Here is a 114401-nt window from a genome sequence, read left to right on the forward strand (position 1 = left end):
CCGTGTGCCGGATGAGCCTGAGCTGCACAGGGCCGGGGCCGCCGTAGCGGATGGCGTTGGTGACCAGCTCGCTGACGATCAGCTCCATCGTCGTACTCAGCGCCTCAAGGCCCCACCGCTTCAACTGCCCGACGGCCAGCGCGCGGGCCTCGGTGACTACGGCGGGATCGTTGGCCAGCTCCCAGGAGACGACATGCTCGGGGCCGAGCGAGCGGGTACGGGCCAGCAGCAGCGCGACATCGTCCTGGCACGGGGCTTTGGCCGCCAAGGTGCCTATGACCTGCGAGCACAGCTCGTCCAGCGGGAGCGCGCCGTCGCCGACCGCGCGGCCGAGCTGGGCCATCCCCGAGTCGATGTCGGAGGTGCGGGTCTCGATGAGGCCGTCCGTGTACAGGGCGATCACGCTGCCCTCCGGCAGCACCATCTCGGCGGACTCGAATTCCAGCAGCCCCAGACCGATCGGCGCGCCGGCCGGGATCTCGGGGAAGGAGACACCGCCGTCCGGGGTGACGATCGCGGGCGGCGGGTGCCCGGCGCGCGCCATGACGCACTGCCGGCTGATCGGGTCGTAGACGACGTACACGCAGGTGGCGCTGATGCCGGGCGCCGCCGTGGTGTCGGGGTCGCCGTCGCCGTCGGACAGGTGCACGACGAGTTCGTCCAGCCGGGCCAGCAGTTCGGCGGGCGGCAGGTCCATGTCGGCGAGGGTGTGCACGGCCGTACGGAGCTGGCCCATCATCGCCGCCGCGTTGATGCCGTGCCCGACGACGTCCCCGATGACCAGCGCGATCCGCGCGCCGGAGAGCGGGATCACGTCGAACCAGTCGCCGCCGACGCCGTCGTGCAGATCGGCCGGCAGATAGCGGGTCGCCACCTCGACCGCCCTGCCGCCCGACAGGTTGCGGGGCAGCAGATGGCGCTGGAGGGTGAGCGCGGCCGTGCGCTCGCGTGTGTAGCGGCGGGCGTTGTCCAGGCTGAGCGAGGCGCGTACGACCAGTTCCTCGGCGAGCAGCAGATCGTCCCGGGTGAACGGCGCCAGGGTGTCCGTACGGAGGAAGACGGCGACGCCCAGCACCGTGCCGCGTGCCTTGAGCCCGATGAGCATCAGGGAGTGGATGCCCGCCCTGGCGGTGGCCCTGGCCCGCGCCGGATCGGCCTCGAACCACGTCCCCGACGTGTCCAGCACCGGCTCGAAGTGCGACTCCCCGCTGGACAGGACCTGGGTGAAGGGCGACGACGGCGGGACGTAGATGGGCTCACCGCGCGCCCATACGGACTCGGGCGCGCCCTCGTGGATGGAGGCCAGTCCCGCGCGGCGGAAGACCGTACCGCCGTCCGGGGTACCCGGCCTGCCCTGCGGCTCCTCGCCGAGCTGGACGGATTCGGCGAGATCGACGGTGGCGAAGTCGGCGAGGAGCGGCACGGCCACGTCGGCCAGCTCCTGCGCGGTGTTCATGACGTCCAGCGTCGTGCCGATCCGGGTACCGGCCTCGCTGAGGATCGCCAGCCGCCGGCGCGCCCAGCTATGGCTGATGTCCATGGCCAGCGAGCACACGCCGAGCGGCCGTCCGTCGACGCCGTCGAGCCGGAAGTACGAGGAGGAGAAGACCCGCTCCTCGGGTCCGGAAGCAGCCGTACGGCGGCGGTCCTCGTCCGTGCCGATCCAGCGGAACTCGTGGTCGATCACCGGGACGCCGTCGTCGAGGACCTGGCGCATCGCCGCCTCGACGGACGCCGTGTCGAAACCGGGCAGCGATTCGGTGAGCCTGCGCCCCAGCGCCTGGTGGGCGAGCGCGCCGCTGTCGCGCTCCGCCGTGTCGTTCAGCCACATGCAGCGCAGGTCACGGTCCCAGATGGCGAGCTGGACGGGCGCGTGGTTGAGCAGCGTCGTCAGTACGGACTCGTCCAGCGCGGGGACGGTCCGCGCCTGCGGCAGGGGCGCCGCCGACACGAACCAGTCCGTACGGCCGCCGGGACCCGCCAGCGGCAGCGCCCGCAGGCTCACCGGGAGCGGATGCCCGTCGCTGTGCCGCAGCTCCACGACCCCGGACCAGGGCTCGCGGGCGGTGACGGCGGGCGGGAGGAGCGCGTCCGGCGGGGCGGTCGGCAGCAGCAGCGCAGCCGGTCGGGACACCACAGCATGGGCCTGATGACCGAGCAGCGCCTCCGCCGCCTCCGTCCAGCCGATCACGACTCCGTCCCCGCTGATCACGGCGACGGCGGCCTGGGCCGCACCGGAGACCGCCCCATCAGAACCGGCCATGGTCCACATGTCCCATCTATTGCGGAATGCCGATACATATGATGGTTTCACACTCGGTGAACGAGCGGACTCCGGCGCTGCCCTCAGCGGGTGATGCGGGTGACTTCGGTGGTGCGGGTGGTGCGGGTGGTGCGGGTGATGCGGGTGGGGACGCGGGTGAAGCCCGCCGTCAGACGCGGGCCGGTTCCGCGTCGCCGCCCGGTGACGCGGGTGCCGCCGGGGTGCCGGGGGTGGCCGGAGCGTCCGGGGCGTCCGGGGCGGCGGCCGGGGTGAGGCCGTCGGCGACGGAATCGGTCTCCGTCTCGACGTTCAGCTCCGTCAGCATCGTCCTCGTGAAGCCGAAGTAGTACGTGGCGACGAAGCCCACGAGATAGCCGACGAGCAGCCCGCCCGCGTACACCACGATCATCTGGCCCATGCCCTGGTTGCCGTCGAGCAGCGGGAACAGCGCCCAGCCGGACGGGCCGATCGCGGTGGAGCCCACCGCGTCACCGAGCTGGTTGAAGAGCCCGACGAAACCGCCGCCGAACGCGCCGCCGACGCAGGCCGTGATGAACGGCCGGCCCAGCGGGAGCGAGACACCGTAGATCAGCGGCTCGCCGACGCCCAGGAAACCGGCGGGGAGGGCCGACTTGATGGTCCGGCGGATCGAGCCGTTGCGGGGGAGCCGGAAGTAGACCGCAGCCGCGGCGCCGACCTGGCCCGCACCGGCCATCGCGAGGATCGGCAGCAGCACGGTGTAGCCCTGCTGCTCGATCAGGGTGGTGTGGATGGGGATCAGCGCCTGGTGCAGCCCCAGCATCACCAGCGGCAGGAACAGCCCGCCGAGGACGAACCCGGCGCCGGCGCCGCCGTTGGACAGCAGCCAGTTCGCGAAGTCGCCGATCGCTGTCGAGACCTCACCGGCCAGATACATCAGACCGAAGATGGTGACGAGCCCGGAGACCAGCACGGTGAGGGTGGGCGTCACCAGGACGTCCAGCGCCTCCGGCACCCACTTGCGGCACCACTTCTCCACGTACACGGCGAGGACGGCCGCGCCGAGCGCGCCCAGTACACCGCCCTGGCCCGGGGCCAGCTTCTGGCCGAACGCGTCGATGTTGGCGACACCGGGGAAGACGATGATCGCGGCCACCGCGCCGCCGAGGATCGGGGTGCCGCCGAACTCCTTCGCCGTGTTGTAGCCGACGAAGACGGCGATCAGCGACATGAATCCTGACGTGACGGCGGCGAGCGCCGGGACGATGGCGGGCAGCCAGTGCAGGTTGGTCAGCAGGCCGTTGAGCCCGGCGATGATGCCGCAGCCGATGAGCGCGGGGATCAGCGGCACGAAGATGTTGGCGATCCGGCGCAGGAAGAGCTTGAACGGGGTGGCGTTCTTGGCCTTGCGCTCCGCGCGCATCGCCGCGCCCTGCGCCGCCAGCTCGTCGGCGGTCGCCGCCGAGGTGTCGGAGGCCGGAGTACCGGGGGTCGAAGCTGCGCCGGCCGTGGGAGCCGCGCCGGTCGCGGGGGCGGATCCGGCGGCGGGGGCCGTCCGGCGCTCCTCCTCGACCAGGGCCTCGAACTCGGGGGTGACCCGGGCGACGGTCCCGGGGCCGAGGACGATCTGGTACGTCTCGTCCTCGACCACCCCCAGGACGGCCGGGAGGGCTTTCAGCGCCTCGTGCTGGACGAGGGACCTGTCACGCAGACCCAGCCGGAGCCGGGTCATGCAGTGGGCCACCGATGTGATGTTTCCCGCGCCGCCGACGAGCGGCAGGATCGCGGCGGCTGTCGCGCGGTTCTTGTCTGTTGCCATGGTGCGTGGTGCCTTGCTGTGCGAGGAGTGGGACGTGGGTCAACCGGAGGTGGTGCTGGCGGCCCGCAGCGCGACGCGCAGATGGCCATGGGAATCGGAGAGCAGTGCGGCGGCGGTGGAACCTTCGACCCCGCCGAGGATCACGAGGATCGCGTTCTTCACCTCGCCGTCGGTGGCCGCGAGAGCGGCCTCGATCTCGGCGTCGGACGCGCCGGTGGCGAGCGAGACGATGCGCCGTGAGCGGGCGCGCAGCTTCTCGTTCGAGGCCCGGACGTCGACCATCAGGTTTCCGTAGGTCTTGCCGAGCCGGATCATGGTGATCGTCGAGATCATGTTGAGGACGAGCTTCTGTGCCGTACCGGCCTTGAGGCGGGTCGAGCCGGTGAGCAGCTCGGGCCCCACGACCACCTCGATGCCGTGGTCGGCGGCGGCTGCCAGGGCGCTGTCCGCGTTGCAGGACAGACCGACGGTCAGCGCGCCCAGCCTGCGGGCGTGTTCGACGGCTCCGACGGCGTACGGGGTGCGGCCGGAGGCCGAGATGCCGACGACGGTGTCGTCCGGCGTCAGCCCCAGGGCGTCCAGGTCGGCCGCTGCCAGCTCCTTCGAGTCCTCGGCGCCCTCGACCGAGGTGACCATGGCGCCGGGGCCGCCCGCGATCAGCCCCACGACCTCGCCCGGGTCGGTGTTGAAGGTGGGCGGGCATTCGCTCGCGTCCAGCACACCGAGCCGGCCGGCCGTCCCGGCGCCCGCGTAGATCAGCCGGCCGCCGCGCGCCGCGCGCTCGGCGGTCGCGTCGATCGCGGCGGCGATCGAGGGCAGTTGCGCGGCGACGGCCGCGGGCACTGTGCCGTCCTCGCCGTTCATGATCCGGCTGATCTCCAGGGTGGAGAGCTGGTCGATCTCGGCCAGTTCGGGGCGGAACGCCTCGGTCGTGAGGGTGTCGAGCTGCGCGCGGAGGTCGCCGTACGGGGACGTCGAGGCGTCGGCGGGCGTGGAGGTCATGAAGAAGCGGCTCTTTCTTCTGGTGAGGTGTTCGTTTTCCTGGCGCGGCGGCGGGAGGTCCGGCCGGGGCCTGGCGCGCCCGGCCGGATCCTGCGGCTCAGCGCGGGCTGCGGGAGTGGCGGGGGCTGTGCCGGTGCGCGAGCGCCTCGTACGAGGCGGACAGGGCGGGCGCCGCCGTCTCGTACGTACGCTGCGCGACACCTATGAACAGGCAGTCGACCACGAGGAGCTGGCTCGTACGGCTGGACATGGCGGCCGGGCGCAGCTCGCTCTCGCGTGCGGTGGAGGTGGTCAGGACATGGTCGGCGTACTGCGTGACGGGGCCGTCGGGCCTGCCCGTGATCGCGACGGTCGTCGCGCCGCGGTCGAAGGCGACCCGGAGGGGCTCTATGACGTCGCCGGTGGAGCCGGAGTGGGTGATCGCGATGGCGACGTCGCCCGCGCGCAACTGCACGGCGTTGGTGACGGCGAGGTGCGGGTCGGTGTGCGCGTGGGCGATCAGGCCGATGCGCAGCATCTTCTGCGCGAGGTCCATGCCGACGAGCGAGGAGGCGCCGACACCGTAGATGTCGATCCTGCGCGCCGCGGCGGCGGCCGTCACGACGGCGCCGAGCTGCACCGTGTCGAGCGAGGCGGCGGTGTCGGCGAGGGTCTGCTGCTCGTCGTAGGCGAGTTTGGCGACGACATCGGCGATGGGGTCGTCGACCGCTATGTCGGCCGTCACCGCGGGGGCGCGGCCGGACTCCTGCTGGGCCGCGAGACCGGCGAGGGCGAGGCGCAGGTCGCGGTAGCCGGGGTAGCCGAGGAGGCGGGAGGTGCGCACCACGGTCGCTTCGCTCGTGCCGGTGAGCTCGGCGAGACCGGTGACCGTGAGAGCGGCGCAGCCCGCCGGGTCACCGGCCACGGCTTCGGCGACCAACTGCATGGAGCGGGTCATGGACGGCGCGAGGGTCCGCACCTTGGCCGCGAGAGCCGCAGGTGCGGGCGGGGCGTCACCGCTGAAAATTTCCTTCACGTCTGAGGTCACCTCTGAAAGGTATTTTCAGACTTCCGTGCGAGTCAACCCCCTTTTCGTCCTCATTCGTCGTATGGCGTCTCTTCGCCAGGGCGGTGGCGGGCGGAGGGACAATGGGTAGATGGACGACGTGAATCCCTTGGAGCAAGCACTGCACGTGGCACGGGCGCTGGTCCTGGCCGACCTCGCCGCGCGCGATGTGGCGAGGGCCGACGTCGTCTCGCTCGTCGAGGAGTCGGTCTCGCACCGCCGCTGGTGGGTCGAGCAGTGGCCGGACGGCGTGGAGTATGTGGCGGGGCTGGTCGCGCAGGACGTCCAGGACGCGCTGCTGGAGCGGTACGGCCGCTGGCCGATATGCCCGGTCTGCGCCGAGGCCGAGCCGCACGCGCTGGATGTGGAGCCGGAGTTGGGCCCCGATCCGCACTGGGTGTGCGGGAAGGCCGGCGTGGTGATAGCCCCGGTCGGCGCGCTGGACACGACCTCGTGACGGTGTACATCGACCCGCCGACCTGGCCGGGGCACGGACGTATGTGGTCGCATCTTGTGAGCGACGTCTCGTTCGACGAGCTGCATCGGTTCGCCGCGTCGATCGGCTGTCCGCCGCGCGCTTTCGAGCGGGACCACTACGACGTCCCGTCGCACCGCTACGAGGACGCGGTGACGGCCGGCGCCGTGCGGATCGGCTCGAAGGAGCTGGTCCGCCGCATCACCGAGGCGGGACTGCGGCGGCCGAAGGGCCGCCCGGCGTCCCGGCCGTCCGAGCCTGCGTGATCCCGCCCGAGCTGGCCACCAGCCGGCCGCCGCCGCCACCGCCCCTGCGGTGGTAGCGCAGCGCCAGCATGACCAGCCCGATGCCGACGACGGCCATCGCCGCGCCCGCCCAAGCCGTCGAGGCGAAGCCGAAGTCCGCGTCGATCACGACCCCGCCGAGCCACGGGCCCAGCGTGTTGCCCGCGTTGAAGGCGGCGGTGGCCGTGGCGGCGGCCAGGGTGGGAGCGGCGGCGGCGATGTTGAACATCCGGGCGTTGAGCGCGGGAGCGGTGTAGAAGGCCGAGAGGCCGAGGAGGAACGTCAGCGGGACGACGATCGCGGCGTGCGAGGCGGTGAGTGCCAGCGCGGCCAGCAGGACCGTCGTCGCGGTGATCCCGCTGATCATGACGCCGAACAGATGCGCGTCCGCGTACCGGCCGCCGATCATCGTGCCGATGAGCGCGCCGAGTCCGAACAGCGCGAGGACGAACGGCACCCAGCCGTCGCCGATGCCGGCCACATCGGTCAGCAGCGGGGCCATGTAGGAGAACGCGCAGAACACGGCGCCGCCCGCGAGCGCGGTGACCGCGACCGCCAGCCAGACCTGGCGGTCGCGGTAGATCGTCAACTCCCGCTTGAGCTGCGGCTTCTCGGCGGGGAGCGGGATACGGGGGATCAGTGTGACCACCCCGACGAGGGCGACGGCCGAAGCGCCGCCGACCGACCAGAACGCCGAGCGCCAGCCGAAGTGCTCACCGAGGAAGGCGCCTGCGGGGACACCGAGCACATTGGCGATGGAGAGCCCGCCGATCATCACGGCCATGGCGCGGGCGCGGGCGTTCGACGGGACCATGGCGATGGCGACGCTCGCGCCGACGGCCCAGAAACCCGCGCAGGCGAAGGCGCTGACGACACGGGAAGCGAAGAGGACCTCGTAGGTCGGGGCGAGCGCGCCCGCGACCTGGCCGAGGCCGAAGACCGAGATCAGGGCGATGAGTGTGGCGCGGCGCGGCAGCCGCAGGGTGACGACGGCGAGCAGCGGGGCGCCGATCACCATGCCGATGGCGAAGGCGGAGATCAGCAGCCCCGCCGTGGGTATGGACACGTCCATGTCGTCGGCGAGCGGCGGCAGAAGGCCGGAGAGCATGAACTCGCTCGTGCCGAGGGCGAAGACCGAGAGTCCCAATATGTAGACGGCCAGCGGCATACGGGAGCGACGGTCGGCAGAGTCAGGCATGACAGGCCCCAACGCCGAAGTCGGCCGTTGCATTCCCCGTCACCGGCTGTGATCGTCGTCGCGCTTGTCGTCGTCCGGGGCACTCAGGGCGCGCAGTTCTGCGGTGAGATTGGCGCGGGCCGCCGCCTCCCAGCGCTGTTCGCCGTGCGGGGTGCGGAACAGCCGCGGCAGGGCCAGCAGTTGCTCCAGCACCGCTGATCGCCCCGCGCGGAACGCGTCGTCGGGGACGAAGCCGTACTCCTCGCGCACGGCGTCCGCGTAGCCGCGGTACGCGTCGGGGGCCGCGGCCAGGATCGCGAGATCGGCGTCGCACAGGACGGCGCCGTCGCGGTCGTCGGGAGCCGCGTCGTGCGTGGTGGTGAGCAGCACGAGCCGGGCCACCTCGTCCGTCTGCCGCCGACTCAACCCGGCCTCGGCGAGGGCGCGTTCGGCGAGGCGGGCCGAGCGCTCCTCGTTCTCTGAGCGGTCGGGCCGGTAGACGGCGTCGTGGAACCACGCGGCGATCCGGACCAGGTCGGGGTCATCGGCGTACGGGGCGAGGGTGTCGATGTGGTCCAGGACGGCGCGCAGATGGGCGGTGGTGTGGTAGCGCCGCTGCGGCTCGGCCCAGCGGCCGAGCAGGTCGTCGGCGTAGACGTACGGATCCGGCGGCCCTTCGGGGCCGGGATCTGCGGTGTCGGGGCCGGTGGGCGGCTCGCGCAGGGCGAGCAGCGCGGCGGCGAAGCGGCTCCGCAGATCACCTGCGGCTACGGGGGCGGACATGGGTACGACAATACGGCCGGGGCTGTGGACAACGCGCGACGTGCCAGGTGGCCACGCGGCTAACTTGGCGACATGACACGGAACGGGACAGCGGTCTACGAGCTGACGGGGACCCGCGCGGCGGCGTTCTCCAGGGCCTTGAAGCGGCGCAGCCGCAGGGAGTTGCCGACGACGAAGACGGAGGAGAAGGCCATGGCGGCGCCGGCGATCATCGGGTTGAGCATGCCGGCCGCCGCGAGGGGGATAGCGGCGACGTTGTAGCCGAAGGCCCAGACGAGATTGCCCTTGATGGTGGTGAGCGTGCGCCGGGCGAGCCGGATGGCGTCGGCTGCGGTGCGCAGATCCCCACTGACCAGGGTGAGATCGCCGGCCTCGATGGCGGCGTCGGTCCCGGTGCCCATGGCGAGCCCGAGGTCGGCCTGGGCGAGGGCGGCTGCGTCGTTCACGCCGTCACCGACCATGGCGACGGAGTGCCCCTCGTCCTGGAGGCGCTTGACGACGTCGAGCTTGTCCTCGGGGAGGACGTCGGAGATGACCTCGGTCACCCCGATCTCGGCGGCGACGGCCTCGGCCACGGCCTTGTTGTCACCGGTGAGCAGGATCGGGTTCAGTCCCAGGGCGCGGAGCCTGCGGACCGCCTCGGGGCTGGACTCCTTGACCGCGTCGGCGACTTCGACGACGGCGCGCGCCCGGCCGTCCCAGGCGACGGCGACGACCGTGCGGCCCGCCGCTTCGGCGGTGAGCCTGGCCGTCTCCAACTCCTCGGGGAGCCGGATGCCCTCGCCGGCGAGGAAGCTCGTACGGCCGACGAGCACGGCGCGGCCCTCCACCGCGCCGCGCACACCGAGGCCGGGGACGTTCGCGAAGTCCTCGGGGGCGGGAAGGGCGTCGAAGCGGGCGGTGGCGGCCTCGGCCACGGCGCGGGCGACGGGGTGCTCCGATGCCCGCTCCAGCGCACCGGCCGTGCGGAGGGCGTCCTGCTCGTCGACCCCGTCGGCGGTGTGGACGCGCTGGAGGGTCATCCGGCCGGTGGTGACGGTGCCGGTCTTGTCGAGGACGACGGTGTCGACCCGGCGGGTGGACTCCAGCACTTCGGGGCCCTTGATCAGGATGCCGAGCTGGGCACCGCGTCCGGTGCCGACCATGAGGGCGGTGGGAGTGGCAAGACCGAGAGCACAGGGGCAGGCGATGATCAGAACGGCGACAGCGGCGGTGAAGGCGGCGGCCATGCCCTCACCGATGGCGAGCCAGAAAGCCAGGGTGGCGAGGGAGAGCACGATGACCACGGGCACGAAGACGGCCGAGATCCGGTCCGCGAGACGCTGCACGGCGGCCTTGCCGTTCTGGGCGTCCTCGACCACCCGCGCCATCCTGGCGAGCTGGGTGTCGGAGCCGACCCGGGTCGCTTCCACGACGAGCCGGCCGCCGACGTTGAGGGTCGCGCCGGTCACCGCGTCACCGGCGGCGACCTCGACCGGTACGGACTCGCCGGTGAGCATGGAGGCGTCCACGGCCGACGAGCCTTCGACGACGGTCCCGTCGGTGGCGATCTTCTCGCCGGGGCGGACCAGGAACCGGTCCCCGACCCGCAACCGGTCCGTGGGCACGGTCACTTCCCGGCCGTCGCGCAGCAGGGTGACCTCCTTGGCGCCGAGCTCCAGCAGCGTACGCAGGGCGGCGCCTGCCGTCCGCTTCGAGCGGGCCTCGAAGTAGCGCCCGGCCAGGATGAAGGCGGTGACGCCCGCGGCGGCCTCGAAGTAGATGTTGCTCGCGCCGTCGGAGCGGGCGATGGTCAGCTCGAAGGGGTGCCGCATGCCCGGCATACCGGCGTCCCCGAAGAACAGCGCCCACAGCGACCAGAGGAAGGCGGCGGAGGTACCGACGGAGATCAGCGTGTCCATCGTCGCCGCGCCGTGCCGCAGGTTGGTCCAGGCGGCGCGGTGGAAGGGCCAGGCGGCGTACGTCACGACGGGGGCGGCGAGCGTCAGCGACAGCCACTGCCAGTTGTCGAACTGGAGCGCGGGGATCATCGCCATCGCGATGACCGGCACGGCGAGGACGACGGAGGTGATCAGCCGCTGCCGCAGCGTCCGCAGGGCGCCGTCCTCGGTGCTCGCCGGTTCCTCGCCGGCCTGCGCGTCCCCGGCGGGGCGGACCGGCGCCGGTTCCTCGGCGGTGTAGCCGGTGGCCTCGACGGTGGCGATCAGATCCTGGACGGAGAGATCGGCACCCCGGTAGCTGACCTTGGCCTTCTCCGTGGCGTAATTGACGGTGGCCTCGACACCGTCCATCCGGTTCAGCTTCTTCTCGACACGGGCCGCACAGGAGGCGCAGGTCATGCCGCCGATAACGAGTTCGATCTCCGCCGTGGCCGCCGTGTCGGCGGTGCCGGTGGTCCGGGTGAGGCTCATGGTGTACCGCTCCTCGTGGTCGACCAGTTCCTCCATAGTACCCCCTAGGGGTATGGAAGGGTGGGTCCCGTGATGCGGGAGAGCAGTACCGCCGTTTAGGCTGGGACATTGGACTAGACCTATAGCCGGCGCTTTGTCCGGACACGAGCCGAATGGGATCCCATGAGCAAGCGTGCAGTCCTGGAGGTGATCGCGCTCGACGCCGACGACGCGACCGCCGCCCGGAACGGGGGTGCGGACCGCCTGGAGCTCGTCACCGACATGGCGGCCGACGGACTGACCCCCACCCGCGAGACCTTCGCCGAGATCCGCGCCGCGGTCGACATCCCGCTGCGCGTGATGCTCAGACTGGCCGACGGCTTCGCCGCCGGCGGCCCCCACCAGGTCGACGAACTGGTCAGGACCGCCCGCGCGATGCGGGCCGAGGGCGCGGAGGAGTTCGTCTTCGGCTTCCTCGACCCCGACGGCACACCCGACCTGGTGACCGTGGAGCGCCTGGTCGCCGAGTTGGACGGCTGCCACTGGACGTTCCACCGGGCGATCGACCGCGCCGTGGACCGCGACACCCTCCGCAAGGAACTCGCCGACATGCCCGGCCTCGACACCTACCTCACGGCGGGCTCCCCGGCCGGCGTCGACGACGGCATGCCGACCCTGCTGGCCGAGGCCGAAGCGGCGAACCGCGCCGAAGCGGGCTACGGCCACCACATCCTGGTGGGCGGCGGGCTGCGCCTCGGCCATCTGCCGCAGCTCCTGGGGGTCGGCATCGACGGCTTCCACATCGGCAGCGCGGCCAGGCCCGACGGATGGGACGCCCCGGTGTCGGCGGCGGCGGTACGCGAATGGCGCGAAGCGCTCGACACACCCGGCCGCCAGGACGGTTGACCGCTTGACCGGTTCAGGGGCTCACGGGTTCACGGGCTCAGGGGCCCACCGGTTCAGGGGTTCGCAGGCTCACGGGTTCACCGCCACGGCCTTGAAGAAGGTGTAGTGGAAGGTGCCGCCCTCCTCGGCCGTGCGGCGCAGGTCCGCGATCCCCCGGTCGAAGTCGGCCGCCGTGCTCAGCCCCGCCCCCACCGCCTCGCCCCTGACGGACTCGACCATCGCGACGAACGTGTTGCGGGTGAACCCGTCCACCAGCGCGGGCCGGGTCCGGTCGGCGTAGACCGTACGGGGGCGCACGGCGACGTCGGCGTACCCCGCCGCCGTGAGCAGCGGCTCCAGCTCGCGGCCGATCAGCGCGTTCCCGCCGGCCTCGGCCTGCAACCGGACCTGATGGCCGACCGCCGCGCGCGCGTACGGGCTGTCCGGGTGGAAGAACGCCGACCCGTGATCGCCCTCGATCACCGTCAGCGTGCCGCCCGGCCGCAGCACCCGGCGCAGCGCGGCCAGCGCCCGCCCGGGGTCGGGCAGATGCTCCAGGACGAAGCAGACGAAGACATGGTCGAACTCCGCGTCAGCGAAGGGCAGATCCAGCAGGTCGGCGTGCAGCCACTCCACGACGGCGTCGTGCGGGTGGTCGGCCAGCCGGTCGCGCGCCCGCGCCAGCGAAGCCGCCGACCGGTCGACGGCGACGATCCGGGCGCCCGGACTGCTCCCCGCCAGATGCGCCGTCTGCGCCCCGGTCCCGCAGCCCGCCTCCAGGACCGTGCTGCCCGCCGGGTATGCCGTACCGGCATGCAGCAACTCCGCCAGGGTGTCGGCCTGGTCGGCCAGCCGCCTGGCCTCCCGCCGCGAATATCCGTGCACGTACGCCGTGTTCACTTCGGTATCCATGCCGTCCACCCTGGCGGCACAATGGTTCGGTGCACAGATCCAATGAGGGCCCGTCGCACAGGTCCACAACAGGTGGCTCCGAAGCGGCCGGCTCCGACTTCCTCCAACTCGACGTCGCCGACGCGCCGCCGGGCGGTCTGTCCGACTGGCTGACCGGGCAACTGCGCCGCGCGATAGCGGACGGCCGGCTGCCGACGGGCAGCACGCTGCCGCCCACCCGGCTGCTCGCCGCCGACCTGCGGGTCTCCCGTGGTGTGGTGACCGAGGCGTACCAGCGGCTCATCGAGGACGGCCACGCGGAGGGGCGCGGCAGGGCCGGTACGACCGTGCTCGCGGCGCCCGTGATCCCGCAGGCCCCGGCGCCGGTCACCCCCACCCCGGCGGCGCCCGCCGCGCCCGTGCCGGACAAGGCCCTGTTCGCAGCCGCGCCCGGCACGGGCGTCTTCGACGCGCTGCGCGCCGCGCCCGCCCGTATCGACCTGTCGCCGGGACTGCCCGACCTGGCCGCGTTCCCCCGTACCGGCTGGCTGCGCGCCGAACGGTCCGTACTCGCCGGACTCGCGGCCGCCGACCTCGGCTACGGCGACCCCCGGGGCGCTCCGGCGCTGCGTACGGCCGTCGCCAACTGGCTGGGCCGCAACCGGGGGATCAGGGCCGACCCCGCCGACATACTCGTCGTGTCGGGCACCTCGCAGGCGCTCGGCCTGCTCGCCCAGGTGCTCAGGGACGACGGCATCAGCACGATGGCCGTGGAGGACCCCTGCTCGCTCGGCGTCCGCCAGCACCTGAACAACTGGCGGCTGACCACCCCGCCGGTGCCGGTCGACGCCGACGGCATTCGCGTGGCCGACCTGCGCGCCACCGGAGCGCCCGCCGTCATGCTCACCCCGGCCCACCAGTTCCCCACCGGGGTCGTCCTGGCCGGTGGCCGCCGCCGCGAGCTGATGCGCTGGGCCGAAGAGGGCGGCCTGATCGTCGAGGACGACTACGACGCCGAACACCGCTACGACCGCCCGCCGGTGCCCGCGCTGCGCTCGATGCTCGCCGAGCGCGTCTGCTACGTCGGCAGCGTCTCCAAACTCCTCGCCCCCGCCCTGCGCACCGGCTGGATCATCGCGCCCCCGCGCTACCGCGACGCGCTCGTGGCCGCCAAGCGACTGGCCGACCTGGGCAATGCCGTCCTGCCCCAGCTCGTGCTGGCCGAGCTGATGGAGTCGGGCGCGCTGGAGCGCCACCTGCGCCTGCTGCGCGGCCGTCACCGCCGTCGCCGTGACGACATGACGGCGGCGATCGGCGCGTATCTCCCGCAGGCGACGGTGCACGGCGCTGCGGCGGGTCTGCACCTGATGATCACGTTCCCGAACGGGGCCGAGGGACCCACCGACACCGCCCTCGCCGCAGCGGCGCTCGCGCGCGGTGTCAAGGTCCATCCGCTCTCCTGGCACACGCAGCGCGCCACCCGGAAGGGGCTGGTCCTGGGCTACGCGGCGAGCACCCGCTCGGACATCGTGGAAGGCGTGGCGACCCTCGCGGCAGCCGTCAGGGACCTGTGACCCCGGCCCCGGCTCCGATCCCGCCCCCCGCCGTCGCCCCGGCCCCGCCCCCGGCCGTCGCCCCGATCCCGCCCTCGGCCGTCGCCAGCGCCTCCGGCAGCGGCTCCCCGTGCAGCACGATCAGCCCCGACACCGCGCGGGTCAGCGCCACATACAGCCGCCGCAGCCCCGTACGCTCGTCCGGCTCGCCCGCGACCACGGCCGCCGGCTCGTCCAGGACGACGTAGTCGTACTCAAGTCCCTTGGCGAGTGAGGCCGGTACGAGCGTCAGCCGCGACTCGGCCGTCGTCTCCTCGCCCGGCGACAGGTACGGCATCCCGGCGGCCGTCAGCGCCTTCGCCAGCGCCGGGATGCGCGCGTCGGCCGCGATCAGCCCCGTCGACCCCTCGTGCGCCAGCGATTCCACGCAGGCGCCCACCACCGCCTCGTCCCGGCCCTCGGCCGCCGTACGCACCGACAGCGAGCCCGGCGACTCACGCACCGACTCCACCTCGGCGAGCCCCGGTGAGATCACCGGCAGCAGCCGCGACGCGTACGCGATCACCTCGCGCGGCACACGGAAGCCGGCCGTCAGCTCCTCCACCACCGCCTCCGCCTTGCCCAGATGCTTCAGCGCCTCCGCCCAACTGCCCGTCGCCCACGGCGTGGTGCCCTGCGCCAGATCCCCCAGCACCGTCGCCGAACCGGTCGAGCAGCGCCGGCCCACCGCGCGGTACTGCATCGGGGACAGGTCCTGCGCCTCGTCCAGGACGACATGCCCCAGCGAGTGCGTCCGGGCCACGAGGTCGGTCACCTCGTCGATCAGCACGGCGTCGGCGGCCGACCACTTCACCGACTTCAGGCCGCGCGCCGGCTTCTCCCACAGGATCGTCCGCTGCTCCTCCGCCGTCAGCAGCCCCTCCGCGTGCTCGGCCAGGAACTCCGCGTCGGACAGCAGCCGCAGCACCAGCTTCGCCGGATCGACCAGCGGCCAGACCGCCTTCACCACGGCCTTCACGGCGGGGTTGCGGGCGACGGCGTCCTGCACCCGGTCGTCGGGCGCCTCGCCCGACTGCTCCATCCGGACCAGCACGGCATGCGCGATGCGCTGCGGCAGCGCGTCGCGCGCGGCTCCGTAGCGGATGTCGCGGTCCAGCAACTCCCGGACCAGCTCCTCGATCTCGTACGCAGGCACCCGCCAGCGCCGCGAACCGCGCACCACCATCAGCGGCTCGGCCGGCATCGACACATGCGAGCGCACCGCGCGCCGCAGCACCTCCGCCAGCCGCGCGTCCCCCTTGACGACGGCGGCGGGCGCCGCGTCCGTACCCCGTACCTGCACGGCCGAACCGACCAGCTCGTCGACCGTCGCCTGCTTCACCTCCAGCTCGCCCAGGGCGGGCAGCACCTGCTCGATGTAGTGCAGGAAGGACGCGTTGGGACCGATGACGAGCGTGCCGGTACGGGCCAGCCGTTCGCGGTGCGCGTAGAGCAGATACGCCACCCGGTGCAGCCCCACGGCGGTCTTTCCCGTGCCGGGCCCGCCCTGCACGCAGACGCTGCCGCTGAGCCCGGAGCGGACGATCTCGTCCTGCTCCGGCTGGATCGTCGCCACGATGTCCCGCATGGGGCCGACGCGCGGCCGTTCGATCTCGGCCTGTAGCAGCTTGCTCGACGTGGCGGCTTCGGTCGGGTCGGACAGATGCTCGTCCTCGTACGCGGTCAGTTCGCCCGACGTGTAGCCGAAGCGGCGGCGCAGCCCCACGTCCAGCGGGTCCTTCTTCGACGCGCGGTAGAACGGCTGCGAGACGGGCGCGCGCCAGTCGACGACCATCGGATCGCCGCCCGTGTCGTGCACATGGCGTCTGCCGATGTAGAAGCGCTCGCCCTCGGCGCCTTCGGCCTGCTCGGCGCCGACCGCGTGCAGATAGTCGAGCCGGCCGAAGAAGAGCGGGGTGTGGGACAGATCGGCGAGGGCCTTGATGCGCTCCTCGATCTGCGCTTCCAGCACGGCCGCGTTGACCCAGTTCGCCGTCACGTCGCGGATGTCGAGGGACTTCACGTCCTCGCGCATGGCCCGCAGCGCGGCGCGCGAGGCATGCAGATGGGCACGTTCCCGTTCGAGCGGACCGGATCCGGATGCGGGGTCGGGTGTTGATTCAGGGGCGTGCGCGGGCACGGTGCATCCTCCGGGGAGTGGTTCACGTCAAGGGCGGCCGTCCGGTTTCCGTCCGGACAGCGGCACTCCGCAGAGGGAGGCGGGGAAGGGGGAGATTCTAGTCAGCGGCTGACGTACGGCGCGAATGCTTTTCCGGCGGCGAATCCCGCGAGGACTACGCGGTCGCCTCCATCCCGTAGGGGATGCCGTACGACTCAGGACATAGGCGGCCGACCGTACGGTTCACTCTGCGGAGCGATGCCAGGGACGGGGCCCGCGACCATGCTGGACACATGACCACCACGACCTTCACCCCCGCCCACGGCGCGGCCGAAGCCGCAGCCCACCACTCCACTCCCCGGCTCGGCGGCGCGCTGCGCGCGGTCAAGTCGTTCGTCAGCGCCGCGATCGGCGTGGCCGTGCTCGGCGAGTTCGCCGAGGAAGCCGGCGTCAAGCGCCGTTGACGTGACAGGGCCCGCCGCCGGGATCAGTTGCCGGCCAGCAGCTCGTCCGCGTCGATGATGCGGTACGCGTACCCCTGCTCGGCCAGGAAGCGCTGCCGGTGCGCGGCGAAGTCCTGGTCGATCGTGTCCCGCGCGACGACGGAGTAGAACCGGGCCTCGTGCCCGTCCGCCTTCGGACGCAGCACCCGGCCGAGCCGCTGCGCCTCCTCCTGGCGCGAGCCGAACGTCCCCGACACCTGGATCGCGACCGTGGCCTCCGGCAGGTCGATCGAGAAGTTCGCGACCTTCGACACGACCAGCACCGAGATCTCGCCCTGCCGGAACGACTCGAAGAGCTTCTCGCGCTGCGCGTTGCTCGTCTCGCCCTTGATGACCGGCGCGTCCAGATGCTCACCCAGCTCGTCGAGCTGGTCGATGTACTGCCCGATGACCAGCGTCTGCTCGCCCTTGTGCTTGCGCACCAGCGCCTCGGTCACCTTCCGCTTCGTCGCAGTCGTCGCGCAGAAGCGGTACTTCTCCTCGGCCTCGGCCGTCGCGTAGGCGAGCCGTTCGCTGTCGGTCAGATTGACGCGTACCTCGACGCAGTCGGCGGGCGCGATGTAGCCCTGCGCCTCGATCTCCTTCCACGGCGCGTCGAAGCGCTTCGGGCCGATCAGCGAGAACACGTCCGACTCGCGGCCGTCCTCCCGTACCAGCGTGGCCGTGAGCCCCAGCCGCCTGCGCGCCTGGAGGTCGGCGGTGAACTTGAACACGGGCGCGGGCAGCAGATGCACCTCGTCGTAGAGGATCAGCCCCCAGTCGCGCGAGTCGAACAGCTCCAGATGCGGATAGACGCCCTTACGGCGCGTCGTCAGCACCTGGTATGTGGCGATCGTGACCGGGCGGATCTCCTTGCGCGTACCGCTGTACTCGCCGATCTCCTCCTCGGTCAGGGAGGTGCGCTTGACCAGTTCGTGCTTCCACTGCCTGGCCGAGACGGTGTTGGTCACCAGGATCAGCGTCGTCGCCTTGGCCTGCGCCATCGCACCGGCGCCGACCAGGGTCTTGCCCGCGCCGCAGGGCAGCACGACCACTCCGGAGCCGCCGTGCCAGAAGTTCTCGACGGCCTGCTTCTGGTACGGGCGCAGCGCCCACCCGTCCTCGTGCAGCTCGATCGCGTGCGCCTCGCCGTCGACGTAACCCGCCAGGTCCTCGGCCGGCCAGCCGAGCTTCAGCAGCGTCTGCTTGATCTGGCCGCGCTCGGAGGGGTGGACGGCGACGCTGTCCGGGTCGATCCGCGCGCCGACCAGCGGCGCGACCTTCTTGGAGCGGAGGATCTCCTCCAGCACCGGGCGGTCGGTCGAGGTCAGCACCAGACCGTGCGAGGGGTGCTTGGAGAGCGTGAGCCGCCCGTAGCGCGCCATCGTCTCGGCGACGTCCACGAGCAGGGCATGCGGAACGGGATAGCGGGAGAACTCCACCAGCGCGTCGACCACCTGCTCGGCGTCATGCCCGGCCGCACGCGCGTTCCACAGCCCGAGCGGGGTCAGCCGGTAGGTGTGGATGTGCTCGGGGGCCCGCTCCAGCTCGGCGAACGGAGCGATGGCGCGGCGGCAGGCGTCAGCCTGTTCGTGGTCGACCTCAAGCAGCAGTGTCTTGTCGCTCTGGACGATGAGAGGTCCATTCACAGCGGCGCCCTTTCCGTATGCCAAACGTCCAGTGTCGCGCATCGGGAACCGATACGGGGCGGTGCGCTCCCAACCGCTTATCCGGGCGCTGCGCGGGCAGCAGGGTGTCATGACCGCTGAAACGGAACGGGCCACGTCCGGAGTCGCCGCCCCGGCCAGAAATCCATGGCGCCGAACCGCCTTAAGAGTGCTGATACTTGTGGTGGCGTTCATCGCACTGGTCGCCTTCTCCGTCGTCCTGGCGGAGCTGACGCTGACCCCCTCGCCCGCCTCCGCGAAGATCGCCGGGTCGAACCTGCATCCGGGCCGCTCGCTGCGGCAGTACATGGAGGACTACACGTTCCTGGCCGCCTGCAAGCAGGTCGGCGGCAACATCGTCATGGGGGCGCCCTTCGGACTGATCCTGCCGGTGCTCGTGCCGCGCAGGCTGCGGATGATCAGGGTCGTGCTGCTGACGGCCGTGGTCATGGTCCTGGTGGAGCTGGCGCAGGGTTCGATCGTCGAGGGCCGCGCCTTCGACGTGGACGACGTGATCATGAACACGAGCGGTGCGCTGATCGCGTATCTGCTGCTGGGCCGGCGTATCGGGCGCAAGTACCACTCGCTGGGTGTGGCGCCGGTGGCGAAGGATGCGGAGAAGCGGTCGGGGAAGCGGCTGGGGCGGTCGGACCGTTCGGAGCGGTCGGACCGGTCGGAGCCGAAGACGACGGTGGACACGAAGACGGAGCGCAGGCCGGCTTCCCGGCTCAGGCCGAAGTCGAAGCCGACGACGAAGCCGGGCGTGAAGCCGGGCACGAAGACGCTCACGAAGACGCTCACGAAGGCGAGTTCGAGTTCGCGGACGAAGCCGGACCCGAAGGCCACGAAGCCGAAGACCGCCGAGGTCGAGGCTCCCTCGTGGAGCGAACGGATCAACCGGTTGGCGCGATCCCGGCGTTGACCTGGGCGAACGCCCGTTGTCAGTGGTCGCTGTACGAATTGGAACATGAGCGAAGCCCCGCTGCTGTCCGGGAAGGACAGCAGCGGGGCTTCGCTCATGTTCCGTTGGGAGTGCCCTGACTTTCGACGTCCGCCGGGCTCGTCCGGTCAGGCCGGGTCGTCGGCCAACTCGGCGACTCCTGTGATGCGGTGCAGGGGGAAGGTCCGCACCACGTCCGCCGTGTGGTCGTACGCGGTGACGAAACCGCCCTCGACCCGTACGGGTGCGATGACGCGCTGGGTGGCCGCGCCGTCCACGTTGACGTAGCCGATCCAGATGGTCGCGCCCGTCATCGCGGCCGCCTGGACGGTCGCCAGGGTCTCGGCCGCGTTCGTGCGGGGCAGGTCGCCGGTGGCCACCGGTTCCGAGCCCGGCTTGCGGACGGCCGTCGCCGCCATGTCGCCGGCTCTGATCGCCTTGACCGCCGCACCCAGCAGGGCGGGTTCGGGGGCGCGGGGGCCGTCGGGGACCGGGGCGGGGGCGGTGCGGGGCGGGGTGCGGTGGGCGAAGGCCCGGGTGATCAGTACGTCGCCTTCGGCGGACTCGGCGGCGGGCGCGAGCCCCATCGACCTGAGCCCTTCGAGCAGCGTCGTCGGGTCGGCCTGCGCTGCCAGGACCGTCGGGGCGATGCGCCGCAGCCGCAGTCCCTGCGACCGCTTGTCGGCGAGGATCTCGCCGAGCAGCGCGTCGTCGTCGCAGCGTACGTACGCGGAAGCGGCGCCGACCCGCAGGTGTCCGTGCCTGCGGGCCACATCGTCGATGAGATAGGAGAGCGGCTGCGGTACGGGCGTACGGCTGTGCGTCCTGAGGAATTCGTGCAGGTCGGAGGCGGTCTGTCCGGCGTCGAGCGCGCGCCGTACCGATCCGGGCGTGAACCGGTAGACGGTCGCGCCGCCCTTCGACTCGATCTCGGCGGCGACGGAGAGGAGTTCGGCGAGGGGCCGCAGCAGCGGCCCGGGGGCGACGGCGGTGAGGTCGGCCTGGAGGAGGACGTGATCGAGGGGTTCGGGAAGGAGGGGAGCGAGCGCGTGGGCGGCGCGCTGGGCGGCGGCGGCGAGTTCGGCGTCGGTGAGGGCGGGGGCGCCGGGGTCGGCGGCCGATTCGGACGCGGTGGCGGAGCCGGCGCCGGGAGGTGTCAGCAGCGCGCGGCCCTGTGACGACAGGGCTCCGCGCCCGGTGACGCCCAGCAGCTCGGCGTCGCCGAGGGTCCAGGCGGCCAGCCTGGACCGCAGGTCCTCCGGCCGGCCCGCGGCGGGGGCGGTGCGCAGCGGGCGCTCCCAGCGCAGCCGCTCCAGCAGCGACTCGGGGTCGGCGGCCGAACCCTCGGGCAGGGTGGCGAGCAGGTGCAGCACCCGCTGCCGCACCTCGGGCGCCGGACCGCGGTCGAGGTCCGGGCCGAGCGCGGCGAGGGTGCGGCCCTTGGTGTCCTGGGTGCCGACGAGGCCGGACGTGCGGGTCGCCGTCAGCCAGGCGGTGACGAGACGCGCCCACTTCTCGGGGTCGGGCAGCTCCTGCCAGTCGTCGTACGCGGGGGTCGGCGCGTACCGCTCGTCGGACTCGCCGTCCGCCGCCAGCAGCCCGGCGGCGAAGGCCAGTTCGACCCAGAAGGCGGCCAGGGTCTCGGTGACGCCGAGGGCTGTCGCCGTGCGCTTGAGGTCGCGTACGGACAGGCCGCCGGCCCGCAGGACGTTCGGGCCGCCCTCGTTCCAGTCCTTCGCCAGCTCCTCGATGGTGCCGAGTGCGGTGAACGCCTGGGCGGCCGCCGCGCTGTCCACAACCTGTGGACGGTATTCGGCGCGCGCGGCGACGGCGGGTGCGGCCGGCTCGACCACGCGGTGCGCACGGCCCGCGCGCAGATGCAGCGCGACCTCGCGCGGCAGCACCACGGTGCGGGTCGAAGCGGGCAGCAGCAGGCCGCGGTCGCGCAGCCACTGCACGGGCGGGGTGGGGCTGGAGGTGACCTCGCCGTACGGGGGACCCCACACCAGCCGGTCCAGCACGGACAGGGCCTCCATCGGCGCGGTGTCCAGCAGGGCCGCCATCCGCGTGCGGTCGGTGAACAGCTCCGTGAGGGAGGCGACGGCGGAGACCGGGTCGTGCGTGCTGGGCAGCCACGCGGCGGTCAGGATCTCCTGCAGCCGCGTCGGCGACATGCCGACCGTGGCCTCGGCGACGGTCGGGCCGAGCCCGGTCGGCGAGGGGTGGGTGGGGGAGGGGGCCAGGATCTCCCTGGCGGTGCGGACGAGCCGCAGCCGGTCGTCGTCGCCCCAGATCAGCGCCTGGTCGCGGAGGGTCGCCACGGCGGTGGCGACGGCCTGCGCGATCCGCTCGTCGCCCTCGTCGCCGGTGAGCAGCGCGCGCAGCGTGTCGTACTCGGCGGGCTCGGGGGCGACGGCGAGCGCCTCAGCGGTCTGGAGCGTGAACCGGTCGAGCCGCTCCAGCGCCCGGACGACGGAGGCGCGGGTGCCGGCCCGGGTCGCGAGCTGTGAGATGTCGTTCGGCACGGGCGACAGGAGGTCGGGCCGCGCGCGCAGCAGGGCGGTGAGCGACTCGTCTCCCCGGCCGCGCAGGGCCTCCGCGAGCGTGCGCGGTGGCGTACCGCCGGTTCCTTGTGACACGTGCGCCTCCTGTTCGGGCTCGCTGGGTTCCCCATCCGCCCCAAGGTAGCCCCTCGGGGGGCCCGTACCGGCCGTCACGGGCTGGACGTACGGGGATGACTCCGACACCATCGCGAGCGGACGTCATGTGGGAAGTGGTCTGTGCGGAGGGCTGTGTGGGGATCGAGAGCGATCAGCTCGTCTACGACTATCTGAGCCGCGTCGGGGATGTGGCCCAGCAGCAGCAGTTGCCTTCCGGGACCCGGATGAGACTGGTCTCGACCCTGCGCAACGAGATCGACCGGCAGCGCGGCACGTTCGGCAGCGACAGCCCCGCGTCGGTGCGCCGCATCCTGGGCCGCCTCGGCGAGCCCGACGAGGTGGTGCGCGCGGCGACCGGAGCGGGTGACGGCGGCGCCGTCACGTACTCGCCGCCCCCCGAGCCGCCGGCGCCCGCAGTCCCTGAGCAGCGCACCCGCTGGGGCCGCGCGCCGGGGCGCGGGCGCGGGGCGGACATCCCGCGCCAGCAGTCGGACTCCCCGCCGCCGCCGCACCTGGCGGGCATGGACGAGACGGCCCCGACCGGCGCGGCCCCCGACTGGTGGCGGGTCGAGCCGGGCCCGCTGGGGGGCCTGGGGTCGATGAACGCGGGTACGGACGTGCCGGGGTTCGTGGGCGGGGTCGAGATCCCCGAACTGCTCAAGCCGCCGATGATGCCCCGGAAACCGCCGGGCGCGGCGGATCCGAAGGACGCGGACGAGGACACCGGCCCGGTGGAGGCGGCCCCGCCGCCGCCCGTCGTCCGCCGCCTGCGGCTGCGCCGCCGCCGCGCGGAAGGCAAGGCGGAGAAGGCCCGCGCCGGCCTGTCGAACCCGCTCCTGCTCCTGGCGGCGGCCCTGCTGGTGGCCGGCGCCTTCCTCGGCTCCTGGCTGGCCCTGGCCGGCGGCTGGCTCCTCGCGTACGCCTCACGCACGCTGTCCCGCGCGGAAGCGAAATGGGCCGTCTTCGGCCTCCCGGGCGTGGCGGCGGCGGGCGGCCTGGTCTGGCTCTGGGGCGAAACGGCGGGCCGCTGGGGCAATCCCATCCCGAAGGGCGGCATGGGCGAAGCCCTGGAGGGCCTCTGGCCGGTGGTGGTCCGCACGGCGGCCGTGGCGTCGGCCCTGTACTTGGTCTGGCGCGCGCGCCGCCGCCCCTGAGGCTTCGCGGCGAGCCCGCCTCTCACGGTCTGCCCCCGCCTGCGGTCGGGGGTCCGGCCGTCACGTCGGGCCACGACGCGTGCGCTCGTCGCGGGCCCGGGGCTGGTTCGACGGGCGGCGGCCCTGACACGGGTCCGGCCAGGGTCCGTTGGCACGGCCCGGGAGCGGGCCCCGCCCGCAGTCGCGCCTGTGGCGCGCTACGGCCCCCCCCGGGGGGGGCAGCCCTCGACCCGCGCCCCGCCTGCGCCTTCGCCGCCCGGCGAGCTGCCCGCTTTCGGGAAGGGGCGGGGTGGGGGACGACGGTGCCGCCGCGACGCGCGGCGACCCCGTTACTCGTCCCGGTCCCCGCGGCGGCAACGCCCAGCCACGCGGGTGCGCCCGCGGTTACCCCTGTTACCCCTTCGCCCGTTCCGACGACGCCTCCGGCAGCCCCGTACCCGTCCCGCCCGCCGGGCGGTACGGCTCTCCCGGGATCACCAGCGGTGCGCCCGTTACCGGGCAGGGGATGACCACCGACTCCAGGCCGAAGACCTCGCGTACCAGCGCCGCCGTCACCACCTCCGACGGGGGGCCCTCCGCCACCACTCGGCCTTCCTTCATCGCCACCAGGTGGTCCGCGTAGCGGGCCGCCTGGTTCAGGTCGTGGAGGACGATCACGACCGTGCGGCCCTGGTCGTGGTTGAGGCGGCGGACCAGGTCCAGGACTTCCACCTGGTGGGCGATGTCCAGGAACGTCGTCGGCTCGTCCAGCAGCAGCAGGTCCGTCTCCTGGGCCAGCGCCATCGCGATCCAGACGCGCTGCCGCTGGCCGCCGGACAGTTCGTCCACCGAGCGGTCGGCGAGCGCCGTCACGTCCGTGCGGCGCATCGCCTCCGTGACGGCGCGTTCGTCCTCGTCCGACCACTGCTGCCACCAGCTCTGGTGCGGCTGGCGGCCCCGCGAGACCAGGTCGGCGACGGTGATCGCCTCCGGGGCCGCGGGGGACTGCGGCAGCAGGCCGATCGAGCGGGCGATCTGCTTCGTCGGTATCTTCGCCAGTTCCGCGCCGTCCAGCAGCACCGCGCCCCGGCGCGGCTTCAGCAGCCGCCCCAGCGCCCGCAGCGTCGTGGACTTGCCGCAGGCGTTCGGGCCGACGATCACCGTCACCCGGCCGTCCGGGACGGCCAGATCGAGGTCGTGGACCACCGTGCGGTCCTCGTAGGCGAGCGTCAGATCGCGGGCCGTGAGCCTGCTCATCACTTTCCTCCTGCGGTACGGCTGCGCATGATGAGCCAGATCAGATACGGGGCGCCGACCGCCGCCGTCAGGACGCCCACCGGCAGCTCCGTCGGCGACAGCACCACCCGCGCCAGCAGATCGGCCAGTACGACGATGAACGCGCCCATCAGCGCCGACGACAGCAGCGGGATCTGCGCGGTACGGGTCATCCGCCGCGCGATCTGCGGCGCCAGCAGCGCCACGAAGTCGACGGGACCGGCCGCGCCCGTCGCGACCGACGCCAGGATCACGCCCAGGCCGACGAGGCCGAGCCGTACCCGCCCGAGCCGTACGCCCAGCGCCAGCGCGGTGTCGTCATCCATGGAGACCGTGCGCTGCGCGTACGCCGCCCACAGCACGGCGGGTGTCAGCACCAGCAGGACGAGCGCGAGCGGCGCCGCCTCGTCGTAGCCGCGGCCGTTGAGCGAGCCCGTCATCCACACCTGGGCCTGCTGGGCGACCAGCACGTCGCCCTTCGTCAGGAACAGGGTCGTGACGGACCGCAGCGCGATGGCGAAGCCGATGCCGATGAGCACGAAGCGCGTCGCGTGCAGCCCGCCGCGCCAGGCGAAGGCGTACACCAGCGCCGCCGCCAGCAGTCCGCCGCCGACCGACAGGTACGGCAGCGCCGTGTACGAGGTGACGCCGAACGTCATCGCGCCGACCGTCACCGCGCCCGCGCCCTGGCTGATGCCGATGATGTCGGGGCTCGCGAGCGGATTGCGGGCGACGGTCTGGATCAGCGCGCCCGCGATCCCGAAGGCGGCCCCGACCAGCAGCCCCAGCACCATCCGGGGCAACCGCAGCGTGCCGACGACCAGTTGGTCCGGTGACGGCCGGCCGAAGACGACCTTCAGCACCTCGCCGGGCGCCACGAAGCTCTCGCCCACGCACAGATACGCGACGCACACCGCGGCCAGCAGCACCGCCAGCACGCCGACCACGGCCGCCGCCCGCCGGTGCAGCAGGAACGAGCCGCGCCCCGCCCGCACCCGCGCGTAACCGGCGGGCCGCACCGGAGCAGCCACAGGCGCCGTCATGCCGGCACCGCCTTCCTGCGGACGAGAAAGACCAGGAACGGCACGCCGAGCAGCGCCGTCATCACGCCCGCCGGGACCTCGCTCGGCGGGAAGACGACCCGGCCGATCACGTCCGACACGAGCAGCATCACCGGCCCGACGAGCGCCGCCATCGGCAGCACCCACCGGTGGTCGCCGCCGACGATCGCCCGCGCGATGTGCGGTACGGCGAGGCCGATGAACGCGATGGGCCCGGCGGCGGCGACCCCGGCGCCGGTGAGCAGCGTCGCGCCGACGCCGCCCACGATCCGTACGGCCGCGACGTTCTGGCCGAGCCCCTTCGCGACGTCGTCGCCCAGCGCCAGCGCGTCGAGCCCGCGCGCGACCGACACCACCAGCACCGCGCCGATCAGCAGGAACGGCCAGACCTGGCCCGCGACTCCGGCGTCGCGCCCGGCGACGGACCCCACCTGCCAGAAGCGGAACTCGTCGAGCGTCGCCGCGTTCGTGGTCAGTACGCCCTGAGTCACCGACACCAGCAGCGCGTTGACGGCGGCCCCGCCCAGCGCCAGCTTCACCGGCGTCGCACCGCCCCGGCCGCTCGAAGCAATGGCGTACACCACCACCGAAGCGACGGCCGCGCCCGCGAAGGCGAACCACACATAACCGGACAGGGTGTGCACACCGGCCACGGAGATGGCCAGCACCACCCCCACCGACGAGCCCTGGCTGATGCCGAGGATGCCCGGGTCGGCGATCGGGTTGCGGGTGATGCCCTGCAACGCGGTGCCCGCCAGCGCCAGCGCCGCGCCGACCATCAGACCCAGCAGCGTGCGCGGCACCCGGAGTTGGCGGACGACCTCCGCGTCGTCGCTGTGCCCGCCGTGCAGCAGCGCGTCGAACACGGCGGACGGGCCGACGGCCCGCGCCCCGACGCCGAGGCTCAGCAGCACAGCGAGCAGCAGGGCGACGACGGCCGCCGCCGTCCAGCCGATACGGCGGGCGATCACGGCCCTTCTGGCACCGGGAGCGCCGTCGTCCCGGGTCTGACGACCGGTGTTCGGCGCGGCGCTCGGGCTCGTCGGGGCGGCGGCTGGCATCAGGACCAATCAACAAGATCAACGGACGGGGACAGCGACAACATGTCACCGGGATGGTTAGGCTTGGCTAAGTCTAGCCAGCCGAATATGACCATCCGCCTGGGCACAATGGGTGTCATGGCATCCCTCACGGCGCGGCACGGACCCACGGTCGGTTTCGATCTCGATATGACGCTCATCGACTCACGGCCCGGCATCCACGCCGCCTACCAGGCACTTTCCGCCGAGACCGGCGTCTTCATCGACGCGGACCTCGCCGTGACCCGGCTCGGTCCGCCGCTCGACCAGGAGTTGGCGCAGTGGTTCCCGGCGGACCGGATCGAGGAGGTGGGCGACCGCTACCGGGAGATCTATCCCACATTCGCGATAGCCCCGACCCTCGCGATGCCCGGCGCCCGCGCCGCCGTCGCCGCCGTCCAGGAACTCGGCGGGCGGGCGATCGTCGTGACGGCCAAGCACGAGCCGAACGCCGAACTCCACCTCTCGCACCTCGGCATCGCACCCGACGCCGTCGTCGGCTGGCTGTGGGCCGAGGCGAAAGCGGAAGCACTGCGCGAGTACGGCGCGACGGTCTACGTCGGCGACCACACCGGTGACGTACGCGGCGCCCGCGCGGCCGGCGCGCTCTCCGTAGCCGTACCGACAGGCCCGTGCGACGAGCAGGAGCTGCGCGCCGCGGGCGCCGAGGTGATCCTGCGTGACCTGACGGCCTTCCCCAACTGGCTGCGCGGTTACGCGGCCGAGCGGCCCGCGCGCGATGCTGCGGCGGCCGACTTCGCCTGACGGCGCTGCGCGCCGATCGTGCGCAGTATGCCGGCGGCGGCGATGACGAACCCGACCGCCATCAGCATGCAGACCGCGTAGGCGACCGAGGGAAACGGACGCGTGCCGAGGAACAGCGGCGCCACGGTCACCAGCGTGGCGACGGCGCCGACGATGAAGACGATCGCGCCGATACGGACCAGGCCGTCGCCGGGAGCGGCTTCGTCCGCGGTGCGGGGTACAGGAGTAGCAGTCACCTCACCAGGGTAGTTCCCTGCGGACGGCAGCGGACAGGAACCGTCCGGCGACGTCTTGTCACCAGCCCCTGGACCATTAGCCTTGGGGATGGCGGGTCAACGGGCCCGCTGTAGTGCTATCCAGAGCGTTTTTTCTGTGCTGCGCGCGCCCCGGCGGGCCGGGTCGCGCCCCTTACGACAACGAGGACGAGGACAGACGTGCCTACCGGCAAGGTCAAGTGGTTCAACAGCGAGAAGGGCTTCGGCTTTCTCTCCCGCGACGACGGCGGCGACGTCTTCGTGCACTCGTCGGTCCTGCCCGCCGGAGTCGACGCGCTCAAGCCGGGCCAGCGCGTGGAGTTCGGGGTCGTGGCCGGCCAGCGCGGCGACCAGGCCCTGTCGGTCACGGTGCTCGACCCCGCGCCCTCCGTCGCGGCGGCGCAGCGCCGCAAGCCCGACGAACTCGCCTCGATCGTCCAGGACCTGACGACCCTGCTGGAGAACATCTCCCCGATGCTGGAGCGCGGCCGCTACCCCGACAAGGTGCACGGCAAGAAGATCGCAGGACTGCTCCGCGCGGTGGCCGACCAGCTCGACGTCTGACCGGCCCGCGCACCCGACCGCACAACGCGGCCACACGAAAAGCAGCGCTATACGAAACGCAGCGCTATACGAAACGCAGCGCGTCAGGACCGAGGGGCGGTACGAGCCCCTCGGTCGCGGCCCGCGTCAGCAGCCCGCGTACGGCCGCGTAGCCGTCCTCGCCGAGGTCGGCGGTGAACTCGTTGACGTACAGGGCGATGTGCTGGTCGGCGACGGCCGGGTCCATCTCCTGGGAGTGCTCGTCCACGTAAGGCCGCGCGGCTGCCGGGTCGTCCCACGCCATCCGCACCGACGTACGGGCCGACTCGGCGAGCAGCCGCAGCGTCTCCTCGCCCAGCGAGCGCTTCGCGATGATCGCGCCGAGCGGGATCGGCAGCCCCGTCGTCGTCTCCCAGTGCTCACCCATGTCGGCCAGCGACCGCAGCCCGTAATCCTGATAGGTGAAGCGCGCCTCGTGGATGACGAGACCGGCGTCCACCTTGCCGTCGCGTACCGCCGGCATGATCTCGTTGAACGGCATGACGACGATCTCGCCGACCCCGCCGGGGACGACGTCCGCCGCCCACAGCCGGAACAGCAGATACGCCGTCGAGCGCTCGCTCGGCACGGCGACGGTCTTCCCCGTCAGATCGGTGTCCGCGTCCCGCGTGAGGACCAGCGGCCCGTTGCCACGGCCCAGCGCCCCGCCGCACGGCAGCAGCGCGTACTCGTCCAGCACCCACGGCAGCACGGCGTACGAGACCTTCAGTACGTCGAACTCACCGCGCTCCGCCATGCCGTTGGTGATGTCGATGTCAGCGAACGTCACGTCGAGTTCGGGCGCGCCCGGCACCCGGCCGTGCGCCCAGGCGTCGAAGACGAACGTGTCGTTGGGGCAGGGCGAATAGGCGATCTGCAGGGTCATGACGACTCCTCGAAAACGGACGACCCCTCGAATACGGGGATGAGCAGCGTGACCGCGCGCCGCAGCGACTCCAGCGCGGCGCCGATCCGCCAGGCGTCCCGGTCGCGCGGGCCCACGGCGTTGGAGATCGCGCGCAGCTCGGCACAGGGAAGTGCGTACCCGGCCGCCGCCTCGGCGACGCCGAAGCCCTCCATGCCCTCGGCCGCGGCCCGGGGGTGACGTGCGGTCAGCTCCGCCGTACGGGCCGCCGTGCCGGTCACCGTCGAGACGGTCAGTACGGGGGCGAGTACGGCGCCGGTGGCCGCGGCCATCCGGGCCGTCAGCCCGGCGGGCGGCAGATGGACGCCCCGGCCGAAACCCAGTTCCTCGACGCCGAGAAAGCCGTCGGGCGTGTCGGCGCCCAGATCGGCGGCGACGATCGCGTCCGCGACGACGAGCGAGCCGAGCGGGGCGTGCGGCGCGAAGCCGCCGCCGATGCCGGCGGAGACCACCAGGTCGTACGGGCCGCCGACAGCCAGCGCCGTGGCCGTCGCCGCGGCGACGGCGGCCGGTCCGACACCGCCCGCGAGGACGTCCAGCAGGGCGCCGCCCCCGGTCGTACCGGCGGTCAGGGTGCGACCACCGGGCAGCGGGGACACCTCGCGGCGCTCGAACCCGGTCAGCCCGGCGACGACGGAGTCCGCCTCCGCCGCGACCGCCGTGACCACCAGTACGCGCATGGCAGCGTCAGGACTTCTTCTTCTTGAGCTCGAAGTGCCACACACCGAAGATCTCCTGGCCGCCGGCGCCGCCGATCTCCACCACGCTGACCTGGAGGCTGTCCGGGGCGGGCTGGCCGGTCTGCTGGTTGGCCTGGAAGAACGAGGCGCCGGGGAAGGTGCGGTACGTCGTCTTGCTCGGCGTGCCCTCGGCCTGCTGGCCGTTGAGGAACAGCTCCCAGCCGTGGTCGGCGATCTTCGGGTCGACCCCGAACCTGACCGTGTCCTCGGTGGCGACCTTGATGCTGTGCCCGGCCTTCTCGTTCAGGCAGGGCTTGACGTCGCCCGACTTGATCGCGTTGCCGTCGTTGTAGCAGGACGCCTCGGTGTGGGTCGTACTCGTCCCGACCGTCACGGTGGCGATGGGGGTGGGCTTGTCACAGGCGGCGAGGACGAGCAGCCCGGCCGACACGGCACCGAGGGCGACACCGGCCCTGCGGCCCTTACCAGAGAAGAACGCAACGGTCATGGGCCGAAGGCTATCGGTCGTTCCGGCTCAGGCGGCGCGGGGGTGCGGCGAGCCGTGTCTGGCGGCGCGCAGCAGCCCCCGTACAGCGGCGAGCGCGCCGACCGCGAGGATGGCGGCGGCGACCGACACCCCCAGCACCCCGTTGAGCGGCAGCGCGATACCGATCGCGCCACCCACCACCCAGGCCATCTGGAGCACCGTCTCGGACCGCGCGAACGCCGACGTACGCACCTGCTCGGGCACGTCGCGCTGGATCACCGCGTCCAGCGACAGCTTCGACAGCGCCTGCGTCAGACCGGCGACGGCCGCCAGGACGGCCACCATCACCCCGCCGAAGAAGATCGCCGTGAAGACGGCGGCCGTCAGCGCTATCCCCAGCATCGTCGCGATGATCACCTCGGGACCCCGGGATTTCAGCGCCGCGCCGACCGCCGTACCCAGCGCGTTGCCCGCCCCTGCCGAGACCCCCACGATGCCGAGCGAGACGGCCTCGCTCAGCCCGGACAGCGGATGCTCCCGCAGCAGGAACGCGAGAAAGAAGGTCAGGAACCCGGACAGCATGCGGTGCGCCGAATTCGCCTCAAGACCGTGCAGCACCGAAGGATCCACCGACCGCAGACTGGGCCGCTTCTCCTTCCCGTGCAGCAGCAGATGCGCCTTGCGCTCCCCCTTCGCCGAGTCCACCTTGGCCGGCATCGAGAACGCCAGGAACGCACCCCCGAGGAAGATCGCGCACGCCCCGTACAGCGGATACGGCGACCCCAGCGACTGGAGCCCCGCCCCGATCGGCGCCGCCACACCCGTGGCCAGCAGCCCGGCCAGCGTCACCCGCGAATTCGCCCGCACCAGCGGGAAGCCAGGCGGCAGCAGCCGCGGTACGACGGCGCTGCGCACCACCCCGTACGCCTTCGAAGCGACGAGCACCCCCAGCGCCGCCGGATACAGCTCAAGCCCCCCGGTCGCCACGGCGCTCGACATCGCGATCGCCAGCACGGCCCTGGTCAGCATCGCGATCGCCATGGCGGCGCGCCTGCCGTGCGGGACCCGGTCCAGGATCGGGCCGATCACCGGGGCCAGCAGGGTGAACGGCGCCAGCGTCACGGCCAGGTACAGCGCGACCCGGCCGCGCGCCTCGTCCGTCGGCACGGAGAAGAACACCGTGGAAGCGAGCGCGACCGTGATCATCACGTCGCCCGCGCCGTTCACGGCATGCAGCTCGATCAGTTTTCCGAGCCCCGATTCGCCCGCCCCGTGGGCGTGCGTGACCTTGCGGATGCCCTTCGCCGTGCGGGTGAACGGCGCCCTCAGGGCACGACTCAGGGCCCGCGCCGACTTGCGGAGCGAGCCGGCGTCATCGGACGACCCTGCGGCTGCCACCCCGTCATAGTGCCCCACACGCCGGGAAACCGAACCGATCTCGGCCATGACGGGGCCGGGCGCCGCACCGCTCCGACACCCCCTCACCCGGCCCTCCCTTGGGTCACGGCCTTGTTGCGGTGTTGTCCGAACTGCGGGAAGAGACGGCGTGCAGGTGGGCGGCGGGCGAGAGAGGGGGTAGCGTGCGTAGCGCGCCACCGGCGGTTGTTCTCGGCCGCGCGCCTCTTCGTCATCCCGCAGAATGGATAACGGTAGGTGTGCCCGGGAAGTGGTCGGGCGTTGGACGTCGATGCGGTCCCCAGGTCCGCTCCGCCCTCGGCTCGTACACCGCTGATCGGCCGGCGCACCCGTGATACGGCGTAGGAGAGAAGCGAGACCTGTGAGTGCTGCGACGACGCGAAGCCGTACCCCTGACCGTCTGTGCGCCGAGGCGGTAGACCTCGCCAGGGCAGCCGCCGAGGAGACGGCGGCGCCCGCCGTCGTGGGGGAGCATGTCTCGGCGGTGGCCGACGGGGACCGTGTGGTCACCCACTTCTTCGAATGCAAGGAGCCCGGCTACCGGGGCTGGCGCTGGGCCGTGACGGTCACCCGCGCGTCCCGCTCCAAGCTCGTCACGCTCGACGAGACGGTTCTGCTGCCGGGCCCCGACTCGCTGCTGGCCCCCGAATGGGTGCCGTGGAGCGAGCGGCTGCGCCCCGGCGACATGGGCCCCGGCGACCTGCTGCCCACGGAGGCGGAGGATCTGCGCCTGGAGCCCGGCTACACGGGCGAGGACGCGCCGCCGCCGAACTCGGTGGTCCCGGAGGTCGTCACCCCGCAGAACCTCGCGGACCTGGTGGAGGCGGAGGACGCGGAGCTGTCGCCGCCGCTCTCGTCGTCGGCCCCCGTCCCTGAGCTGCCGGTGCGCGGCACGATCGCGGCCGTCGCCGAGGAGCTGGGCATGCGCCGGGCGCGCGTGCTGTCCCGGTACGGCCTGCACGCCGCAGCCGACCGCTGGGACGAATCGTTCGGCCCCAAGACGGCCATGGCGCAGGCGGCGCCCGCCCCCTGCGTCTCCTGCGGCTTCCTGGTCCCGCTGGCGGGCTCGCTGCGGCAGGCGTTCGGCGTCTGCGCGAACGAGTTCTCGCCGGCGGACGGGCATGTGGTCTCGCTGGCGTACGGGTGCGGCGGGCACTCGGAGGCGGCGGTCATGCCGGCGCCGCTGCGGCCACCGCCGCCGGTGCTGGACTCGATGGGCGCGGATGCGTTTTCGCTGGGCGCGGGGGCGTCGGAGACGCCGGGTTCCGGTCACGCGTAGCCCTTCGGGCGGGTTCGCGGTCTCGGTTGCGGTCCGCTTGTCCGGTGCCGGTGCCGGTGCCGGGTTCCGGGTTCCGGGGCCTCCGGAGGGGGGTGTCCGGACTGCTCGATCGCTAGCGCTCCCACGCTTTACGTCCGGACACCCCCCTCCTGCGGCCCCGGCCCCCTCCCGACGGTGGGTTCCGACGTCAGCGCCCGCGTGGGCGCGGGTGGCTGGGTGCGTGCGGGGTGCGGCTGCGTCCCTGGCGTGGGCGCCCGGTCCCTTCCGGCCGGTGGCCGGGAACACCCGATGCGGGCCCGGGGGCTGAAGGGGGTCGTGCAGGGGTGGTGTCCGGAGCGTAAAGCGTGATTTGCGGCGCATGTCCGGGTGCACCGCGTGGGGGACGAGTACGCGCCGTAAATCGTGCAGCGCAGGACACCTCCCCGGAACGGCCCCCGGCGACAACCGCAACCAAGACCCGCGACCCCCGCCGGACGGCGACCCGGTACCTTCGGCCGGACACACGTCGGCCAGAACAAGAGCGGAGTCACAGCGTGAGCGTCAGGACGACCGAGGGTTCCGACCCGTTCGGAACTGCGCGGCTGCGGCGGGGAGTGCTCGACGCCTGGGGCGCCAGTCCCGCGCGGTTCAGGGAAGACGCCAACGCCGAGGAGGACCTCGCGCTCGGCGGTTACCGCGACCGGCTGGTCATCGAGCTGGCCCAGAACGCCGCGGACGCCGCGGCACGGGCCGGCGTCGAGGGACGGCTGCGGCTGACGTTGCGGCGGCGGCCCGCCGACGGCGACGCCGTCCTCGTCGCCGCCAACACCGGCGCTCCCCTCGACGCCGTCGGCGTCGAGTCGCTGTCCACGCTGCGCGCCTCCGCCAAGCGCGACGACAGCGATACCGCCGTGGGCAGGTTCGGCGTCGGGTTCGCGGCGGTGCTGGCCGTCAGCGACGAGCCCGCGGTGATCGGGCGGGACGGTGGCGTGCGCTGGTCGCTCGCCGACGCGCGTGGGCTCGCCGAGCAGGCCGCGCAGGACAGCCCGGGGCTCGGCGACGAGCTGCGGCGCCGCGACGGGCATGTACCGCTGCTGCGGCTGCCGCTGCCCGCCGAGGGCACCGTGCCGGACGGGTACGACACCGCCGTGGTCCTGCCGCTGCGTGACGCCGCCGCGCTGGAGCTGGTCGAGCGGCTGCTCGCCGGGATCGACGACGCGCTGCTGCTGACCCTCGCCGGGCTCGCCGAGGTCGTGGTCGAGACGCCCGACGGCGACCGCGTACTGCGGCGCTCCGAGGACGGACCGTACGTGCATGTGGACGACAGCGCGGGCGGCGGGGACATCCACCGCTGGCGGGTGGTGGCCCGCAGCGGGGTCACCGAGGCCGCGCTGCTGGAGGGGCGGCCCGTCGAGGAGCGGCTGCGGCCGCACTGGTCGGTGACCTGGGCGGTGCCGGTGGACGGTGACGGCGCGCCCGCCCGGCCGCGTACGGCGCCGTTCGTGCACGCGCCGACGCCGACCGACGAGCCGCTGGGTGTTCCGGCGTTGCTGATCGCCTCGTTCCCGCTGGATCCGACGCGGCGCCATCCGGCGCCGGGGCCGCTGACCGACTTCCTCGTGGGGCAGGCGGCCGACGGGTACGCGGAGCTGCTGGGCGGCTGGGAGCCGGTGTCGACGGGGACCATCGACCTGGTACCGGGGCCGCTCGGCAAGGGCGAGCTGGACGGGCGGCTGCGGGCGGCGATCCTGGAGCGGCTGCCGAGGGTCGCCTTCCTGGCTCCTGCGGGGCCGGGGGACGAGGAGGAGCCCGCGAAGGCCCTGCGGCCGTTCGAGGCCGAGGTGGTGGAGGGCGCGAGCGCCGAGACCGTGCTGGTGCTGGCGGAGGTGCTGCCGACGTTGCTGCCGGGGGGACTTGAGCGCCGTACGGAGCTGCGGACGCTCGGTGTGGGCCGGCTGCCGCTCGGCGACGCGGTGGAGCGGATCGCGGGGGCCGAGCGGGCGCCCGAGTGGTGGCGCAGGCTGTACGAGTCGCTGGCGGGCGTCGATCCGGACCGGCTGTCCGGGCTTCCGGTGCCGCTGGCGAACGGGCGGACGGCGATCGGGCCGCGGCAGATCCTGCTGCCGCTGCCCGACACGGAGGCGCCGGCCGAGCTGGCGCGGCTGGGGCTGAAGGTCGCGCATCCCGACGCGGCTCATCCGCTGCTGGAGAAGCTGGGCGCGCTGCCCGCCACTCCGCGCGCGGTGCTGACGACCCCGCAGGTACGGGCCGCCGTGGCGGCCTCGATGGACGCGGGTGAGGTGTGGGACGAGGACGGGGACACGCCGGACGCCGACGAGCTGGCCGAGACGGTGCTGCGGCTCGTACAGGACGCGGGACTTGAGCCCGGCGACGAGCCGTGGCTGGGGGCGCTGGCGCTGACCGACGAGGACGGCGAGCTGGCACCGGCCGGTGAACTGGTGCTGCCCGGCAGCCCGTTCGCGGCTGTGATGCGCGAGGACGAACTGGCCTTCTGCGACGCCGAGCTGGCCGAGCGCTGGGGCGAGCAGCCGCTCGCCGCGTGCGGGGTGCTCGCCAACTTCGCACTGGTGCGGGCCTCGGACATAGTGCTGGACCCGGACGAACTGGAGCCCCGTGAGGGCGACTTCGCCGAGCCCGACGACGCCGGGCTGCTGGACGCGGTCGACGTGTGGTGCGAGGACGTGCTGGACCGGCTGCCCGAGACGCCGGTACCGCCGGTCGCCACGGAGATCGTCGCCGTACGGGACCTGGATCTCGTGGACGACGACGCGTGGCCGCAGGCGCTGGCCCTGCTGGCGCGCCCGCCGCTGCGGGACGCGCTGACCTCGCCCGTACGGGTGCTGCTGCCCGACGGGACGACGGAGGCGGTCCGTTCGTACACGGCGTGGTGGCTGCGCGACCATCCGGTGCTCGACGGGCGGCGGCCTGCCGGGCTGCGTTCGGCGGGCGGCGATCCGCTGCTGGCCGGGCTCTACGACCCGGTGGACGCGACCGGCTTCGACGACGTGCAGGTGCTGCGCGCGCTCGGGGTGCGGACCTCGGTCGCCGCCCTGCTGGACGAACCGGGCGGCGCCGCCGAGCTGTTGGGCAGGCTGGCCGACCCGGAGCGGGAGGTGGCACCGGCGCAGTTGCACGCGCTGTACTCGGCGCTCGCCGATCTCGACCCCGAACAGGTCACGCTGCCGGACGAGTTGCGGGTGGTCGTGGACGGCGTCGTACGGATCGTGGACGCCGCCGACGCGGTCGTGGCCGACGCGCCCGATCTGCTGCCGCTGGCGGCGGGGCAGGCGCTGCTGCCGGTGTCGCCGGGGCGGGTGGCCGAGTTGGCCGAGCTGTTGCAGGTGCGGCGGCTCAGTGACGTGGTCGCCGCCGAGGTGACGACCGAGGGCGAGGAGCACGCCGTACCGGCCTCGGTACGGGCGCTGCTGGGCGCCGGGACGCCGGAGACGTATGTGGAGCACGACGAGCTGGTCGCGGGCGGCGCCGAGTTGGACTGGCGCAGGACACCGGACGGGGTGCTGCACGCGGCCACCCTTGAGGGCGTGGCGGCCGGTCTCGCGTGGGCGGCGGGGCAGTGGCCGCGGCGGTTCGAGGTGGCCGCGCTGATCGAGGACCCGTCGCGCACGGAGGAGCTGGAGCGCGACCGGTGGTTCGACTGATCGCGGGCGTGGCCGCCGTGTGATCGCGGGCGCGCCCACTGTGGTCGGCTTTGGTGTGAAGGGGAAGTCAGCAGGAACTTCACTTCGAGTTCACATCGAACACAACCATTTGTGCCCTGCCGTTGTCTGATCTTTCGAGCCAGCAGGCTCCAGACCAGTCATTCATTGGGGAACACATGCGTATTCGCGCCACCGTCGCCGTCGTGTCCGGCGCCCTGGCCCTGTCAGCCCTGGCGATACCTGCCTCGCAGGCCGCCCCGGCCAAGGACCGTCCGGGCGCCGGGCACCTCGCGTACTCGAAGCTGGGCGGCCACACCGTCGACCCGCAGGCGCGCCAGCGCGCGCGGGTCGCGGCCTCCGCCCCGGTGGTCAGCAAGGTCGTCGTGAACGGCGGCAAGAAGATCGTCGTCGGCACGACGGCGCCGAAGAAGGTCACCGTCGCCATCACCGCGTCGGACGACTCGGGCATCGTCGACGCGTCCACGATCCTGTGGATCGGCACGTCGCTGGACGACGACAACAGCTTCGGCTTCGGGCAGAACGAGGACGAGGCCACCTGCAAGGCGGCCGGCGCCACCACGTCGACCTGCACGCTGACCGTCACGGTCGACCCGGCGTTCCTGCTCAACAGCGACTCCACGTCGTGGCACGTCGGCGCGGCCGTGCTGGCCAACGACGGGGAGATCACGCAGAACGACACCGCCGGCACGACGGGGCTCCAGCGGCTGTCGAAGCTGACGGTCGACGCGACCCCCGAGCCGGCCAAGAAGGGCGCGACGATCACGATCGCCGGCAAGCTCTCGCGCGCCAACTGGGAGACGTACAAGTACGCGGGTTACACCGGCCAGTCGGTGCAGCTCCAGTTCCGTCCGAAGACCAGCAGCACGTACACGACCGTCAAGACGGTCACCACCAACAGCACGGGCAACCTGAAGACCACCGCCAAGGCGACGGTCACGGGCTACTGGCGCTGGAACTTCGCCGGCACGTCCACCACCCCGGCCGTCATCGCCGCCGGTGACGGCCTTACGGTCAAGTAACCGCGCGGGTGGACCGCGGGCCGGTGCTCGCCGTCCTGTGGTCCACCCACCGCCACGCCAGCTCCAGCAGTACGGCGCCGACCGCCGCGATGACGACGGCGGTCCACGGCAGGACCGAGCCCACCAGTTTCAGTGCGAAGAAGTCCTGGAGCCACGGCACCGCCAGCACGAGCAGGAACGCCACCACCATCGCCACCACCAGGCCGATGCGCCACCACGTGTACGGGCGGGCGATGATCGCCAGTACCCAGATCGTCACGAGGAACAGCGTGAGGGTGGCCGCACTGGTCTCCGCGCTCAACGAGCCGGGGCCCGAGTAGTACTGACGGGCCACCAGATACGTGACGAACGTCGTCACCCCCGCGATCACCCCGCTGGGGATCGAGTACCGCATCACCCGGCGTACGAAGTGCGGCTTCGCCCGCTCCTTGTTGGGCGCGAGCGCCAGGAAGAACGCGGGCACCCCGATCGTCAGTGTCGACAGCAGCGTCAAGTGCCGTGGCAGGAACGGGTACTCGACCTGGAAGCACACCACCAGGATCGCCAGCAGCACCGAGTAGACCGTCTTCGTCAGGAAGAGCGTCGCGACCCGGGTGATGTTGCCGATGACACGGCGGCCCTCGGCCACCACCGAAGGCAGCGTCGCGAAGCTGTTGTTGAGCAGCACGATCTGCGCCACGGCCCGGGTCGCCTCCGAACCCGCGCCCATTGCCACACCGATGTCCGCGTCCTTCAGCGCCAGGACGTCGTTCACCCCGTCGCCGGTCATCGCGACCGTGTGCCCGCGCGACTGGATCGCGGCGACCATGTCCCGCTTCTGCTGCGGGGTGACCCGGCCGAAGACCGTGCCGGCCTCCAGCGCCTCCGCCAATTCGGCTTTATCGGTGGGCAGGTGGCGGGCATCCACCGCCCGGTCCGCCCCGGCGAGGCCCAGCTTGCCCGCCACGGCGCCCACCGACACCGCGTTGTCGCCCGAGATGACCTTCGTGGCGACGTGCTGTTCGGCGAAGTACGCGAGCGTTGCTGCGGCATCGGGCCGCAGCCGCTGCTCCAGCACGACGAGCGCGGTCGCCGCCACCCCGGCCGCCGCTTCCGGGGCCGTCAGATCCACCCCGTCGGCGGTACGGGCGAGCAGCAGGACGCGCAGCCCCTGTTCGTTGAGCCGGTCGACGTCGGTGAGTACGGGGTTGCCTTCGGGCAGCAGCACGTCGGGAGCGCCCAGCAGCCAGCCGGTCACTGCGCCGTCGCTGTCTTCGAAGGCCGCCCCGCTGTACTTGCGCGCCGACGAGAACGGCAGCGTCCGGGTCAGCCGGCCGCCGTCGCCGCCGTCGTGCGGATACGCGTCCACGATCGCCTGGAGGCTGGCGTTGGGGCGCGGGTCGGACGCGCCGAGCGCGGCCAGCACCCGGCGTACGGACGACTCGTCGGCGCCGCCCAGCGTGCGCAGCTCCGTGACGTCCATCCCGCCCTCCGTCAGCGTGCCCGTCTTGTCGAGGCACACGACGTCCACCCGCGCCAGGCCCTCGATCGCGGGCAGTTCCTGGACGAGGCACTGCTTGCGGCCGAGCCGGATGACCCCGATCGCGAAGGCGACCGAGGTCAGCAGGACCAGGCCCTCGGGGATCATCGGGGTGATCCCGCCGACCGTCCGCGCGACCGCGTTCTTGAAGTCGTTCTGCTTGACGACGAGCTGACTGATGATCAGGCCGATCGCCGTCGGAATCATCATCCACGTCACGTACTTGAGGATCGTGCTGATGCCGATGCGCAGTTCGGAGTGGACGAGGGTGAAGCGCGACGCCTCCTCGGCCAACTGGGCGGCGTACGCCTCGCGGCCCACCCTGGTTGCCCGGAAGGCGCCGGTGCCCGCGACGACGAAGCTGCCGGACATCACGGGGTCGCCGGGGTGCTTCAGTACGGGGTCTGGCTCGCCGGTGAGCAGCGACTCGTCGACCTCAAGACCGTCCGTCTCGACCGTCTCGCCGTCGACCACCACCTTGTCCCCGGGGCCCAGCTCGATCAGGTCGCCCAGGACGATCTCGGAGGTGGCGACGGCAGCGGTGGCGCCGTCACGGCGTACCGCGGGCTTGGCCTCGCCGATGACCGCGAGCCCTTCGAGCGTCTTCTTGGCGCGCAGCTCCTGGACGATGCCGATCCCGGTGTTGGCGATGATCACGAAGCCGAAGAGGCTGTCCTGGATCGGCGCGACCAGCAGCACGATCGCCCACAGCACACCGATGATCGCGTTGAACCGGGTGAAGACGTTGGCGCGGACGATGTCGGCGGTGGACCGGCTGTTGCGGGCGGGTACGTCGTTGACCTCGCCGCGTGCGACCCGTTCGGCGACCTCCGCCGTGGAGAGGCCGGTGGCGCGGCCGAGCCCGGGGTCCGTGTCGTCTTTCGCCCGCTGCGTCATGGTTCCGACCGTACGGCCGGAAGGGCGCGGTCACGCGCCGGACAGGCCGGGGCGGGCGCGTCGGGCCGGAGCGGGGTGCGGGCGCGTCGGGCCGGGGCGGGAGCGTCGGGTCGGGGCGGCGGACCCGGGGCGGGGCCCGGGGCGGTGCCGGCTAGTCGGTCGGTTCGGCGTCCGGGCCGGTGCCGGGTCCGGATTCGGCCGCCTTCGCCGCCGCCTCGGCGCGCTTGATCGCCGCGTCCCTGCCCCGTACGTACCAGATGCCGATGAGCCCGAGCCCGCCGCCGGCCAGGCAGGTCCAGATCCACCAGGCGTGCCCGTGGTCGGAGTACCAGCCGTAGAACGGGAGCTGCACGAGGAACAGGACGAACCAGATGATCGTGCCGCCGGTGACGGTGCCGACGATCGGCCCCTCAAGGGGCTCGGGCGCCTCGCGCCGGGGCGTTCCCGCCGAAGAACTGGTCATGGCCGTCAGTCTATGGCGGGGTCGGGCCATACCGACCGGGGGCAGCCCTCCGCGCTGTCTACGCGCGGAGATAGCAATCTTCGCTTGATCTATTCATACTGAAACGGTTTTCGGCCGATCTGGCCGGATCTCGCTGTCTCCCACCGCTTATCGATCTTCCCCCCACGACGACTGAGGTTCCGCATGCCGCCCCTTGACCGCTACTTCAGGATCTCGGAGCGCGGCTCCTCGGTCGCCCGCGAGGTACGGGGCGGCTTCGCCACCTTCTTCGCGATGGCCTACATCATCGTGCTGAACCCGATCATCCTCGGCAGCGCCAAGGACATGTACGGCCACCACCTGGACGGCGGCCAGCTCGCCACCGCCACCGTGCTGACCGCCGCCTTCTCCACCCTCCTGATGGGCGTCATCGGCAATGTGCCGATCGCGCTGGCCGCCGGGCTCGGCGTGAACTCCGTCGTCGCCCTCCAGCTCGCCCCGAGGATGAGCTGGCCCGACGCGATGGGCATGGTCGTACTCGCCGGTGTCATCGTGATGCTGCTGGTCGCGACCGGGCTGCGGGAGCGCGTCATGAACGCCGTGCCGACCGGGCTGCGCAAGGGCATCGCCATCGGTATCGGCCTCTTCATCATGCTGATCGGGCTGGTCGACTCCGGCTTCGTCTCCCGCATCCCGGACGTCGCCCAGACCACGGTGCCGCTCCAGCTCGGCGGCGACGGGCACCTGAACGGCTGGCCGGTGCTGGTCTTCGTGCTCGGGGTGCTGCTCACCCTCGCGCTGATCGTCCGCAAGGTGCCGGGCGCGATCCTGATCTCCATCATCGCCATGACGGTCCTCGCGCTGATCATCAACGCCGTCGTCCCGAAGCAGCCCAACTGGGGTCTGACCACGCCCAAGTGGCCGGGCAACCCGGTCGCGGCCCCGGACTTCGGCCTCTTCGGTCACTTCAGTCTCTTCGGCGGCTTCCACAAGGTTGGCATCCTGACCGGGGTCCTCTTCGTCTTCACCGTGCTGCTGTCCTGCTTCTTCGACGCCATGGGCACGATCCTCGGCGTCGGCGACGAGGCCAAGCTGATGGACGACAAGGGCCGGCTGCCGGGCATGAACAAGGTGCTGTTCATCGACGGCATCGCGGTCGCGGCCGGCGGCTCGACGTCGGCGTCCGCCGGTACCTGCTTCGTGGAGTCGACGGCCGGTGTCGGCGAGGGGGCCAGGACCGGCCTGGCGTCCGTCGTCACGGGCGCGCTCTTCGCGCTCGCGCTGTTCCTCACCCCGCTCGCGACGATGGTCCCCTCCCAGGCGGCCACCCCCGCGCTGATCGCCGTCGGATTCCTGATCCTCGCCGGATCGGTAAGGGACATCGACTGGGGCGACTTCACCATCGCCGTGCCGGCGTTCCTGGCCATGGTGCTGATGCCGTTCACGTACTCGATCACCAACGGCATCGGCGTCGGCTTCATCACCTTCTGCGTCCTGCGGCTGGCCGTCGGGCGCGGCAGGGACGTACCGGTGCCGATGTACGTGGTGTCGGCGGTGTTCGTCTTCTACTACCTGATGCCGGCGCTGGGCCTGACGTAAGGCGCGCCGATCGGAGCAGGGCCGGAGCGCGCCGATCGAGCAGGGCTAGGCCGTCGAGCCGTAGAACTTCTCCGTCTCGTCGACGGCCACCTTGAACCGTTCGTCGAAATCGTCCCGGACGAGCGCCTGGACCACGTAGTCCTGGACACTCATCCCCCTTATGGCGGCATGGCGCCGGAGCCGGTCGAGCAGCTCACCGTCGATCCGCAGACTGAGCACTGTCGATCCCATGCGGACCAGGGTCACGGGCGGGCCGGGCCCGGCGTGTCGCTTTCCGCCGCAGTCTCACTCGTACGAGTGATGTGGGGGTAAATGACCCCCGATCCGTGTGTGCTAGACCACCGCTGCGCCCCGTGCGCGCCGGTAGTATTTAGCATGGGTAATGAGTTACGCTAAATACATGCCTGACCTGACCCACGGCGACGAGAACGACGCCGCCGTGAACGCCATCCGCTCCGCCGTCATGCGGCTGGGCCGGCGTCTGAAGCATCAACACGTGGACGAGTCGCTGAGTCCCACCGAGATCTCGGTGCTCGGCACCCTCGCCCGTTGCGGCTCTGCCACACCCGGCGAACTGGCCCGCAAGGAACACGTCCAGCCGCCCTCGATGACCCGGATCGTCGCGCTGCTGGAAGCGAAGGGGCTCGTCAGGCTGGAGCCGCATCCCGACGACCGCCGGCAGAAGGTCGTCAGCCAGACCGAAGAGGCAGAGGCGATGCTCGAACAGAGCCGCCGCAAGCGCAACGTCTGGCTGACCACGCTCGCCGAGGGCCTGGACGAGGACGAGTGGGCGAAGCTGCGCGCTGCCGCCCCCGTGCTGGAGAAGCTCGCGCATCTGTAAACGCTGAAATCCGCGCGCCGTAATGGAGGCGAACCCACTTTGAGTACGGGATCCGGAGCAGACTCCGCCCCCGCACCGAATTCCACCCTCGACAGCAAGACGGACAAGACCGGCACGACCGGCGGCGGTACCTTCTCGTCGCTGAGGATCCGCAACTACCGCCTCTTCGCGACGGGCGCCGTCGTCTCCAACATCGGCACCTGGATGTCCCGGGTCACACAGGACTGGCTGGTCCTGAGCCTGACCGGCTCCTCCGCGGCCGTGGGCATCACCACCGCGCTGCAGTTCCTGCCGATGCTTCTCTTCGGCCTCTACGGCGGTGTCATCGCCGACCGCTACCCCAAGCGGCGCATCCTGATCGTCAGCCAGGGCCTGATGGGCCTGTGCGGCCTCGTCCTCGCCGTACTGACGCTCTCGGGGAACGTCCAGGTCTGGCACGTGTACCTGATCGCCTTCATGGTCGGCATGGTCACGGTCGTCGACAACCCGAGCCGGCAGTCCTTCGTCTCGGAGATGGTCGGCCCCGACCAACTGCGCAACGCCGTCAGCCTCAACTCGGCCAACTTCCAGACCGCCCGGCTGATCGGCCCCGCCGTCGCCGGTGTCCTCATCACCTCGATCGGCAGCGGCTACTCGTTCCTGCTGAACGGCCTGTCGTTCCTCGCCCCGCTCACCGGCCTGCTGCTGATGCGCCAGAGCGAGCTGCACAAGGCGCACCGCGTCGCGCGCGGCAAGGGGCAGTTGCGGGAAGGACTGCGCTACGTACGAGGCCGGCCCGATCTGATCGGGCCGATCGTCCTTGTCGGCTTCATCGGCACGTTCGGCTTCAACTTCCCGATCTGGCTGACGGCCTTCGCCAACGACGTCTACCACGGCGGCGCCGGGATGTACGCCTTCTTCAACATCCTGATGGCGGCCGGCTCCCTGGCCGGAGCCCTGCTCGCGGCCCGCCGCCGCGCCACGAAGCTGCGGCTGCTGATCATCGCGGCGATGGGCTTCGGGCTGCTGGAGATCCTGGTGTCCCTGTCGCCCACGGTGTGGCTGTTCTCGCTGCTGCTGGTGCCGATCGGGGTGCTGGGCATGACGACCAACATCACCACCAACACCCGCGTCCAGATGGCCGCGGAACCGGCCATGCGGGGCCGGGTGATGAGCCTCTACATGATGGTCTTCGTCGGCGGCACCCCTGTCGGCGGCCCGCTGCTCGGCTGGGTGTCCGACACCTTCGGCGCCCGCATCGCCTTCGCGGCGGGCGGCGCGGTCTCCCTGATCGCCGCGGCGGTCATCGGACTGGTGATGGCACGCGTGGTCGGAGTCAGACTCAAGGTCGGCCTGCGCGACGGCCGCCCGCATGTGGAGTTCGTCCCCCGGGGCGAACTGGCGACGGCGGCGTAATCCCACGTCCCGTAAGCCCCCGTACGACAAGGCCCCGCCCGGCACATCCGGACGGGGCCGTCGTCATGACTCACGCGGGCACTCGTTAACCTCGGAGCGTGGATCCCAAAACCCGGAACCGGATCATGGCCGGTGTGCTTGTGCTGCTGTTGCTCGTCGTCGCCATCGCGGCGGCGGTCGGCTGACGCCGCCGTAGCGGCGCCAGCGCGACCTTGCCCGTCGGCTCGCAGCCCTTACCGCAGCCCTTACCGGGTTACCAGGCGAAGGCCTCCGGCGAGGGGCCCGGGCCCGGGAAGATCTCCTCCAGCGAGGCCAGCACCTCGTCCGACAGCTCCAGGTCCACCGCGCGTACGGCGGACTCGAGCTGCTCCAGCGTCCGCGGTCCCGAGATCGGGCCCGTCACGCCGGGGCGGGTGAGCAGCCAGGCCAGCGCCGTCTCGCCCGGGTCGATGCCGTGCTTGTCGAGCAGGTCCTCGTACGACTGGATCTGCTCCCTGAGCGACGAGTCCTTCAGCCGGGCGGCCGAGCGGCCACCCGCACCGCTGCCGTCGCGCTCCTTGCGGATCGCGCCGCCCAGCAGCCCGCCCTGGAGGGGCGACCAGGGGATGACGCCGAGGCCGTACTCCTGCGCGGCCGGGATGATCTCCATCTCGGCGCGGCGCTCGGCCAGGTTGTACAGGCACTGCTCGCTGACCAGGCCGTACGAGCCGACGCGGCGCGCGTTCTCGTTGGTCTGGGCGATCTTCCAGCCGGGGAAGTTGGACGAGCCGGCGTAGAGGATCTTGCCCTGGGCGATCAGCGTGTCGATCGCCTGCCAGATCTCCTCGACCGGGGTGGCACGGTCGATGTGGTGGAACTGGTAGATGTCGATGTGGTCCGTCTGCAACCGCTTGAGGCTGGCGTCCACGGCGCGACGGATGTTGAAGGCGGAGAGCTTGTCGTGGTTCGGCCACGGCGGGCCGTCCCCGCCGGCCATGTTCCCGTTGACCTTGGTGCCGAGGACGACCTTGTCGCGCCGGTCACCGCCCTTGGCGAACCAAGTGCCGATGATCTCTTCGGTGCGGCCCTTGTTCTCGCCCCAGCCGTAGACGTTGGCGGTGTCGAAGAAGTTGATGCCGGCGTCGAGCGCGGCGTCCATGATGGCGTGGCTGTCGGCCTCGTTGGTGAAAGGCCCGAAGTTCATCGTCCCGAGGACGAGTCGGCTGACCTTGAGTCCGGTGCGTCCGAGCTGCGTGTACTTCATGACTCAACAGCCAACGTCTTCGAGTGCACTCGAAGCAAGCCCCTGTTGGAGTGCTCCGGGGCGGGGGTGCTGTGGGGCCGCGAGCGTGCGTGCCAGGCATCGCGAGCCGGACGAGACTTTGCGGACACGACCTAGCGATGCACGGCGAAGCCGTCCAGCGCCGCCAGCACCTCGCGCCGCTCGGTCGCGCTGCCCTTGTGCCCCGCGTCCTCGACGATCACCAGCCGCGCGTCCGGCCAGGCCGCCGCCAGGTCGACCGGCACCTCGGGCCGGGTGCCGAGGTCGAACCGGCCGTGCACCAGCACGGCGGGGATCCCGGCCAGCCGGCCCGCGTCGCGCAGCAGCGCGCCCTCCTCCAGCCAGGCGCCGTGCGAGAAGTAGTGCGCGCAGATCCGGACGAGAGCCAGCCGGGCGGCGGCCGGCCGGTCGCTGTACGGACGGGCCGAACCGCTCGGCTCGTCGGACAGGACCGCGTCCTCCCACGCGCACCAGTCGAGCGCGGCCCGCTCGCGCACGGCGGCGTCGGGGCTCTCCATGAGGAGCGAGTAGGCGGCGGGCAGCGCGAGGGGTACGTTCAGATCGCCGCCGACCTGCTCGCGCACGCGGTCGGGGACGGCATCGCGGAAGCGCGCCCACTGCTCGGGGAATTTCGCGCCGACGCCCCGGTACAGCCAGTCGACGTCCGAGCGGCGGGTCATCGTGACGGACGCGATGACGATCTCCGACACCCGCTCCGGATGCCGCTCGGCGTACGCGAGGATCAGCGTCGAGCCCCAGGAGTAGCCGTACAACAGCCAGCTCTCGACGCCGAGATGGACCCGCAGCCGCTCCATGTCGGCGATGAGGTCGTCGGTGGTGTTGTGGCTCATGTCGGCGGCGGGGTCGCTCGCGTGCGGGGTGGAGCGCCCGCAGTTGCGCTGGTCGAACAGGACGACGCGGTAGCGCTCGGGGTCGAACCATTGCCGGGTACCGGGCCTGCACCCGGAGCCGGGCCCGCCGTGGACGACGAGGGCGGGCTTGCCGTGCGGGTTGCCGCAGACCTCCCAGAAGACGTGGTTGCCGTTGCCGACGTCGAGCAGGCCGTGGTCGTAGGGCTCGACGGGGGGATGGAGGGTGGCTTCCTGCGACATGGTGTTGCTCTCCCTGAGGCCGGGGGATCGGACCCCGACCCTAGGGGATACAACAGCGCTGTCACATTTCTTTTCGATCAGGGGACGAGGACGAGCCGGCCCCGTACCCCGCCCGCCGCCAGCCGGGCGTGCGCTTTCGCCACCTCGGCGAGCGGGTACGTCCCGGCGACGCGCGTCGTCAGCACCCCCGCGTCCAGCAGCTTCACCAGCTCGGCGAGGCGGGCGCCGTCGGGGCTGATCTGCACCGTCTCGATCCGCACGGACCGGACGGGGGCGGGGGAGGCGCCGGGGATGACGCCCACGTGCGCGCCGCCGTCCCGTACGTACGCCAGCGCCGTCTCGCCGAGCACCGCCGCGTCGAGGACGGCGTCCACACCGGCGGGCGCGACGGTCGCGCCGCGCGGTACGAAGGTGTCGGCGCCCAGCGACCGTACGAGCTGCTCGTCGTCCGGCCCGGCGAGGGCGGTGACGGTGATCCCGGCGTGGTGCGCGAGCTGGACGGCGAACCCGCCGACCGCGCCGCCGGCGCCGGTGACCAGCAGCGAGTCCCCGGCGCTCAGGGCGAGCAGATCGAGGGCCTGCGCGGCGGTCAGGGCGTTGAGCGCGAGCGTGGAGGCGTGCACGGTGTCGACGGTGGCGGGCGCGGGCGCGACCGCGGAGGCGTCCACGACGACGTACTCGGCGTGGGACTTCGTCGCCGCGGGCCCGTACGACACCCCGACGACCGCGGTGCCGCGCGCGAACCCGGCGCCCTCGCCGGCCGCGTCGACGGTCCCGGCGAGATCCCAGCCGAGGCCCAACTGCCCGTCGGTGAGCGGTACGAGGTAGCCGTCCCGGTACGCGGCGTCCACGGGATTGAGCGCGGCGGCGGCCACCTTGACCCGCACCTGCCCGGGTCCTGGCTCGGGCAGCGGGGTCTCGACGACCTCCAGGACGTCGGGGCCACCGAAGGACTTGATGACGACTGCGCGCATGGCGAAACTCCTGAACTGGGGCTGGTAGGCGGTCCGTTGAAGTGCGAACCGTTCGGGTACGCACCCTCAGGTACGAACCCTTCGGGCACGAACTTTAAGAGAGCTACAGTCTCTTGGTAAGTACGTACGGCAAGGTGCGTTCGGTACCCGGAGGTAAGACATGCCGACCAAGACGGCAGCAGCCCGCCGCGACGAGGCCCGCCGCGCCTACGACGCGTTCCTGAAGGAGTGCCCGACACATCAACTGCTGGCCGCGATAAGCGACAAGTGGGTCAGCTTGATCGTGACGGCGCTGGGGGAGGCCGGGGGCGATGGCGGGGGCGACGGCGGGGGTGCGATGCGCTACAGCGACTTGGGCCGGCGGATCCCGGGAGTCAGCCAGAAGATGCTCACGCAGTCCCTCCGCTCGCTGGAACGCGACGGCCTGATCACCCGCGAGGTAACCCCGTCGGTCCCGGTACGGGTCGACTACGAACTGACCCCCCTGGGCCAGAGCTTGCGCGGCCTGCTGTCCGCGATCAAGGACTGGGCGGAAACCCACTTCGAGCAGGTGGACGAGGCGAGGGGCAGGTACGACGAGGAGGCCGCGGGGGCGGCATGAGGGGACGCGTGCCCCGCTGGCGACCGCCGAGATTAGGCGCCCGTAGGGCCGCCCCCTGAGGTTTGAGTGTCGCGGTTCCGGTCCGAGAGGGAAGGGTGGGGGCGGCCGGGGGGACCACGGGCAAGCTGGGATCGTGGTGGCGGGTGCGTGGCCGGGTGCGGGTGCCGCGCGGTGGTTGCGTGGGGGGACTCGGGCAAGCTGGGATCGTGGTGGCGGGTGCGTGGCCGGGTGCGGGTGCCGCGCGGTGGTTGCGTGGGGGGACTCGGGCAAGCTGGGATCGTGGTGGCGGGTGCGTGGCCGGGTGCGGGTGCCGCGCGGTGGTTGCGTTGGGGGACTCGGGCTGGCTAAGCGTCCGCTCCGGTGGGTGGTCGGCTGGGGTGCATGCCCCGCTGGTCACTGGGGGTTGGTGGGTGCGGGTGAGTGCGCATGGGCCGGGGACTGTGCGGGCCGGAGGGATTAGCCGCCCGTGGGGCCGCCCCCTGAGGTTTGAGTGTCGCGGTTGCGGTCCGGGCGTCAAGGGCGCTCCTTTGTCGCGTCGCTTCGCGATGGGCTGCGCCCACCCTTGACTCCCGGCCCTCCACCGCAAGTACCTCTTTTTGGGGGGGCGGCCGGGGGGACCACGGGCGAGCTGTGCTCGCGGTGGCGGGTGCTTGGCCGGGTGCGGGTGCCACGCGTCAGTTGCGTGGGGGGACTCGGGCTGGCTAAGCGTCCACCCCCACCGGGTAGTAGCTGAGTCTCATGCCCCGCTGGTCACTGGGGGTGGGTGGTGGGACGGGTGGGACGAGGGATGGCTTGTGGGGCGTCGGCCCCGGGCCTTTTGCGTGGGGAGTTGCGTTAAGCGCGCCATCGGGCACATCAGGCCGGTGGGAGCACCCGGTCGGTGAATCGGATGTGACGGGTGTGACGGAAGATGCCCCGTGGGGCGGGCCTGTGGAGCCTTATGCGTGGGCGGTTGCGTTAGGTGCGCTGTGGGGGTGCATCAGGCGGGTAGAGCATCCGAGTGGTGGGGCGGGTGTGGCCTGTGTGCCCAGGGGGGGCACCCGGCAGGGGCTGCGCGTACCCGTCCGCGCGCCAGGCCCGGCCGACCCTCACTTCCACCCCACCATCAGGCCCATCCATGGGCTTGGTGCTCTCTACAGCGCCCCTAACGCAACGCCCGACGCATAAGGCGCCCGATGGTCGCCCCACGGACCATCCTCCGTCCCTCCAGTCACACCCGCCCCACCGCCGAAGTCGCTCCACCGGCCGGGTGCGCCCTACCGCGCGCCTAACGCAACTCCCCACGCAAAAGGCGCCCGACGGCCTCCCCACGGGCCATCCCCCGTCACCCCAGTCACACCCGTCCCACCCGCCGGTCCGTTGCCCCGGCCCCGCTTCCTCCGCCAGGGCACCCTCCCGTCCCCCACCCACCCCGAGTGACCAGCGGGGCATGAGTCTCAACCGCTACCCGGTGGGGGTGGACGCCGAGACGGCCCGAGTCCCCCCACGCAACTAACGCGTGGCACCCGCACCCGGACAAGCACCCGCCACCACGAACCCAGCCTGCCCGTGGTCCCCCCGGCCGCCCCCCCAAAAAAGAGGTACTTGCGGTGGAGGTTCGGGAGTCAAGGGTGACCGCAGGTCATCGCGAAGCGACGCGACGTAGGAGCGCCCTTGACGGCCGGGCCGGAGCCGCGACACTCACACCTCAGGGGGCGGCCCTACGGGCGGCTAATCCCTCCGGTCCGCACAGCTTCGGGCTCATGCGCACTGACCCGCACCCGGCCACCCCCGGTGACCAGCGGGGCATGAGTCTCAGCTACTACCCGGTGGGGGTGGACGCTTAGCCAGGCCGAGTCGCCCCATGCAACTGACGCGTGGCACCCGCAGTCGGCCGAGCACCCGTCACCGCGATCCCAGCTTGCCCGTGGTCCTCCCGGCCGCCCCCCCAAAAAAAGAGGTACTTGCGGTGGAGGTTCGGGGGTCAAGGGTGGGCGCAGCCCATCGCGGAGCGACGCGACGTAGGAGCGCCCTTGACGCCCGGACCGCAACCGCGACACTCACACCTCAGGGGGCGGCCCCACGGGCGGCTAATCCCTCCGGCCCACCCACCCCCCGGCCCATGCGCACTCACCCGCACCCGTCGTCCGAGAGTGACCAGCGGGGCATGCATCCCAGCCGACCACCCGCCGGGGTGGACGCTAAGCCCACCCGAGTCCCCCCATGCAACTACCGCGCGGCAGCCGCACCCCGCCAAGCACCCGCCACGACGAACCCAGCGTCCCAGCGTCCCAATGGCCCCCCGGCCCCCCGGCCGCCCAGCTCCCGGCTCATGCCGTCTTGACCCGCGCCCGTCGGCACAGGGTGATCAGCGGGGCATGCGCCCCAGCCGACCACCCACCGGGGCGGACGCCAAGCCCACCCCAGTCGCCCCACGCAACCGCCGCGCCGCACCCGTCAGTCGGCCACGCACCCGCCGCCAACCCCGCGCTTACGCCTCCAGCCAGCGCGCCGCGTCCAGGGGGTAGCTCGACTCCGGGGTCACCGTTCTGAGGTCCGCTTCCAATTCTCGTAGGCGCGTTGGGCCCAGTCTTGTGGACCAGTCCGCTCTCAGCTCGTCGAAGATCGCCGCCGAGCGGGCCAGGGCGTCCAGGCCGTGGGGGGTCAGGTGGATCAGTTTGCGGCGGGCGTCTGTGGGGTCTGTGGTGCGGTCCGCGTAGCCCAGCGACTCCAGGCGGTCGATCGTCTTGCCCGCCGCCTGTTTGGAGACGCCCAGGCGGCGGCCGACCGTTACCGCCGTCGCGCCGTCCAGGCCGATGGCCTGCATCGCGAAGCCGTGGGCCGGGCGCATGTCCGGGTGGCCCTGGCGGGCCAGTTCGGCGTGGGTGCGGTCGATCAGGGAGCGGAACCCCGCGAACAGCAGCAGGGGGAGTTCGTAGCCGGGAGTGTCAGGGCGCTCAGGCATCCTTCGCCTCGACAAAATCGACAACCTCGTTTACTGTTTTTTCGTCAACCATGTTGTCCATTCTAGGAGCGCCACCGTGTTCGTCGACCACACCCCCCAAACCGCTCCCCCCGCCTCCCGCCGCGCCATGGAAGCCACCACCCGCCACCTCGGCTACCTCCCCTCCGCCGTCGCCCGCCTCGCCGCCTCGCCGCAGTTGCTCGACGGGTTCCAGAAGCTGACCGCGCTCTTCGACGCCACCACCCTCGACCCCCTCGCCCGCGAGGTCGTCGTGATGACCGTCGCCGCGCGCAACGACTGCCACGTCTGCGTCCTCATGCACACCGCGCGACTCCGTGCCCTCGGTGCCGACGACGCGTTGATAGCCGCCCTCCGTACGGGGGCGGACGTGGCCGACCAACGTCTTCGCGCCGTCCGGCAGTTCACCCTCGCCGTCCTCGACACCGCCGGTGGCGTCGACGACGCCACCCTCGCCGCCTTCCTCGATCACGGCTTTACGCGGCAGAACGCCCTCGAAGTCGTCCTCGGCGTCGGTACCTACACCCTGTCCACCTTCGCCAACCGGCTGACCCGCGCCCCCGCCGACCCCCAACTCACAGCCGCAGCGGCCCCGGCGGGCTCGTAGCGACCGCCCAGGCCCCATGCCTCGTGCATCGCGTCCGCGAAAGCCGCCGCCAGTTTGTGTTCGCCCGACGGCGCGGGGTGCGTCCCGTCGTACGTGTCCTCGCCCAGGTCGTATCCCGGCGGGTGTGACGCCAGGAGCAGCGGCGACCTCGGCTCGTCCAGGTCGGCGACCGCCTTCGCCAGCAGCTCGTTGAACCGCTCGACCTCGGCGGCGAAGGCCGCGTCCGTCGTGGCCCTGACGTTCGGTATCACCGGCAGCAGGACCATCCTGATCTGCGGATTGGCCGCCCGCGCCTCCGCGATGAACGTCCGCGCGTTCCGCGCCGCGCTCCCGCTGTCCGTGTAGAAGCCGAGGTCGATCAGGCCCAGCGAGACGAGCAGCACGTCCGCCCGCTCCCCAGCCACCGCCGCGCGTATCCGGGGCGCCAGATGGCACCACCCCTCGCCCCACGCGGCGAGATGGCCACGGGCCGCCATGGGGAAGTCCGGGGCGCCGTAGTCGTACGAGACGGGCGCGCCGGCCGCCGCGTCGTACAGCCCGGTCGACGGGCCGACCACCCGGAACGGGGCGCCGAGCGACGCTTCCAGGTGCCGCCACATCCGGTAGCGCCAGGTGACGTCGCCGGCGTGTCCGATGGTCATGGAGTCACCGACGAACATGAAACGCATCGGATCATCATCCCCGTCGGTGGCCCGAGATGGCAGGCTGGGGGGTATGCGTCCGCTTCCGCGCCATCTTGGCCTGCGTCTTTCCGGGTTGTCCGCCGCCGTCTTACTGGCTGCGGCAGCCGCCGTGGCGGTCGCGCCGGTCCCCGCCGCCTCGGCCGACGAAGGGTCGCCCGACCAGAGCTTCACGATCAAGGACCCGCGGATCACCGAATCCAGCGGCCTGGCGGCGAGCCGCATCCACCGCGGCATCTACTGGACGCACAACGACAGCGACGACGGGCCGTACGTCTACGCCGTCGATTCCCGGACCGGCGAGACCGTCGCCACGGTCACCATGAAGGGGATCGGCTCGCCCCGCGACGTCGAGGCCATCTCCATCGGCCCCGACGGCGACATCTACGTCGGTGACATCGGCGACAACCTCGGCGGAAGCTGGGACCACGTCTGGATCTACCGCTTCCCCGAGCCCAAGCAGCTCAGGAACGAGACGGTGCGCGCGACGCAGTTCACCGTCAAGTACGCCGACGGCCCCCGCAACGCCGAGTCGATGATGGTCGACCCCAAGTCCGGACGGGTCTACATCGCGTCGAAGAACGAGGACGGCGGCGGGCTCTACGCCGGTCCCACCCACCTCACCGCCTCGCGCACGAACGTCTTCCGGCGGATCGGAAATGTGCCGTGGGTGACGGACGGCGCCTTCTCCCCTGACGGCCAACAGCTCGTGCTGCGCTCGTACTTCAGCGCCCGCAGCTACGACTGGCAGAACGGCAAGCTGGGCGAGGAGCACTCGGTGAGCGCGCCGTTCCAGGCACAGGCGGAGTCGGTGACGTTCACGGCGGACGGCAGCGCCCTGATGTTCGGCTCCGAGGGCGAGGACAGCGGGGTACGACGGGTGGACGTCGCGAAGAAGGAGAAGCCCGAGCGGGCGGAGCCCGGCCCAGGCGGCAAGTCCTCACCTTCGGGGGGTACTTCGCCCTCCACCGGCAGCACAGGCGCCGACGACTCCTCCCACACCAACACCACACTCGGCGCCGTCGTCATCGCCGGCGTGGCCGCCCTGTTCTTCGGCTTCAAGCGGCTCCGGCGGAAGGAGTAATGGGCGGCAGGGCCGCCCACGGTCCCTACTCGATCGCGTCCAGCTTGATCACCGGGAACGTCCGCTCCGTACGCGTCTCGTACTGCCGGAAGTCCGGCCAGTACGCCACCATCACCGCGTACAGCCGCTCCCGCTCAGGCCCCTCCCGCAGCACGGTCGGCTTCGCCTTCAGCGTGCGGTCGCCGACCTCGATGGTCGTCTCCGCCATCGCCTCGACGTTCGCCACCCACTGCGGATCCTTCTCCGCGCCGCCGTTCGAGCCGCCGACCAGGAAGCTGCCCGCGTCCGTCGTGTACACCAGCGGATTCACCCTCGGCAGCCCGGTGCGCCTGCCGAGCGTGTGCAGCAGGAGCATGTTCTTGCCCTCGAAGTGACCGCCCACCCGACCGGCGTTGGCCCTGAACTCGGCAATGATCGGCTCGTTGAAATCGCTCATTGCGCCATGCTAGGTCGCACAGTTGAGCCAGGGCCCACGCCACGCAGCGGGCCGGGGCGGCAGGTCGAGCGGCAGGTCGAGCGGCACGTCAGGCGGCAGGTGGAACGGCCGGCCGTGCCGCTGCCGTCAGAGGTGCTCGATCACGTAGTCGACGCACACCGTCAGCGCCTCGACGTCCGCCGGGTCGATCGCCGGGAACATCGCCACGCGGAGCTGGTTGCGGCCCAGCTTGCGGTACGGCTCGGTGTCCACGATGCCGTTGGCGCGCAGCGCCTTGGCGACCGCCGAGGCGTCGATCTCGTCGTCGAAGTCGATCGTGCCGATGACCTGCGAGCGCTTGGCCGGGTCGACCACGAACGGGGTGGCGTACTTGGACGCGTCGGCCCATCCGTACAGCGTGCGCGACGACGTGGCCGTACGGTCCACGGACCAGTCGAGGCCGCCCTGCGAGTTCAGCCAGGTGAGCTGCTCGTTGAGCAGGAACAGCGTGGCGAGCGCCGGGGTGTTGTACGTCTGGTTCTTCAGCGAGTTGTCGATCGCCGTCGGCAGCGAGAAGAACTCCGGTACGTGCCGGCCCGAGCCGTGCACGCGCGCCGCGCGCTCCAGGGCCGCCGGGGAGAAGACGGCGATCCACAGGCCGCCGTCGGAGGCGAAGGACTTCTGCGGCGCGAAGTAGTAGACATCCGTCTCGGAGATGTCGACCGGCAGGCCGCCCGCGCCGGACGTCGCGTCGACCAGGACCAGCGATCCCTCGTCGGCGCCCGCGACGCGCTTGATCGGCGCCGCGACACCGGTGGAGGTCTCGTTGTGGGTGAGGGCGTAGACGTCGACACCCGCCTCCGCCTTCGGGTCCGGGTGCGAGCCGGGGTCGGTGGTGATGATCGTCGGCTCGGCCAGCCACGGGGCGAGCTTGGACGCCTTCGCGAACTTGGAGGAGAACTCGCCGAACGACAGGTGCTGGGACTTGTTGTCGATCAGTCCGTGCGTCGCGACGTCCCAGAACGCGGTCGAGCCGCCGTTGCCGAGGATCACCTCGTAGCCCTCGGGGAGCTGGAAGAGGTCGCGTACGCCGTCACGTACCGCGCCGACCAGGTTCTTCACCGGGGCCTGGCGATGGGACGTGCCGAGCAGTGACGTGCCGGTGGCGGCCAGTGCGTCCACCGCCTCCGTCCTTACTTTGGAGGGGCCAGCGCCGAAACGGCCGTCGGCGGGCTTGATGTCAGCAGGAATCTGGATATCGGCCACGGCCCGGAGCGTAGTACCTCACGCCGGATGCTGGACAGCTCTGTCCGTCGGATGAGACGCATCCGGCCAATACCGCGTTGTCTTATGTGCGGATAAGTGCACTATCGGTAACGGCTCACCGGTCGGCTCACCTGACGGCGGCCGACGTGTCGCCGGCCGCCGCCTGGACCGCGCCAAGACCCGCACCCGCGCCGAGCCCCTACGACGCCGCAACTACCGTGTCCCCGCCCAGCCGCACCGGCAGCTCGTACAGGTCGTTCTGCGTCACCACCGGCTTGTTCCGCAGCTCGGAGGCCGGGACCGCCAGGTCCAGCTCGGGGAAGCGGGCGAACAGCGCGGGCAGTGCCACCGCCGCCTCAAGACGCGACAGCGCGGCGCCGGGGCAGACATGCGCGCCGTGGCCGAACGCGATGTGCCGGTTCGGGGTGCGGGTCGCGTCGAACTCCCCGGCCGTCGGGCCGAACTGCCGCTCGTCGCGGCCGATCGCGCCGTACGACACGATCAGCGCCTCGCCCTTCGGCAGGACGGAGTCGCCGACCTCGACGTCCTCCGTCGCGAACCGGAACAGCACGTGCGAGGTCGGGCTCGACCAGCGCAGCGTCTCCTCGACCACGTCCTCCCAGCTCACCTTGCCCGCCATGACGAGGTCGCGCTGCTCCGGGTGGGTCTGGAGGGCCACGACGGCGTTGGTGATCAGGCTGATCGTCGTCTCGTGACCGGCCGCGATCATGAGCTGGAGGGTGTTGACGATCTCGTCCGTGGTGAAGTGGTCGCCCTCGGCCGACGCCGCGATGAGCGCGCTCGTCAGGTCGTCGCCCGGATTCGCCTGCTTGGCCTCGACGGTCCGCAGGAACAGCGCGGAGATGTCCGCCATGAGCTGGGGCACCTCGGCGGGCGGTGTCTGCGTGGAGAAGAACTTGTCGAAGTAGTCCTTCAGTTGGGGGTGGTCGGCCCGGTCGACCCCCATCAGGTCGCCGACCACGCTCATCGGCAGCGGATACGCGAACTCCGCCTTCAGGTCGACGGACTCGCCAGCGCCCGCCGCCTCGTACGTCGAAGCCAGCCGGTCCAGCAGATCCGCCGTCAGTTTCTCTATGCCCTCGCGCAGTTCGGCGACCCGCCGTACGGTCAGCGCCTGCGCGACGAGCGTGCGCATCCGGCGGTGCTCGGCGCCGTCCACCGTCAGCATCGAGCGGGGCGGGTTGGCGAGCCCGATCAGCGGCCAGTCCAGGGGTATTTCGCCGCGCTGCCACGCGCCCCACACGTTGATGTCCTTCACCAGCCGCGCGTCACCGAGGAGTTGGCGCGCCTCCGCGTGGTGCGTGACCGACCAGCAGGCCACCCCGCCCGGCAGCACGACCCGGGCGAGCGGGCCCGCCGCGCGCAGCGCCGCGCTCTCCCCGTCGAGATCCGAGACGAACGGGTCCAGGACGATCGGACCGGCGCCCGCAGGACCGGCCTCGGCCGCACTGGCCGCTCCCGTAGCCGCACCACCGGCTCCGGTAGCCGCCGCGCCGTGCTCGTGGGGACAGGTCATCTCAGGCCTCCGTGGGCTGTCGCGCTTCCAAGAGCGGGGGTCGGGGTGAAGGTGACCGGCAGCTCCGTCAGCCCCCGCAGCCAGGGGGAGGGCCGCCGGGTGAGCGATGCGGCGGGTACGGCGAGGTCGATGTCCGGCAGCCGGTCGAGGAGCACCTCGATGGCCGTACGGGCGATGACCTCGGCCACTTCCTGCGCCGGGAACGGACAGCGGTGCTCGCCGTGGCCGAACGAGAAGAAGGCGTTGTTGCCGCCGGTGAGCGTGGAGCCGTCCGTACGGATCTGCGGGTCGTAGTTGGCCGCGGCGAAGCTGAGGATCAGCAGGTCACCGGCCTTGATGCCGCGGTTGCCAAGACGGGTGTCGCGGGCGGCCCAGCGTCCCGCGATGTTCTGCGAGGGGGTGTCCTCCCACAGGACCTCGTTCATGGCCTCGGCCACGCTGTGCCGGCCGCCGGACAGGGAAGCGGCGAACCGGTCGTCGGTGAGCATCAGCCGCAGCGAGTTGCCGATCCAGTCGGCGGTCGGCTGGTGCCCGGCCGCCATCATCACCATCAGGTCCTGGACGATCTCCTCGTCCGTGAAGTCGGCCGGGTCGCGCATCATCAGCGACGCGACGTCGTCGCCCGGCGCCTCGTGCTTCTCGATGAGCAGCCCCGCCATCGACTCGCCGAGGTGCTGCTGGCCCGCGATCGCGCGTTCGCGGCCGTCGATCATGTCGTTCAGCGCGGTGACCAGGCCGGGGCCTTGGGCGTCGGGGAAGCCGTACATCTTCGCCAGGATCCGCACCGGCAGGAGCATCGCGTACTGGCCGATGATGTCGGTCGAGCCGCGGGTGCAGAACGTGTCGATCAGGTCGTCCGCGTACTGCTCCGCGTACCTCTTGAGCTCGAACGGGTCCTGCGCCTCCAGCGCGTTGCTGAGCATCGCCGCGCGCTCGCGGTGCCGTTCGCCGACGGTGTAGAGGATCGACGGCTGCTTGTGGCCGATCATCGGCAGCAGCGGCCAGTCGTCGGGGATGTTCTCCCACTGGTTCCACAGCTCGGAGTCGCGGCTGAAGAGCACCGGGTCGCTGGTGAGCTGGTGCAGTTCGCGGTAGCCGAGCACCAGCCAGGCGGGGATGTCCCCGTCGAGCACGACGGGGGCGACCGAGCCGTGGTCGCGCCGCATGTCCCGGTACAGCTCGTGCGGGTCGGTCTGGAACCGCGGACCGCTCAGCGGTACGGCGGCGGGCCCGCCGGAGCCGGCGGCGCCCGCGTGGGCGGGGCAGCCGGGCGGCGGGCTGACCGGTGCGGTCGGTTCGGTCGGGGTCGTCACGGTGCGCTCTCCGGGGGCAGGTCCGCGCCGCCGGCCGCCGCTGCGACGGCGGACGAGGACAGGGAGTGGAGGTACTCGACCAGCGTGATCAGGACGTACTTGCTGGACGACCGGTCGCGGGCGTCGCACTCCACGAGCGGTACACCGGGCGACAGGTCCAGCGCCTCGCGGATCTGCTGCTCGCTGTGGACGGGACCGCCGAAGTCGTTGCAGGCCACGATGAACGGCGTCCCGTGGTGCTCCAGGCGGTCGATGGCGTACCAGGAGTCGGCGAGGCGCCGGGTGTCGACGAGGACGACGGCGCCGAGCGTCCCGGCGAACAGCCGGTCCCACAGGAACCAGAAGCGCTCCTGTCCCGGCGCACCGAACAGGTAGAGCACGGAGCGCTCGTCGAGCGAGATACGGCCGAAGTCGAAGGCGACGGTGGTCGCCGTCTTCGCCCTGAGCCCTTCGAGGCCGCCGAGTTCGTCGATGCCCTCACCCGCGCGGGTCATCGTCTCTTCGGTGTTGAGCGGACGGATTTCACTGACGGAACGGACCATGGTCGTCTTGCCGACGCCGAAACCTCCGACGATGACGATCTTCAGACCGTTGTCGGCCGTGCTGGCCAGCGCCGGCCGGCCGGTGGTCCGTTCAGAGGTTGCGGAGTCCAACGAGCACCTGCTCCAGGATGTCGGGATCGGGAAGTCGGTCGGCCGCGCGGTCGGTGCGCGGGTGCCGGGCGCTGATCCGGCCGGTGTCCTGCAGGTCGCAGAGCATGATCCGGACGATGCTGACGGGCAGCTTCAGTTCGGCCGCGATCTCCACCACGGCCGTCGGGCGGCCGCACATGCGCAGGATCGCGGCGTGCTCGGACTGCATGCCCGGAGTCCGCTCCGACTCCGCGACCACGAGCGTCACCAGGTCGAACGTGTCCGAGTGGGGCCGGCTGCGCCCTCCTGTGAGGGTGTACAGCCGGTCGGGCGAATCGTCCCGACCGGGCCGGCTCATACCGGCACGCCGCCTTCTTCGGACGTGCGCGGGGGAGTGCTGAGATGGTCGCCGAGCTGCTCGACCAGCTCGCTCATGTTGTGTCCGACGAGGCCGACGTCGGAGTCCTCGGCGGCCACGACGGCGAGATGCGCGCCGCTGCCGGCCTCGACGATCAGCAGGACGCCGCCGTAGAACTCGGCCATGGCGGACCGTACGCCGCCCGCGCCGTTGCCGAACTCGACGGACGCGCCGTGCGAGAGGCTCTGGATGCCGGCGGCGATGGCGGCGAGCTGGTCGGCCTGGTCGACGGACAGCTCGGGCGTGCGGCACAGCTTCAGTCCGTCGCGGGACAGGACGAGCGCGTGGCGCGCGCCCGGGGTGCGCTGGAGCAGGTTCTCCAGGAGCCAGTTGAGCTTCTCGTCGGTGGGGGTGCCGGTCATCGAGTGGTGCCTTCCGTGGTCGTGGAAGAGGGCTGGTCGGCCTGGTGGGCCTGGTGGCTCGGGGTGACCTGATCGGCCTGGTGGGTCTGGTGGGTCTGGTCGCTCGGGTCGCTCGCGTCCGCCGGTGCGGGCTGGTCGGTCTGGTCGGCCTGTGCGGCGGACGCGGCGGACGCGGTCTTCGCCTGGGCGGGCCGTACGGCGTCGCGGAAGCGGCCGAACCGGGTCGCCTGCGTGGTGGAGGAGTCCGCCGGCGGCGCGGCGTCGGCGGCGCGGGCCGCCGCTGCTTCAGCGGCGCCGGTACGTGCCTGGGCGGCGGCGAGCGTACGGCCGCGACGGCGCTTGGGCAGCCCGCTGTCGCCGACCTCCGCGTTGGCGGGTGCGTCCGCGGCGGGTACGTCTACGGCCGGTACGCCCGCAGCCGGTACCTCCGCCGCCGGTGGGTCCGCGACCGGTATCGGGCGGCGGGTGGGCAGTACGGCCGTCTCCGCCGGGGCAGTCGTACGCCGGGCGGGTGCGGCGACGGGGGCCGCCGCCGGGGCCGTCACCGGCGCCGGGCCCTCCCGGTGGAGCTGGGTCAGCACCTCCTGCGGCAGCATCAGCAGCGCGCCCGTCCCGCCGCGCGCCGAGGGCCGGAAGGACACGGTGAGCCCGTGCTTGCGCGCCAGCCGGCCGACGACGGCGAGTCCGAGCCGGGTGCCGGAGAAGCCCGTGAGGTCCGACTGCTCGCTGCCCACGGCGCGTTCGGCGCGGCGCAGTTGCACGTCGCTCATGACCAGGCCGCTGTCCTCGACGGTGATGACGATCCCGGCGGGGACCTCCTCCACGTACACATGGACCTCGGCCGTGGGCGGCGAGAAGTTGGCCGCGTTGTCGAGGAGTTCGGCGAGCGCGTGCATGACGCCCTCGGCGGCGTGGCCCGCGACGGCCGCTTCGCTGGTGGAGTGCAGCCGCACCCGCTGGTAGCCGGCGATGCGGCCCATGGCGCCGCGCAGGATGGACTCCATCACGATGGGCTTCGCCCAGCGCCGTCCGGAGCGCGCGCCGGTCAGTACGGCGACGGAGTCGGCGAGCCGGCCCGCCTGGGCCGTGCGGTGGTCGAGGTGCAGCAGGTCGGCCAGGACGTCCTCGTCGGCGTGCCGGTTCTCCATCTCGCGGAGGTCGGCGAGCATGCCGGTCGCGAGTGCCTGCATACGTCCTGCGGCGTTGGAGCTGACGGAGATCGCGGCGGCGCGTCTGGCGGCGCTCTTGGCCGCCTCGTCGAAGGCGCGCCGGATGTCGGCCTCGCCCCTGCGGGTCTCCTCCTTCGCCGCGACGGCCTCGGCGGCGAACTGGTCGACTCGTGCGGTGAGCGTCTCGTTGCGCTCGCGGAGCTGCCGGGCCGTCCACAGGGCGTGGGCGGCGACGGTGACCGCGGCGGTCAGCGCGACGGCCGCCGCACCTGAGCCCCAGGCCAGCGGCGTCTGTACGGACGCGGGGGCGGCGGAGACGGCCCAGAGACACAGGAGGGCGCTGACTGCGGCCGATATCAGCAGGGCCGGTGCTGTGGGCCGGAGTGAGGGGCGCAAATCGGCTACCTCGTAAAGAAGGGGGACAGGGGGGGCGATCGGTCGGCGACGAACTGAAGTGCTGAGGTGCGGAAGTGCGGAAGTGCGGAAGCGCTGAAGGGCTGAAGGGCTGAAGAGAGGTGCTGCTGATGTTGAATAATGATCAAACCGTGCTCACTATAGGAGAATTGACGATCAGTTTGGGAGCTTCCTGTTGGGATTCTTCTGTGCTGGAGCTGTGCTACCGGTGTGCCATACGTGACGAAACGGGCTCCTGTTTCGCTTTAGGGGGCATCCTGGAGCCATGGCTGAGCAGCGGAGTACGGCAGCGGCGACGGCGAGGACGGCGACGGCGCTCGCGCGGGAACTGCGGAGAGCGGTGCGCGGCGATGTGGAGTTCGGGGTGGCCGCGCGCGCACTGCACACGATGGACGCGTCCAACTACCGGCGGGTGCCGGTCGGCGTCGTCGCACCCCGCGACGCGGCGGACGTGGCGGCGGCGCTCGCCGTCTGCCGCGAGCACGGGGTGCCGGTGGTGGCACGCGGCGCAGGCACCTCCATCGCCGGGCAGGCCACGGGCGTCGGGGTGGTCCTCGACTTCACCCGCCACATGCGCGAGATCCTCGCCGTGGACGAGCGGGCCCGTACCGCCGTCGTCCAGCCGGGCGTCGTCCTGGACGACCTGCGCGCCGCCGTACGGCCCCACGGGCTGACCTTCGGACCCGATCCGTCCACGCACAGCCGCTGCACGCTCGGCGGGATGATCGGCAACAACTCCTGCGGATCGCACTCGGTCGCCTGGGGGACGACGGCCGACAACGTCCACGCCCTGTCCGTCACCACCTACGGCGGCCGGCCGCTGGAGCTGGCCAAGGGCTGGGGCGGGGCGGGCGGCGCGGACGGCGCCCCCGAGGGGCTGCGCGAGCTGGTCGACCGCAACCTCGCCCTGCTGCGCACCGGCTACCCCACCGGGCTGCCCCGCCGGATCTCCGGCTACGCCCTGGACGCCCTGCTGCCCGAGGCGGGCGTCGACATCGCCCGCGCCTACTGCGGCAGCGAGGGCACGCTCGGTGTGCTCACCGAAGCGACCGTACGGCTCGTGGAAGCGCCCGCCGCACGCGCGCTCGCCGTCATCGGCTACGCCGACGAGAGCGCGGCGGCCGAAGCGGCGGCGGGGCTGCTCCCGTACCACCCGCTGACCGTCGAGGGCATGGCGGAAGACCTGGTCAGCCCCGGCCACGACCTGCCGCGCGGCGGCGCCTGGCTGTTCGTGGAGACCGGCGGTACGACACCGGCCGAGGCGCGCGCACGCGCCGCCGAGATCCTGGGCGCCGCCGACGCGCTGGACGGCCGTGTCGTCACCGACCCGGCGGGGCAGCGCGCGCTGTGGCGGGTACGGGAGGACGCGTCCGGCACGGCGACCCGGATGCCCGACGGCAGCGAGGCGTGGCCCGGCTGGGAGGACTGCGCTGTGCCGCCCGCCCGACTCGGCCCGTACCTGCGGGAGTTCCGCGCGCTGCTCGCCCAACACGGCCTGCGCGGAACGCCGTACGGGCACTTCGGCGACGGCTGCATCCATGTCCGCATCGACTTCGACCTGATGAGCGAGGACGGCGTACGGCGCTTCCGCGCCTTCTCGCAGGACACGGCCGAACTGGTCGTCGCATACGGCGGCTCGCTGTCCGGGGAGCACGGCGACGGCCTCGCACGCGCCGAGCTGCTGCCGAAGATGTACGGCGACGAACTGGTCGCCCTCTTCGGCCGGTTCAAGGACCTGTGGGACCCGGCGGGCGGACTGAACCCCGGCGTACTGGCCCGCCCGGCACGGCTCGACGAGAACCTGCGCTTCGCCGTACTGCCCCGGCGGCCGGTCGACGTGGCCTTCGGCTACCCGCACGACGGACCGGCCGGGGGTGACTTCTCGGCGGCGGTACGACGCTGCGTGGGCGTCGCCAAGTGCCGTGTCGCCGGGCCGAGTTCAGGCGCGGAGGTGATGTGTCCCTCGTTCCGCGCGACGGGCGAGGAGCAGCACTCCACCCGCGGTCGCGCCCGGCTGCTGCACGAGATGCTGGCGGGCGACGCGAGCGGCCACGGCGGCAGCGGCCCGGCCGGGAGTGGGACCGGCGGGAGTGGGACCGGCGGGAGCGTGACTGACGGGAGTGTGACTGACGGGAGTGTGACCGGCGGGAACGTGCCAGACGGCATCGTCACCGACGGCTGGCGCTCGACGGAGGTGCGGGACGCGCTCGACCTGTGCCTGTCCTGCAAGGGCTGCCGCAGCGACTGCCCGGTGGGCGTCGACATGGCCACGTACAAGGCGGAGTTCCTGCACCACCACTACCGGGGCAGGCGCAGGCCCCTGGCGCACTACTCGATGGGCCTGCTGCCGCGCTGGCTGCGGGTGGCGGCGCCGTACGCCCGGCTGCTCAACGCGGGCGCACGCCTCGCGCCGCTGGCGGCGCTCGCGAAGCGGCTCGGCGGGATCGCCCCGGAGCGTACGATCCCGCGGCTGGCGCCCGAGACGTTCACCCGCTGGTGGCGGCGGCACACGAAGGGCCGGTCGACGGAGCAGGTCCGTACCGCCGTGCTGTGGCCCGACACCTTCACCGACCACCTCTCGCCCTCGGTCGGCCGGGCCGCCGTACGCGTGATGGAGGCGGCCGGGATGGGACTTGTCGCGCCGCCGGACGGCGGCCGGGTGTGCTGCGGCCTGACGTACGTCTCCACCGGCCAGCTCGACCGGGCGCGTACGGTCATGCGCCGCACGCTCGACGTCATGGAACCCCTGCTGGACGAGGGGCTGCCGGTGGTCGTCCTGGAACCGAGCTGCGCCGCCGCGCTGAAGACGGACCTGCCGGAGCTGCTGGGCGACGACCCGCGCGCCGCGCGACTGGCCGCGTCCGTGCGTACCTTCGCGCAGGCGCTGGAGGAGTGCGCGGGGGACTGGCAGCCGCCCCGCGTCGACCGCCCGGTGGCCGGGCAGACCCACTGCCACCAGCATGCGGTGCTCGGCGAAGCCGCCGACCGCAGACTGCGCGAACAGGCCGGTCTCACCGGCGAGTTGAGCGGCGGCTGCTGCGGTCTCGCGGGCAACTTCGGTTTCGAGAAGGGCCACTACGACGTGTCGGTGGCCTGCGCCGAGGACCAACTGCTGCCTGCGGTACGGGCGGCGGGGGAGGGTACGGAGCTGCTGGCGGACGGCTTCTCGTGCCGTACCCAACTGGAGCAACTGGCGGGACGCGAGGCGCACCACCTGGCGGAGGTGCTGGCACGGGCCCTGGACGCGCAGTCCTGAAACGCGACGACGCCGGGGCGACGACGCCGGGGCGGGGATGGCAGCCATCCCGGCCCCGGCGCCCCAAGTGGTGCCCTACGCCTTGGCCTCGGCCTCGGCGGGCTCCTTGCTGAAGGCCGCCGCCGTGGTCCGCAGCGGCACTTCCTTGATGAACATGGCCAGCACGAACGCGATCACCAGCACGGCCGCACCCACCAGGAACGCGACGGATATCGCCCCGGTGAAGCCCACCTTGAACGGCTGCGCCAGCGCCGGGTCGAGATGGCTCAGGAACGAGGTGTCGTTGAGCGTGCCCGCCGACCCCGACGAAGCCGATGTCAGGGTCTTGAGCTGGTCCGGATGGGCCTTGGCCGCCGCCTGGAAGGCGGCGCTGCCGCGCGCGTCGGCGAACGCCGAGCTGATCTTGTCGCCGACGATCGAGTAGACGATCGACAGGAAGACGGCGACGCCCAGGGTGCCGCCCATCTGCCGGAAGAACGTCGTGGACGAGGTCGCGACCCCGATGTCCCTCGGTGACACGGCGTTCTGCATGGCCAGCACGATGGTCTGCATGTTCAGACCCAGCCCGGCGCCGACCACGAACATCGCGAAGTCCGTGTAGACCAGACCGCTGTCGGCCTTGAGCTGCCACAGCAGCAGCATGCCGATCACCAGCAGCCCGCCGCCGATGATCGGGAAGATCTTGTAGCGCCCGGTGCGCGAGGTGATCTGACCCGCCACGACCGAGAGCGACATGATGCCGAGCACGAGCGGCAGGGTCAGCAGCCCTGCCTTCGTCGGGGAGTTGCCCTTGACGAGCTGGAGGTAGAGCGGCAGCAGCGTGATGCCGCCGAACATGCCGATACCGATGATCAGCGACTGCGCGGCCCCGACGGAGAAGACGCTGTTGCGGAACAGCCGCATGGGCAGCAGCGCCTCGTCCCCCGCGCGCCGTTCGGCGAACAGGAACGCGACGATGCCGACGACGCCGATGATGTAGCAGGTGACCGAGGAACCGGCACCCCAGCCCCAGGTCCTGCCCTGCTCGGCGACGATCAGCAGCGGGACGAGCGCGACCATCAGGCTCACGGCGCCCGCGAAGTCGATACGGTGCTTGCGCGGCGTGTGCTCCAGGTGCAGGACCTTGGTCACGACGACCAGCGCGCCGATGCCGATCGGGACGTTGATGAGGAAGATCCAGCGCCAGCCGTCGATGCCGGCGAGCGAGTCCTGTCCGGCCAGCGCGCCGCCCACGACCGGGCCGAGGACGCTGGACGTACCGAAGACGGCCATGAAGTAGCCCTGGTACTTGGCACGTTCACGCGGCGGGATGATGTCGCCGATGATCGCGAGGGCCAGCGAGAACAGACCGCCGGCGCCTATGCCCTGGAAGGCGCGGAAGGCGGCGAGCATGTACATCGACGTGGACAGCGTGCACAGCGCGGAGCCCGCGATGAAGACAGCGATGGCGAAGATGAAGAACGGCTTGCGCCCGTACTGGTCGGACAGCTTGCCGTAGAGCGGCGTCGCGATCGTCGAGGTGATGAGGAAGGCCGTGGTCACCCACGCCTGTGCGGTGAGCCCGTTGAGGCTCTCGCCGATCTTGTAGATCGCCGTCGAGACGACGGTCTGGTCGAGTGCTGCGAGAAACATGCCCAGGAGCAGCCCGGACAGGATCACCAGGATCTGACGGTGCGTATAGCCGGTCCGGTTCGCCTCCCCGGGGATCTCCGGGCCGGCGTTGGCCGATGCGGCGCCGGCGGTGGTACTCATTGCCTGGTCTCCTCTCGACCCGCCGGTCGGACCGTGGTCCTGTCGGTGCCGGCGAGTGCGGTCTTGTAGGTCTCGAAGTCGTCGATGAACCGCGTCAGCAGCGCGGAGAGCTGGTTGCGGTCGTGGCTGTTCCAGGTGTGCAGCATCCGGTCGTAGTGCAGATCCCGTAGCTGCTTGCGGTCGGCGACCGCCTGCCGGGCCTTGTCGGTCGCCAGCAGCAGGCTGGCACGGCCGTCCACGGCGTCGGCGCGGCGCTCCACGAAGCCGTCGCGCACGAGCTGCGCGACCTGCCGGCTCACCGTGGACGGGTCGGACTGCACCAGGCCAGCGAGGCCCTTGAGGCGCATGGGGCCGTGCGTGACGAGCGTCCCCATCAGCAGTTGGGCCGACCAGTCGACATCGTGGCGGGCCTTGTCCAGCATGTGCGCGCGGGTCCTGACGAACAGGTTCATCAGCCGCTCCACTCCCTCCGCGAGCGGAGTGACGTGTCCGTCGTCGTCGCCCATGCCGCTGTCCCCTCCCCGGCGGTGCTGGATAACTTGCATGTGCCATGCAAGTGCCTGATTCGGGCAACTATATCGGTCGATGACCGCTACACCTACTGCGTTTTCCTGAGTGCATTACGTTGGACTGCGAGTCCGGTATGGTGAACTGGCAGTACGGGGCGCGTGGGGAGGATTTCGGTGGAAGAGCCGCGAACGGGCACAGTGGGCACGGCGGCGGGTGCGCCGGGTGCGCCGGGTGCGGCGGCGTCGGCTCCTGCGGTGCCGGGTGCCACTGCTGCCGCGGGTGCCGCGGGTGCCACGGCTGTCACGGCTGTCACGCCGCCCGGCGGCGGCCACAGCTCCCTCGGCTCGCTCGCGCTCGTCGTGTCCGGTGGGCTCTCCGTCCAGTTCGGCGCGGCTGTCGCCGTCCTGCTGATGCCGCGGGCCGGCGCCCTCGGTGTCGTGTCCCTGCGACTCGCGCTCGCCGCCGTCGTGATGCTGGTCGTGTGCCGGCCGTCCCTGCGCGGCCACTCGCGCGCCGACTGGGGGACGGTCCTGGCGTTCGGCGCCGTGATGGCCGCCATGAACTGCAGCTTCTACCAGGCCGCCGACCGCATCCCGCTCGGCGCGGCGGTGACCCTGGAGGTCCTCGGCCCGCTCGCGCTCTCCGTGATCGTCTCCCGCCGACTGGTCAGCGTCGTGTGGGCCGGATGCGCGCTCGCCGGGGTGGTGCTGCTCAATGGCGGTACGTTCGACCGGCTCGACCCGCTGGGTACGGCGTTCGGGCTCGGCGCCGGCGCCATGTGGGCGGCGTACATCCTCTTCAGCGCGCGTACCGGGCGGCGCTTCCCGCAGGCCGACGGGCTCGCGCTGGCCATGGCGGTCGGCGCCGTGCTGGCGATGCCGCTGGGCATCGCCGAGTCCGGGGCGAAGCTGGTGGTGCCGTCCACGCTGGGGCTCGCGCTCTGCGTCGCGGTCATGTCGTCCGTCCTGCCCTACACGCTGGAACTGCTGGCCCTGCGGCGGCTGCCCGCCCAGACGTTCGCGGTGCTGATGAGCCTGGAGCCCGCCATCGCCGCCGGCGCCGGCTTCCTCGTACTGCACCAGGCGCTGTCCGCGCTGGACGCGCTGGCCATCGCGCTGGTGATCGCCGCCAGCATCGGCGCGGTACGCGGCCAGTTGCGCAACCGGCCGGGCGCGAATCGTCGTAAAGAGCAAACCAAGCATGCTTGATTGTTTCTGCGGGCACTGCCATGCTCCGGGACACGCACACCGCCGTGTTGTCCCGAGGGGAGTTCGCCCGTGGCCGACCCTGTCGCCGTCCTTGACGATCTGCGCGGCGAGAGCGCCGAACTCGACCGGCTGGTAGGGGAGCTGAGCCCGGCGGACTGGGCGCTGCCGACCTCGGCCGAGGGCTGGACGATCGCCCACCAGATCGCCCATCTGCACTGGACCGACACGGCCGCCCTGCTCGCCGTGACCGACGAGGCCGCCTTCGCGGGGGAGGCGGCGAAGGCCCTGGCCGCCCCCGACTCCTTCGTGGACGACGGCGCCGAAGCCGGCGCCGTACACCCGCCGGCCGAGCTGCTCGACCACTGGCGCACCGGCCGCGAACAACTCCAACTGGCCCTGCGCGAGGCGCCGTCCGGCGCGCGCTTCCCCTGGTACGGGCCGCCGATGAGCACCGCCTCGATGGCGACGGCCCGGCTGATGGAGACCTGGGCGCACGGCCTGGACGTCGCGGACGCCGTGGGCGTCACCCGGCCACCGACCCCCCGGCTGCGGCACGTCGCCTGGATCGGCGTACGGGCCCGCGACTACGCCTATCTCGTACGCGGCGAGCAGCCACCCGCCGAGCCGTTCCGGGTGGAGGTCACAGGACCGGCGGGCGAGCTGTGGACGTACGGGCCCGAGGACGCGCCCCAGCGGATCACCGGCCCCGCGCTCGACTTCGCCCTGCTGGTGACCCAGCGTGCCCACCGCGCGGATCTCGCACTGCGGGCGGACGGCGCCGACGCCGACCACTGGCTCGACATCGCCCAGGCGTTCGCGGGCCCACCGGGGCCCGGCAGACCGCGGAAGGGCGGGCGATGAGCGTGGCCGACTCCACCCCGGGCGCCCCCGAGGCCCCCGGCACCTCCGGCACCTCCGGCATTCTCCGGATCGGGAACGCGTCCGGCTTCTACGGCGACCGGTTCGACGCCCTGCGCGACATGCTCACCGGCGGCCAACTCGACGTCCTCACCGGGGACTACCTCGCCGAGCTGACCATGCTGATCCTCGGCCGCGACCGGCTGAAGAACCCGGAAGCCGGTTACGCGAAGACCTTCCTGCGCCAACTGGAGGACGGTCTCGGGCTCGCCCACGAGCGTGGCGTGAAGCTCGTCGCCAACGCGGGCGGGCTGAACCCGGCGGGGCTCGCCGCCGCTGTGCGGGTGCTTGCCGAGCGGGTCGGCGTGCCGGTCAATGTCGCCCATGTCGAAGGCGACGACCTGCTCGCGCGCGGCGGCTGGGGGGAGGGCGTGCTCACCGCCAACGCCTATCTCGGCGGCGCCGGTATCGCCGCGTGCCTGCGGGCCGGCGCCGATGTCGTGGTCACGGGCCGGGTCACCGACGCCGCCCTCGTCACAGGACCGGCCGCAGCGCACTTCGGCTGGGGTCCCGAGGATCTCGACGCGCTCGCCGGGGCCGTCGTCGCCGGGCACGTACTGGAGTGCGGGACCCAGGCGACCGGCGGCAACTACTCCTTCTTCCGGCAGCACGACATCCGCCGTCCCGGCTTCCCGCTCGCCGAGATCCACGCCGACGGCTCGGCGGTCGTCACCAAGCACGACGGCACCGGCGGCGTCGTCGATGTCGGCACCGTCACCGCGCAGTTGCTGTACGAGACGGCCGGCGCCCGGTACGCGGGACCTGACGTCACCGCGCGCCTCGACACCGTACGGCTGTCGCAGCAGGGCCCCGACCGGGTCAGGATCGACGGCGTACGCGGCGAACCGCCGCCGCCCACCCTCAAGGTGGGGCTCACCCGCATCGGCGGCTGGCGCAACGAAGTCGTGTTCGTCCTCACCGGACTCGACATCGACGCCAAGGCGCGGCTGGTACGCGAGCAGGTGACGGACGCGTTCGCCCGCGCCAAGCAGGCCCCGGCGGAGGTGCGTTGGGAACTGGCGCGCACCGACAGCCCCGACGCCGCGACGGAGGAGACGGCCAGCGCCCTGCTGCGGCTCGTCGTACGGGACAGCGATCCGGACGCGGTGGGGCGTGCGGTGAGCGGCGCCGCGATCGAGCTGGCGCTGGGCAGTTACCCGGGCTTCCATGTGACGGCGCCACCGGGCAAGGGAGCGCCGTACGGGGTCTTCGAAGCGGCGTACGTCGACGCTGGCGAGGTGGCGCACACGGCAGTGCTGCCGGACGGGCGCCGTGTGCGAGTGCCATCTCCGCCACGTACAGCCGTACGTGAGCCGGTGCCGCCCGTCGCCGTGCCGCCCGACTCGCTGCCCGTCGCCCCGCTGCCCGACCCGCTGCCCGCCGGGCTACCCGTCCGCTCAGCTCCCCTCGGGCTCATCGCCGGTGCCCGCAGCGGCGACAAGGGCGGCGACGCCAACGTCGGGGTCTGGGCGCTGACCGAGGACGCCTGGCGCTGGCTGGCGCATGAGCTGACCACCGACCTGTTTCGCGAACTGATACCGGAGGCGCGGGAGTTGGCGGTCGAAAGGCATGTGCTGCCCCATCTGCGCGCCCTGAACTTCGTCGTGACGGGCCTGCTCGGCGAAGGGGTAGCCGCGGCTGCCCGGTTCGACCCGCAGGCCAAGGCGCTCGGCGAGTGGCTGCGCTCCCGGCACGCCGACCTACCGGAGGTTCTGCTGTGACCGTCCTCGCATCGGCCCTGGATCCCGCGTCCGGCGAACACACCGCCAACCGCGCGGCGATGCTCGCCAAGCTCGCCGAACTGGACGCCGAACACGCCAAGGCCCTCGCGGGCGGCGGTGCGAAGTACGTCGCCCGGCACCGCGAGCGCGGCAAGCTGCTGGCGCGGGAGCGGATCGAGTTGCTGCTCGACCCCGACACCCCGTTCCTCGAACTGTCGCCGCTCGCGGCGTGGGGGAGCGACTACCCCGTGGGCGCCTCGATGGTCACCGGGATCGGTGTGGTCGAGGGCGTCGAGTGCCTGATCACCGCCAACGACCCGACCGTACGCGGCGGTTCGTCGAACCCGTGGACGCTGAAGAAGGCCCTGCGCGCCAACCAGATCGCCTTCGAGAACCGGCTGCCGGTCATCAGCCTGGTCGAGTCGGGCGGCGCCGATCTGCCGTCCCAGAAGGAGATATTCATCCCCGGCGGGGCGCTCTTCCGCGACCTGACGCGGCTGTCGGCCGCCGGCATCCCCACCGTCGCCGTCGTCTTCGGCAACTCGACGGCGGGCGGCGCCTACGTACCCGGGATGTCCGACCACACCGTCATGATCAAGGAGCGGTCGAAGGTCTTTCTCGGCGGACCGCCGCTGGTGAAGATGGCCACGGGCGAGGAGAGCGACGACGAGTCGCTGGGCGGCGCCGAGATGCACGCCCGTACGTCGGGGCTCGCCGACCACTTCGCCGAGGACGAGCCGGACGCGCTCCGCCAGGCCCGCCGTATCGTCGCCCGGCTCAACTGGCGCAAGGCGCACCCGGATCCTGGTCCTGCCGAACCGCCCACGTACGACGAGGACGAGCTGCTGGGCATCGTCCCCGGCGACCTGAAGATCCCCTTCGACCCGCGCGAGGTGATCGCGCGGATCGTGGACGGCTCGGACTTCGACGAGTTCAAGGCGCTGTACGGGCCGAGCCTGGTGACCGGCTGGGCGCGGCTGCACGGCTATCCGGTGGGCGTACTGGCCAACGCCCAGGGCGTGTTGTTCAGCGCGGAGTCGCAGAAGGCGGCGCAGTTCATCCAACTCGCCAACCAGCGCGACATTCCGCTGCTGTTCCTGCACAACACCACCGGCTACATGGTCGGCAAGGAGTACGAGCAGGGCGGCATCATCAAACATGGCGCAATGATGATCAACGCCGTCGCCAACTCGAAGGTCCCGCATCTGTCGGTGCTGATGGGCGCCTCGTACGGGGCCGGGCACTACGGCATGTGCGGCCGGGCGTACGACCCGCGCTTCCTGTTCGCGTGGCCGAGTGCCAAGTCGGCGGTGATGGGCCCGCAGCAACTCGCCGGTGTGCTCTCGATCGTGGCGCGCGCCTCGGCGGCGGCGAAGGGCCGGCGATACGTCGACCAGGCTGCCGAGGGCGACGCGGCGCTGCGCGCGATGGTGGAGGCGCAGATCGAGTCGGAGTCGCTGCCCGCGTTCCTGTCCGGGCGGCTGTACGACGACGGGGTCATCGACCCGCGCGACACCCGCACGGTCCTTGGCCTGTGCCTGTCCGCCATCCACACCGCCCCGGTCGAGGGCGTGCGGGGCGGCTTCGGCGTCTTCCGGATGTGAGGGCTTCCCCCATGATCTCCACCACGATCGAGTCTGTCCTTGTCGCGAACCGCGGCGAGATCGCCTGCCGCGTCTTCCGCACCTGCCGCCAACTGGGCATCGGCACCGTGGCGGTGTTCTCCGACGCCGACGCCGAAGCGCTGCACGTCCGCGAGGCGGACGCGGCGGTACGGCTGCCGGGCTCGGCGCCGTCCGACACCTACCTGCGCGGCGATCTGATCGTGAAGGCGGCGCTGGCGGCAGGCGCCGACGCGGTCCACCCCGGGTACGGATTCCTGTCCGAGAACGCGGAGTTCGCCCAGGCCGTGCTCGACGCGGGCCTGGTGTGGATCGGGCCGCCGCCCGCCGCGATCGAGTCGATGGCGTCGAAGACGCGGGCGAAGGAGCTGATGGGCGCGGCGGGCGTCCCCCTGCTCGCCCCGGTCGATCCGGCCGAGGCGACCGAGCGGGATCTGCCGCTGCTGCTGAAGGCGGCTGCGGGCGGCGGCGGCCGAGGTATGCGCGTCGTACGGTCGTTGGCCGCGCTCTCCGAGGAGTTGACGGCGGCGCGCGCCGAGGCGCGGTCCGCCTTCGGGGACGGCGAGGTCTTCGCCGAGCCGTACGTGGCAGACGGCCGCCATGTCGAAGTCCAGATCCTCGCCGACGCGCACGGCACGGTGTGGGCGCTCGGCACCCGCGACTGCTCGCTGCAACGCCGACACCAGAAGGTCATCGAGGAGTCCCCTGCTCCAGGACTGCCGCCCGAGTTGCGCACGGCCTTGGCGGAGGCGGCGGTCACGGCGGCCCGCGCCGTCGGCTACCGGGGCGCGGGCACCGTCGAGTTCCTGGTCTCGGCGGCGGCCCGGCCGTACTTCCTGGAGATGAACACCCGGCTCCAGGTCGAACACCCGGTCACCGAAGAGGTGTTCGGCCTCGACCTGGTGGCCCTGCAACTCGCGGTGGCGGAAGGCACGCACCTCCCCGCCGAACCGCCGGAGCCGACCGGCCACGCGGTGGAGGCGCGGCTGTACGCGGAGGACCCGGCGGCCGACTGGACCCCGCAGACAGGCCAGTTGCACACGCTCTGCGTTCCGGCGACGACCGCCACGGGCGGCGGGGGCGCCCGCGTCCGGGGCGGCGCCCGCGTCCGTATCGACAGCGGCTACGCCGACGGCGACACCATCGGCGTCCACTACGACCCCATGCTCGCCAAGGTCATTGCCTGGGCCCCGACCCGCGAGGCCGCGCTGCGGCTGCTGCGGACCGCGTTGCGCCGGGCGAGAGTGCACGGGCCCCTGACCAACCGGGAGTTGCTCGTACGGTCCCTCGGCCACCCGGACTTCGTGGCGGGCCGCTTCGACACCGGTTTCTACGGACGCCATCTGCCCGAACTCACCACGCCGGCACCGGGCGAGGACATCGCGGCCGTCGCGGCGGCGCTCGCGGACGCGGCCCGGCAGCGGGCGGGCGGTACGAGCGTCACCGCGCGGCTCGGCGGCTGGCGGAACGTACCGTCGCAGCCGCAGGTGCGGACGTACGGCGGGCACGAGGTGCGGTACCGCGCCACCAGGGACGGCTTCGCCGTGGAGTGCGCGGGCACCGACCCGGCGATCCGGGTCGTCGCTGCCCACCCGCGCCAGGTGCGGCTGGAAGTGGACGGCGCGGTACGGCACTTCGACGTCGCCCGGCACGGCGGACAGGTGTACGTCGACACCGCCGCAGGCTCGTACCGCCTCGTCGTCGAGCCGCGCTTCGCCGACCCGCTCGCCCGCACCGGCCCCGGATCGCTGCTCGCGCCGATGCCCGGGACGGTCGTACGGGTCGCGGACGGGCTCGCGGAAGGCAGCACCGTCACCGCGGGGCAGCCGCTCATCTGGCTGGAGGCGATGAAGATGGAACACCGGATCGTCGCCCCCGCCTCCGGCACCCTCACCGCTCTCCACGCCGCCCCCGGCCGCCAGGTCGAGGTAGGCGCCCTGCTCGCCGTCGTTGCCGGTGACGCACCGGTCGCCGGTGACGCACCGGTCGCCAGTGGCGCGCCCGTTGCCAGTGACGCACAGGAGGACACGTCCGCATGAGCGACCACACTCTCGTCGAGACCGAAGAACAGACCGCGCTGCGCGCCGCCGTCGCCGCGCTCGGCCACCGCCACGGCCGCGGCTACGACCGGGCCACCCTGTGGGAGGAGGCCGGAAAGCTCGGCTATCTCGGGGTGAACCTGCCCGAGGAGTACGGCGGCGGGGGCAGCGGTCTGGCCGAACTGTCCATAGTCCTGGAGGAGTTGGGCGCGGCCGGCTGCCCGCTGCTGCTGATGATCGTGTCCCCGGCCATCTGCGGCACCGTCATCGCCCGCTTCGGCACCGACGCGCAGAAGCGGCAGTGGCTGCCGGGGCTCGCCGACGGCTCCCTCACGATGGCCTTCGGCATCACCGAACCCGACGCGGGGTCCAACTCCCACCGCATCACCACCACCGCCCGCAGGGCGCAGAGCGGCGAAGGCTGGATACTCGACGGCCGCAAGGTCTTCGTCTCGGGCGTCGACATCGCGGACGCCACCCTCATCGTGGGCCGCACCGAGGACGCCCGTACCGGCAGGCTGAAGCCGTGCCTGTTCATCGTCCCGCGCGAGGCGCAGGGCTTCCGGCGCTCCCAGATCGACATGGAACTCACCGCGGTCGAGAAGCAGTTCGAGCTGGTGCTGGACGACGTACGCCTCCCGGCCGACGCGCTCGTCGGCGACGAGGACGCGGGCCTGCTGCAACTCTTCGCCGGGCTCAACCCGGAGCGCGTCATGACCGCCGCGTTCGCGATCGGCATGGGCCGGTACGCGCTCGCCAAGGCCGTCGACTACGCGAAGACCCGCCAGGTCTGGAAGGAACCCATCGGCGCCCACCAGGCCATCGCCCACCCGCTGGCCCAGGCCCACATCGAACTGGAACTGGCCCGCCTGATGATGCGCAAGGCGGCGTACCTGTACGACGCCGGCGACGACGCGGGCGCGGGCGAGGCGGCGAACATGGCCAAGTACGCGGCGGGCGAGGCCTGCGTGAAGGCCGTGGACCAGGCCGTACAGACCCTGGGCGGCAACGGCCTGACCCGCGAGTACGGCCTGGCGTCCCTGATCACGGCGTCCCGGGTGGCCCGTATCGCTCCCGTGAGCCGGGAGATGATCCTGAACTACGTCTCGCATCAGACCCTCGGCCTGCCGAAGTCGTACTGACCTACCCGTCCGTGAGCGCCCGCGTCATGCGGTCCAGGTCTTCGAGGAGGCCGGGCAGGCGGTCCGCCGGGATCGTGCTGATCATGCGCGCCTCGATCGCGTAGACCGCCACCCGCGCCGCGTGCAGCAGGCGGCGGCCCTCGTCCGTGAGGGTGGCGGGGCGGGCGCGGCCGTGGTCGACGGTGGCGGGGCGGGTCAGCAGGCCCGCGTCCTGGAGGCCGCGCAGGACGACGTTCATGGACTGGCGGGTCACGAACGTGGCGCGGGCGAGTTCGGCGTTGGACAGGCCGGGGCGGGCGGCCAGCACTTCCAGGCAGGAGTACTGCGGGACGGTGAGGTCGTACGCGCGCAGCGCCTGGTCCATGGCGCCGCGCAGCGCGGCGTGTGCGCCCTTGAGCCGGTAGCCCACATGGTCGAGCACGTCGTCGGCCGGATGAGGTGGTAGCTCCTGCGAACTTTCCTGCATGTCCATATTTTGACACCCCAGGGGATCGGGTTTAGCGTCGAGTATGTCAAAGTCCTGACATTACTTCGAGGAGCACCCCATGTCTGCGAGCATCGACGGCCCCGACTTCATCGCCCTCCAGGTGCGCGACCTGGAAGCCGCCGCCACGTTCTGCGAGAAGAACCTCGGTCTGCGCCGCACCCCCGCCTCGCCGCCCGGCGCGGTCGTCTTCGACACCAAGCCGGTCCCCCTGGCGGTGCGCGAGCCGCTGCCCGGCACCGATCTGGACTCCGGCCGGCCCGGCCTCGGCGTCGCCCTGTGGTTCGCCACCGCCGACACCCAGGCCCTGTACGACCAGCTCACGGCGAACGACGTCACGATCCTGACCCCGGTCACCCCGAGCCCGTTCGGTCCGATGTTCTCCTTCGCCGGTCCCGAGGGGTACGTCCTGACCGCGCACCAGGCGGGCTGACGGCCGTGGCCACCGCCTCCTTCACCCCCGCCGGACCGTTCTCGCTGTCCGCCGCCGTCCGCTACCTGGAGAGCTTCACCCCGGCGTCCTACGACGACGCCCCCGACGGTGTGCTGCGGCTGGCGTTCCCTTCGGACGACGGCGAGGCCGTCGTCGGATGCGCCCTGCGGCAGAAGGAGGGCGTGGACGGGGCGGACGGGACCGACTCCTCCGTCGTGCACGCCGAGTACACCGTCCTCGTCGGCGGGCAGGAGACCTCGCCCGCCGCCGGTACGTCCGCCGCCAAGGCGGTCCGGGCGCAGATCGCCCGGATCCTCTCCCTCGACGTGGACGCCACCGATTTCCCCGCCCTGGCCGGCGCCGACCCCGTCGTCGCCGACCTTCAGGCCGAGTTCCCCGGCCTGCGGCCCGTCCTCTTCTACTCGCCGTACGAGGCAGCCGCCTGGACGATCATCGGCAACCGCATCCGCAGGACCCAGGCCGCCCGCGTCAAGGCCCGGCTGGCCGAAGAACACGGCCAGGCCGTCGACGTCGCCGGCCGCAGGCTCCACGCCTTCCCCGCCCCTTCGGTGCTGCGCCGACTCGACCAGTTCCCCGGCCTCACCGGCATCAAGGTCGAGCGGCTGCGCGCACTGGCCGAAGCGGCGCTGGACGGGCGCCTCGACGCCGCTCAACTGCGCGCTCAGCAAGCTGAGTCCGCCCAGGCCGAGCTGCAAGAACTGCCGGGCGTCGGACCGTTCTCCGCCCAGCTCGTCCTGATCCGGGGGGCCGGACACCCCGACTTCTTCCCCGACCACGAACCGCGGCTGTACGAAGCGATGGCGGCCGCGTACGGCCTCGACGCCGTCACGGCCGCCGACACGCGGCGCCTCGCCTCGATCGCGGACGCCTGGCGCCCGTACCGCAGTTGGGTCGCCCTGCTCCTGCGCGCCGGTTACGCCGGGTCGCCGTTGAACGTGGCCGTCGACCAGAAGTAGCCGAGCACCGCGAGCCCCACGCACCAACCCAGCGCGAGCCAGCCGTTGTTGCCGATCCCGGTGCCGAGCAGCAGACCGCGCAGGGTCTCGATGGCGGGGGTGAAGGGCTGGTACTCGGCGATCGGCCGGAACCAGCCGGGCATGGTGTCGACGGGGATGAACGCGCTGGACAGCAGCGGCAGCAGGATCAGCGGCATGGCGTTGTTGCTGGCGGCCTCGGCGTTGGGGCTGATCAGGCCCATGCCCACGGCGATCCAGGTGAGCGCGGTGGCGAAGAGCACGAGCAGGCCGAAGGCGGCGATCCACTCCAGGACGGTGGCGTCGGTGGAGCGGAAACCGATGGCCACGGCGATGGCGCCGACGAGGACGACACTGGCGATCGACTGCAGCACACTGCCGATGACATGGCCGACGATCACGGAGCCGCGGTGGATGGCCATGGTGCGGAAGCGGGCGATGATGCCCTCGGTCATGTCGTTGGAGACGGAGACCGCCGTCCCGATCGTGGTGCTGCCGATGGTCAACAGCAGCAGGCCGGGGACGATGTAGGCGATGTAGTCGGAGCGGTCGGCGCCGCCACCGCCGATGCCCGCGCTCATCACGTCGCCGAAGATGTAGACGAAGAGCAGCAGCAGCATGATCGGTGTGAGCAGCAGGTTCAGGGTCATGGACGGATAGCGCCTGGCGTGCAGGAGATTGCGGCGCAGCATCGTGGACGAGTCGCGCACGGCGAGGGAGAGGGCACTCATCTGACAGCCTCCTCAGGCTGGTTGGCGGAGCCGGGCCGGCCTGCGGAGCCGGGCCGGCCCACGGACCCGGGCTGGTTCGGTACCGCGGGTCCGGTCAGGGCGAAGAAGACGTCGTCCAGGTCGGGGGTGTGCACGCTCAGTTCCGCCGCCTCGACACCGGCGGCGTCGAGCCGGTCGAGGACGGCGCGCAGCGCGCGCTGGGTGCCGTCGCTGGGGATCTGCAGCGACAGCGCCTCGTCGTCGCGGACGGCCTCGCCGACGGCGGAGGCGGCGGACCGGTAGGCGGCCGGGTCGGTGAAGCGGAGCCGGACGTGCCCGCCGGGGACGAGCCGCTTCAGCTCGTCGGCGGTGCCTTCGGCGGCGATCTTGCCGTCGTGCAACACGGCGATGCGGTCGGCGAGTTCGTCGGCCTCGTCCAGGTACTGGGTGGTGAGCAGGACGGTGACCCCGTCGGCGACGAGCCCGCGGATGATCTGCCACATGGTGTGGCGGGAGCGCGGGTCGAGGCCGGTGGTGGGCTCGTCGAGGAAGATGATCCGCGGGTCGCCGACGAGCGTCATGGCGATGTCGAGACGGCGCTTCATACCGCCGGAGTAGGTGGAGGCGGGCTTCTTCGCCGCCTCCACCAGGTCGAAGCGCGCCAGCAGTTCGGCGGCGACCCGCCGCCCCTCGGGCTTCGGCAGATGGTGCAGGTCGGCCATGAGGAGCATGTTCTCCTCGCCGGTGATCAGACCGTCCACCGCCGAGAACTGCCCGGTGACACCGATCGCGGCGCGTACGGCCTGGGCGTCGGTGGCGAGGTCGTGGCCGCCGACGCGGACCGGACCGGAGCCGGGCCCTGGGGAGATGAGGGTGGAGAGGATCTTGACGGCGGTGGTCTTGCCCGCGCCGTTCGGGCCGAGCAGGGCGAAGACCGTTCCTTCGGGGACGGTCAGGTCGACCCCGTCGAGCACGACCTTGTCCCCGTAGGACTTGCGCAGTCCGCTCGCGGCGATGGCCGGGCCGGTCATGGTGGGTTGCTCCTTCAACACGGTGGGTCGCTCCTTCAACGGACTGCTCCTTCAGAGGCTGCGGGCGGTGATGTCGCCGTAGGTGGTGGTCGCGTGGATGTCCAGGACGGCGGAGACGGGGGCAGGGGTGTCGAACTTCTGCATCGTGCTCTCCTTCGCGTTGTTTCCGCTGATGGAAAGCTACGTTGCGTTTATGGATCCGGCAACGGATTCATTGCGAATGAAGCACATACTCCCAGCTAGAAGCCAATATATCGTTGCAACGGGCCTGAATCTAACGCAACGTCGAAGGGTCGAGCGTTGCAATGGGTGAAAAGTGAACGCTATGCTCAGGACGTCAAGGACACGCCACAGCACGAAGGAGACCGCGATGCCGGGCGGCAGGCTCACCGAGCAGGAACGCCGGCAGATCGCGCTGGGACTGGCCGACGGCCTGGCCTACGCGGAGATCGCCAGAGGCCTCGACCGGCCGACCTCGACGGTCACGCGCGAAGTGCTGCGCAACGGCGGCCCGGCCGGCTACCGCGCCGATCTGGCCCACCGCGCCACCGAACGCCGCACCCACCGGCGCAGACAGTCCGCGCCCCAGGGCCCGCGGCCACTCCCGCAGCCGGACGGGCGCGATGCCGAGGCCGTGCGCGAGTACGAGGAGGCGTTCACCACCGTCCTCATGCAGTCGGGGCTGCCCAAGATGATGTCCCGGGTGCTGGTCTGCCTCTTCCTCGCCGACTCCGGCAGCCTCACCGCCGCCGAACTCGTCCAGCGCCTCCAGGTCAGCCCGGCGTCCGTCTCGAAGGCGATGGCGTTCCTGGAGAGCCAGGGCCTCGCCCGCAGGGAACGCGACGAACGCCGCCGCGAGCGCTACTTCGTCGACGAGGACGTCTGGTACGAGGCGACGATGGCCAGCGCCCGCGCCAACGACCAACTCGTCGCGACGGCCCGCCAGGGCGTCGCCGTCCTCGGCCCCGGCACCCCGGCCGCAGCCCGCCTCGAAAACATCGCCCGCTTCCTCGACTTCGTCTCCGAAGGCATCGTCCGCGCGGCGGAACAGGCCCGCGAAGTCCTGTACACGCAAGCGGAAACGCCGCCGGGCGGCTGATTGGGCGGGTCGCGGGTCTCCCCAAGCCGTACCGGCGGCCGGGGTGATTCTGAGTGTGCTCTGCGCCCACGCGCAGAACTCATCAGACATGGCGGGCTGAAAGGCGGCTTCGCGGCCGTCTGGCCAGGACAGTTGGAAGGGTCTGAGTCCTCCGACGATCTGCACGCCGATAGGAGGCGACTGAGCTTGGGCTGCGCCAACCTTTGCACCCGAGGGCAGGTCGTCGAGATCGCGGGAGCCGGCCTCGACGGACGTCCCCGAAAGTATTTGCTACGAACGAGGCAATCGGCCGACGGCAGGTCAACGCCGCTTCCCCTCCGCCGGCTTGCGCCCCACCTGCATCGACCGTGACATACGTGGTTCGGCCAAGTCCCAAGCGCCGAGGTTGTCGGGTTCACGAGCCACGTGGGGCGCCGATACACTCCGCGCACCAGTCACCAGATCGGCGGCAGGTGCGGCGCTGTTCGTCCGTCGGCGTCGGCATGCTCAGGGGTCAACGTGTCTTACTCCGCTCGCTTGTCAGTGCTCCTGTGAACAGGGGTCTCCATGAGTTCGTTGAGTCAACGCATCAGGTTTGGACGACAGGCTCTGTTATTACGCCTTGAGTACCAGCGACGCCGTCGGTCCGCAGCGGGCACGGACGATCCTGCGAACACGCTCATGCGGGACGGGCTGCTGGTACTGCCCGAATACTTCGACGCGGCGCAAGTCGGTTTGATGAAAACAGCAGTTCCTGGGATTGAAGAATGCAAGCTTTCCTCCGAGGGTACGCTGACACGTTTTTATTCCGACGCGGCGCGGATTCCGGAGCTGAGTCCGTTCTTCGCGTGCGACCTCATCACCGACACCATGCGGCAAGTTCTCGGCCCCGCAGCGGTTATGCATCGCTCTACAGTGCAGTATCGGATTGTGGAAGGCCACACCGGTGCCTTCGAGCACTTCTTCCACATCGATACCTGGCGTCCCCGTTACAAGGCGTTTCTCTACCTTGTCGATGTGACCGAGGACAACGGTCCCTTCACCTACATACCGAGAACGCACTACGGGGCCTGGCGCCGGAGCTATGAACGCGACATCGCGCGCGTCTTCCAGGCCGGCCCGGACGGGTACATCCACGACGACGCCTCGGCCTACGTGGGCTGCCTCTGGCCCCACGAACAGGCCGCGCTGAGCGTCCGCCTGCGTACTCAACCCCGCACCGTCACCGGTAAGGCCGGAACGCTGATTCTCTTCGACGCCAGGGGGCTGCACCGGATCCGCCCTCTGGTGCACGCTCCCCGGATCATCCTCTCCAGTTACTGGATCCGGGAGGGGCAGCACACGTGACCGAGTCCGTGCCGACCGGCCTCACTCTTGCCGGTGAACTCGACGTTCCTGTGCACGACTTCACGCCTTCCGAGGGAGCACGCGGACGCTCCGTCTACCTCCAGGGTCAACTGCACGCCAACGAGAGCGCTGCCATGCTCGTGCTGCACGAACTGGTCCGCAAGCTGCGGTCGAGACCGCCCGCGAATCGGGTACGCGTGGTTCCCAACGCAAATCCGATCGGCTGGGCCCGCTACCTGGCCTCCAGTTCCACCGGGCAGGGCCGGATCTCCGCGGGCGGTACCAACTGGAACCGTATGTTCATGGACCCGCGCGAACCGGGTGGCACAGCGGATACGGCCCTTGCCACCGCTCTCTGGCGCCTTTCCGATGCCTACGACGTCATCATCGACGTACATACCCCCGAGTCCGGCTGGCCTCATCTCTACGCGACATCGCCCAACCGTCGGCTCGCCACTCTGGACGACATCCCGCACGTCCTGTACGGCGCTCCGGTACCGGGGCCGTTCGACGAGTGTCATCTGCGCCTGCGGGACAGCGGAGACGGCGCCGTGTGGACCGCCGTAACCCTGGAGATCCCCAGCTACGAGATCCCCACGACCTCGCTGGTGACCCACTGGTCGGATCGATTGATCGCTGAGATCGACGCACAGGCGCAGCGGTCCGAGGCGTCCGGCACGCCCGAGCACTCGGGCGCCATGATGGACCTGATTCCCGGCATTTCAGGGGCCGTTGTCCTGGACTGCCGTCCGGGGGAAGCGCTGACTGCTGGTTCGCCTGTACTGACGGTCCACGGTAGGAAGGGCGAGGCTGAAACCCTGACCGCGCCATGGGACTGCATTCCGGTCTGCTTTCGCAGAGCGACGCTGGTCGAGGCTGGATACTGGGCGTGCAGAGCGATCAAGCTTCAATGAAAATAATCGAACGGTAATGGAGAATAGGTAGCTGTATGCGCGCTGTGGTAGTAATTGAAAGCCTGAAAGATAATCCGTATTTTTCAGACAAGATCAAAGATATCGCGGATGAGGTAAATTATCTGCCTTCGCGACCCGACCACGATCAACTGCGTGACCTGCTCGGTCAGTACGACCTGCTGGTCATCGGTGCCCGTGAGCGCATCACCGGCGAGATGTTCAAGGGTGAATCGGTGCGTACCCGCATCGTCGGCACTCTCTCCGTCGGCACTGACCACCTCGACCTTTCGGCCCTCGCGGAGGCCGGCATTCATGTGGAACGCTGCCCGACCGCGAACGTCAGGTCTGTCGCCGAGCATGCGCTGGGTCTGCTGTTCGCCCTGTCCAAGCATCTGAAATGGGGGGACCGACTGGTAGCTGAGGGGGGATCACGCAGTGAACTCCCCTCGCTGCCCTTCGAACTGAGCGGCAGGACCCTAGGGCTGATCGGTTACGGAAACATCGGAAGCACTCTGGGGAAACTGGCATCCTCGCTCGGTATGCGGGTGGTCGCAACCAGCCGCACGAGAAAGGGAGGAGGCGATGGGGAAGTCCGGTTCGGCACACTCCGGGATGTCTTGAAGGAGAGTTCTCTCCTGTCGGTCAGCGTCCCACTGACCGACGAAACCCGTGAGTTCCTCGACGCGGACGCTTTGGCGCACGTTCGGCCTGGCGCCATTTTGGTCAACACGTCGCGAGCCGAGGTCGTGGACGAACAGGCCGTACGCGAGGCCCTCGACAGCGGGCGACTCGCGGGCTACGGCGGGGACTACGACCACGCCGCACCCGATCTGGTCGAACGGCCCAACGTCCTGATCACTCCGCACGTGGCGGGGCTCACGATCGAGTCCAACGACCGGCTCGACAATGAACTGATCGACAGACTCGTTGCGCATCTGAAGGGGTGAGCATGCTCGCAGCGCTTCCGGTTAGTGACACCGCCAACGACTGGATCGGGCTCGTCGCGAACCTGGTCGGGATCGGCGGGGTCTTCGTCTCCATTGTCATTCTGCTGCGCGTGCAGCGGATCAGTACTGCCCGTAAAGACGAACGTGAGCTGGTCTCCAAGGCATTGCGGCTGCGCGATCTGAACTCATCCCTCACGGCCGATGCGGAGACACTGGACGGAAGCGCGAGCCCCCGCCAGCAGGAACTCGTCAAATCCGACCTGTTGCAACTCAGTGCGGAACTGGAAGCCGCCACCCGGATACTCGTGCCCGGTAGTACCGACGGCCCGGGCCTGACCGGAGCGCAGTTGTACCGTGACGGCTACTGGACCGATGCCTTTGCCAGTGATGTCGTCAAACGTGTGGCCCGACGCCTGTGCATCGTCACATGGAGAAACTCGCGCGTACTGAATGTAGGCCTGCTTGAGGAGATTTTCCGTCAGCTCAAGAAGCATCCACGCCTGCTGGTCGAGGTCTTCGCCGTCGACTGTGACGCGAACGACGAGACGTACATGAGCATGTCCAAGATGCTCACTCTCGGCAGTCCGGACGTCATGCGGCGCGAACAGCGGCATTACCGGGACGTTCTGACCGACATCTGTCGCGAGAGGGTCGCCGACGGTTCACTCCAGCCTGATGTCGTGGACCGGTTCCGGTACTTCGAGACCCGGGTTGGTCCTGTCATGCACTGCATCGTCGCCGACGACGACGCCTACTGGGGAATCAACTTCTTCATGAACCCTGGCTCGGGGGCGAGCGAACTTCTGAACAGGGCCTACATCACGTCGAATTGCCGTAGTGAGTTCGGCAGAAAGATTCTTGAGCAGGTTGACATCATGCGCCATATGGACTCGACGAGTAGGTATCCCCTTCCCTGATCACTGAAGGCACCGGGAGCCCGCACCATGCACATAGACCTGGTTTTCCCTCCCGCCCACGACCCAGCGATGCCGCACTCCGCGTTGCCGCTGCTCAAGGCTTACGTCGAACGCAATTCTCGGCACACAGTAACCTGTCACGACGCCAACCAGCGCTTCTTCGCGGAGCTCTTGCGGGATTACAGTGACGAGGCCTTGGAAGTCCATCGCGAGGACTATGCGCGGACGGACCAGGTCGTTCCCGCCGTCCTGTCTGCCCTGCGCTTCGACTCATGGCTCAAGGAGGCCTTCGCGCGCTGGAGCGATCAGCATGACGGGTACCGGATCTCCATGCGCGGGCTGCGGACGCCGTACGACCGAAGAGAACCGGAGTCCGTGCGCAGCTTTGCCACTGCGGCCCGGACGCCCTTCGATTCTCTCTACGAGAGAATGCTGCCGCAGATCGGCCCGGTCGTGGGCATCAATCTGAGTGTGGAGGACCAGATACTGCCGGCCTTCCGGCTCGCCTCGTTGATCCGGAACACCCACGGCGACGCGGCCCGGATTATCTGGGGCGGCTCCCTGCTGACTCGGCTCCGTCCCGTGATTGCCTCCGAACTCGGGGAGTTCTGGGATTATTTGATCACTCGGGAGGGCGAGGTGCCGATACTTTCCCTGCTGCAGTCGCTGGACAGCGGGTCGGCCGTGCCCGTCGGCGAGGACCGGATCCTGTCCAAGTTCTCTGCCCGGCTTGAGCGTTCCAGCATCGTCGACCCGTTCACCAGCCGCAATGTCACGGAGATCGAAAGCACAGGCGGAGCCGACTTCACCGACTACCGGGTGGACGAATACTTCAGCCTCACGCCCATGCTGCCCGTCCTTGCCAGCCGCAAGTGCTACTGGGGAAAGTGCAGCTTCTGCACCATCCACGAATCCTGGGATCCGCTGGCGCGACAGCGCTCAGCCGAGAGCGTCGCGGGAGAAATCGCCGGGCTGCGTGCCACGTTCGGAATCACGCACTTCCGATTCGTCGACGAGGCGATGCCCCCTGACCTTCTTGACGAGTTACTTCCGCTCATCGAGCCTCACCGAGTTGCATTCGAGATCTATGCGATTGCCGAACGGCGTTTCAGAGATGCCGAGTTCGTGGCCCGGCTGGGACAGGCGCGTTGCCGACAGGCTTACTTCGGGCTGGAGTCGGCAGACGAAGGCGCACTGGTTGCTCTCGGCAAGAAGATCAACCAGCACCGTCACTACGGTGACATTTTTGGGAGCTGCGCTGCCGCCGGCATCCACGTCTACACGTACACCCTCTTCGGCTTCCCCGGTTCGTCCGACCTTGCGGAGCAACGGACCGTGGACTACCTCATTCGCGAAGAAGCCATCCAGTCGGCCACCATCTCCAGTTTCATCCCGGTCACCGGCTCCCCGTTCGCCGTGGACAACTCGGAGCGCCTGACCCATACCCTTCGCATGACTGAGGACTTCGAGAACGTGATGATGGGCCTCCACAAGGAGGATCTCACGCAAAAGGCCAACGACAGCGCTACCGCAGCCGTCGATGCCGTGTACACGGCACGTCCCGACCTCGCCCTGACGGCCATGCTCAACGACGAGATCAGGTTCAGTCTCTCGGACCGGTTCGGTTCGGATTTCGCAACTGCGGCGGTCTCATCCGGGCGCTTGGACATCAGGACCGTGACTCGGGACGGCGACGAGACGATGCAGCAGGAGCGCATCAACAGGTCACTCCGTTCGTGAAGGCTCCTTCGGCAGCAGGCGGCTTGCCAGGGAGCGGGCCCGGGGCAGGGGGTCCTGCTGGGTGCCGCGCAGCAGGGCTGCCATCGCGCCGTCGTGGATCAGCAGTACGTCGCCGGCCAGGGCCGCCGGGTCGTCGGGGGTGAGCGGGGCCGCCAGGTGGGTCAGGCGGGTGAGGAGGAGGGTGGATTCCGCCGTGATCACCTCGTGGGCCGGGTGGGCGGGGTCGGGGAGTTCCGTGCTGGTCGCCAGGAACGCGCAGCCGCGGGCCGGGACGTATCGGCTGCGGTAGGTGGCGACGGCGTCGAAGAGGGCCAGGAGTCTGCCGGCGGGAGAGGGTGCCGCGTCGACGGCGTCCTGCCACATGCGGTCCCAGCGGTCCAAGCGGCGCTGGAGCGCGGCCACGATCAGGCCGTCCTTGCCGCCGAAGTGGGCGTAGAGCGTGCCCGGCGCCACGTGCGCGTGGTTCAGCACCTGGTCGACGCTCGTGCGGGCGATGCCGTCCCGGTAGAAGAGTTCGTCGGCCGTGTCGAGCAGCCGGTCCCTGGGGGAGACCACCGCGCGTCGGGTGTCCTGGTCCATGGCCCCTACAATAACGATCGTTACAGTGAAACGACCGTTACAGCGAAGAGGAGCCTGCTCGTGCAGAGCCTGCTCGTGCGCATCGCGGACCGCTCCACCCGCCGCCGCGCCGGGCCCTTCGCCGGCGCCGCCCTCGTCATGGTCAGTTGCCTCGGCGTGCAGGCGTCGGCCGCGCTCGGCTCGACCCTCTTCGACCGGCTCGGCAGCCCCGCCGTCGCCGGGCTGCGGCAGCTCTGCGCCGCCGTGGTCCTGCTGGCGCTCGTACGCCCCAGGGTCCGCGGGCGCGGTCCGCGCGAGTGGGCGGGCATGGTGGTCTACGGGGCGGCGATGGCCGGGATGAACCTGGCCTTCTACGGCGCCGTGGACCGCCTTCCGCTCGGTGTGGCCGCGACGCTGCTCTTCCTCGGGCCGTTCGTCGTCGCCGTCGCCTCGGCGCGCGGCTGGCGGGACGCGCTCCTTCCTGTCGTCGGGCTGGCGGGTGTTCTGCTGGTCACCCGGCCGGGCGGTATGCCTGAGTGGGCCGGGATCGCCTTCGGGCTGCTCTCCGCGCTCGCCCTCGCGTGCTACACCGTCTTCGCCCAGCGGGTGGGCCGGGCGTCGTCAGGCCTGGACGGACTGGCCCTGTCCGTCGGCGTTTCGGCGACACTGCTGCTGCCCTTCTCCCTTCCCGCCACACCCCGCGTCGGCGGATCCGACTGGGGCCTGGTCGCCGCCTGCGGCCTCGTCGGGGTCGCCCTGGCGTTCACCCTGGACTTCCTGGCCGTCAGGACGGCGGGCGCCAAAGTCGTCGCGACGCTGTTCGCCCTCGACCCCGTGATGGGCGCGCTGGTCGGCGCCGTCGCACTCGGCCAGAGCCTGTCCCCGCCGGTGCTCGCCGGCATGGCGCTGATCGTCTCGGCGGGCGCCGCGGCCACCTGGCGGGCCGGCACGGCGCGGGGAACCGCGCGCGAAAGCGCGCCGGGCGGCTGATTGGGCGGGTCGCGGGTCTCCCCAAGTCGTACCGGGCGGGGTGATTCTGGGCGTCCACCGTCGAAGGGGTCGCCATGGTGTTCCACAGCGAGTACGCGGATGTCCCGGCCGTCGATCTGCCCATCCACGACGCCGTGCTGGGCCGCGCCGCCGAGTTCGGGGACGCCGTCGCGCTGGTCGACGGGGTCACCGGGACGAGTGTCGGTTACGACCGGCTCGACGCCGCGCACCGGCGGCTGGCCGCCGCGTTCGCCGCCGCCGGGGTGGTAAAGGGGGACGTGCTCGCGCTGCACAGTCCCAACACCGTCGCCTACCCGGTGGTGTTCTACGCCGCGACCCGCGCCGGCGCGACCGTCACCACCGCGCATCCGCTCTGCACGGCCGAGGAGTTGGCGACGCAGCTCCGGGACTCCAGGGCGCGTTGGATCGTCACCGTGTCGCCGCTGCTCGATGTGGCGCGCAGGGCGGCCGAGTTGGTCGGCGGGATCGAGGAAGTGTTCGTCTGCGACCGGGCCGAGGGGCATCAGTCGGTGCTCGACATGGCCGGGTCGACAGCCCCGGAACCGGACGTCGCCGTGGACCCCGGCGAGGACATCGCCGTACTGCCGTACTCCTCGGGCACCACCGGCGTCCCCAAGGGCGTGATGCTCACGCACCGCTCGATCGCCACCAACCTGGCGCAGTTGGAGCCCGTCATCCCCATGGCGCCGGGGCACCGCATCCTGGCCGTGCTGCCCTTCTTCCACATCTACGGGCTGACCGCGCTGATGAACGCGCCGCTGCGGCACGGCGCCACCGTCGTCGTCCTGCCCCGCTTCGACCTCGAACAGTTCCTTGAGGCGATCGAGAAGCACCGCATCAACGGGCTGTTCGTCGCGCCGCCCATCGTCCTCGCCCTGGCCAAGCACCCGGCCGTCGCACGGTACGACCTGTCCTCGCTCGACTACATCGTCAGCGCCGCGGCCCCGCTGGACGCCCGGCTCGCCGCCGCCTGTTCGGAGCGGCTGGGGTTGCCGCCGCTGCGGCAGGCGTACGGCATGACGGAGCTGTCGCCCGGCACCCACGTCGTACCGCTGTCGGCAGCCGCGCCGCCGCCCGGCACCGTCGGCAAGCTGATCGCCGGCACCGAGATGCGGATCGTGTCCCTCGACGACCCGGCGCGGGACGTCGGCCCCGGCGCCGACGGCGAGATCCTCATCCGCGGTCCGCAGGTGATGAAGGGCTATCTCGGCCGCCCCGAGGAGACCGCCGCGATGATCGACGCCGACGGCTGGGCGCACACCGGCGACGTGGGCCGGGTCGACGGCGACGGATGGCTGTTCGTCGTCGACCGGGTCAAGGAACTCATCAAGTACAAGGGATTCCAGGTCGCCCCCGCCGACCTGGAAGCTCTGCTGCTCACCCACGAATCCGTCGCCGACGCGGCCGTGATCGGTGTTTACGACGAAGACGGGAACGAGGTCCCCAAGGCATACATTGTCCGTCGGCCCGGTGCCGAAGCGCTCACGGAGGGCGACGTCATGGCGTTCGTCGCCGAACGCGTCGCTCCCTACAAGAAGATCCGCCGGGTCGAGTTCATCGGCGGCGTGCCGCGCGCCACCACCGGCAAGATCCTCAGACGTGAACTGAGAGATCGCGAGAGGGAGAGCACGTGACAGAACAACCGCCGGGACAGCCAAGAGAGCCCCAGGGGTCGCGGGGAGCCGTGGCCGTCGCGCACGAGCGCGGCATCACCACCCTCACCCTGGACTCGGCCGCGAACCGCAACGCCCTCTCGGCCCAGCTCGTCGCCGCGCTCGGCGAAGCCCTCGGCGCCTGCGGCAAGGACCCGTCCGTGCGGGCCGTGGTGCTCACCCACAACGGCTCCACGTTCAGCGCCGGCGCCGACCTCAAGAGCCCCGCCAACCCGTACACCTTCGTCGGTCTCATGCGGCAGATCGTCGAACTGCCCAAGCCCGTCGTGGCCCGGGTGAGCGGCCATGTCAGAGCCGGCGGCCTCGGTCTGCTCGGGGCGTGCGACATCGCGCTCGCCGACCGCACGTCGGACTTCGCCTTCACCGAGGTACGCATCGGTGTCGCACCCGCCGTGATCTCGCTGCCGCTGCTGCCGCGCATAGAGCCGCGCGCCGCCTCCCGCTACTACCTCACAGGCGAGCGCTTCGACGCGGCGGCAGCCGTGCGGGCGGGACTGATCACCGAAGCCGCCGACGACGTGGACGCCGCGCTCGACGTCGTACTCGACGGGCTGCGCCGGGCGTCGCCGCGCGGCCTCGCCGAGTCCAAGAAACTGCTCAACGCGGCGGTCCTGGAAGGGTTCGACGAGCACGCCGAGGATCTCGTGCAGCGCTCCGCCTCGTACTTCATCACCACCGAGGCCAGGGAAGGCATCGCGGCGTTCCTCGAACGGCGGGACCCCGCATGGGTGCGGTAGCCGCGCCCAAACAGGACCGCAGCAGGGCCACCAGACGGCGGCTGCTGGAGGCCGCGGTCGCCTGCCTCGCCGAGGTCGGCTGGGCAGGCTCCACGGTCGCCGTCGTGGCCGAGCGCGCCGGGGTGTCGCGCGGCGCGGCGCAGCACCATTTCCCCACCCGCGAGGACCTGTTCACCGCAGCCGTCGAGTACGTCGCCGAGGAGCGCTCCCACGCGCTGCGCGCCCTCGTACCGGCCGGGCCCGCACACCGCAGGGAAGCGGTCGACGGGATCGTCGCACTGTTCACCGGGCCGCTCTTCCGGGCCGCGCTCCAACTCTGGGTCGCCGCCGCCAACGAGGACCAACTACGGCCGCGCGTCACCGAGTTGGAGGCGCACGTCGGACGCGAGGCACACCGCATCGCGGTGGAGCTGCTGGCCGCCGACGAGTCGCTGCCGGGCGTACGGGAAACCGTCCAGGGGCTGTTGGACATGGCGCGCGGCCTCGGCCTCGCCAACCTCCTGACGGACGACGGCAAGCGCCGCGAGCGGGTGGTCGCGCAGTGGTCCGCGCTGATCGAGGAGGCGCTGCGGCCACCCGCCGGGTGACAACCGGGCACGGTCAGATCGCGTCGTACCCGTCGATCTCCCGCGGGTTGCGCGACGCCGGGCCCACATACCGCGCCGACGGGCGCACCAGGCGGCCCGTGCGCTTCTGCTCCAGGATGTGCGCCGACCAGCCCGCCGTGCGGGCGCAGGTGAACATCGACGTGAACATGGGCGCCGGCACCTCGGCGAAGTCCAGCACGATCGCCGCCCAGAACTCCACGTTCGTCGCCAGCACCCGGTCGGGCCTGCGCGCGTGCAGTTCGTCCAGCGCCGCCCGCTCCAGCGCCTCCGCCACCTCGAAGCGCGGCGCGCCCAGCTCCTTCGCCGTGCGGCGCAGCACCCGCGCCCGCGGGTCCTCGGCCCGGTACACCCGGTGTCCGAAGCCCATCAGCCGCTCGCCCCTGTCCAGCGCCTGCCGGACGTACGCGGCGGCGTCGCCGGTGCGCTCGATCTCCTCGATCATGCCGAGGACGCGCGACGGCGCCCCGCCGTGCAGCGGACCCGACATCGCGCCGACGGCGCCCGACAGGGCCGCCGCCACGTCCGCGCCGGTCGACGCGATCACCCGCGCGGTGAACGTCGAGGCGTTCATGCCGTGTTCGGCGGCCGACGTCCAGTACGCGTCGACGGCCTTCACATGCTTCGGGTCCGGCTCACCGCGCCAGCGGATCATGAACCGCTCGACGACCGTCTCCGCCCGGTCTATCTCCCGCTGCGGCACCATCGGCACGCCCTGCCCGCGCGCCGACTGCGCCACGTACGACAGCGCCATGACGGCGGCGCGCGCCAGATCGTCGCGCGCCGTTGCCTCGTCGATGTCGAGCAGCGGCTTCAGCCCCCAGGCGGGCGCGAGCATCGCCAGCGCCGCCTGCACGTCGACCCGGATGTCACCGGAGTGCACGGGCAGCGGGAACGGTTCGGCGGGCGGCAGCCCAGGGTTGAAGGCGCCGTCGACCAGCAGCCCCCACACGTTCCCGAACGAGACGTGGCCCACCAGGTCCTCGATGTCGACCCCGCGGTAGCGCAGCGCGCCGCCTTCCTTGTCGGGTTCGGCGATCTCCGTCTCGAACGCGACGACTCCTTCGAGTCCGGGTACGAAGTCGGACATCGGGCGGCTCCTCAGCGGTTGGCATCGGCTCAAGCGCGCGTGAGCGCGCGTGCAGGAGGCAGGAACGATAGCCGCTGCGCCGGGCGACGGCGGCGGCCGGTAGGCGTGATGTCCGGCACTGCCCGGCGGCCGCGGCCGCCCCTGGTGCAGGATGAGCCCGTGCCTCACGAGAACCACGATCCCGCCGCCATGCGCGAGCAGTACCGCTCGACCCCGCTCCTGGAGTCGGAGCTCGCGGCCGACCCCATGGACCAGTTCGCCCGCTGGTTCAAGGAGACGGCGGCATGCGGACTCCACGAACCGAACGCGATGGTCGTCTCCACCGCGACCCCCGACGGGCACCCGTCGTCCCGCACGGTGCTGCTGAAGCACTACGACGAGCAGGGCTTCGTCTTCTTCACCAACTACACGTCCCGCAAGGGCCAGGAGATCGCGGCGAACCCGTACGTCTCACTGCTCTTCCCCTGGCACCCGCTGGCCCGCCAGGTCGTCGTCACCGGCAGGGCGGCCCGGATCGGCCGCGACGAGACAGCCGCGTACTTCCGCACCCGCCCGCACGGCTCGCAGCTCGGCGCCTGGGCGAGCGACCAGTCGGCGCCGATCGGTACGCGCGAGGAGCTGCTGGCGCGGTACGAGCAGCTCGCCGCCCGCTACCCGGAGGGCGAGCAGGTGCCGGTGCCGCCGCGCTGGGGCGGGCTGCGGATCACACCGGGCACGGTCGAGTTCTGGCAGGGCCACGAGAACCGGCTGCACGACCGGCTGCGGTACGTGGCGGAGGGACGGCACTGGCGCGTCGAACGCCTCTGCCCGTGAACGTTCGCTGCCCGTAACGACAAGAGGCCCGCGACGAAGGCGGGCCGGAACGCAGACGATCCGCGGGCCATGGTCCCTCCGTGGAGGGAGCCGGCCGGACTTACCGGCGGCCCGCGGATCGGGTGACTGCTTGGGATTTCGGCCGTCGACCGGCCGAGCACCACGAGAGTGCGACAGCGAGCCGTTAGCCCGCAGCCACCTCACTTGTCCGGACTGAATGCATCTTCCGGATCACCTCCTTTCGGTGTGCGACACACGTTAGGCCGCCGTCGCGGCAGGCTCAAGGGATTTAAGGGCCTGTCGTTCGGATCTTGCCGGGCTCGCGGGCGCTGGCACCGCGCCTCGCGGCGTTGTCGTCGGTCGGCGACGCTCCGCGTCGCCTCCCTCCTCCGCCTTGCGATCCACGGCACCAGCGCCCGCTCCCTGATCCGGCCTGATCCAAACGACAGGCCCTAAGTCCTGATTGTTGAGCGGCCCGATTTGCGGGAAGCTTGTGTGTGGTGTGTCACGTTCGAGTTGAATGATCTGGACGCGCGTAGCGTCCTGTAGGGGGTGCCGGCATGAGTGCTTCTCGGAGCGAGACCACCAGCGTGCCCGGCCCCGATCCGGCGTCAGGGCCTGGGTCGGACCTGCTCGCCGCCCTGCTGGACGGTATGGACGCCGCGCTCTGCGCCTTCGACGCCGACGGCGTGATCACGCACTGGAACCGCGAGGCCGAGCGCGTGCTCGGCTGGTCCGCCGAGGAAGCCGTCGGCCGGCACGGCTTCGCGGGCTGGGCCGTCCGCACGGCCGACGCCGACGAGGTGCAGTCGAGGCTGATGTCCGCCATGACCACCCCAGGCCGCCAGGTGCACGAATTCGCGCTGCTGCGCAAGGACGGCGGCCGGGTGCTCGTGCGGACCCAGTCGGCCGGGGTGCGCAGCGCCGACGGCGCGCCCGCCGGGGTGTACTGCGCGTTCAGCGAGGTCCACGCGCAGATCGATCTTGAGCGCTCCATAGCCCTGAGCGAGGCCCTGTTCGAGGAGGCGGCCTGGGGCGTCGTCCTCGTCGACGTCGATCTGCGGCCGACCGTCGTCAACGGGCACGCGGCCCGCGCGCTCGGCTCCGGGCGTACGGCGGTGCTGGGCAGGCCGCTGGGCGAGCTGGTCGTGCAGGGCGTGGACGAGCTGGAGGCGGCGCTGCACCACGTCCTGGCCGAGGGTGCGCCGAGCGGGCTCGTCGAGCTGTGGGTGACGGTCCGTACGGCCGAGGGGGAGCGGCGGCGCTGCTGGCGCAGCGGTTTCCTGCGGCTGGCGTCACCGCTCGCCGAGGAGCCGGTGCCGCTGGGGGTCGGCTGGCTGTTCATGGACGTGACGGATGTGAAGGTCGCGGCGCAGGAGGGCGACCGGCTGAGGTTCCGCTCCAGCCAGCTCCACCGCGCGGGCCGGGCGGCTGCCGAGTGCGAGGACCCGACGGAGGCGGCGACGGTCTATCTCGACTTCGCGCTGGCCGGCTTCGCCGACCACGCCCTGGTCGACCTCGTCGCCGAACCGCGTACCGGACCCGGCGCCGGCCTGTCCGGCCTCGACGCGCCCGTACGGCTGGTACGGGCGGCGGCGACACCCACCGGCGGCGCGGGGCCGAGCATGCCGGTGGAGGCGGGCGGCATACCGGTGCGGTACATGGACGGGCATCCGGCGCTCCAGGCGATGGAGCGCATCGGTTCCGTACGGGCGAGCGCGCCCGCGCGGCCCGGCGGCGGGGCGCCGTCGCCGACCTGGGCGGCGTCCCGGCAGTGGCCGCCGGACGCGACGCACGCGCTGTGCACGGTGCTGCGCAGCCGGGGCAGATCGCTCGGCGTGGTCACGTTCCTGCGCGGCGCCAGCAGGGCCGCGTTCGAACGGCCCGACGCCGTGTACGCGGAGGATGTGACGATCAGGATCGCGACGTCCCTGGACCTCGCCCGCGCGCTGCCCGAGCACTGAGCTCGCGCGCGTCCGCCGGGCCCACGCCCATCGGCCGGGCGCCGCGTCCGCTCATCGCCGCACGGCGGCTGCGTCAGTGGTGGTAGAAGATCCGGTCGCGGTTCTCGTCCATGACGCGGCTGTTCCACTCGCGCCCGCCGCCGACATTGGCCGACCGCAGCAGCGGCGGCTCGATGCCGCGCTCGGCGAGCTGCCCGGCGGCTGCGGCCATCGTCGCCTGCATCAGCGAGCTGGTGACGACGGTCGACGCGGGGGCGAACGGCGCCTCGATGCCGTCGGCGGTCAGCTCGGCGTCGCCGATCGCGATCTTGCTGTCGAGCACGACGTCGCAGTGGTCCTTGAGGAAGGTGCCCGTGGCGTTCCGGGACTCGGTCCCTTCCGCGTATGCGACGGACGTCACGCCGATCACCTTCAGACCGCGCTCGCGCGCGGTCAGCGCCATCTCGACGGGCAGCGTGTTGCGCCCGGACAGCGAGATGACCACGAGCACGTCGCCCGAGGTCGCGGGCGACGCGTTGAGCACGGCGGCGGCCAGCCCCTCGACGTGTTCAAGACCTGAGCCGAGCGTCGCGGGGATCACGTCGACGCCCGTCGTGCCCGGTACGCAGAGGAGGTTCATCACGGCGAAGCCGCCGGCCCGGTAGACGACGTCCTGCGCGGCGAGCGAGGAGTGCCCGGCGCCGAAGGCGAACAGCCGGTTCCCCCCGGCGACGGCGTCGGCGATCAGCGCCCCGGCCGCCGCTACCGGCCCCGTCTCCTCGTCCCGTACGCGCTGCAGCAGACCGATCGCGGCATCGAGGAACTGACCGGCCAGCTTGCTCTCGCTCATCGAGGAGCCCTTCGAAGGGGGTGGGGGAATGCCTGTGCCGCCGATCACGTTGAGGTCTGGACCATTGCTCTGTCAATACGCCTCTCGTCGCCGCGGCACGGTTGTCAGCGGTATGCGTCAGAATTGGGGTCAGGGCCAGCGCACGATTTACCGAGGGGCACGTATGTCCGGACTGATCGACACGACGGAGATGTACCTCCGCACCATCCTCGAACTCGAAGAGGAAGGTGTGGTCCCGATGCGCGCCCGGATCGCCGAGCGCCTGGACCAGAGCGGCCCGACGGTCAGCCAGACCGTCGCGCGCATGGAGCGCGACGGCCTGGTGCAGGTCGCGGGGGACCGGCATCTGGAGCTGACCGACGAAGGCCGCATGCTGGCGACGCGCGTCATGCGCAAGCACCGGCTCGCCGAGTGCCTCCTGGTCGACGTGATCGGCCTGGAGTGGGAGCAGGTGCACGCGGAGGCGTGCCGCTGGGAGCATGTGATGAGCGAGGCGGTGGAGCTGCGGGTGTTGGAGCTTTTGCGCCACCCGACGGAGTCGCCGTACGGAAACCCGATCCCGGGCCTCGAAGAGCTGGGCGAGGCGGCCAAGGCGGATCCCTTCCTGGACGCCGGCATGGTGAGCCTGGCCGAGCTGGACCCGGGCAGCGAGGGCAAGACCGTGGTCGTACGCCGGATCGGCGAGCCGATCCAGACGGACGCGCAGCTCATGTACACGCTGCGGCGCGCGGGCGTGCAGCCCGGCTCCGTCGTCAGCGTGACGGCGTCGCCCGGCGGCGTGATGGTCGGCAGCAGCGGCGAGGCCGCCGAGCTGGGCTCGGAGGTCGCCTCGCACGTGTTCGTCGCCAAGCGCTGACGAACGCGCCGGCGCACGCCGGTAGATTTCCGGCCGGAATGGCAGCGGTCGGGCGAATCGCGTGCCAGGCTGTCGCTGTGGCGATGACCTGAAGCGTCGGCCCGGGGTTCGCCCCTCGGTCGGGGAGGGAGCAGGGTTGTGCGCCGTTCGCGCTTCCGCGCCTGCCTTGTGCGACCCCGTGCGCCGCTGCGCGGGTACGGAGTGGGGACGGCTCCGGCACCTCGCGGTACCGGAGCCCGTCCTCCCCTGCGCCGACCCGGAGCCCCGAGCTCCCAGGGCCGGCTCCCGCGGACCGTCATCCCCGAGCGGTCCGCCTCCCGAAGAAGATCTCCCCTCGGCCACGGGCTCCAATCCTTGAGCGTGGTCACTCGAACGAGCGATGTTGGGTGGCGGCAGCGTATTTTCGAATGCTAGTTCGATAGTCTGGCGGTGTCCGGGACGACCACCCGGAACGTGAGCTCAGATCAGAGAACCGAAGGGGGTGCCAGGGACAGTGGCGCAGCGCATCGATGTGACCGGAGCCGATGGCGTACGCCTGGCTGCCTGGGACTTCACGGCGCCGGGAACGCCGTCCGCGTCCGGCGTCTTAATGCTCCACGGACTCATGGGCCAGGCCTCGCACTGGGCCGCCACGGCGCACTGGCTCGCGGGCCGGCACCGCGCGGTCGCCCTGGACCAGCGGGGCCACGGCGCCAGCGACAAACCGACGGAGGGCCCGTTCAGCCGGGACGTGTACGTGTCCGACGCGGAAGCCGCGATCGAACAGCTCGGCCTGGGCCCCGTCACCCTCATCGGCCACGCGATGGGCGCGCTGACCGCGTGGCAGCTCGCGGCGAAGCGCCCCGACCTGGTGCGGGCCCTGGTGATCTGCGACATGCGCGCGTCGGCGCCCGGCGCGGCGTCGCAGCGGGCCTGGGAGGACTGGTTCAGCACCTGGCCCGTCCCCTTCGCGTCGCTCGCGGACGTCAGGCGGTTCTTCGGCGAGGACGACGCGTGGCTGGAACAGCCGAGCGCGACGCGCGGCGAGTTCTTCGCGGAGGTCATGACGGAGCGCGCGGACGGCTGGTACCCGGTCTTCTCCCGCCACCAGATGCTCACGACGCGCGAGACGTGGGTCCACGACGCGCACTGGGAGGAACTGGCCCAGGTCCAGTGCCCGTCGCTGGTGGTCCGGGGCCCGGACAGCGAACTGGGGCGGGCGGAGGCGCAGGAGATGGTGCGGGTGCTGCCGCGAGGGCAGTACGCGGAGATAGCGGACGGCGGGAACTTGCTGCACTACAGCCGGCCGGAGGAATGGCGCGAGGCGGTGGAGCCGTTCTTGAACGGCGTCCTGACGCGGTGAGCTTGTGGTTGCGGGGGGTCTGGGGTGCGGCCCGCTTGCCCGGTTCCGGGTTCCGGGGCCTCCGGAGGGGGGTGTCCGGACTGCGGTGTCGCCGTCCGGTGGGGGCGGCCGGGGTGCGGTGGTTGCGGTGCGTTGTTCGTCTGCCGGGTTCCGGGGCCTCCGGAGGGGGGTGTCCGGACTGCTCGATCGCTAGCGCTCCTACGCTTTACGTCCGGACACCCCCCTCCTGCGGCCCCGGCCCCCTTCCCCCGGTGGGTCCCGGTCTCAGCGCCCGCGTGGGCGCGGGTGGCTGGGTGCGTGCGGGGTGCGGCTGCGTCCCTGGCGTGGGCGTCCGGTCCCTTCCGGCCGGTGGCCGGGAACACCCGATGCGGGCGTGCGGGCTGAAGGGGGTCGTGCAGGGGTGGTGTCCGGAGCGTAAAGCGTGATTTGCGGCGCATGTCCGGGTGCACCTCGTGTGGGACGAGTGCGCGCCGTAAATCGTGCAGCGCAGGACACGACCCCGGAACGGCCCCCGGCGACAACCGCAACCAAGACACGTGAACCCCGCCGGACGGCGACAACGGCAACCCGGACCGGTCACCCCGCCGGACGGCGACTACCCCTTGCTGACCGCCAGCAAGATCTCCGGCAAGCGTGACGACGTCTGCGGCGCCGCCACCCTTAGGCCCGTCCACGTCAGCAGTGCCCCGTACGCCGCCCCTACCGGGAGCAGGAGCCACGTCCAGGACGTTTCGCCCGTGACGTGGAGCCAGATCGTCACGGCCAGGACCGGCGCGCACAGCAGGGCCGCGCCCAGCATGCCGCCGAAGATGGAGATCCAGGCCAGCCCCGCCTGGCCGGGCGCCACGTTCTTGTAGCCGCTGTCCTGCGGGATCGAGTACGGGAACCGCGCGGACGCCACAGCGCCGGTCGCCAGCATCGCGCCCAGCAGCGCGAACGAGAGGCCGAGCGCCTCGGGGAACGCGCTCCAGTCGCCGAGGAGCGCCGCCGTCGCCAGCGTGACCAGCGCCGAGTACGGCAGCGTGATCAGCAGCAACGCGAGGGCGCGGGCGCGGAGTTCGGCGTACGCGTCGCGCGTCGTCGTGATCGTCTGCGCGACCATCCAGAACGCGGAGGTGTCCTGGCCGAACTGGTTGTACATCTGGATGCCGAGCATCCCCGCGGCGAAGCACGCGAAGTAGATCGTCCCGGCCCCCTGAAGCGCGTTGAACAGCGGCACGATCAGGCCGATCACCAGTGAAGTGACCCACGCCGCCTTCGTCTTCGGGTCGCGCCACACGTACCGCAGGCTGCGCAGCATCACCGTGCCCGTACGGCCCTCGGGCAGCAGCCGGCTGAAGCCGCCCGACTCCTTGCGGGACGGTTCCGCCGCGGCGAGCGTGGAGCCGTCCGGGGACGTCATCAGCTTCACCAGCGAACGCCGCCAGGCGTTCACCGCGAGGGCCAGTGCCGCGAAGGCCAGCAGGAGTTGGGCCACGGCGGCGCCGTACGAGCCGTCGCTCGCCGACTGGATCGCGCCGATCGCCGAGGCCGGCGGGATCCACCGGACGACGTCGGCGGTCGGGGTGAGCGCCGAGAGGCCGCCCGCGTCGCCGAGGCGCTGGATGCCGAAGTTGACGACCTGGATGCCGACCGCGATGACCAGGCCGCTCAGCACGGCCAGGTCGCGGCCCTTGCGGGAGGTCAGCAGCCGGATGTTGGCCGCCGCCACCGCGCGGGCCAGGGCCACGGCCACCAGCAGCACGAGCGGTACGGCGATGACCGCCACGACCACGGCCGCGGCGCCGTGCGCCGTCGCGAACGCCGAGCCGATCAGCAGGCAGAGGGTGAAGAGGGGGCCGATCCCCACCAGCGACGTGATCAGCAGCGCGCCGATCAGCGGGGCGGGCCGCAGCGGCAGCATCACCAGCCGGGTGGGGTCGAGGGTTTCGTCGCCGCTGGGGAAGAACAGCGGCATCACGGTCCAGCCGATGGCGAGCACCAGCGTCAGCAGCACCGTCAGCGAGGCGATGTGGTCCTGGCCGCGCAGCAGGACGAGGCCGAGGAGTTCGCCGGCGGCGAGGAGCAGGACGACGACGACCGAGGCGATGTACGCGGCGGCCCTGCCGGACGACTGGCGCAGCCCGTTGCGCAGGAGCGAGAGCTTCAGTCGGACGAAGACGGGCGTGAGGGCTGCGGTGTTCACCGGGCGCCGCCCAGCCAGTCGAGCGTCTCGCCGCTGTCGCGGCCCTGCGCGCCGACCAGTTCGAGGAACGCGTTCTGCAGCGACGTCGCGTCGCCCCGTACGCCGGCGAGTGTGCCCTGCGCGCGGATGCGGCCGGCGGCCATCACGGCCACCCAGTCGCACAGCGACTCGACCAGCTCCATCACGTGGCTGGAGAAGACGACGGTCGCGCCGGACGTCGTGTAGCGCTCAAGGACCCCGCGGATCGTCTGCGCCGACACCGGGTCGACGCCCTCGAACGGCTCGTCCAGGAAGAGGACTTCGGGGTTGTGCAGCAGCGCGGCGGCGAGCCCGATCTTCTTCCGCATGCCGGTCGAGTAGTCGACGACGAGTTTGTGCTGGGCGCCCGCCAGGTCCAGGACGTCGAGGAGCTGCGTCGCGCGCTTGTCGACCTCGGTGCCGGGCAGCCCCCGCAACCGCCCCATGTAGCCGAGGAGTTCACGCCCGGACAGCCGCTCGAAGAGCCGCAGGCCCTCGGGCAGGACGCCGATCCGCGCCTTGACCTCGGCCGGGTCGCGCCACACGTCGTACCCGGCCACGTTCACCCGGCCCTGGTCGGGCCGCAGCAGGCCCGTGATCATCGACAGGGTGGTGGTCTTTCCCGCGCCGTTGGGGCCGACCAGGCCGATGAACTGGCCTGCGGGCAGCTCCAGATCGATACCGGCGACGGCGATCTGTTCACCGAAGCGCTTCCACAGCCCCTCGACGCGGACCGCTGGTGCCTTTTCCTCCGTCTGCTGCGACATCGCCCGCACAGCCCCTTTCGTGTCCCCCATGGACGACCCACCTTAGGGGGCGGCGCTGAGGCTGCTGAAGGTCAGGCGCGGCGCGACCGTTCCGCCGCGGCCTCCTGACCGCACGCGTACGCCAGCGGGCTGATCAGCTCGTCGGCGTCCGGCAGCCAGCGGTTCGCCTGGGTGGGGCGGCGGGCCCACTGCACGGCGGCGCCGCCGATCCGGGTCGGCGGGGCCGCCACGTAATGCCCCTCGCCCCGGCCGACCAGGTCGATCGAGGCGGGCGCCCAGCCCAGCTTCCGTACCAGGTCGTCCACCTTGGGAGCGGCGCCCGGCAGGACGAAGAACAGCATCCTGCGGTCGGGGGTGCGGGTCACGGGCCCGAGCGTGAGATCCATCCGCTCCATCCGGGCGAGCGCGAGGAAGCCGGCCGACTCCGGTACGTCCAGGGCGTCGAAGGTGCGGCCCGTCGGCAACAGGATCGAGGCCAGGGGCTGCTGGGACCACAGCTCGCGGGCGGCGACCGCGCTGCCGGTCACCCGCGTCGCCCAGTCGGGACCCGTGGCGTGCGCCCCCGGCGCTGCGCAGTCACTCTCGCCGCAGGAGCACCGCTCCGCGCCCTCCACCGGTTCGAGCCAGGTGCCGGGGAACACGTCCCAATGCCGCTCTTCCGCGTACCTCACCGCACTGTCGAGCAGCAGGTCGCCCCGCTGCTTCGGGATCTGGGCGGCGTCCGTGAGTCCGATGGTCTCTTCCACGAACAGCACAACTCCCCGCACCACCTCGGGTTACGGGCGCGCGCCCCCTGCGCCGTAATGCGTCGATCCCGCATCCGGGGCGCACCGGTGCATGGGCGGGGGCGCGCGTGGGGGAGCGTGCCGATCTGCGGGTAACCCTGTGCGGGGAACAGTGCGAGAGTGCTGTCCGCCCGGGTTCCGGGCCATGTTTCGGGACGAGATTCGAATTTCTCCGATATCACCGAACATGCGCATTCTTCGGACCACTGCCGGGCAGTGATCGCTGAGCTGATCACTGCGGCCACAGGGGGTATCCATGGCAGCCAGACCTCTCGTAGCGCGCCAGCCGAACGAGCGGCTCCAGGCGCTCATCCAGGAGGCCGGGTGCTCCAACGCCGGGCTGGCCCGGCGGGTCAATCTGGTGGGGACCGAGCGCGGTCTCGACCTGCGCTACGACAAGACGTCCGTGGCGCGCTGGCTGCGCGGGCAGCAGCCGCGCGGGCGTGCGCCGGGCATCATCGCCGAGGCGCTGGGCCGCAAGCTGGCCCGTACGGTCACGATCGACGAGATCGGCATGGCCAACGGCAAGAACCTCGCCTCGGGTGTCGGCCTGCAGTTCGCGCCGACGGTCATCGGCGCGATCGAGCAGGTCAGCGAGTTGTGGCGGAGCGACGTCGGCAGACGCGACTTCCTGTCGGGCTCCGCCGTCGCCTCCTCGGCGCTCGTCGAGCCCAGCAGGGACTGGCTGATCACCGGCGCGGACGCGGCGGTCGCGCGTACCACCGGCGCGCGGGTGGGCGATTCGGACGTCGAGGCGGTACGGGCCATGACGGCGGCCCTCACCGACCTGGACCACCGCTTCGGCAGCGGCCATGTGCGTCCGGTCGTCGTGCACTACCTGAACAGCGTCGTCTCGGGCCTGCTGGCCGGTTCTTACCGCGAGGCGGTCGGCCGCCGGCTCTTCGGCGCGGTCGCCCGACTCACCGAACTCGCCGGGTACATGGCGATCGACACCGGCCAGCCGGGTCTCGCCCAGCGCTACTACATCCAGGCGCTGCGGCTGGCCCAGGCGTCCGGGGACCGCGGCTACGGCGGGTACGTACTGGCCGCGTCCATGAGCCATCTCGCCGCGCAGCTCGGCAACCCCCGGGAGATCGCGCAGCTCGCGCGGGCGGCGCAGGAGGGGGCGCGCGGCCAGGTGCCGCCGCGCGCGCAGGCCATGTTCTACGCGGCGGAGGCGCGGGGGCACGCCCTGATGGGCGACGCCCGCACCTGCCAGGCGGTCGCCGGGCACGCGCTGACGGCGCTGGAGCATGCCGGCGACGGGGCGAACGAGGTCTCGGGCGACGACCCGGACTGGATCACCCACTTCGACCGGGCCTATCTCGCCGACGAGTTGGCGCACTGCTACCGGGACCTGGGCCGTCCCGACGCGGCGGCCCGGCATGCGGGCGAGGCGCTGGAGGGCCACCCGGAGAGCCGCGCGCGGCGCCGGGCGATCGGCCTTGTCCTGCTGGCCAGCGCCCAGGTGCAGGCGCGCGAGGTGGAGGAGGCGTGCCAGACCGGCACCCGCGCCGTGGAGCTGCTGGGCACGCTGCGCTCCAGCAGGGGCGCCGAGTATCTGGACGATCTCCAGCAGCGCCTTGAGCCGTACGGGAACGAGCCCGCGGTGCGGGAGTTCGGCGCGCGGCTGGAGATCCAGGCGGCGTGAGACGCGGTTGCCGGGGCAGCCGGACGTGGTGGGTTGACGCTGTGGGTCGAGGCAGCGGGTTGACGAGGTGCTGAGGGGCGTGGAAGGGACGAATTCCGGCCGTATGACGGCGTTTTGACGGGCCGGAGACCTGCCGCGACCACTCGCGTGGCCGAGCCCCTGATTCACCCGGTAGCGTGAACCGACGATTCGGTAGGTCCACACGTTCCACACGTAGGAGTCCCGGTGACGCACAGCGGACAAGGGGATGAGCCGCAGCACCCCGCCGCTCGGCCCGCGCACGAAGGCGTTGTGCTGCCGGGTGACGGCAGCGAGCCCTGGCACCCGGCCAGCGCGCGGGAGCAGGCCGGGGAGCATGTCGCGCCCGCCGGCGGCCGTCCGTGGGGGCAGCCCTGGGGGCCGCAGGACGGCCCGGAGGAGCGGGAGACCTACCAGGAGGGGCCCGGATACCCCCAGCAGTCGTACGGCCCGCAGGACGGCGCCTCGTACGGCGGGGCGCAGGGCGGCGGCGGGTACGGCCAGCAGCAGGACGTCTCGTACGGCGGACCGCAGCCGCTGCCGCAGCCCCTGCCCGCCGAGGTCCCGGCGCCGGGCAGCGCCGACGCGACGCAGTACCTGCCGCCGGTGCCCGGCGGTGACCAGGACGCGACGCAGTACATCGCCCACATGCCCCCGCAGATGTCCCAGCAGCACATGCCGGCGCAGATGCCGCACCAGCACGGCTCGGGACCCGACGAGCAGGCCACGCAGTTCATCGCGCCCGTCCCCGCGCAGGAACCCCCGGCGCCGCCCGCGGACACGTACGGGATCCGGCAGGGCGAGCCGGAGGACCGGACGCCGCCCGCCGAGTTCGACAGCCTCTTCCGCACCGAGGGCCCGGCGCAGCAGGAGAGCCCGGACTCGACCCAGCAGCTCCCGCAGTTCGACCAGTACACCGCGGGCCCGCCGCGCCCGCCGCGGCCGTACGAGCCCCAGCCGGCCGGCTACGACCCGCAGCCGCCGCAGGGCAGAGCCGCGGGGCGCCGCAAGTCGTCCAAGGGCCCGCTGATCGCCGCTGTCGTCGTCGGCTGCGCCATCATCGGGCTCGGCGCCGGCGCGCTGATGAGCGGCGGTGACGACAAGGGCCAGGACGACAGCGGCCCTGTCGCCTCGGCGAGTTCACCCGCCACGGCGCCGTCCTCGCAGACGGCGGACGACCCGGCGAAGCCCCAGGCCGAATCGCTCGACAAGCTCCTCGCGACCAGCAACAACAGCCGCGCCGCCGTCATCAGGGCGGTCGGCGACATCGGGTCCTGCGACAACCTGGACCAGGCGTCCGACGACCTGCGCGACGCCGCGGGCCAGCGCAGGGCGCTCGTCGACCAGCTCAAGGGCATCTCGATCGACCAGCTCCCGAACCACGAGGAGCTGGCGTCCGCGCTCACCGAGGGCTGGCAGGCATCGGCCGCCGCCGACGACCACTACGCGGACTGGGCCGACCAGTCCAAGCGCGGCAAGAACTGCAAGGGCGGCCACGCGCGCAGGACGCAGGCCGCCGCCGAGGCCAACCGGTCGAGCGGCGACGCCACGAAGGCGAAGAACCAGGCGTCGAAGCTGTGGAACTCGATCGCGGCGAAGTACGGCCTCACGAAGCGGGCCTCCACGGAGCTGTGAGGCCCTGTTCGCCCCCTCGGCAGCGCGGCCGGGCCCCGGGGGCTCGGCGGCTCAGGGGGTGGCTTCGCTGCCGGCGAGGATCCCGCCGACGTCCACGAAGCCCTTCCGCTGAGCCACCAGCCGCCCCTGGCGCACCTCCTGGAACGTCACGTCGCTGTTGACGATCCTGGGGAAGCCGGGGGCGCCGAGCATGTCCTCGTACCGCCAGCGCAGCGGCGGGGTGAGGCCGCCCGTGTCGACCGTCACACCGCGGCTCAGCGCGTTCATGATCTTCCGCGCCGTGACGGTGTTGTCGTCGATCGACTCGATGACCTTCTTGAGCGCCGTGTACGCGATCCAGGTCGTCTGCACCCCGGTGCTGTCCGGGTCGATGGAGTTGTCCCCGAAGGCTTCCTTGTCGATCACGTCCCGCATCGGCCGCCACGCGGTGGAACTCGACTCCGGGTACCAGCCGGTGACCAGCGCGCCCTCCAGCGGGCCGTTCTTGCCGCCGGTGCTGTCGATGAGTGGCTGGTCGACCGAGCCGATCACGGACGACAGCTTGATGTCCCTGCCGTCGTCGGGGAGCCGCCGGTAGGAGTCGACGAACGTCTCCGTAAGGTCGCCGAGCTGCGTCGTGACACAGCCGCCGTCCTCGGCGTCGTCCCGGGCCTTCTCGGCCTGCCCGGTGTACTCGGTGGCGTCCTCGGGGGCCCGTATGTCGAAGGTCGCGGGCCTGCGGCCCTGGGCGAGTCCCGCATCGAGGAGGCTCGGCAGGTCGAGTCCCGCGACGGTGTCGGGCCGTACCAGCGCCGTCTTCTCGCAGCCGGCCGAGAGCTGCTTGCCGTTGCCCGCGAGGAGCGTCGCCTGGCCGCCGTTGACCGGGTACGAGACGAAGCTGCTGAACTCCTCGTCGGTGAGGCCGTAGCCGCCCAGGTACGGGATCGAGGAACCTTCCAGCGGCGCCAGGAACTGCTGGCCGAACTGGCTGTACGAGCCGACGACCGCCGCCACGTCCTTGTCCACGGCCTCGCGCGCGCAGGTCGCGGCGCCCGCGGCGGTGTTGCCTTCGTTGCACGTCACGATGCGGAGCTGGTGGCCGTCGATACCGCCCGCGTTGTTGACCCAGCGGGCGAACGCCTTCGCCATCGCCGGCATCCCCGGCTGGTTCGTCGCGTTCGTGCCCACCGGCGCCCAGGTCATGACGGTGACGGGCTGCCGCGAGTTGTCCGACGTGCCGGGGAGCGCGCCGCATCCGGCGAGGAGGGAGGCACCGGCCAGCGCGGTACACAGGGCGCGGATCTTGGTGGCACGGAAGGTGTGGGGCACGGTGGGGCGTCGCCGACCAGTCATGGACAGGCAGGCTTCCGGCTCACGGGTAACGCAGGTGTGTGGGTGGATCAACACCGGGTGACGTGACGGTGAATTGCGGGGGGACGGACGATCGCCTCCGTACGGACCGTACGATCAACGACCGTGCAGCAAGCTTCCGATAACTCTTCCCGTCGTGCCCGTCGCTCGTCCACCATGGTCGGCATGCCGCCTACTGACATGCCCTGGTGGCGCTGGCGCAGCAACGTGCGCTCGGCGCTGCACATGCTTTCCGATCCCGCTTTCCACCAGGACTACTGGCTGGCCGGCCGCGAGGGGTACGGCGACGTCACCGACGCCGTGTACCGGCTCGTCGAGGACACCTGGCTGGACAACTGGTCGGCGGAGAAATACGTCGGCACGATATTCCGCGACTCGGGCGAGGCCGCGCTCGTGGACGTGGCCGTGCTGCGGGTGCTGCGCATCATGCACCAGGTCGGGGCCGACGCGCCCGTGTCGGCCTATCTGGAGCACCACGGCTGGCCGGAGGCCGTACGGGCCGCCCGCGAGGCCCACGTACGGCTGGCGGTGAACGACTCAGAGGACCCGGACACGGTGCCGCAGTCGCTCGACGTGCTGCGGATCATGACGCGTACGGCCTGACCGGCGCTGGCGGGTGTGGGATCCTCTGGGGTCATGAGCCCCGTCCCGCAGCCACCGGCCAACGCCGAGCCGGCGCCCGGTCCGTCCGAGCAGCGCGTCCGGTCCGAACAGCGCGTCCGGTCCGAGCAGCCCGGCCTGTCCGAGCAGTACGTGCTGACGCTGTCGTGCCCCGACCGGCAGGGCATCGTGCACGCCGTGTCGAGCTACCTCTTCATGACCGGCTGCAACATCGAGGACAGCCAGCAGTTCGGCGACCACGACACGGGGCTGTTCTTCATGCGGGTGCACTTCTCCGCCGAGACGCCGGTCACCGTGGAGAAACTGCGCGCCAGCTTCGCCGCCGTCGGCGACTCGTTCCGGATGGAGTGGGCGATCCACCGCGCCGAGGAGCGGATGCGGGTCGTGCTGATGGTGTCGAAGTTCGGCCACTGCCTGAACGATCTGCTGTTCCGGGCGAGCATCGGCGCCCTGCCGGTGGAGATCGCCGCCGTCGTGTCCAACCACACCGACTTCGCCGAACTCGCCGCCTCCTACAACATCCCGTTCCGGCACATTCCGGTCACCAAGGACAGCAAGGCGCTCGCCGAGGCCGAGCTGCTCCAGTTGGTGCGGGACGAGGGCGTGGAACTGGTCGTGCTCGCCCGCTACATGCAGGTGATCTCGGACGACCTGTGCAAGCAGCTCACCGGCCGGCTCATCAACATCCACCACTCCTTCCTGCCGAGCTTCAAGGGCGCGAAGCCCTACCACCAGGCGCACGCGCGCGGGGTGAAGCTGATCGGCGCGACGGCGCACTATGTGACGGCGGAGCTGGACGAGGGCCCGATCATCGAGCAGGAGGTCGAGCGCGTCGGCCACCAGGTCACCCCCGAGCAGTTGGTGGCGATCGGCCGCGACGTCGAATGCCAAGCGCTGGCCCGCGCGGTCAAGTGGCACGCGGAGCACCGCATTCTGCTCAACGGGCACCGGACGGTCGTCTTCACCTGACGGGTGTTTTCACCTGGCGGCCGTCTTCACCTGGCGGTCGGACGCCCCGCCGTCGGGGTCAGAGCCGGCTCATCGCAGCGGCCGCGAGCAGGACGTCCCTGATGGCTTCGCGGTCGCCGTCCAGGCCGGCCGCCGCCTCCTCGGGCGCCACGTGTCCCGCCACGAGCTGGCAGAACTCGATCCCGTCCAGCGCGACCTGGGCCACCGCCCGGTCGGGGGAGCCGATCGCGCCCGGTGAGTCCAGCGGGATGTACCAGTCACCGCCGCCCGCCCCCTCGATCTCCAGATGCAGCGACCGCCCCTCGGCCCCCGCCGCCACCAGATGCCGGGCGGGCGCCGCGAGCCCGGCGCGGCGCCGCGCCGCCAGCGTGGCGGGCAGCAGCCGGGCCGCCAGGTCGACCATGCCGTGCAGATGGGCCGCGCTCGGCGGGTCGTACGGGTAGGCCACCGCCTCCGCGATGTCGGTGCCGTGCACCCAGCACTCGAAGGCGCGCTCCAGCAGCGCGTCACGCAGCGGCAGCGCGAAGTCCCCGTACGACACGGACAGCTCGGCGGCGCCCCGGCCGGCGAACGACACCGTACGGACGAGGCTGTGACTCTGCTCACGCCAGCGCTCATGGGTGGCGCCGCCGGCCGGCTGCCGCGCACCGGCCCGCCAGAACCGCTCCGTGCGCTCGGTGGGCGCCACGGGCGGCGTCCCGGGCCCCGCGGGACGATTCCCCTCGGGTCCCTCGGCCCTGGCGTCTTCAGGGTCCGTCAGCGGGTCGTCCAGGCCGAGCGCCGCCGCCACCAGACCGTCGACGGTGAGCAGATGGCCGATGACCCCGGCGACCGTCGTGCCGCGCGACACGGGCTTGTCGTTCTCGAACCACCTGAGCCGGACGGCCGTGTGCCATTCGGACGCGCCGATGTCACGCAGCAGCGCGTCGAGCCGGGCGCTCTCGGCGTCGTACGGAGCGGCCCAGTCGGGCACCGGTATCCGGGCGGGCCTGCGGCTGAGGCAGCTCGCCAGGACGCGGGAGCGCAGCCGCGGGTCGAGGTCCAGGCTCCGGTCGGTCCTGAGCAGTTCGACGGCGTCACGCAGCCGCAGCGCCTCGTCGGCGCAGGCGGCGCATTCGGTGAGGTGCTCCTCGACGAGGGTGGTCTCCTCGGCGGAACAGGCGAACAGGGCCCAGGCCCCGAGGAGCGACATGAGCACGGCGTGCGGGACTTCTTCGGGCGGCTCGGTCTCGGCCGCCGGCTCGGTCTCGGCCGGTGCGGCGGTCGGCGGGGGCGGTGGTGGCTCGTCCGGGAGCGGGTCCAGGTTGTCAGCGGCCGGGCGCGGGCCGGGTATCAGGGGAAACCCGGACCCGCCGCTGCCGCCAGGTCCGCCGGTACCGCCGGGCCCGCTCGCACCGCTCGTACCGCCGGGCCCGCTCGTACCGCCGGGCCCGCCCGTACCGCCCGTACCGCTCGCGCCGTCGTCGTCCAAGGGGCCCGTCACAGCGCACGTCCGTCCGGCGGGGTGTTGGCGGCCGTGGACAGCAGTTGCAGACCGAGCCGCAGCCTGCGGCGGGTCTCCTCCTCCGTCACGCCGAGGTCGTCCGCCGTCTCGCGGCAGCTCTTGCGCTGGTGGTACGCCAGGTCCAGCGCGGCCCGCAGCGGCGCGGGCATGGACGTGACGATGAAGTCGGCGCGTGCCTCTGCCGACGCCCTGCGCACCTTCTGCTCCAGCTCGGCGGCCTGCGCCGGGTCGACGTCCCGCGCGTCCCCGCCGCCCGCCTCGTACGCGGCGGTCTCGGTCTGACGCAGCCGCAGGACCGCCTGCCGGTGTGTGACTTTCGCCACCCATGACTTCATGGAGCCCTGCTTCGGGTCGTACCCGTCGGGGTTCTCCCAGACGTGGCCGAAGACCTCGCGGGTGACCGCGTCGGCCGCCGCCTCGTCGTCGAGCACGCGCTGGGCCTGGCTGTGCACCAGGGAAGCGAAGCGGTCGTACAGCTCTCCGAGCGCGGCTGCCTCACCCCGCGCGAGCCGCTGCTGCATCCTGCGGTCCCAGCGGGGCGGTGTGTCCTTCGCCATCCGACCCCCCAACGCCTGTGGTTCTGCTTCGAATGTAGTCGGCATGGCGGACAACGCACGCCCCTTTGCGTCAAGTGCGCCCCCGTCAAAGCCAGCCTCGCCGACCGGAGGTTTCGTCGTACGGGCACCGGGCAGGGGCCCCGGAACAGCGATCCGCGGAAGGGTACGTTCCGGATTGCTTCCGGACGAGGAAGGGTCCAGATCCGTGACGCTCAAGGTGGACGAGACAGCATCCGGTCCGTGGACCGTGCTGCACATCATCGGCGAGCTGGATCTGATCACCTCACCCGAAGTGCGCCAGCGCGTCCATGAGGCGGTCGCCGCCGGCCGGCGTGACCTGGTGCTCGACCTGTCCGAGGTGTTCTTCTGCGACTCCAGCGGGGTCGGTGTCCTGGTCGCCTCGCGCCGGCTGATGCGCTCCTGCCACGGCCGGTTCCATCTGATTCTGCCCGACCGGGGCGCCGCCGAAGGCTCCCACGTCAACCGGGTGCTGGCGGCGCTGGGAGTGCGCCGTCTGTTCGATGTCTATCCGGATGTTCCCTCGGCCGTCGACGAGCAGGCTCAGCCGCTGTCCGCGTAAGTGGACACATCGCCCCTCAGGAGTCGTACGCTCCCGACATGGACAGCGCAGAATACGAAGGCAAGATCACTTCCCGTTTCGCCGCCTTCGACCAGGACCACAGCGGCTACATCGATCGCGAGGACTTCAGCGCGGCGGCCGCTGCCCTGCTCGCCGAGTTCGGCACGACGGCCCGCTCCGACAAGGGCCAGGCGCTCTACAGCGGGGCCGAGGCGTTCTGGCAGGGCATGGCCGGGATCGCCGATGTGGACGGTGATCAGCGGGTCACGCGGCTGGAGTTCGTCACAGGCGCTGTGAAGCGGCTGCGGGACAGCCCCCAGCGGTTCGCCGAGATCGCCCGGCCGTTCCTCAGCGCGGCCGTCGCCATCGCGGAGGAGAGCGACGGCGGTGTCGCGCTCGAATCGCTGGGCCGTGCGCTGCGCGTCCTGGGGGTCGACCCCGATCTGGCGGCCCAGGTGGGCCCCCGGCTCGACACCGACGGCGACGGCAAGGTCAGCGAGGACGAGATCCTCGCGGCGTTCGCCGAGTACTACGTCACGCCGGAGCCGTAAGCCGCCGGAGTGGTGAGCTGCCGGAGCCGTAAGGCCACTGGAGCGCCGTAGACCGCCGGAGCGCCGTAGACCGCCGGAGCCGCAGGCCGCCGGCCGCCTCCGGTGGCAACTCGGCCTGGACAGGCGGCTGGCGGCAGGCGGCAGCTCTGGCCTGAGCACTCTGCTGCGTCACTGAGCGTGGCGTACGCACCGGCCTGCGGCCGATACCGGGTTGTGTCCTTACGGCGTACCGTCACAGGCCGGAGTCGTGTCACGGCTCCGGTACGCTCCGTTGGGTGCGAGAAGTGGTGAGGCGCGACGGTCGCGGTGTTGCCGGTACGGCGACTCCGGTGGCCGGAATGTGCGCCGCTCGCACGGTGCGAGGGCGCTGTGCGCGCCTATGTTCGACTCCCCGCAATGTGCGTCGCACAGTATGCACCACGCGTACTCCTTCGCGCTGGAATATGCCCGAAGCGCTTGTTGCGGTGACTGTACGTCAACCATGCTGTCTCGCAAGGAAATCACGTTGTGTGACCCTGTCGAGGACCCTGTCGAGGCGCGAGGCGATGTGTCCGCCGGTTCGGATGGTGTGAGCGGTGCAGGTGCTTCAGGTTCAGTTGGAGGTCGGGCCCGACCCGGCGGAAGTGGGACGAGCCCGCCGGTGGGCCCGTTCGAGGCTCGTCGGCTCCGGGATAGAGGATGACGAGCCGGTCGCCGAGACGCTGATCCTGCTCATCTCGGAGCTGGTGACCAATGCCGTGGTGCACACGGGCTGTCCGGCCGTGCTGCGGATGCTGTTCGGGCTGGGGGCCGCCGACGCGGGGACCGTACGGGTCGAGGTCGCCGACCTCAGCTCCTGTCCGCCGAGCCCGCGGCATGCGGAGGGCGAGGACACCAACGGGCGCGGGCTCGAACTGGTCGACGGGCTCGCGGACCGCTGGGGCTGGCAGCCGGAGGGCGGCGGCAAGCAGATCTGGTGCGAGGTGGACCGGGTGGGCGGCTGTACGGCGGCGGCCGGAGCCGTTGACGCGGCGCCCGCCCCGGCGCCGCCTGCGGCGCCCGCCCCCGCCCCCGCCCCGGGTTCCTCGCAGCCCCCGGCCTCGGCTGCGGTGGTCGCGACGGCCGCCGCGGTGGCGTGCGACTGCGAGTCGTCCCGGCCGGTCACTACGGCACGTCTGGCGTGAGCGGACCGCCGTTCGCGGGGTGGCGGTGCGGCACGGCGCGCCAACTGTCGGCGGAGGCCGCCCTGAAGGTGCGCCGGTAGACCGTCGGCGGCACGCCGAGCGCCGACTGGATGTGCTGGCGCATCGACTGCGCCGTACCGAACCCCGCGTCCCTGGCGACCTGGTCGACCGACAGGTCGGTCGACTCCAGGAGATGCCTGGCCCGTTCGACCCGCTGCTGCACCAGCCACTGGCCGGGGCTGATGCCGGCCTCCTCGCGGAACCGCCGCGTGAAGGTCCGTACCGACATGGACTCCTGCTCGGCCATGTCCCGCAGTTGGATCGGCTCGTGCAGCCGGGCCAGCGCCCAGGCGCGCGCCGCCGTGGTCGTCGCCAGTTGCGGCTCGGGCACGGGGCGCTCGATGTACTGCGCCTGCCCGCCCTCGCGGTAGGGCGGTACGACGGTGCGCCGCGCGACGTCGTTCGCGACGGCCGTGCCGAAGTCGCGGCGCACCATGTGCAGGCAGAGGTCGATGCCCGCCGCCACCCCGGCCGAGGTCAGGACGTCGCCGTCGTCGATGAACAGCACGTCGGCGTCGACCTTCACCAGCGGGTACAGCCGCTGGAAGTGCGCCGCTGACGACCAGTGGGTGGTGGCGGGCCGGCCGTCCAGCAGCCCTGCCGCTGCCAGGTAGAAGCTGCCGGTGCAGATCGACACCATGCGGGTGCCGGGCCGGATGTGGGCGAAGGCGGCGGCGAGTTCGGGGCTGAGGCGGCCCTCCGTGTGGGCCGGGTCGGACTCGTAGGAGGCCGGGATGATCACGGTGTCCGCCGTGGCCAGCACCTCGGGGCCGTTCTCGACGTTGATGGTGAAGTCGGCGTCCGTACGGACCGGGCCCGGCGCGCGTACGGAGCAGGTCACGACCTCGTACAGCGCCTCGCCCGCCCGGTCCTTGGCGCGGTTGAAGATCCGCTGGGGGATGCCGAGTTCGAAGGGGATGACCCCGTCGAGTACGAGGACGGCGATCCGGTGCACGGGCTGGTTCGGCATGGTGGTCTCCTTCGCGCGCTCCACAGTACCCACTGGTGGTTTAGACCATTACTTGATAAGTGTCGGGTCCGTGAGTCAAAAGCAGCCGACCGACGAGACCGTCGACCGACCGCCGACGCCGATACCGACGGCATCGGCGGCGTCGACGGCGGCGGACACCGGCCTCTGGAACAGAAACTTCCGGTACTTCTTCGTCGCCCGTACGGTCTCCCGCTTCGGTGACGGCATGGTGCCCGTCGCGCTGGCCGCCGGGCTCCTCGACACCGGCCACGGCGCTTCGGCGGTCAGCTTCGCGCTCGGCGCGTGGATGGCGTGCTTCGCCGGATTCGTCCTGGTGGGCGGGGTGTTGGCCGACCGGTTCACGCCGCGCAGGATGATGGTCCTGGCCGACGCCGTACGGCTGGTCTGCGCGGTCGCGCTGGCGGTGCTGTTCGTCGGCGGCGCGCCGTCGCTCCCGCTGGTCTACGCGCTCAGCGCGCTGGGCGGGCTCGGTGCCGCCGTCTTCCAGCCGGGTGTGGCCAGCATGCTGCCGCTGATGGCGCCGGACGTGCAGCGCGGCAACGCGGTGCTGCGGGTGGCCGAGTCGCTGACGACGATGGCGGGTCCGGCCGTCGCCGGCGCGCTGGCCGGATTCGCCGGGCCGGGCGCGATCTTCGGGGTCGACGCGGCGACGTTCGCGGTCAGCGGGCTGTGTCTGTTCCTGATCCGGATGCCCGCGGTGGCGATGCGGGCGGGGGAGTCGATGCTCGCGGAACTGGTCGGCGGCTGGCGGGAGTTCACGGCGCGGCCGTGGCTGTGGGGGGGCATCGCCGTCTGGTCGGTGTACGGCATCACCGTGCTCGGCCCGCTCACGCCGCTGGAGGCGGTCGTCGTCACCGACCGGCACAGCTCGGCGATGTTCGGGCTGATGATGACGGTCAACGGCGCGGGCAGCGTGGCCGGCGGGCTGGTGGCGATGCGGCTGCGCCCGCGCAGACCGCTGTTCGCCGGGACGTTCGCGCTGTTCGGGGTCGTCGCGAACGTGCTGGTGCTGGCGTACGACGTACCGGTGCCGCTGCTGGCGGCCGGGTTCTTCGTGGGCGGGGTGTCGCTGGCGTTCTGGCTGGTGATGTGGTCGACCACGGTCCAGACCCAGATCCCCAACGAGGCGCTCAACCGGCTGCACGCCTACGACGTGGCTGGCTCGC

General features: G+C 71.6%; 99 protein-coding genes (2 of these 99 only partly in view). 49 read left to right on the forward strand and 50 right to left on the reverse strand.

The genetic code is table 11. The features are described 5' to 3' along the window. From ACZ63I_RS03040 to ACZ63I_RS03055, 4 genes are all read right to left on the reverse strand, one after another. Positions 1-2263 carry the 5' portion of a SpoIIE family protein phosphatase gene (locus ACZ63I_RS03040; protein WP_469334754.1) on the reverse strand. It extends 200 nt beyond the left edge of the window, so the window shows 2263 of its 2463 coding nt (coding positions 1-2263); it begins with the start codon at positions 2261-2263; its stop codon lies beyond the left edge, outside the window. A 169-nt stretch (positions 2264-2432) separates the two neighbouring features. Further along, positions 2433-4061: a PTS transporter subunit EIIC gene (locus ACZ63I_RS03045; RefSeq protein WP_469334755.1), complete on the reverse strand. Its 1629-nt coding sequence runs from the start codon at positions 4059-4061 to the stop codon at positions 2433-2435. Positions 4062-4100: 39 nt separating this feature from the next. After that, positions 4101-5063, reverse strand: coding sequence for an N-acetylmuramic acid 6-phosphate etherase (murQ, locus tag ACZ63I_RS03050; RefSeq protein WP_469334757.1), 963 nt, complete (start codon positions 5061-5063; stop codon positions 4101-4103). 97 nt (positions 5064-5160) lie between these two features. Further along, the gene (locus ACZ63I_RS03055; protein ID WP_469334759.1) at positions 5161-6090 is read right to left on the reverse strand and encodes a MurR/RpiR family transcriptional regulator; all 930 of its coding nucleotides are present in this window, start codon (positions 6088-6090) and stop codon (positions 5161-5163) included. A 109-nt stretch (positions 6091-6199) separates the two neighbouring features. Between ACZ63I_RS03055 and ACZ63I_RS03060 the strand changes: the two genes are divergently transcribed. Together ACZ63I_RS03060 and ACZ63I_RS03065 are read left to right on the forward strand one after the other, a co-directional pair. Next, the gene (locus tag ACZ63I_RS03060; RefSeq protein ID WP_469334760.1) at positions 6200-6565 is read left to right on the forward strand and encodes a hypothetical protein; all 366 of its coding nucleotides are present in this window, start codon (positions 6200-6202) and stop codon (positions 6563-6565) included. Beyond that, positions 6562-6849: a DUF4031 domain-containing protein gene (locus ACZ63I_RS03065; protein WP_469334762.1), complete on the forward strand. Its 288-nt coding sequence runs from the start codon at positions 6562-6564 to the stop codon at positions 6847-6849. Before ACZ63I_RS03060 ends, ACZ63I_RS03065 begins: the two co-directional genes overlap by 4 nt. Here the strand turns inward: ACZ63I_RS03065 and ACZ63I_RS03070 are convergent. From ACZ63I_RS03070 to ACZ63I_RS03080, 3 genes are all read right to left on the reverse strand, one after another. After that, on the reverse strand, positions 6785-8035 hold the full coding sequence (locus tag ACZ63I_RS03070) for a Cmx/CmrA family chloramphenicol efflux MFS transporter (RefSeq protein ID WP_469335531.1): 1251 nt from the start codon (positions 8033-8035) through the stop codon (positions 6785-6787). The genes ACZ63I_RS03065 and ACZ63I_RS03070 overlap by 65 nt on opposite strands. 69 nt (positions 8036-8104) lie before the next feature. Beyond that, positions 8105-8827 carry an HD domain-containing protein gene (locus ACZ63I_RS03075; protein WP_469334763.1) on the reverse strand — a complete coding sequence of 241 codons (723 nt, stop codon included), beginning with the start codon at positions 8825-8827 and terminating at the stop codon, positions 8105-8107. Positions 8828-8922: 95 nt separating this feature from the next. After that, entirely contained in the window at positions 8923-11238 is a 2316-nt protein-coding gene (locus tag ACZ63I_RS03080; protein ID WP_469335533.1) for a heavy metal translocating P-type ATPase, read from the reverse strand. Positions 11239-11400: 162 nt separating this feature from the next. Between ACZ63I_RS03080 and ACZ63I_RS03085 the strand changes: the two genes are divergently transcribed. After that, positions 11401-12123: a copper homeostasis protein CutC gene (locus ACZ63I_RS03085; RefSeq protein WP_469334764.1), complete on the forward strand. Its 723-nt coding sequence runs from the start codon at positions 11401-11403 to the stop codon at positions 12121-12123. Between the two features lie 69 nt (positions 12124-12192). On the opposite strand, the gene ACZ63I_RS03090 is transcribed toward ACZ63I_RS03085, so the two are convergent. Then, entirely contained in the window at positions 12193-13014 is an 822-nt protein-coding gene (locus tag ACZ63I_RS03090; RefSeq protein ID WP_469334766.1) for a methyltransferase domain-containing protein, read from the reverse strand. Between the two features lie 29 nt (positions 13015-13043). Here ACZ63I_RS03090 and pdxR point away from each other — a divergent pair, with 29 nt between their 5' ends. Beyond that, positions 13044-14567, forward strand: coding sequence for a MocR-like pyridoxine biosynthesis transcription factor PdxR (gene pdxR / locus ACZ63I_RS03095; RefSeq protein ID WP_469334768.1), 1524 nt, complete (start codon positions 13044-13046; stop codon positions 14565-14567). Here the strand turns inward: pdxR and ACZ63I_RS03100 are convergent. Further along, positions 14554-16725, reverse strand: coding sequence for a HelD family protein (locus ACZ63I_RS03100; protein ID WP_469334770.1), 2172 nt, complete (start codon positions 16723-16725; stop codon positions 14554-14556). The two genes, pdxR and ACZ63I_RS03100, sit on opposite strands and share 14 nt — an antisense overlap. Before the next feature lie 272 nt (positions 16726-16997). Here ACZ63I_RS03100 and ACZ63I_RS03105 point away from each other — a divergent pair, with 272 nt between their 5' ends. Further along, entirely contained in the window at positions 16998-17168 is a 171-nt protein-coding gene (locus ACZ63I_RS03105; protein WP_469334772.1) for a hypothetical protein, read from the forward strand. Positions 17169-17191: 23 nt separating this feature from the next. Here the strand turns inward: ACZ63I_RS03105 and ACZ63I_RS03110 are convergent, their stop codons facing one another. Next, positions 17192-18835, reverse strand: a complete 1644-nt coding sequence (locus tag ACZ63I_RS03110) for a DNA repair helicase XPB (RefSeq protein ID WP_469334773.1) — start codon at positions 18833-18835, stop codon at positions 17192-17194. Between the two features lie 202 nt (positions 18836-19037). Between ACZ63I_RS03110 and ACZ63I_RS03115 the strand changes: the two genes are divergently transcribed. Continuing rightward, complete coding sequence (locus ACZ63I_RS03115) at positions 19038-19775, forward strand: VanZ family protein (RefSeq protein WP_469334775.1); 738 nt, start codon at positions 19038-19040, stop codon at positions 19773-19775. Positions 19776-19921: 146 nt separating this feature from the next. On the opposite strand, the gene ACZ63I_RS03120 is transcribed toward ACZ63I_RS03115, so the two are convergent. Continuing rightward, entirely contained in the window at positions 19922-22432 is a 2511-nt protein-coding gene (locus ACZ63I_RS03120) for a helicase-associated domain-containing protein (RefSeq protein ID WP_469334777.1), read from the reverse strand. Between the two features lie 155 nt (positions 22433-22587). Here ACZ63I_RS03120 and ACZ63I_RS03125 point away from each other — a divergent pair, with 155 nt between their 5' ends. Then, positions 22588-23607 carry a hypothetical protein gene (locus ACZ63I_RS03125; protein WP_469334779.1) on the forward strand — a complete coding sequence of 340 codons (1020 nt, stop codon included), beginning with the start codon at positions 22588-22590 and terminating at the stop codon, positions 23605-23607. A 393-nt stretch (positions 23608-24000) separates the two neighbouring features. On the opposite strand, the gene ACZ63I_RS03130 is transcribed toward ACZ63I_RS03125, so the two are convergent. From ACZ63I_RS03130 to ACZ63I_RS03140, 3 genes are read right to left on the reverse strand one after another with little or no spacing between them, the layout of a single operon-like run. Then, positions 24001-24843: an ABC transporter ATP-binding protein gene (locus tag ACZ63I_RS03130; protein ID WP_469334780.1), complete on the reverse strand. Its 843-nt coding sequence runs from the start codon at positions 24841-24843 to the stop codon at positions 24001-24003. Continuing rightward, entirely contained in the window at positions 24843-25904 is a 1062-nt protein-coding gene (locus ACZ63I_RS03135) for a FecCD family ABC transporter permease (protein WP_469334782.1), read from the reverse strand. Before ACZ63I_RS03135 ends, ACZ63I_RS03130 begins: the two co-directional genes overlap by 1 nt. Further along, positions 25901-26983, reverse strand: a complete 1083-nt coding sequence (locus ACZ63I_RS03140) for a FecCD family ABC transporter permease (protein WP_469334784.1) — start codon at positions 26981-26983, stop codon at positions 25901-25903. Before ACZ63I_RS03140 ends, ACZ63I_RS03135 begins: the two co-directional genes overlap by 4 nt. A gap of 117 nt (positions 26984-27100) precedes the next feature. On the opposite strand from ACZ63I_RS03140, the gene ACZ63I_RS03145 reads away from it, so the two are divergent. After that, positions 27101-27766: an HAD family hydrolase gene (locus ACZ63I_RS03145; RefSeq protein WP_469334786.1), complete on the forward strand. Its 666-nt coding sequence runs from the start codon at positions 27101-27103 to the stop codon at positions 27764-27766. Here the strand turns inward: ACZ63I_RS03145 and ACZ63I_RS03150 are convergent. Beyond that, positions 27715-28002 carry a hypothetical protein gene (locus ACZ63I_RS03150; RefSeq protein WP_469334788.1) on the reverse strand — a complete coding sequence of 96 codons (288 nt, stop codon included), beginning with the start codon at positions 28000-28002 and terminating at the stop codon, positions 27715-27717. The two genes, ACZ63I_RS03145 and ACZ63I_RS03150, sit on opposite strands and share 52 nt — an antisense overlap. Before the next feature lie 198 nt (positions 28003-28200). On the opposite strand from ACZ63I_RS03150, the gene ACZ63I_RS03155 reads away from it, so the two are divergent. Next, complete coding sequence (locus ACZ63I_RS03155; RefSeq protein WP_041988417.1) at positions 28201-28584, forward strand: cold-shock protein; 384 nt, start codon at positions 28201-28203, stop codon at positions 28582-28584. 64 nt (positions 28585-28648) lie between these two features. On the opposite strand, the gene ACZ63I_RS03160 is transcribed toward ACZ63I_RS03155, so the two are convergent. The 4 genes from ACZ63I_RS03160 to ACZ63I_RS03175 are packed head-to-tail and all read right to left on the reverse strand — an operon-like array spanning position 28649 to position 32092. Beyond that, entirely contained in the window at positions 28649-29488 is an 840-nt protein-coding gene (locus ACZ63I_RS03160) for a 1,4-dihydroxy-6-naphthoate synthase (RefSeq protein WP_469334790.1), read from the reverse strand. Next, positions 29485-30207, reverse strand: coding sequence for a futalosine hydrolase (locus ACZ63I_RS03165; RefSeq protein WP_469334792.1), 723 nt, complete (start codon positions 30205-30207; stop codon positions 29485-29487). Before ACZ63I_RS03165 ends, ACZ63I_RS03160 begins: the two co-directional genes overlap by 4 nt. Before the next feature lie 7 nt (positions 30208-30214). Then, positions 30215-30715, reverse strand: coding sequence for a DUF2771 domain-containing protein (locus tag ACZ63I_RS03170; protein ID WP_469334794.1), 501 nt, complete (start codon positions 30713-30715; stop codon positions 30215-30217). A gap of 27 nt (positions 30716-30742) precedes the next feature. Further along, positions 30743-32092, reverse strand: a complete 1350-nt coding sequence (locus tag ACZ63I_RS03175; protein WP_469334796.1) for an MFS transporter — start codon at positions 32090-32092, stop codon at positions 30743-30745. Positions 32093-32471: 379 nt separating this feature from the next. Here ACZ63I_RS03175 and ACZ63I_RS03180 point away from each other — a divergent pair, with 379 nt between their 5' ends. The 3 genes from ACZ63I_RS03180 (at position 32472) to ACZ63I_RS03190 (ending at position 38088) form a co-directional block, all read left to right on the forward strand. Further along, entirely contained in the window at positions 32472-33389 is a 918-nt protein-coding gene (locus ACZ63I_RS03180; protein WP_469334798.1) for a DUF3027 domain-containing protein, read from the forward strand. Between the two features lie 533 nt (positions 33390-33922). Continuing rightward, on the forward strand, positions 33923-37048 hold the full coding sequence (locus ACZ63I_RS03185; RefSeq protein WP_469334800.1) for a sacsin N-terminal ATP-binding-like domain-containing protein: 3126 nt from the start codon (positions 33923-33925) through the stop codon (positions 37046-37048). A 176-nt stretch (positions 37049-37224) separates the two neighbouring features. Then, on the forward strand, positions 37225-38088 hold the full coding sequence (locus ACZ63I_RS03190) for a DUF5707 domain-containing protein (protein ID WP_469334802.1): 864 nt from the start codon (positions 37225-37227) through the stop codon (positions 38086-38088). On the opposite strand, the gene ACZ63I_RS03195 is transcribed toward ACZ63I_RS03190, so the two are convergent. After that, on the reverse strand, positions 38081-40504 hold the full coding sequence (locus tag ACZ63I_RS03195) for an HAD-IC family P-type ATPase (protein WP_469334804.1): 2424 nt from the start codon (positions 40502-40504) through the stop codon (positions 38081-38083). The two genes, ACZ63I_RS03190 and ACZ63I_RS03195, sit on opposite strands and share 8 nt — an antisense overlap. A gap of 151 nt (positions 40505-40655) precedes the next feature. Next, positions 40656-40967, reverse strand: a complete 312-nt coding sequence (locus ACZ63I_RS03200; RefSeq protein ID WP_469334806.1) for a DUF2530 domain-containing protein — start codon at positions 40965-40967, stop codon at positions 40656-40658. Positions 40968-41150: 183 nt separating this feature from the next. Between ACZ63I_RS03200 and ACZ63I_RS03205 the strand changes: the two genes are divergently transcribed. After that, positions 41151-42545 carry an NCS2 family permease gene (locus ACZ63I_RS03205; protein WP_469334808.1) on the forward strand — a complete coding sequence of 465 codons (1395 nt, stop codon included), beginning with the start codon at positions 41151-41153 and terminating at the stop codon, positions 42543-42545. A gap of 45 nt (positions 42546-42590) precedes the next feature. Here the strand turns inward: ACZ63I_RS03205 and ACZ63I_RS03210 are convergent, their stop codons facing one another. Continuing rightward, a complete protein-coding gene (locus tag ACZ63I_RS03210) occupies positions 42591-42776 on the reverse strand; it encodes a type II toxin-antitoxin system TacA family antitoxin (RefSeq protein ID WP_041995956.1) in 186 nt (61 codons plus the stop codon). Between the two features lie 169 nt (positions 42777-42945). On the opposite strand from ACZ63I_RS03210, the gene ACZ63I_RS03215 reads away from it, so the two are divergent. Together ACZ63I_RS03215 and ACZ63I_RS03220 are read left to right on the forward strand one after the other, a co-directional pair. Next, a complete protein-coding gene (locus ACZ63I_RS03215) occupies positions 42946-43386 on the forward strand; it encodes a MarR family winged helix-turn-helix transcriptional regulator (protein WP_041988442.1) in 441 nt (146 codons plus the stop codon). A 39-nt stretch (positions 43387-43425) separates the two neighbouring features. Continuing rightward, positions 43426-44781 carry an MFS transporter gene (locus tag ACZ63I_RS03220; RefSeq protein ID WP_469334809.1) on the forward strand — a complete coding sequence of 452 codons (1356 nt, stop codon included), beginning with the start codon at positions 43426-43428 and terminating at the stop codon, positions 44779-44781. A 253-nt stretch (positions 44782-45034) separates the two neighbouring features. Here ACZ63I_RS03220 and ACZ63I_RS03225 read toward each other — a convergent pair whose 3' ends face one another. The 3 genes from ACZ63I_RS03225 to ACZ63I_RS03235 all read right to left on the reverse strand — a co-directional run bounded on the left by ACZ63I_RS03225 (position 45035) and on the right by ACZ63I_RS03235 (position 48128). Continuing rightward, the gene (locus ACZ63I_RS03225) at positions 45035-46024 is read right to left on the reverse strand and encodes an aldo/keto reductase (RefSeq protein WP_469334811.1); all 990 of its coding nucleotides are present in this window, start codon (positions 46022-46024) and stop codon (positions 45035-45037) included. A gap of 131 nt (positions 46025-46155) precedes the next feature. Next, positions 46156-47154, reverse strand: coding sequence for a prolyl aminopeptidase (gene pip, locus ACZ63I_RS03230; RefSeq protein WP_469334813.1), 999 nt, complete (start codon positions 47152-47154; stop codon positions 46156-46158). 77 nt (positions 47155-47231) lie between these two features. Next, positions 47232-48128: an NADP-dependent oxidoreductase gene (locus tag ACZ63I_RS03235; protein WP_469334815.1), complete on the reverse strand. Its 897-nt coding sequence runs from the start codon at positions 48126-48128 to the stop codon at positions 47232-47234. Positions 48129-48288: 160 nt separating this feature from the next. On the opposite strand from ACZ63I_RS03235, the gene ACZ63I_RS03240 reads away from it, so the two are divergent. Continuing rightward, entirely contained in the window at positions 48289-48729 is a 441-nt protein-coding gene (locus ACZ63I_RS03240; RefSeq protein WP_469334816.1) for a winged helix-turn-helix transcriptional regulator, read from the forward strand. Between the two features lie 2470 nt (positions 48730-51199). Here ACZ63I_RS03240 and ACZ63I_RS03245 read toward each other — a convergent pair. Further along, positions 51200-51673, reverse strand: a complete 474-nt coding sequence (locus ACZ63I_RS03245; protein WP_469334817.1) for a MarR family winged helix-turn-helix transcriptional regulator — start codon at positions 51671-51673, stop codon at positions 51200-51202. A 127-nt stretch (positions 51674-51800) separates the two neighbouring features. Here ACZ63I_RS03245 and ACZ63I_RS03250 point away from each other — a divergent pair, with 127 nt between their 5' ends. Then, positions 51801-52298, forward strand: coding sequence for a carboxymuconolactone decarboxylase family protein (locus tag ACZ63I_RS03250; RefSeq protein ID WP_469335534.1), 498 nt, complete (start codon positions 51801-51803; stop codon positions 52296-52298). On the opposite strand, the gene ACZ63I_RS03255 is transcribed toward ACZ63I_RS03250, so the two are convergent. Beyond that, a complete protein-coding gene (locus ACZ63I_RS03255; protein WP_469334818.1) occupies positions 52211-52966 on the reverse strand; it encodes a GDSL-type esterase/lipase family protein in 756 nt (251 codons plus the stop codon). The genes ACZ63I_RS03250 and ACZ63I_RS03255 overlap by 88 nt on opposite strands. A gap of 46 nt (positions 52967-53012) precedes the next feature. Here ACZ63I_RS03255 and ACZ63I_RS03260 point away from each other — a divergent pair, with 46 nt between their 5' ends. Then, positions 53013-54062, forward strand: a complete 1050-nt coding sequence (locus tag ACZ63I_RS03260; RefSeq protein WP_469334820.1) for a WD40 repeat domain-containing protein — start codon at positions 53013-53015, stop codon at positions 54060-54062. A gap of 25 nt (positions 54063-54087) precedes the next feature. On the opposite strand, the gene ACZ63I_RS03265 is transcribed toward ACZ63I_RS03260, so the two are convergent. The 8 genes from ACZ63I_RS03265 to ACZ63I_RS03300 all read right to left on the reverse strand — a co-directional run bounded on the left by ACZ63I_RS03265 (position 54088) and on the right by ACZ63I_RS03300 (position 61570). Continuing rightward, the gene (locus tag ACZ63I_RS03265) at positions 54088-54498 is read right to left on the reverse strand and encodes a nitroreductase/quinone reductase family protein (RefSeq protein ID WP_469334822.1); all 411 of its coding nucleotides are present in this window, start codon (positions 54496-54498) and stop codon (positions 54088-54090) included. Between the two features lie 126 nt (positions 54499-54624). Next, positions 54625-55743 (reverse strand): phosphoserine transaminase, encoded by a 1119-nt coding sequence (serC, locus tag ACZ63I_RS03270; protein WP_469334824.1) that lies wholly within the window; start codon positions 55741-55743, stop codon positions 54625-54627. Between the two features lie 199 nt (positions 55744-55942). Then, complete coding sequence (locus ACZ63I_RS03275; RefSeq protein ID WP_469334825.1) at positions 55943-57280, reverse strand: cytochrome P450 family protein; 1338 nt, start codon at positions 57278-57280, stop codon at positions 55943-55945. Then, a complete protein-coding gene (locus tag ACZ63I_RS03280) occupies positions 57277-58494 on the reverse strand; it encodes a cytochrome P450 (RefSeq protein WP_469335536.1) in 1218 nt (405 codons plus the stop codon). The genes ACZ63I_RS03275 and ACZ63I_RS03280 overlap by 4 nt, the downstream gene beginning before the upstream one ends. A gap of 95 nt (positions 58495-58589) precedes the next feature. Then, a complete protein-coding gene (locus ACZ63I_RS03285; protein WP_469334826.1) occupies positions 58590-59246 on the reverse strand; it encodes a GTP-binding protein in 657 nt (218 codons plus the stop codon). Next, positions 59227-59583 carry a DUF742 domain-containing protein gene (locus tag ACZ63I_RS03290; protein WP_041988464.1) on the reverse strand — a complete coding sequence of 119 codons (357 nt, stop codon included), beginning with the start codon at positions 59581-59583 and terminating at the stop codon, positions 59227-59229. Before ACZ63I_RS03290 ends, ACZ63I_RS03285 begins: the two co-directional genes overlap by 20 nt. Next, entirely contained in the window at positions 59580-60005 is a 426-nt protein-coding gene (locus tag ACZ63I_RS03295; RefSeq protein WP_469334828.1) for a roadblock/LC7 domain-containing protein, read from the reverse strand. Before ACZ63I_RS03295 ends, ACZ63I_RS03290 begins: the two co-directional genes overlap by 4 nt. Further along, on the reverse strand, positions 60002-61570 hold the full coding sequence (locus tag ACZ63I_RS03300) for an ATP-binding protein (protein ID WP_469334829.1): 1569 nt from the start codon (positions 61568-61570) through the stop codon (positions 60002-60004). The genes ACZ63I_RS03295 and ACZ63I_RS03300 overlap by 4 nt, the downstream gene beginning before the upstream one ends. A gap of 283 nt (positions 61571-61853) precedes the next feature. Between ACZ63I_RS03300 and ACZ63I_RS03305 the strand changes: the two genes are divergently transcribed. Further along, the gene (locus ACZ63I_RS03305) at positions 61854-64844 is read left to right on the forward strand and encodes an FAD-binding and (Fe-S)-binding domain-containing protein (RefSeq protein WP_469334831.1); all 2991 of its coding nucleotides are present in this window, start codon (positions 61854-61856) and stop codon (positions 64842-64844) included. Positions 64845-64919: 75 nt separating this feature from the next. On the opposite strand, the gene ACZ63I_RS03310 is transcribed toward ACZ63I_RS03305, so the two are convergent. Then, positions 64920-66596, reverse strand: a complete 1677-nt coding sequence (locus ACZ63I_RS03310; protein WP_469334833.1) for an MDR family MFS transporter — start codon at positions 66594-66596, stop codon at positions 64920-64922. Then, positions 66593-67102, reverse strand: a complete 510-nt coding sequence (locus ACZ63I_RS03315; protein ID WP_469334835.1) for a MarR family winged helix-turn-helix transcriptional regulator — start codon at positions 67100-67102, stop codon at positions 66593-66595. Before ACZ63I_RS03315 ends, ACZ63I_RS03310 begins: the two co-directional genes overlap by 4 nt. Before the next feature lie 177 nt (positions 67103-67279). On the opposite strand from ACZ63I_RS03315, the gene ACZ63I_RS03320 reads away from it, so the two are divergent. The 6 genes from ACZ63I_RS03320 to ACZ63I_RS03345 all read left to right on the forward strand — a co-directional run bounded on the left by ACZ63I_RS03320 (position 67280) and on the right by ACZ63I_RS03345 (position 75756). Continuing rightward, the gene (locus tag ACZ63I_RS03320) at positions 67280-68314 is read left to right on the forward strand and encodes an EamA family transporter (RefSeq protein WP_469334836.1); all 1035 of its coding nucleotides are present in this window, start codon (positions 67280-67282) and stop codon (positions 68312-68314) included. 69 nt (positions 68315-68383) lie between these two features. Next, complete coding sequence (locus ACZ63I_RS03325; protein ID WP_469334838.1) at positions 68384-69175, forward strand: TIGR03084 family metal-binding protein; 792 nt, start codon at positions 68384-68386, stop codon at positions 69173-69175. Then, complete coding sequence (locus tag ACZ63I_RS03330; protein ID WP_469334839.1) at positions 69172-70953, forward strand: acyclic terpene utilization AtuA family protein; 1782 nt, start codon at positions 69172-69174, stop codon at positions 70951-70953. Before ACZ63I_RS03325 ends, ACZ63I_RS03330 begins: the two co-directional genes overlap by 4 nt. After that, complete coding sequence (locus ACZ63I_RS03335; RefSeq protein WP_469334841.1) at positions 70950-72557, forward strand: acyl-CoA carboxylase subunit beta; 1608 nt, start codon at positions 70950-70952, stop codon at positions 72555-72557. Before ACZ63I_RS03330 ends, ACZ63I_RS03335 begins: the two co-directional genes overlap by 4 nt. 11 nt (positions 72558-72568) lie before the next feature. Beyond that, complete coding sequence (locus ACZ63I_RS03340) at positions 72569-74614, forward strand: acetyl/propionyl/methylcrotonyl-CoA carboxylase subunit alpha (RefSeq protein WP_469334842.1); 2046 nt, start codon at positions 72569-72571, stop codon at positions 74612-74614. Beyond that, entirely contained in the window at positions 74611-75756 is a 1146-nt protein-coding gene (locus ACZ63I_RS03345) for an acyl-CoA dehydrogenase family protein (RefSeq protein ID WP_469334844.1), read from the forward strand. Before ACZ63I_RS03340 ends, ACZ63I_RS03345 begins: the two co-directional genes overlap by 4 nt. Position 75757: 1 nt before the next feature. Here the strand turns inward: ACZ63I_RS03345 and ACZ63I_RS03350 are convergent, their stop codons facing one another. Beyond that, positions 75758-76222 (reverse strand): MarR family winged helix-turn-helix transcriptional regulator, encoded by a 465-nt coding sequence (locus ACZ63I_RS03350; RefSeq protein ID WP_469334845.1) that lies wholly within the window; start codon positions 76220-76222, stop codon positions 75758-75760. Positions 76223-76301: 79 nt separating this feature from the next. On the opposite strand from ACZ63I_RS03350, the gene ACZ63I_RS03355 reads away from it, so the two are divergent. Continuing rightward, positions 76302-76673 carry a VOC family protein gene (locus ACZ63I_RS03355; RefSeq protein WP_469334847.1) on the forward strand — a complete coding sequence of 124 codons (372 nt, stop codon included), beginning with the start codon at positions 76302-76304 and terminating at the stop codon, positions 76671-76673. Positions 76674-76678: 5 nt separating this feature from the next. Beyond that, a complete protein-coding gene (locus tag ACZ63I_RS03360; RefSeq protein WP_469334849.1) occupies positions 76679-77650 on the forward strand; it encodes a DNA-3-methyladenine glycosylase family protein in 972 nt (323 codons plus the stop codon). Here the strand turns inward: ACZ63I_RS03360 and ACZ63I_RS03365 are convergent. Further along, positions 77608-78399, reverse strand: coding sequence for an ABC transporter permease (locus ACZ63I_RS03365; protein ID WP_469334851.1), 792 nt, complete (start codon positions 78397-78399; stop codon positions 77608-77610). The two genes, ACZ63I_RS03360 and ACZ63I_RS03365, sit on opposite strands and share 43 nt — an antisense overlap. Continuing rightward, complete coding sequence (locus tag ACZ63I_RS03370; RefSeq protein WP_469335538.1) at positions 78396-79409, reverse strand: ATP-binding cassette domain-containing protein; 1014 nt, start codon at positions 79407-79409, stop codon at positions 78396-78398. Before ACZ63I_RS03370 ends, ACZ63I_RS03365 begins: the two co-directional genes overlap by 4 nt. A gap of 370 nt (positions 79410-79779) precedes the next feature. Between ACZ63I_RS03370 and ACZ63I_RS03375 the strand changes: the two genes are divergently transcribed. The 6 genes from ACZ63I_RS03375 to ACZ63I_RS03400 all read left to right on the forward strand — a co-directional run bounded on the left by ACZ63I_RS03375 (position 79780) and on the right by ACZ63I_RS03400 (position 86352). Next, positions 79780-80508 carry a GbsR/MarR family transcriptional regulator gene (locus tag ACZ63I_RS03375; protein ID WP_469335540.1) on the forward strand — a complete coding sequence of 243 codons (729 nt, stop codon included), beginning with the start codon at positions 79780-79782 and terminating at the stop codon, positions 80506-80508. Between the two features lie 660 nt (positions 80509-81168). After that, positions 81169-81834, forward strand: coding sequence for a phytanoyl-CoA dioxygenase family protein (locus ACZ63I_RS03380; protein ID WP_469334853.1), 666 nt, complete (start codon positions 81169-81171; stop codon positions 81832-81834). Continuing rightward, positions 81831-82748: a M14 family metallopeptidase gene (locus ACZ63I_RS03385; protein ID WP_469334855.1), complete on the forward strand. Its 918-nt coding sequence runs from the start codon at positions 81831-81833 to the stop codon at positions 82746-82748. Before ACZ63I_RS03380 ends, ACZ63I_RS03385 begins: the two co-directional genes overlap by 4 nt. Positions 82749-82783: 35 nt before the next feature. Beyond that, complete coding sequence (locus ACZ63I_RS03390; RefSeq protein ID WP_469334857.1) at positions 82784-83695, forward strand: 2-hydroxyacid dehydrogenase; 912 nt, start codon at positions 82784-82786, stop codon at positions 83693-83695. A gap of 2 nt (positions 83696-83697) precedes the next feature. Continuing rightward, positions 83698-84612 (forward strand): hypothetical protein, encoded by a 915-nt coding sequence (locus tag ACZ63I_RS03395; protein ID WP_469334858.1) that lies wholly within the window; start codon positions 83698-83700, stop codon positions 84610-84612. 27 nt (positions 84613-84639) lie between these two features. Continuing rightward, positions 84640-86352 carry a B12-binding domain-containing radical SAM protein gene (locus tag ACZ63I_RS03400; RefSeq protein ID WP_469334859.1) on the forward strand — a complete coding sequence of 571 codons (1713 nt, stop codon included), beginning with the start codon at positions 84640-84642 and terminating at the stop codon, positions 86350-86352. On the opposite strand, the gene ACZ63I_RS03405 is transcribed toward ACZ63I_RS03400, so the two are convergent. After that, positions 86338-86931, reverse strand: coding sequence for a TetR/AcrR family transcriptional regulator (locus ACZ63I_RS03405; RefSeq protein WP_469334861.1), 594 nt, complete (start codon positions 86929-86931; stop codon positions 86338-86340). The genes ACZ63I_RS03400 and ACZ63I_RS03405 overlap by 15 nt on opposite strands. Positions 86932-86991: 60 nt before the next feature. Between ACZ63I_RS03405 and ACZ63I_RS03410 the strand changes: the two genes are divergently transcribed. The 4 genes from ACZ63I_RS03410 to ACZ63I_RS03425 all read left to right on the forward strand — a co-directional run bounded on the left by ACZ63I_RS03410 (position 86992) and on the right by ACZ63I_RS03425 (position 90918). After that, the gene (locus tag ACZ63I_RS03410) at positions 86992-87900 is read left to right on the forward strand and encodes an EamA family transporter (RefSeq protein ID WP_469334862.1); all 909 of its coding nucleotides are present in this window, start codon (positions 86992-86994) and stop codon (positions 87898-87900) included. A gap of 74 nt (positions 87901-87974) precedes the next feature. Then, positions 87975-89555: an AMP-binding protein gene (locus tag ACZ63I_RS03415; RefSeq protein WP_469334863.1), complete on the forward strand. Its 1581-nt coding sequence runs from the start codon at positions 87975-87977 to the stop codon at positions 89553-89555. 50 nt (positions 89556-89605) lie between these two features. Beyond that, positions 89606-90331, forward strand: coding sequence for an enoyl-CoA hydratase family protein (locus ACZ63I_RS03420; protein ID WP_469334865.1), 726 nt, complete (start codon positions 89606-89608; stop codon positions 90329-90331). After that, positions 90319-90918 (forward strand): TetR/AcrR family transcriptional regulator, encoded by a 600-nt coding sequence (locus ACZ63I_RS03425; RefSeq protein ID WP_469334866.1) that lies wholly within the window; start codon positions 90319-90321, stop codon positions 90916-90918. The genes ACZ63I_RS03420 and ACZ63I_RS03425 overlap by 13 nt, the downstream gene beginning before the upstream one ends. A gap of 13 nt (positions 90919-90931) precedes the next feature. Here the strand turns inward: ACZ63I_RS03425 and ACZ63I_RS03430 are convergent, their stop codons facing one another. Next, complete coding sequence (locus ACZ63I_RS03430; protein ID WP_469334868.1) at positions 90932-92026, reverse strand: citrate synthase 2; 1095 nt, start codon at positions 92024-92026, stop codon at positions 90932-90934. Positions 92027-92215: 189 nt separating this feature from the next. Here ACZ63I_RS03430 and pdxH point away from each other — a divergent pair, with 189 nt between their 5' ends. Together pdxH and ACZ63I_RS03440 are read left to right on the forward strand one after the other, a co-directional pair. Continuing rightward, a complete protein-coding gene (gene pdxH / locus ACZ63I_RS03435; protein WP_469335542.1) occupies positions 92216-92839 on the forward strand; it encodes a pyridoxamine 5'-phosphate oxidase in 624 nt (207 codons plus the stop codon). A 560-nt stretch (positions 92840-93399) separates the two neighbouring features. Beyond that, complete coding sequence (locus ACZ63I_RS03440; protein WP_469334869.1) at positions 93400-94803, forward strand: PAS domain-containing protein; 1404 nt, start codon at positions 93400-93402, stop codon at positions 94801-94803. 73 nt (positions 94804-94876) lie between these two features. Here ACZ63I_RS03440 and ACZ63I_RS03445 read toward each other — a convergent pair whose 3' ends face one another. Beyond that, complete coding sequence (locus ACZ63I_RS03445; protein WP_469334871.1) at positions 94877-95632, reverse strand: SIS domain-containing protein; 756 nt, start codon at positions 95630-95632, stop codon at positions 94877-94879. Between the two features lie 163 nt (positions 95633-95795). Between ACZ63I_RS03445 and ACZ63I_RS03450 the strand changes: the two genes are divergently transcribed. Next, positions 95796-96488 carry a metal-dependent transcriptional regulator gene (locus ACZ63I_RS03450; RefSeq protein WP_469334872.1) on the forward strand — a complete coding sequence of 231 codons (693 nt, stop codon included), beginning with the start codon at positions 95796-95798 and terminating at the stop codon, positions 96486-96488. Positions 96489-96981: 493 nt separating this feature from the next. After that, entirely contained in the window at positions 96982-97830 is an 849-nt protein-coding gene (locus ACZ63I_RS03455; RefSeq protein WP_469334874.1) for an alpha/beta fold hydrolase, read from the forward strand. A 595-nt stretch (positions 97831-98425) separates the two neighbouring features. Here ACZ63I_RS03455 and ACZ63I_RS03460 read toward each other — a convergent pair. Genes ACZ63I_RS03460 through ACZ63I_RS03470 form a run of 3 tightly spaced genes read right to left on the reverse strand, consistent with a single transcriptional unit; the run spans position 98426 to position 101555 of the window. Then, positions 98426-100015, reverse strand: coding sequence for a transporter (locus ACZ63I_RS03460; protein WP_469334876.1), 1590 nt, complete (start codon positions 100013-100015; stop codon positions 98426-98428). Further along, a complete protein-coding gene (locus tag ACZ63I_RS03465) occupies positions 100012-100830 on the reverse strand; it encodes an ABC transporter ATP-binding protein (protein ID WP_469334878.1) in 819 nt (272 codons plus the stop codon). Before ACZ63I_RS03465 ends, ACZ63I_RS03460 begins: the two co-directional genes overlap by 4 nt. Before the next feature lie 41 nt (positions 100831-100871). Then, positions 100872-101555, reverse strand: a complete 684-nt coding sequence (locus tag ACZ63I_RS03470; protein WP_469334880.1) for a bifunctional DNA primase/polymerase — start codon at positions 101553-101555, stop codon at positions 100872-100874. A 286-nt stretch (positions 101556-101841) separates the two neighbouring features. Here ACZ63I_RS03470 and ACZ63I_RS03475 point away from each other — a divergent pair, with 286 nt between their 5' ends. Both ACZ63I_RS03475 and ACZ63I_RS03480 read left to right on the forward strand, forming a co-directional pair. Then, on the forward strand, positions 101842-103236 hold the full coding sequence (locus ACZ63I_RS03475) for a transcriptional regulator (protein WP_469334882.1): 1395 nt from the start codon (positions 101842-101844) through the stop codon (positions 103234-103236). Between the two features lie 225 nt (positions 103237-103461). Beyond that, positions 103462-104889 (forward strand): hypothetical protein, encoded by a 1428-nt coding sequence (locus ACZ63I_RS03480; RefSeq protein ID WP_469334884.1) that lies wholly within the window; start codon positions 103462-103464, stop codon positions 104887-104889. A gap of 51 nt (positions 104890-104940) precedes the next feature. On the opposite strand, the gene ACZ63I_RS03485 is transcribed toward ACZ63I_RS03480, so the two are convergent. Next, positions 104941-106221, reverse strand: coding sequence for an ABC transporter substrate-binding protein (locus ACZ63I_RS03485; protein ID WP_469334885.1), 1281 nt, complete (start codon positions 106219-106221; stop codon positions 104941-104943). A 174-nt stretch (positions 106222-106395) separates the two neighbouring features. Between ACZ63I_RS03485 and ACZ63I_RS03490 the strand changes: the two genes are divergently transcribed. Together ACZ63I_RS03490 and purU are read left to right on the forward strand one after the other, a co-directional pair. After that, the gene (locus ACZ63I_RS03490; RefSeq protein WP_469335544.1) at positions 106396-106842 is read left to right on the forward strand and encodes an SCO4402 family protein; all 447 of its coding nucleotides are present in this window, start codon (positions 106396-106398) and stop codon (positions 106840-106842) included. Positions 106843-106875: 33 nt separating this feature from the next. Continuing rightward, entirely contained in the window at positions 106876-107829 is a 954-nt protein-coding gene (gene purU / locus ACZ63I_RS03495) for a formyltetrahydrofolate deformylase (RefSeq protein WP_469334887.1), read from the forward strand. Between the two features lie 58 nt (positions 107830-107887). Here the strand turns inward: purU and ACZ63I_RS03500 are convergent, their stop codons facing one another. Further along, entirely contained in the window at positions 107888-109312 is a 1425-nt protein-coding gene (locus ACZ63I_RS03500; protein ID WP_469334888.1) for a maleylpyruvate isomerase N-terminal domain-containing protein, read from the reverse strand. Next, positions 109309-109890 carry a sigma-70 family RNA polymerase sigma factor gene (locus ACZ63I_RS03505; protein WP_469334890.1) on the reverse strand — a complete coding sequence of 194 codons (582 nt, stop codon included), beginning with the start codon at positions 109888-109890 and terminating at the stop codon, positions 109309-109311. The genes ACZ63I_RS03500 and ACZ63I_RS03505 overlap by 4 nt, the downstream gene beginning before the upstream one ends. Positions 109891-110095: 205 nt before the next feature. Here ACZ63I_RS03505 and ACZ63I_RS03510 point away from each other — a divergent pair, with 205 nt between their 5' ends. From ACZ63I_RS03510 to ACZ63I_RS03520, 3 genes are all read left to right on the forward strand, one after another. Next, a complete protein-coding gene (locus ACZ63I_RS03510) occupies positions 110096-110470 on the forward strand; it encodes an STAS domain-containing protein (RefSeq protein ID WP_469334891.1) in 375 nt (124 codons plus the stop codon). A gap of 38 nt (positions 110471-110508) precedes the next feature. Continuing rightward, a complete protein-coding gene (locus tag ACZ63I_RS03515; RefSeq protein WP_041988541.1) occupies positions 110509-111021 on the forward strand; it encodes an EF-hand domain-containing protein in 513 nt (170 codons plus the stop codon). A gap of 575 nt (positions 111022-111596) precedes the next feature. Further along, the gene (locus ACZ63I_RS03520) at positions 111597-112184 is read left to right on the forward strand and encodes an ATP-binding protein (RefSeq protein ID WP_469334892.1); all 588 of its coding nucleotides are present in this window, start codon (positions 111597-111599) and stop codon (positions 112182-112184) included. On the opposite strand, the gene ACZ63I_RS03525 is transcribed toward ACZ63I_RS03520, so the two are convergent. Continuing rightward, the gene (locus ACZ63I_RS03525) at positions 112165-113214 is read right to left on the reverse strand and encodes a GlxA family transcriptional regulator (RefSeq protein ID WP_469334893.1); all 1050 of its coding nucleotides are present in this window, start codon (positions 113212-113214) and stop codon (positions 112165-112167) included. The two genes, ACZ63I_RS03520 and ACZ63I_RS03525, sit on opposite strands and share 20 nt — an antisense overlap. Positions 113215-113284: 70 nt before the next feature. Here ACZ63I_RS03525 and ACZ63I_RS03530 point away from each other — a divergent pair, with 70 nt between their 5' ends. After that, positions 113285-114401: the 5' portion of an MFS transporter gene (locus tag ACZ63I_RS03530; protein ID WP_469334895.1), read on the forward strand. Its footprint extends 155 nt past the window's final position; 1117 of the gene's 1272 nt are visible here — the first part of the coding sequence; its start codon is at positions 113285-113287; the stop codon falls past the right edge of the window.

The organism is Streptomyces sp. NPDC087906 (genome assembly GCF_055584925.1).

What these genes read in the sequence shown, in the direction of transcription:
- ACZ63I_RS03525 (WP_469334893.1), bottom strand. Translation starts at nt 113,214, where the DNA reads ATGCCGAACCAGCCCGTGCACCGGATCGCCGTCCTCGTACTCGACGGG.
- ACZ63I_RS03170 (WP_469334794.1), bottom strand. Translation starts at nt 30,715, where the DNA reads ATGACCGTTGCGTTCTTCTCTGGTAAGGGCCGCAGGGCCGGTGTCGCC.
- ACZ63I_RS03205 (WP_469334808.1), top strand. Translation starts at nt 41,151, where the DNA reads ATGCCGCCCCTTGACCGCTACTTCAGGATCTCGGAGCGCGGCTCCTCG.
- ACZ63I_RS03375 (WP_469335540.1), top strand. Translation starts at nt 79,780, where the DNA reads ATGCCGGGCGGCAGGCTCACCGAGCAGGAACGCCGGCAGATCGCGCTG.
- ACZ63I_RS03490 (WP_469335544.1), top strand. Translation starts at nt 106,396, where the DNA reads ATGGTCGGCATGCCGCCTACTGACATGCCCTGGTGGCGCTGGCGCAGC.
- ACZ63I_RS03090 (WP_469334766.1), bottom strand. Translation starts at nt 13,014, where the DNA reads ATGGATACCGAAGTGAACACGGCGTACGTGCACGGATATTCGCGGCGG.
- ACZ63I_RS03145 (WP_469334786.1), top strand. Translation starts at nt 27,101, where the DNA reads ATGGCATCCCTCACGGCGCGGCACGGACCCACGGTCGGTTTCGATCTC.
- ACZ63I_RS03345 (WP_469334844.1), top strand. Translation starts at nt 74,611, where the DNA reads ATGAGCGACCACACTCTCGTCGAGACCGAAGAACAGACCGCGCTGCGC.
- ACZ63I_RS03315 (WP_469334835.1), bottom strand. Translation starts at nt 67,102, where the DNA reads ATGGGCGACGACGACGGACACGTCACTCCGCTCGCGGAGGGAGTGGAG.
- ACZ63I_RS03395 (WP_469334858.1), top strand. Translation starts at nt 83,698, where the DNA reads ATGCTCGCAGCGCTTCCGGTTAGTGACACCGCCAACGACTGGATCGGG.
- ACZ63I_RS03075 (WP_469334763.1), bottom strand. Translation starts at nt 8,827, where the DNA reads ATGTCCGCCCCCGTAGCCGCAGGTGATCTGCGGAGCCGCTTCGCCGCC.
- ACZ63I_RS03355 (WP_469334847.1), top strand. Translation starts at nt 76,302, where the DNA reads ATGTCTGCGAGCATCGACGGCCCCGACTTCATCGCCCTCCAGGTGCGC.
- ACZ63I_RS03250 (WP_469335534.1), top strand. Translation starts at nt 51,801, where the DNA reads ATGGAAGCCACCACCCGCCACCTCGGCTACCTCCCCTCCGCCGTCGCC.
- ACZ63I_RS03405 (WP_469334861.1), bottom strand. Translation starts at nt 86,931, where the DNA reads ATGGACCAGGACACCCGACGCGCGGTGGTCTCCCCCAGGGACCGGCTG.
- ACZ63I_RS03305 (WP_469334831.1), top strand. Translation starts at nt 61,854, where the DNA reads ATGGCTGAGCAGCGGAGTACGGCAGCGGCGACGGCGAGGACGGCGACG.
- ACZ63I_RS03260 (WP_469334820.1), top strand. Translation starts at nt 53,013, where the DNA reads ATGCGTCCGCTTCCGCGCCATCTTGGCCTGCGTCTTTCCGGGTTGTCC.
- ACZ63I_RS03140 (WP_469334784.1), bottom strand. Translation starts at nt 26,983, where the DNA reads ATGCCAGCCGCCGCCCCGACGAGCCCGAGCGCCGCGCCGAACACCGGT.
- ACZ63I_RS03275 (WP_469334825.1), bottom strand. Translation starts at nt 57,280, where the DNA reads ATGACCTGTCCCCACGAGCACGGCGCGGCGGCTACCGGAGCCGGTGGT.
- ACZ63I_RS03475 (WP_469334882.1), top strand. Translation starts at nt 101,842, where the DNA reads ATGGCAGCCAGACCTCTCGTAGCGCGCCAGCCGAACGAGCGGCTCCAG.
- ACZ63I_RS03505 (WP_469334890.1), bottom strand. Translation starts at nt 109,890, where the DNA reads ATGGCGAAGGACACACCGCCCCGCTGGGACCGCAGGATGCAGCAGCGG.
- ACZ63I_RS03445 (WP_469334871.1), bottom strand. Translation starts at nt 95,632, where the DNA reads ATGAGCGAGAGCAAGCTGGCCGGTCAGTTCCTCGATGCCGCGATCGGT.
- ACZ63I_RS03370 (WP_469335538.1), bottom strand. Translation starts at nt 79,409, where the DNA reads ATGACCGGCCCGGCCATCGCCGCGAGCGGACTGCGCAAGTCCTACGGG.
- ACZ63I_RS03080 (WP_469335533.1), bottom strand. Translation starts at nt 11,238, where the DNA reads ATGAGCCTCACCCGGACCACCGGCACCGCCGACACGGCGGCCACGGCG.
- ACZ63I_RS03400 (WP_469334859.1), top strand. Translation starts at nt 84,640, where the DNA reads ATGCACATAGACCTGGTTTTCCCTCCCGCCCACGACCCAGCGATGCCG.
- ACZ63I_RS03295 (WP_469334828.1), bottom strand. Translation starts at nt 60,005, where the DNA reads ATGACCGGCACCCCCACCGACGAGAAGCTCAACTGGCTCCTGGAGAAC.
- ACZ63I_RS03225 (WP_469334811.1), bottom strand. Translation starts at nt 46,024, where the DNA reads ATGAAGTACACGCAGCTCGGACGCACCGGACTCAAGGTCAGCCGACTC.
- ACZ63I_RS03515 (WP_041988541.1), top strand. Translation starts at nt 110,509, where the DNA reads ATGGACAGCGCAGAATACGAAGGCAAGATCACTTCCCGTTTCGCCGCC.
- ACZ63I_RS03060 (WP_469334760.1), top strand. Translation starts at nt 6,200, where the DNA reads ATGGACGACGTGAATCCCTTGGAGCAAGCACTGCACGTGGCACGGGCG.
- ACZ63I_RS03465 (WP_469334878.1), bottom strand. Translation starts at nt 100,830, where the DNA reads ATGGGGGACACGAAAGGGGCTGTGCGGGCGATGTCGCAGCAGACGGAG.
- ACZ63I_RS03215 (WP_041988442.1), top strand. Translation starts at nt 42,946, where the DNA reads ATGCCTGACCTGACCCACGGCGACGAGAACGACGCCGCCGTGAACGCC.
- ACZ63I_RS03390 (WP_469334857.1), top strand. Translation starts at nt 82,784, where the DNA reads ATGCGCGCTGTGGTAGTAATTGAAAGCCTGAAAGATAATCCGTATTTT.
- ACZ63I_RS03245 (WP_469334817.1), bottom strand. Translation starts at nt 51,673, where the DNA reads ATGCCTGAGCGCCCTGACACTCCCGGCTACGAACTCCCCCTGCTGCTG.
- ACZ63I_RS03195 (WP_469334804.1), bottom strand. Translation starts at nt 40,504, where the DNA reads ATGACGCAGCGGGCGAAAGACGACACGGACCCCGGGCTCGGCCGCGCC.
- ACZ63I_RS03070 (WP_469335531.1), bottom strand. Translation starts at nt 8,035, where the DNA reads ATGCCGCTGGCCGTCTACATATTGGGACTCTCGGTCTTCGCCCTCGGC.
- ACZ63I_RS03350 (WP_469334845.1), bottom strand. Translation starts at nt 76,222, where the DNA reads ATGCAGGAAAGTTCGCAGGAGCTACCACCTCATCCGGCCGACGACGTG.
- ACZ63I_RS03105 (WP_469334772.1), top strand. Translation starts at nt 16,998, where the DNA reads ATGACCACCACGACCTTCACCCCCGCCCACGGCGCGGCCGAAGCCGCA.
- ACZ63I_RS03365 (WP_469334851.1), bottom strand. Translation starts at nt 78,399, where the DNA reads ATGAGTGCCCTCTCCCTCGCCGTGCGCGACTCGTCCACGATGCTGCGC.
- ACZ63I_RS03485 (WP_469334885.1), bottom strand. Translation starts at nt 106,221, where the DNA reads ATGACTGGTCGGCGACGCCCCACCGTGCCCCACACCTTCCGTGCCACC.
- ACZ63I_RS03240 (WP_469334816.1), top strand. Translation starts at nt 48,289, where the DNA reads ATGCCGACCAAGACGGCAGCAGCCCGCCGCGACGAGGCCCGCCGCGCC.
- ACZ63I_RS03265 (WP_469334822.1), bottom strand. Translation starts at nt 54,498, where the DNA reads ATGAGCGATTTCAACGAGCCGATCATTGCCGAGTTCAGGGCCAACGCC.
- ACZ63I_RS03200 (WP_469334806.1), bottom strand. Translation starts at nt 40,967, where the DNA reads ATGACCAGTTCTTCGGCGGGAACGCCCCGGCGCGAGGCGCCCGAGCCC.
- ACZ63I_RS03425 (WP_469334866.1), top strand. Translation starts at nt 90,319, where the DNA reads ATGGGTGCGGTAGCCGCGCCCAAACAGGACCGCAGCAGGGCCACCAGA.
- ACZ63I_RS03160 (WP_469334790.1), bottom strand. Translation starts at nt 29,488, where the DNA reads ATGACCCTGCAGATCGCCTATTCGCCCTGCCCCAACGACACGTTCGTC.
- ACZ63I_RS03190 (WP_469334802.1), top strand. Translation starts at nt 37,225, where the DNA reads ATGCGTATTCGCGCCACCGTCGCCGTCGTGTCCGGCGCCCTGGCCCTG.
- ACZ63I_RS03085 (WP_469334764.1), top strand. Translation starts at nt 11,401, where the DNA reads ATGAGCAAGCGTGCAGTCCTGGAGGTGATCGCGCTCGACGCCGACGAC.
- ACZ63I_RS03165 (WP_469334792.1), bottom strand. Translation starts at nt 30,207, where the DNA reads ATGCGCGTACTGGTGGTCACGGCGGTCGCGGCGGAGGCGGACTCCGTC.
- ACZ63I_RS03255 (WP_469334818.1), bottom strand. Translation starts at nt 52,966, where the DNA reads ATGCGTTTCATGTTCGTCGGTGACTCCATGACCATCGGACACGCCGGC.
- purU (WP_469334887.1), top strand. Translation starts at nt 106,876, where the DNA reads ATGAGCCCCGTCCCGCAGCCACCGGCCAACGCCGAGCCGGCGCCCGGT.
- ACZ63I_RS03415 (WP_469334863.1), top strand. Translation starts at nt 87,975, where the DNA reads ATGGTGTTCCACAGCGAGTACGCGGATGTCCCGGCCGTCGATCTGCCC.
- ACZ63I_RS03290 (WP_041988464.1), bottom strand. Translation starts at nt 59,583, where the DNA reads ATGAGCCGGCCCGGTCGGGACGATTCGCCCGACCGGCTGTACACCCTC.
- pip (WP_469334813.1), bottom strand. Translation starts at nt 47,154, where the DNA reads ATGTCGCAGGAAGCCACCCTCCATCCCCCCGTCGAGCCCTACGACCAC.
- ACZ63I_RS03330 (WP_469334839.1), top strand. Translation starts at nt 69,172, where the DNA reads ATGAGCGTGGCCGACTCCACCCCGGGCGCCCCCGAGGCCCCCGGCACC.
- ACZ63I_RS03380 (WP_469334853.1), top strand. Translation starts at nt 81,169, where the DNA reads ATGCGGGACGGGCTGCTGGTACTGCCCGAATACTTCGACGCGGCGCAA.
- ACZ63I_RS03310 (WP_469334833.1), bottom strand. Translation starts at nt 66,596, where the DNA reads ATGAGTACCACCGCCGGCGCCGCATCGGCCAACGCCGGCCCGGAGATC.
- ACZ63I_RS03210 (WP_041995956.1), bottom strand. Translation starts at nt 42,776, where the DNA reads ATGGGATCGACAGTGCTCAGTCTGCGGATCGACGGTGAGCTGCTCGAC.
- ACZ63I_RS03450 (WP_469334872.1), top strand. Translation starts at nt 95,796, where the DNA reads ATGTCCGGACTGATCGACACGACGGAGATGTACCTCCGCACCATCCTC.
- ACZ63I_RS03440 (WP_469334869.1), top strand. Translation starts at nt 93,400, where the DNA reads ATGAGTGCTTCTCGGAGCGAGACCACCAGCGTGCCCGGCCCCGATCCG.
- ACZ63I_RS03430 (WP_469334868.1), bottom strand. Translation starts at nt 92,026, where the DNA reads ATGTCCGACTTCGTACCCGGACTCGAAGGAGTCGTCGCGTTCGAGACG.
- ACZ63I_RS03130 (WP_469334780.1), bottom strand. Translation starts at nt 24,843, where the DNA reads ATGAGCAGGCTCACGGCCCGCGATCTGACGCTCGCCTACGAGGACCGC.
- ACZ63I_RS03045 (WP_469334755.1), bottom strand. Translation starts at nt 4,061, where the DNA reads ATGGCAACAGACAAGAACCGCGCGACAGCCGCCGCGATCCTGCCGCTC.
- ACZ63I_RS03135 (WP_469334782.1), bottom strand. Translation starts at nt 25,904, where the DNA reads ATGACGGCGCCTGTGGCTGCTCCGGTGCGGCCCGCCGGTTACGCGCGG.
- pdxH (WP_469335542.1), top strand. Translation starts at nt 92,216, where the DNA reads ATGCGCGAGCAGTACCGCTCGACCCCGCTCCTGGAGTCGGAGCTCGCG.
- ACZ63I_RS03340 (WP_469334842.1), top strand. Translation starts at nt 72,569, where the DNA reads ATGATCTCCACCACGATCGAGTCTGTCCTTGTCGCGAACCGCGGCGAG.
- ACZ63I_RS03235 (WP_469334815.1), bottom strand. Translation starts at nt 48,128, where the DNA reads ATGCGCGCAGTCGTCATCAAGTCCTTCGGTGGCCCCGACGTCCTGGAG.
- murQ (WP_469334757.1), bottom strand. Translation starts at nt 5,063, where the DNA reads ATGACCTCCACGCCCGCCGACGCCTCGACGTCCCCGTACGGCGACCTC.